Origin of the sequence: Pseudoxanthomonas wuyuanensis, from assembly GCF_900215535.1 — a bacterium.
GTDB lineage: Bacteria > Pseudomonadota > Gammaproteobacteria > Xanthomonadales > Xanthomonadaceae > Pseudoxanthomonas_A > Pseudoxanthomonas_A wuyuanensis.
Map to the genome: position 1 here is coordinate 69,737 of NZ_OCND01000003.1, position 115,343 is coordinate 185,079.

The window sequence follows — 115,343 nt, forward strand, 5'->3', positions numbered from 1 at the left end:
CAGCGTCGGCAGCGTAGGCGCCGAACGCACCATCACCAACGTGGCGGCTGGCCGGATTTCCGGCAGCTCGACCGATGCCATCAACGGCTCGCAGTTGTTCGCCACCAACCAGGCCATCGCGGCCATCGCGGCCAGCACGCCCGTTCACTACTTCAGCGTGAACGATGGTGGCACGCAACAGGCTAACTATCTCAACGACGGCGCGACGGCGCCTTTTGCCATTGCGATTGGGAGCAATGCCACCGCGACAGGGTCTTATGGGACTGCGGTTGGTGAGGGCGCCACAGCTATCGGCGATTGGGCGACGGCTTATGGTAATGACGCCAATGCGGGTACCACCACGGCCACGGCCATCGGTGCAGGCACCAGCGCCACAGCCACATTCGCGTTCGGCGCGGGTTTCCAGGCCACTGCCAGCGGGGTGTCGTCCACGGCAGTGGGCCTGCACGCCAACGCATCGGGTGAGAGCGGTATCGCGGTAGGCACCGACGCTGCGTCCACGGGGACCTACGCCATAGCGATCGGGCGCAACGCCAGCGCAACGGGATCTCACGGGACGGCCGTCGGTGAGGGCGCAACAGCCATCGGCGATTGGGCGACGGCGTACGGCAACGGCGCCAATGCAAGCACCACCACGGCCACCGCCATCGGCGGGGGCACCAGCGCCACCGCCACGTTCGCATTCGGCGCGGGTTACCAGGCCACCGCAGGCGGGATAGCGTCCACGGCTGTGGGTCTGCACGCCAATGCAACGGGTGAGAGCAGCATCGCCATAGGCACGGATGCCGTCGCCGATTCCGACGAGGCAGTCGCCATCGGCCGGGGCTCCGTCGCCACCGGCGGTCGCGCCGTGGCCATCGGCTCGGGCAATGTCGCCAACGGCGATGGCGCGGTGGCCATTGGCGATCCCAATACCGCGACTGGTAATGGTGCGATTGCCTCGGGCCTGGACAACACCGCCACCGGCAACGGCTCGGTGGCGATGGGCAACACCAATATGGTCGGCGGCGGCGGCCAGGCGGTCAGCACGCCGGGCACCGCCGCACAGGGCGCGGTGGGTATCGGCTACCAGAACACGGTGATCGGCCAGGGCAGCGTGGCCCTCGGCAGCACCAGCAGCGCGCTGGCCGCCGGCGCGGTCGCTTTCGGCGATACCGCGGTGGCCAACAATGCCGGCGATGTGGCGCTGGGCTCGGGCTCGGTGACCGATACCGCGGTGGCCACGGCCAGCACGGTCATCGACGGGGTGACCTACAACTTCGCCGGCACTACGCCGACCAGTACGGTCAGCGTGGGTGCGGTGGGTAGCGAACGCACGATCACCAACGTGGCAGCGGGCCGGATCTCCGATACCTCGACCGATGCGATCAACGGTTCACAGCTGTATGCGACCAACCAGGCGATCGAAGCAGTCGCCACGACCGCCAGCGCCGGCTGGAACCTTAGCGCGCAGGGCGCCAACGCGACCAATGTGGCGCCGGATGAAACGGTCGACCTGAACAACAGCGACGGCAACATTGTCGTGTCGAAGACCGCGACCGACGACGACGTCACCTTCGACCTGGCTGCTGATATCACGGTCGACAGCGTGACCGCGGGCGGCACGGTGCTGAACACCAATGGCCTGACCATTGCCGGTGGCCCCAGCGTGACCACCACCGGCATCAACGCTGGCGGTCTGGTCATCAGCAACGTCGCCCCGGGCGTGGCCGGCACCGATGCGGTCAACGTCGACCAGCTGACCTCCGTAAGCACCGCCGGCCTGAACTTCACCGGCAATGACAACACCGCCGGCGACGTGCACCGCGACCTGGGCCAGACCTTGGCCATTCAGGGCGGCGCCAGCACGGCCGGCACCTACAGCGGCGGCAACCTGCGCACGGTCACCGACCCGGTCACCGGCGCCATCCAGCTGCAGATGGCCGACTCGCCGGTGTTCGGCGCCACCACCGTCAACGCCGGCGGTACTGGCATCATCAGCGGCGTGACCGCCGGTGTGGCCGATACCGATGCCGTCAACGTCAGCCAGTTGAACGCCATTGGCGACATCGCCAATGCGGGCTGGAATATCAGCGCGCAGGGTGCCAACGCGACCAACGTCGCCCCGGACGAAACCGTTGACCTCAACAACAGCGACGGCAACATTGTCGTGTCGAAGACCGCGACCGACGACGATGTCACCTTCGACCTGGCCGCTGACATCACCGTGGACAGCGTCACCGCTGGCAACAGCGTGCTGAACACCAGCGGCCTGACCGTCGATGACGGCGTCAACAGCACCAGCGTCGGCTCGACCGGCCTGGTCATCACCGGTGGCCCCAGCGTGACCACCACCGGCATCGATGCCGGCAGTCTGGTCATCAGCAACGTCGCCCCCGGCGTGGCCGGCACCGATGCGGTCAACGTGGATCAGCTGACTTCCGTCAGCACCGCCGGCCTGAACTTCACCGGCAATGACAACACCGCCGGCGACGTGCACCGCGACCTGGGCCAGACCTTGGCCATCCGGGGCGGCGCCAGCACCGCCGGCACCTACAGCGGCGGCAACCTGCGCACGGTCACCGACCCGGCCACCGGCGCCATCCAGTTGCAGATGGCCGACTCGCCGGTGTTCGGCGGCACCACCGTCAACGCCGGCGGTACTGGCATCATCAGCGGCGTGACCGCCGGTGTGGCCGATACCGATGCCGTCAACGTCAGCCAGTTGAACGCCATTGGCGACATCGCCACTGCCGGCTGGAACCTCAGCGCGCAAGGCGCCAATGCCACCAATGTGGCGCCGGATGAAACGGTCGACCTGAACAACAGCGACGGCAACATCGTGGTCAGCAAGAACGCGACCGACGACGACGTCACCTTCGACCTGGCCGACGACATCACCGTCGACAGCGTGACCGCCGGCGGCACGGTGCTGAACAGCAATGGCCTGACCATTGCCGGTGGCCCCAGCGTGACCACCACCGGCATCAACGCTGGCGGTCTGGTCATCAGCAACGTCGCGCCCGGCGTGGCGGGGACCGACGCGGTCAACGTGGATCAGTTGACCGCGGTAGGCAACATCGCCAATGCCGGCTGGAACATCACCGACGGTACCAACAGCGGCAATATCGCGCCGAACGAGACGCTGACGGTGGCGGCGGGCAGCAACGCCACGGTGGTCTATGACGACAGCACCGGCACGATGACCGTCGGCGTGGTGGCCGATCCCAGCTTCAACAGCATCACGGTTGGCGATACGGTCATCAATGACGGCAGCATCAGCTTCACCAGCGGCGGTCCCAGCATCACCAATATCGGCATCGATGCCGGCAATACCACCATCACCAACGTGGCAGCCGCCGTCAACAACACCGATGCGGTCAACCTGGAGCAGGTGACCAACCTGGTGGAGGGGGCGACCACGCGCTACTACAGCGTCAACGACAACGGCGTGCAGGGCGGCAACTACAACAATGATGGCGCCACCGGCATCAACGCGATGGCGGCCGGCGTGGGCGCAAGTTCCGCCGGTGCGCAGGGCGTGGCATTGGGCAACAACGCCAGCGTGATCACGGATGGCGGGGTGGCGCTGGGCTCGGGTTCCCTTTCCGACCGTGTGGTCGCGCCGCAGTCCGGCGGCATCATTGCCGGTACCGGCCTGATTCCGTACAACACCACCGACAAGACGTTGCTGGGCGCCGTGTCGGTGGGTACCGACACCTCTTATCGCCAGATCACCAACGTCGCCGACGGCACCGAAGATCAGGACGCGGTGACGCTGCGCCAGTTGAGGAATGGACTGAGTTCGTTCGCGGTAACGCCCACCATGTACTTCCACGCCAACTCGACGGCGCCCGATTCGCTGGCGATCGGCGCCGAGTCGGTGGCCATCGGCCCGAACACCACGGTCAATGGCGACAACGGCATCGGTATGGGCAATGGCGCGCTGGTGCAGCAGACGGCGCCGGGCGGTATTGCGATTGGCCAGGACACCATCGTCAATTTTGCCGATGGCGTCGCGCTGGGCACCAACGCGGTTACCAACGGCATCCAGGCCATGGCGCTGGGCGCAGGCGCCACCGCCAACGAGCCGGGCAGCGTCGCGCTGGGTGCCGGTTCGGTGACAGCGGTGGCGGTGGCGACGCCCAGCACGACGATCGACGGGGTGACCTACAACTATGCCGGCACCGCGCCGACCAGCACGGTCAGCGTGGGCGCGGCGGGTACCGAGCGCACCATCACCCATCTGGCGGCCGGTCGCATCTCGGCCGACAGCACGGATGCGGTCAACGGCTCGCAGCTGTTCGCGGCCCACCAGTCGATCGAGAACCTCAGCACCCGGATCGATGCCAGTGCAACCCACTACTACAGCGTCAACGACAACGGCGTGGTAGGCGGCAACTACAACAACGACGGCGCCACCGGCATCAATTCGCTGGCCACCGGCGTGGATTCGGCGGCGTCCGGGGATGCCTCCGTGGCCATCGGTTTTGGCGCCACCGCTGCCGATGCCAACAGCGTGGCGCTGGGTTCGAATGCGACGACGGCGGCAGCGGTGGGAACGGCGAGCATCGTCATCGGCGGAACCACCTACAACTTCGCCGGTACCGCGCCGGTCGGAACCGTCAGCGTGGGTGACGTGGGCGCCGAGCGCACCATCACCAACGTGGCGGCCGGCCGCATCGGCGCCGACAGCACGGATGCGGTCAACGGTTCGCAGCTGCACGCGACCAACCAGGCCATCGCCAATCTGAGCAACACGGTCAATGCTTCCACGGCGCACTACTACAGCGTCAACGACGGTGGCGTGCAGGGCGGCAACTACAACAACGATGGCGCCAGCGGCGTCAACGCGGTGGCCTCCGGCGTCAATGCCGCGGCCAGCGGCCAGGGCAGCGTTGCGGTGGGCGCCAACAGCAATGCCGCCGGTGCGGGCTCGGTGGCGGTGGGCTCGGGGTCGCAGTCCACGGTGGCCGGCGGTGTCGCCATCGGCGCCGATTCGGTCTCCAGTACGGCCGCCGGCGTTGCCGGTTATGTGCCTGCGGGTGCGACCGCCGGACAGGCAGCCGCCATTGCCGCCACCACCAGCACTTCCGGCGCGGTCAGCGTGGGCGATGCCAGCAGCGGCCTGTACCGCCAGATCACCGGCGTGGCTGCCGGTACCGCGGCCAGCGATGCGGTCAATGTCGCGCAGTTGCAGGCGGTGCAGAACCAGCTCAACGCCACCGCAACCCACTACTACAGCGTCAACGACGGCGGCGTGCAGGGCGGCAACTACAACAACGATGGCGCCACCGGCGTGAACTCCATGGCCGGCGGCGTCAACTCCACCGCCAGCGGCAGCAACAGTGTGGCACTGGGCGCCAACAGCAACGCTTCGGCGGCCAATTCGGCGGCGTTGGGTTCCGGCTCGCAGGCCACGCACGTCAACAGCGTGGCCATCGGCAACGGCTCGGCCACCACCGTTGGCGCGCAGACCGGCTACAACGCCGCCTACGTGGGCAGCAGCAACTCGACCGGCGAAGTGAACATGGGCGGACGCACGATTACCGGCGTGGCGCCCGGCATCGCCGGCACCGACGCGGTCAACGTCAACCAGTTGAACGCAGGCGTGAACCACGCCGTCAACCAGGCCAACCAGTACACCGACATGCGCCTGGCCGAACTGGACAACGACGTGTGGACGATGGAGCGCGGCTACCGCGGCGCGACTTCGTCGGCGATGGCCATGGCCGGCCTGCCGCAGGCCTACCTGCCGGGCAAGAGCATGCTGGCGGTGGGTTTTGGCGGATACCAGGGCGAGTACGGGATGGCGGTCGGCCTGTCGGGCATCACCGACAACGGCCGCTGGGTCTACAAGGCTTCGGCCAGCGGCAACACCTCGCGCGATTGGGGCTTCTCGGTAGGCGCCGGGATCCAGTGGTAGCTCCCCGGAGCGGCAGGCCAACGCAGCACCCACCCCAGGCACGGCCTGCCGCTCCATCTACCGCCGGTACAGATTGCGGGCGGCGGAAGTTTCAGGACATGAAGAACCGACCAGGGCATCCGACCAGCCACCGATATCCAGAGACGACATTCAAGAGGCGACAGAGACATGGACATCAGGAATAACTCCGCGCGAATCACCCGATTTGCGCTATGCGCCCTCATCGCAGCCGCTGTGCTGCCGGCCTGCACCAGGCATGTAAGCCGCGGCATCGCGCCGGACGCCCAGGCGGACGAAGTGATCTTCCCGTCCGCCGACAATGTCGTGCTCAAGGAAGGCACCTTCCCCAACCTGGACAATCTGCGCCAGATCGGCCCGGGCCTCAGCAAGGATCAGTTGTACGACTTGATTGGCCGGCCGCATTTTCGCGAAGGCTACGCTGCCCGCGAGTGGGACTACCTGTTCCACTTCCGCCAAGGCGGCAAGATCGTCACCTGCCAGTACAAGGTGATTTTCGACAAGGATTACCTGGGCCAGGCTTTCCACTGGTCGCCTGCCGGATGCGCCGATCTGCTGAAGACCGATGCGCCCGGGGCGGATGCGCCGGTTGCCCGCGCGCCGCAGCGCTTCGAGCTTTCCGCCGACGCGCTGTTCGCCTTCGGCCGTTCCGATCTGAAGGATATCCAGCCGCGGGAACGCGAAGAGTTGGCCGCCATCGCCAGCCAGCTGAAGGACTCCAAGGCGGCCATCATCCAGGTGATCGGACATACCGATCGCATTGGAAGCGAAGCGGCCAACCAGGCGTTATCGCAACGCCGGGCACAGACCGTGCGCGAGTTCCTGATCCAGAATGGCGTGGCGGCGGATGGTCTCAGCGCGCATGGGGTAGGGGAGTCGCAACCGGTGAAGCAATGCGCCGATTCGCTGCCGCATGACGAACTGGTGGCCTGCCTGCAGCCCAACCGCCGCGTCGAAGTGGCTGTCATGGGATTCCAATAGCACCGCGGCGTTGCTTTCAACGCAGTGCGGCCTGAACCTTGTATCGAGGCATTCGAATGAAAAAGCTGGTTTCTGCAATCGGAATTCTGCTGCTGCTGACCACCGGCGTTGTGGCCGCGCAACAACCGCCATCGGCGGCGCGCCCGGCCGCCGGCGCCATAGATCCCAATGCGATACGCGATGCGGGGCTGCGCGTGGCCACGGCGGTGGACGCCGGGCAGGTGGCCGCGTTATGGGATGAATCCTCGGCCGTTACCAAGAAGACGGTGACGCGCGATGCGTTCGTCGCCGGCATCAACCGCTCCCGCCAGCCGCTGGGAAAAACCGCCAACCGCAACTGGCTTTCGGTACGCCGCCAGTCCGGCGACGGCGCCGCGTTGCCGCAGGGCCTGTACGCATCGGCCGAGTTCCTGGCCGAATTCGCCGGCAAGCCGCCGGTACGCGAACTGGTGTCGTTCCGGCTGGACGAGGACGGTACCTGGCGCTTCGCCGGCTACGCCGTACAGCCGTGACGGTTAAGCGAATCGACGCTGGCTTTCGGGCGCCGTACGCCATCGCTCGAAATGGTTGAAAGAAGTTCCCCCTTGCAGGTCGCCGAGCGGCCTGCAAGCCCTAACCGGATGTCCGGGCCATCCGCAATATGTCCAGCAACTGCTGCTCGGTAAACGGCTTGGGCAATCGGGTGATGCCGTGTTCGTCGGGAAGCGTGGAAAAACGGTCGGAGATCAGCGTCCGCTGCGCCTTCGGCAGCATGTTGCCAATCTGCCGCAGCAGCATCAGCCCATCGGTATCGGGGATGTCGTAGTCGGCGATCACGGCGTCGATGGCCGCGGTGGACTGCAACAGGCGGGAAATCGCCTCGTCGCCATGGCGGGTGGCGATGAGACGGCAGCTGTGCGCGGTCAACGTCGTTTCCAGAAGCTGCAGGATCTCCTGGTCATTGACCACCAGCAGGATGCACCGCTGCTCGGCCGCAGCCGCTTCAGCCGCGGGGTCGTGCGGCGCCAGCGGCAGGTGCAGACAGATGCGCGTGCCCTGGCCGGGCGCACTGTCCACTTCAATATCGCCGCCGACGTCGGCGATGAAACGGTGCACGATCGCCATGCCGATACCGGTCCCCTTGTCCTTGGGCTTGGTGGTGAAGAAAGGCTCGAACAGACGGGCGACGACGTCCTGGGTCATGCCGATACCGGTGTCAATCATATGCACAAGCGCATGCGTGCCGCTTGACTCGATGCTCAGCGTGAACTGGCCCCCCTGCGGCATGGCATCGCAGGCATTGCTGGCCATGTTGAGCAGCGCAAGTTCCAGTTCATCGCGATCCATCTCCACCGCCAGGCCGCGCGGAGGTATGTCCAGCTGCACCTGGATGCCATCATGGAACATCGGCAGAATCAGCGAGCGCATTTCTTCGACGGCTTCGGCCAGATCGAACCTGGACACCTGCTTGGCCTGCGTGCGGCTGAAGCTCAGCAGGCGGCGGGTGACCACGGCGCCGCGCCGCGCCGCCTGGCGAATCCCGGGCAGGATGGCGTCGACGGGGATGCCGCGCTTGCCCAGCGGCGTGGCCAGCCCCAGGATGATGCTGAGGATGTTGTTGAAATCGTGGGCGGCGCCGGTGGAAAGCCGGCCGATGGTTTCCATTCTCTGTGCGTGCAGCAGGCGGGCGTAGGCGCGCTCCTTTTCGTCGATCTCGCGCTCCAGCTCCATGCAGGTTGCATTGAGCTCCTCGCTGCGCTGAATCGCCCGTTGCGAGGACAGGATCAGCCGGTCCAGGATCACCGCCAGGACCAGGAAGTTCATCCCGGAAAGGAACAGGTTCGGCAACACCTCGGCTGCGGCGGCCGCGTTGGTCGCATGCGCCAGATCCACCCACGCGCCGATCGCCAGCGCAACCGCATTGGCCGCGGCAGTCCACCAGACCGCAGTCCTTCCCAGCAACAGGCCGGCAAACAACAACGGCATCAGATGCGTCATCTGCAGGCCGGACTGCGCCTGCAGTCCGTAGGTCAGGTAGGTGAACCCGATCAGGGACAGGCTGCCGATGACGGTCAGGCTGGCCGAAAGCCGGAACAGCCCTTTGCGCAACAGCCAGAAGCAGCCCCATGCGTACAGGCTGATGGTCAGCGCGATGAAGCTTTCGCGGCGTTCGGCCACGTCCGCGGCCGTGCAGGAAACGACCGCCATCGTCAACGCCGTCGCGCCGATGATGGCAAGTATGGTCTGAAGCATCAGCGCATTGCGTCTGTCCTGCGGTGCTGCAACGGGAACACGCCCCATCCAGCCGAGGAGGCGGCGGCCAATATCCAGCGAGGCTTCATGGGAGGACATTGGCGAAATGGTACCGGTACTTGCCTGCGGCCGCACCGGAGCCGCGCTCCGGGGCGGCGCCGGGCCAGCCGCCGGGATGACGTTCTGGCTTGTTCCGCGCCGGGTCAGGCATTGAAGATATAGCCGACACCGCGGATGGCCATCAGCGGAAGCTGCTGCCCGGTCACCCGCAGCACCTTGGCGCGGAAGCGGTGGATCAGCATTTCCAGCTTGTTGGGAGTGAACGTACGAATCTCGCCCATCAGGCGCGAAGCCAGTTCGTCCCGGTGCACCGTCTTGCCGCCGGCGGCAATGAGGACATTGACGATGATCCGCTCGGGAGGGGAAAGAATGACCGCGCGGTCGTCCGGCGCCAGCAGGTGCCAGCCGTTGCCGGAGAGCCGCCAGTTGGTTGCCGCCTTGATCTGGGCGTCGGCCGCATTGCCGGGGCCATCGCCGACCCTGCGGATGATGGTGCGTACCCAGGCGAGCAGCACGTCGCTGTCTATAGGCTTGGAGAGATAGGCGTCGGCGCCGCTGGAAAGGCCGCGGATACGGTCGGCATCGGAGTCCATGCCGGTGAGGATGATGATCGCGGCCTTGGTCAGCGAACGCAGGTGCTTTATCGAGCGGAATCCGTCTTCGTCCGGCAGGCCGATATCGAGCAGGATAAGGTCGAAGCTCTGGCCGGCCAGGCAGCGATACATTTCCAGCGCCGTGCCGACGCCGGTGCAGGCATAGCCCGCATCGGCAAAGGCGGGAAGCAGCACGGCGTTCCGCAGATCGTCGTCGTCCTCCACCACCAGCAGGCGGTACCGCTGCATCTGCAAGGAAGCGCGGCGGGGCTGCTGCCTGGGCGGTGCCGGGACGGCAGCGGAGCGGCAGTCCTCATCGACGGCGCTGGAGATGGCGGGAAGTGTCGAATGGGTCATGGACGTCTCTCGTGTGCGGTGCCATCCAATGGCGCGAGTGGCCAAACAGCAGGACGAAGAGTGAATGGACTACTGGGATAACCGTCACGCAACAGAAAAATTCTTCCCGTCATCAAGATTACATTCTATATCCGACTCCCTCTTGCCAAGGCAAGCACTACATCCATGTAGTTGCTTCGGCATGTGACTTTCGCCACGCCTGCGCTCTGTTTTTGCAGAGCGGGTCGCAATCAGGACCGCTTGGAGCAGCGGCATGACATCAATGTCATGCAATGCAATGCAATTTTTCGAAAAGATCATTTCCTTGCGGCCATCCGATCGCCTGCCTAGATTCGGCCGCGATTGTCGGTGAGTGCCTTCGTTGCAGATGCAACGATTCCCGAATCCATCGGCGGGCTCATCGCAATCGGAAGCATCGCCAGCCAATGACGCGTGCGGCTCTGCATGGCGCACCGGTCGAATGACGTAATCCAGGGGAGGGAACGCGTGAATTCCACGTCTCAGCATCAGGTGGCGCAGTCCAATCGCCCTGGCATATTTCCTTTCGTTCTGGCCGCACTCGCGGCGGTAGGCACGCTTGTCGGCGTGCCGGCCCTGGCCCAGTCCTCCGTCACCAACGTGGCACGCATCGCCAATCCGTCCGGCGTGCCCTGCGTGGACGCCGATACCAATCCGAACTGCGAGCGTACCGACAACGCGGTGGTCGACATCACGCCGTTGCCAATCATCAGTTCGTCTAAAGCCGCAGCTCCCGCCAGCGATGCGACGGTAAACCCGGGCGATACCATCACCTATACGGTCAGCACCACGGTGGCGGATGGGTCCACCACGGCGGATTTCCAACTGATCGACACGGCCAGTGCCGGACTGACGCTGGGGACGATCACCACGCAAGCACCGGAGTTCGGCGGCAGCTGCGCTGTCTCGGGGCAAACGTTGACGTGTGCGTTGCCGTCGGGCACGGCGGTGGGCACCTATGACGTCAGCTATACCGCCACCGTCAACGCGAACGCGACCGGTACGGTCGACAATCAGGTCGCGATCTCCGGCGGCGGGGATCCGGATCCGCTCTGCGATCCGTGCTCCACGCAGCACACCATCATCCCGGCCGCGGTCACCCGCGCCAAGACCAGCAACCCGGCCTCCGGTTCTTCGGTGGAAGTGGGCGATACCATCACTTATACCCTGACGCTGACCGTCGCCGGCTCCGCCACCACGCAGTTGGAAGCGTTGCAGGACACCTTGGGAACCGGCCTGAGCTTTGGTTCCATCGTCAGCCAGTCGGCAGAATTCGCCGGCAGTTGCGCCGGTTCCGGTCAGGCGCTGACCTGTTCGCTGCCGTCGGGCACGCTGCCGGGCGTCTACGAGGTCGTATACACGGCTACCGTTGCCGCTGGCGCGACCGGTTCGCTGAGCAATACGGTGAACGACTGCGCGGCGATCGGCGACACCTGTGGCACCAGCCATGAAGTGTCCGCCGTGACGGTCGCCAAGTCGGCCAGTCCCGCCGATGGCGCGTCGGTGGAAGCCGGCGACACCGTCACCTATACGCTGACCTATACCGTGACCGGCGGCGCTTCCACCGAAGCCAAGACCGCCAACGACCAATTGGGTGCAGGTCTGACGTTCGGTGCTGTCGGTGCGATCAGCGATCCGGCCCAGCTGAGCTGCACCGGCGGTTCGCCGATGGCCTGCACCTTGGCCACTGGCGCACCCGCCGGCACCTACACGGTCGAGTACACCGCCACTGTCGATGCGAATGCCAGCGGTAGCGTGAGCAACACGGTGACCGGTGTCGACTGTGCCACCGCGGGCGGCTGCGAGACCACCCACGATGTGTCGTCCGTCACCGTCGCCAAGTCGGCCAACCCGGCCAGCGGTGCGTCGGTGGAAGCCGGCGACACCATCACCTATACGTTGACCTATACCGTGACCGGCGGCGCTTCCACCGAAGCCAAGACCGCCAACGATCAGCTGGGCGCGGGCCTGACTTTCGGCGCCATTGGCACGATCAGCGATCCGACCCAGCTGAGCTGCACCGGCAGCTCGCCGATGGCCTGCACGCTGGCGGCCGGCGCACCGGCCGGCAGCTACACGGTGCAATACACCGCCACGGTCGATGCGGGCGCCGCCGGCAACGTAAGCAACACGGTGACCGGCGTCGATTGCGCCACCGCGGGCGGTTGCGAGACCAGCCACGAAGTGTCGGCGGTGACGGTCGCCAAGTCGGCCAGCCCGGCTACCGGTGCATCGGTGGAAGCCGGCGACACCATCACCTACACGTTGACGTTCGACGTCACCGGCGGTGCATCCACCGAAGCCAAGACCGCGAACGACCAGTTGGGCGCGGGCCTGACCTTCAGCGCCGTGGGCGCAATCAGCGATCCGACCCAGCTGAGCTGCACCGGCGGCTCGCCGATGGCCTGCACGCTGTCGGCCGGCGCACCGGCCGGCAGCTACACCGTGCAATACACCGCCACGGTCGATGCGGGCGCCACCGGCACCGTCACCAACAGCGTGAGCGGCGTCGATTGCGCCACGACGGGCGGTTGCACCACTTCGCATGAGCTGTCTTCGGTCACCGTAGCCAAGTCGGCCAGCCCGGCCACGGGCACGTCGGTGGAAGCCGGCGACACCATCACCTACACGTTGACGTTCGACGTAACCGGCGGCGTGTCCACCGAAGCCAAGACCGCCAACGACCAATTGGGTACGGGCCTGACATTCGGTGCGGTCGGCGCGATCAGCGACCCGGCCCAGCTGAGCTGCACCGGGGGTTCGCCGATGACGTGCACGCTGGCGCAAGGCGCGCCGGCGGGCACCTACACCGTGCAGTACACCGCCACGGTCGATGCGGGCGCCACCGGCACCGTCACCAACACCGTGAGCGGCGTCGACTGCGCCACCGTGGGCGCTTGCACCACCACGCACGAATTATCTTCGGTCACGGTCGCCAAGTCGGCCAGCCCGGCCACGGGCGCGTCGGTGGAAGCGGGCGACACCATCACCTATACGCTGACCTACACCGTGAGCGGCGGCGCGTCCACCGAAGCCAAGACCGCCAACGACCAACTGGGCGCGGGCCTGAGCTTCGGCGCGGTGGGTGCGATCAGCGACCCGGGCCGGCTGAGCTGCACCGGCGGCTCGCCGATGGCGTGCACGCTGGCTGCCGGCGCACCGGCGGGCACCTACACCGTCCAATACACCGCCACCGTCGATGCCGGTGCTACCGGCAGCGTCACCAATACGGTGACTGGTGTCGATTGCGCGACCGCCGGTGGTTGCGAGACCAGTCACAACCTGTCGTCCGTCACCGTGGCCAAGTCGGCCAATCCCGCCAACGGCGCCTCGGTGGAAGCCGGCGATACCATCACCTACACATTGACCTACAACGTGACCGGTGGTCCGTCGCCGGTGGCCAAGACCGCCACCGATCAACTTGGAGCAGGCCTGAGCTTCGGAGCCTTGGGCGCGATCAGCGACCCGGGCCAGCTGAGCTGCACCGGCGGTTCGCCGATGGCGTGCACGCTGGCCGCCGGCGCACCCGCCGGCACCTATACCGTTCAGTACACCGCCACCGTCGATGCCAATGCCACCGGCATCGTCACCAACACGGTGAGCGGCGTCGACTGCGCCACGGCCGGCGGTTGCACTACCACCCACGTGCTGTCGGCGGTGACCGTCGCCAAGTCGGCCAATCCCGCCAACGGCACCTCGGTGGAAGCCGGCGAAACCATCGGCTACACGCTGACCTTCACCGTGCTGGATGCGGCATCGTCAGAAGCCAAGACCGCCACCGATCAACTGGGCGCGGGCCTGACCTTCGGCAGCGTCGGCGCCATCAGCGACCCGGGCCAGCTGAGCTGCACCGGCGGTTCGCCGATGGCCTGCACGCTGGCGGCCGGCGCACCGGCGGGCACCTATACCGTTCAGTACACCGCCACCGTCGATGCGAGTGCCGCAGGCAGCCTCACCAACACCGTGAGCGGCGTAACCTGTGCCACGACGGATGGCTGCACCACCTCGCACGATGTGTCGGCGGTGACCGTGGCCAAGTCGGCCAGCCCGGCCAGCGGCGCATCGGTCGAAGCCGGCGACACCATCACCTATACGCTGACCTACAACGTCACCGGAGGCGCTTCTGCGGAAGCGAAGACCGCCAACGATCAATTGGGCACCGGTCTGACCTTCGGTGCGGTCGGTGCAATCAGCGATCCGGGCCAACTGAGCTGCACCGGCGCTTCGCCGATGGCGTGCACGCTGGCCGCCGGCGCTCCGGTAGGCACCTACACCGTGCAATACACCGCGACGGTCGACGCTGGCGCCACGGGTAGCGTCACCAACACCGTCAGCGGCGTCGACTGCACCACGGCCGGTGGCTGCACCACCGCGCACGATCTGTCTTCGGTCACTGTCGCCAAGTCGGCGAGCCCGGCCAGCGGCGCATCGGTGGAAGCCGGCGACACCATCACCTATACGCTGACCTATACGGTGACCGGTGGTCCGTCTTCGGAAGCGAAAATCGCCAACGACCAACTGGGCGCAGGCCTGACCTTCGGTGCCGTGGGCACGATCAGCGATCCCGGCCAGCTGAGCTGCACCGGCGCTTCGCCGATGGTATGCACGCTGGCGCAAGGCGCACCGGCGGGCAGTTACACCGTGCAGTACACCGCCACGGTCGATGCGGGTGCCACGGGTAGCGTCACCAACACGGTGAGCGGCGTCGATTGCGCCACCGCGGGCGGCTGCACGACCTCGCACGATGTGTCGGCCGTGACGGTGGCCAAGTCGGCCAATCCCGCCAATGGCACCTCGGTGGAAGCCGGCGACACCATCACCTATATGCTGACCTACACCGTGACCGGCGGTTCGTCGCCGGAAGCCAAAACCGCCAACGACCAGTTGGGCGCAGGTCTGACCTTTGGTGCCGTGGGCGCGATCAGCGATCCCGGCCAGCTGAGCTGCGCTGGCGGTTCGCCGATGGCCTGCACGCTGGCGGCCGGCGCACCGGCAGGCACCTATACGGTGGAATACACCGCCACGGTCAATGCCGGTGCGACGGGCGCACTGACCAATACGGTGAGCGGCGTGACCTGCGCCAGTGCCGGCGCTTGCACCACCTCGCACGATGTCTCGACCGTGACGGTGGCCAAGTCGGCGAGTCCGGCCAGTGGCGCGTCGGTGGAAGCCGGCGACACCATCACCTACACGCTGACCTACACCGTGACCGGTGGCGCATCCACGGAAGCCAAGACCGCGAACGATCAACTGGGTACCGGACTGACCTTCGGCGCGATCGGCAGCATCAGCGACGCCAGCCGCCTCAGCTGCACCGGGGCTTCGCCGCTGGTGTGCACGCTGGCGGCCGGCGCACCGGCAGGCAGCTACACCGTGCAATACACCGCGACGGTGGATGCTGGAGCAAGCGGCGCCGTCACCAACACGGTGACGGGTGTGCCGTGCACCACCGCAAGCGGCTGTACCACCACCCACGACCTGTCTTCGGTCACCGTGGCCAAGTCGGCCAGCCCAGCCACCGGCACGTCGGTGGAAGCCGGCGACACCATCACCTACACGTTGACCTATACCGTGACCGGTGGTGCGTCCACCGAAGCCAAGACCGCCAACGATCAACTCGGCGCAGGCCTGGTCTTCGGTGCGGTGGGCGCGATCAGCGATGCCAGCCGGTTGAACTGCACCGGCAGCTCACCGATGACGTGCACGCTGGCGACCGGCGCACCGGCAGGCACCTACACCGTGCAGTACACCGCCACCGTCGGCGCGGACGCCTCCGGCGCCGTGACCAACACTGTGGGCGGCATCGACTGCGCCACTGCGGGCGGCTGCACCACCTCGCACGACATCTCGGCGGTGACGGTGGCCAAGACGGCCAATCCGGCCAGCGGTACGTCGGTGGAAGCCGGCGACACCATCACCTATACGCTGACCTATACCGTCATCGGTGGCGCGTCCACCGAAGCCAAGACCGCCAACGATCAACTGGGCGCCGGCTTGACCTTCGGTGCGGTGGGCGCGATCAGCGACCCCAGTCAGCTGAGCTGCACCGACGGTTCGCCGATGGCCTGTACCTTGGCTGCCGGCGCACCGGCAGGCACCTACACGGTGGAATACACCGCCACGGTCAATGCCGATGCAACGGGCGCTTTGACCAATACGGTAAGCGGCGTGACCTGCGCGGCGACCGGCAGTTGCACCACGTCGCACGACGTATCGACGGTAACAGTGCAGAAGACCGCGGCCCCCGCCAACGGCTCGTCGGTGGAAGCCGGCGACACCATCACCTACACGCTGACCTACACCGTGGTCGGTGGCGCTACGACGGAAGCCAAGACCGCCAGCGATCAGCTGGGTGCGGGCCTGACCTTTGGCGCCATCGGGACCATCAGCGATGCCAGCCGCCTCAGCTGCACCGGGGCTTCGCCGCTGGTATGCACGCTCGCGGCCGGCACTCCGGCGGGCACCTATACGGTGGAATACACCGCTACCGTCAACGCCGATGCCACCGGCGCGGTAACCAACACGGTGACCGGCGTACCTTGCGCCGCGGCCGATGGCTGCACCACATCGCACGACATCTCGGCGGTGACGGTGGCCAAGTCCGCCAACCCGGCCAGCGGCGCATCGGTGGAAGCCGGCGACACCATCACCTATACGCTGACCTACACTGTCACCGGCGGTGCATCGTCCGAGCCGAAACCCGCCACCGACCAGTTGGGCGCTGGTCTGACCTTCGGTGCGGTGGGAACCATCAGCGACGCAGGCCAGCTGAGCTGCACCGGTAGCGTGCCGATGGTCTGCACCCTGGCGCAGGGTGCGCCGGCGGGCACCTATACGGTCGAATACACCGCTATCGTCAACCCCGATGCCGCCGGTACCGTCACCAACACGGTGAGCGGCGTCGACTGCGCCAGCGCAGACGGCTGCACGACATCGCATGACGTGTCGACGATAACGGTGCAGAAGAGCGCCAATCCCGCCAGCGGCACCCCGGTGACCGCGGGCGAGACCATCACCTACACCTTGACCTTCGTCGTAGATGGCGGCGCTTCCACTGAAGCCAAGGTCGCCAGCGATCAGTTGGGCGCCGGCCTGACCTTCGGAGCCATCGGGGCCGTCAGCGATGCCAGCCAGCTCAGCTGCGCCGGCGCATCGCCGATGACGTGCACATTGGCCGCGGGTGCGCCCGCCGGCACCTATACGGCCGAATACACCGCCACCGTGGACATGGCGGCTGTCGGTACCGTCACCAACACGGTCAGCGGCATCGCTTGCGCCACCACCGACGGTTGCACCACCTCGCACGACCTGCGCGCCAGCGTGGCGGTGATCAAGACGTCACTGCCCGATGTCGGCACTGAGGTGAGCGTGGGCGACACCCTCCAGTACACGCTGACCGCCACAGTCGAACACGGCACCACCGACAACGAAGTGCGCCTGACCGACACCCCCGGCGCAGGCCTGACCATCGGCGCGCTGCCGGCTGGCTGCGCGGCGGGGACCGGACAGATCGTCTGCACGCTGCCGGCGGGTACGGTCCCGGGTACCTACACCTTCGTCTACGACGCCACCATCGACGCATCCGCCAACGGCAGCGTCGCCAATGTGGTGGTGGCGACGCACAACAGCAGTTCCATCGAGGTCACCTGCGCCAGCTGCAACACACAGCACGTCGTGGTGGAGCGGCCGTCGCTGCGCGTAGCCAAGACCTCCAGCGTACGCGAGGCGCGTATTGGCGACCTGGTGCGCTACACCGTCACGGTGGAAAACGTCGGCGCCACCAATGCCAACAACGTCTCGCTGCTGGACACGCCGCCGGCCGGTTTCACCTACGTCGAAGGCTCGCTGTCGGTGGTGGATGGCGACAACGCCGCCACCACAAGCGGCCAGAACCCGATCCGCTTCGACGGCCTGGATATCGCCGCCGGACAATCGGCCACGCTGGTCTACCTGATGCGGGTCGGCGCCGGTGTGCGTCCGGGCGTGCACGTCAACCAGGCGCAGGCGGTGTCGTCCACCGGCACCCCGATCTCGAACATCGCCACGGCCGAGTTGACGCTGGCATCCGATCCGCTGATCGACGACAGCCTGATCTTCGGCACCGTGTTCAACGACCGCGACGGCGATGGCTGGCAGGACAACGCAGCGCTGACCGGCGTGCGCGTGCAGGGTGGCTTCGCGGCTGGCGCCTACGTGCCGAATTCGACTTCGATCGACCGCGGCCACGGTGCGCAACCGCTGTCGGATGCCAGCGCACCGCTGCTGCACGGCGTCGATGTGGGCGCCATCGCAGCGCGGCAGTCGGAAGCCGATCCGGTGGAGGCGCACCAAGTGGTCATTAGCCAGCGCCTGGCCGAGCCGAGCTTCACCGACGACTTCGTGCTGACCAGCGATCAAGGTGTGACCGTCCGCATGGACGCGGACGGCCGCACCACCGTGCAGAAGAGCGGCGAAGCGGCGAAGGGCTTGAATGCGGCCGCACCGACGGTGGAGCGCCGCATTGCGCAGGGCGAGGGCGGCTTTGTAGTCGACTACGTCATCAGCAATGACGGCATCGACGAGCGCGGCCTGCCGGGCGTGCGCATCGCCTCGGTCGAAGGCCTGTTGATCGAGACCGATCAGTTCGGCCGCTATCACCTGGTCGGCATTCCGGGCGGCGCCGCCAGCCGCGGCCGCAATTTCATCCTGAAGGTGGATCCGGCCACGCTGCCAGGCGGTACCCAGATGACCACCGACAATCCGCTGATCCGCCGCATCACCCCCGGGCTGCCGGTGCGCTTCGACTTTGGCGCGAAGATTCCGGTCGAAGAAATCCCCGGCGGCACGCGGCAGATCGATCTGGAACTGGGCGAAGTGATCTTCGCGCCCGGCAGCGCCGAAGTCCACGAGGCCTATCTGCCGGTGATCGCAAGCATCACCGCCAAGCTGGACGAATACCGTGGCGGAGACGTGGTGATCAGCGTCGACGGCGATGGCGATGCGCTGGCGTTCGACCGCGCCGCAGCGGTGAAGGCGGCGCTGATGCAACGGCTGCCGACCGAACTGGTCCCGGCCGTCAGCGTCAGCGTGCGCACCGATGCCAGCGACCCGGCCACCCGCGTCGCCGGGCTGGATGGCCAGGGCGCGTTGCTGGGTACGGTGCTGTTCGATACCGACCGTTCCGACATCCGTCCGGAGTTCGCGCCGCTGCTGGATCGCATCGCGGCCTATCTGGAGCAGGCCGGCGGCGGCACCGTATCGATCGTCGGACATGCCGATCTGCGGGCCTCGGATGCCTACAACCTTGCACTGGGCATGCGCCGCGCCCGCGCGGTCTACGAAGCCTTGGCCGCGCGGTTGAGCCCCGAAGTGCGAAGCCGGGTGCGTGTAGAGCCCGCCCGCAATCCGGCATCGACCGCAGCCGACAGCCAGTGAAGGAGCACGCCATGACGCTGAAGATGAAGCTGCTCGACTACACCTTGATCGGCCTGCTGGCGGGTCTGCCGTCGCTGGCGATGACGCAGGAGGTTCCGCCGAGTTCGCTGGCCACCGGCACCGGACAGGACCCGCCTACTTTGCCGGACTGTGCCGGCGACGAATGCCGTGCTGGCGAAGACCTGTTGTTTCGGCTGCGCACCCGCGGCGAGCGCGAACCGGTCACTGGCGAGGTGAAACAGCCCGATTCGCAGACGCTGCAACCGGACCGCCGCGTCACCGTGGCGATGGAGCCGCCGGGCCGGGCGCGCGTGGCGGGCAAGTTCAGCCTGCAACTGCCCAACGGCGGCGTGATCTGGGCCACCGAAGACCCGGCGCTGGGGCAACCCGAACTGACGGTATCGGCGCCCAGTTTCGCCGCGTTCGATGGCAAAGCGGTCTCCAAGCCGCTGCAGTTCTATGTGCGCAGCAACTATTCCAGCTTCATCGAGCGCTACGAGCTGACCCTGTACCGTGCCACCGACATTGATCTGGTCGAGCCGGTGGCCACCGTGCCGATGGATGTCGCTGCGGTGTCGCGTGCCGAATGGGATGGCAGGCTGTCGGCCAAGTACCCGTTCCGCGCTGGCGACGAATTGCTCTACGTACTGCGCGCCTACGACAACGAGGGCAACTTCGACGAAACCCTGCCGTCGACGCTGCAACTGGTGACGCCGGAGGAAGCCGACCGCGGCGGCCAGCAACTGCGGGCCAGCACCGAAAAAGCGCTGGGCACTGCGTTGACGACGGAACAGGCGCAGAACCAGAGCCTGATCGAAAACGCGTTCGCCGGCAACGGCTTGCGCCAGCAGAATATTCCGATCTACGGCTCGCGCATCCGCATCCAGGGCCGCAATCTTCCGACCGGGCACACGCTGCTGATCAATGGCGACAGCTATCCGGTGGATCTGGAGCGCAAGTTCGCTGCCGAATACCTGGTGCCGGTCGGCCGGCACGCGTTCGAGGTGGAACTGCGCGGCGGCGGCGACGATTTCGGCGGCACGCCAGCCTCTGGAACGCCGAACATGGCCGGACTGCGCCATACCCTGGATGTGGACGTCAGCGGCCGCTACTTCTTCGGTGTGGCGCTTGCCGATATCACCGTGTCGCAGAACAAGATCAGCGGCTCGGTCGAGCCGTTCCAGGTTGATTCGCGCTACGAGGACGACATCATCAGCGATGGCCGGCTGGCGTTCTACGGCAAGGCCAAGCTGCGCGGAAAGTATCTGGTTACCGCCCAGGCCGATACCACCGAGCGCGATCTGGAGCATCTGTTCGACGGCTTCGGCCAGGCCGACCCGCAGGACATCTTCCGCCGCCTCGATCCGGATCTGTACTACCCGGTGTACGGCGATGACTCCACCACCTGGCGCGACGTGGACACGATGGGCCGGTTCTACCTGCGCATGGATTGGGACAAGAACCAGGCGCTGTGGGGCAACTACCAGACCGGCTTCACCGGCACCGAGTACGGCCAGTACGTGCGCTCGCTGTACGGCGCGGCACTGGACTGGCGTTCGCGCGGGGCCAACCGCTGGGGCGATCCGGTCACCGAGGTGCGCGCATTCGGCTCCGAAGCGCAGACCGCGCCGGGCCACAACGAATTCATCGGCACCGCCGGCAGCCTGTATTACCTGCGCCACACCGATCTGTTGCCGGGTTCTGACCAGGTGGCGCTGGAGATCCGCGATCTGACCACCGGCCGCACCGAAAACCGGGTAACCCTGCAGCGCGGCGCGGATTACGAGATCGACGAATTGCAGGGACGCATCATACTGACGCGTCCGCTGACAATGATCACCCGCGAAAACCTGAAGACCATCACCCGCGATACGCCGCTGGACGGCTACGAGCAACGCCTGATCGTCGATTACGAATGGGTGCCTTCCGGCTTCGACGCCGACGAGGTCAGTGCCGGCGTCCGCGGCAAGCACTGGTTCGGCGACCACGTCGGCGTCGGCGCGACCTACGTGGACGAAAACCGCGCCGGCGAGGATTACACGCTGGCGGCCGGCGACATCACCTTGCAGGCTGGCCGCGGCACCTACATCAAAGCCGAGTACAGCCAGACCGAATCGTTCAGCGCGCCGGTGTTCTTTTCCGACAACGGCGGCCTGGCGTTCACCCAGATCAATCCGGTCGGCCCGCGCGAAGGCGAGGCCAAATCGGTGGAAGCGCGGGTCAACTTCCGCGAACTGGGCTGGACTGAACAGGACTGGTCGATGGGCGCCTGGTGGCGGCACGTCAGCGCCGGCTATTCGATCAGCCGTTACGACAACGGCCAGGCGGTGGAAGAGCAGGGCATGGAACTGCTGGGCCACTTCACCCCGGCCTTCGGCATCTACGCGCGCTATACCGAAGCCCAACGCGGCAACGAAGCGCTCGACCAGGCGCAGCTTACCGCCGAGTGGCGTATCGGCGATAACAGCACCCTCACCACCGAGTTGCGCCGTGTCGAAGAACGGCGGACCGCGGGCGAGGCGAACGGCACATTGGGTGCGGTGCGCTACAGCCAGCGCATCGGCACGGCGGTGGACCTGTACGGCACGGCGCAGTTCACGCTGGACGACGACAGCGGCGCCTACGCCAACAACGACGCCTACACGCTGGGCGGCAAGTACCTGTACGGCGATATGTCCAGCGTCGGCGCGGAGGCCACCCATGGCGACCGCGGCGATGCGGCGCAGGTCAATGCCGAATACCGCTTGACGCAGCAGCAGACCGTCTACGGCAGCTACACCGTTTCCACCGACAGCACCGACTACGACCCGCTGTTCAACCCGCGCCGGCAGAGCGGCTGGACGCTGGGCCAGCGTTGGCGGTTGTCCAACCAGCTCAACGTCTTCAACGAGAGCCAGCAGCTGAAAAGCAATGGCGAGTCCGGCCTGGCGCACACCTTCGGCATGGATTTCTTTCCCTCGGTGGGCTGGAATCTTGGCCTCACGCTGTCCGATGGCGAACTGATCAGCAGCGGCGGCGGCGTGGTCGATCGGCGCGCGGTCAGCGTCAGCGGCGGCCGCACTTCGCCGGACACCGACTGGCAGAGCAAGCTGGAATGGCGGCGCGACAACGGCGCGGAGCAGCGCACGCAATGGGTCGTCACCAACCGCTTGCTGCACAAAATCAACGAAAGCTGGCGCATCGCCGCGCGGCTGAACTATGCCGACACCGACGACGAACTCAATCCCGCCGCCGGCGCCAAGTTCATCGAAGGCAACGTCGGTTTCGCCTGGCGGCCGTGGAACAGCACGCGCTGGGGCATGTTCGGCCGCTACACCTACCTGTACGACCTGGCCACGCTGGGACAGATCGGCGGCGCCGAGTACGACCAGCGCACCCAGGTGGTCTCGCTGGAAGGCGTCTACAAGTACGACCAGCGCTGGGAATTCGCGGCCAAGGCCGCCCGGCGCGAAGGCGAAGTGCGCTTCGGCCGCGGTACCGGCGCGTGGTTCGACTCGGCTACCACATTCGCGTCCGGACAGATCCGCTACGACTTGCGCCAGCAGTGGCACGCATTGGCCGAATACCGCTGGCTTGACGTCAAGGATGGAGGTAAACGCCAAGGATGGCTCCTCGGCGTCGACCGCGACCTCGGCCGCAACTTCCGCGTTGGCGTGGGCTACAACTTCACCGAATTCAGCGACGACCTGACCGATTTCGATTACGACCACAAGGGCTGGTTCATCAACTTCGTGGGGAGCTATTGAGGTGACGACAGCGGTGAATGTCCTGGCAGGCTGTGGACGACGCACGGTCATCGCAAGCCTGGGTTTGATCGCTGCCGCACCCGCTATCGGATGGGCCGCCGAAGCGGCATCGCAAGCGCGGCCCACTTCGATCTCCGGAATCGTCAGCACATTCGGCACCGATGTGATGAACGCCGAAAGTACGCTCCCTGATGGCGGGTTGCTGGAAGACGTAGTGTGTATTCCTGACGGCACCCCGGCGGGTAGTCGCTCGGACCGCGCATACACTCGCCCCGGTCCGCAGATCGATGCCAGCGCCGAGAGTACCTGCACCAATATGCCGACGGTAAATCTGAGCATCGCCAAGGGCGCCAATCCCACCGCGGTGCGCAGCAGGCAACCGGTGACCTACACCTTCCAACTGGATAACGACGGCCCAGGTCCGGGCGACGGCGTAGTGTTCCGCGATCCGGCAGTGGCCGGCGTTGATTGCAGTGCGGCGACGCTGATGTGCAGCGCGTCGGGTGGCGCGACCTGCCCGGCAACGCTGGACGTGGCGAGCTTGCAGGGCACTGGATTGGTCATCCCTGTCTTTCCGGCTGGCGGTGCGCTGCAGTTGATGATGAGTTGCACGGTAACCGCGGAAGGGCTGTGATCGACAGGATGGAATGGATAAGAAGATAGGCGCCTGAGCAAACATCAGGTAAGCGGTACTACGTAGTAGCGGCATCCCGGCGCGAGTTCCTGTTGGTCAGGCGCACCGCAGGGAATCGCGCAAGAGCTCGCCGCGGAACACCGCTCCTAAGCGATATGTTGCGTAGCGATTGGGACAAGATGGCGTATAGGGAACTCCGTTGTAGGAGCGACGTGAGTCGCGATGAGGCTTTACCGGCAACGTGCCATCGCGACTCACGTCGCCCCTGCAAATAGACAAGGCGGAAAATCAGAGGCTAGTCGAATGAAGAACAACAGCTCGCACCCAAAATGGCTCGCAAAGATGGCGCCAGAGGACGGTGGCCCGCACCACCGGGCCAAAGCCCTCCATCGCCTAGTTTCCATCGCCATTTTTCTGGCGTTTTCCGCTTCTGCGCTGTGGACCGGCAATGCGCAGGCCCAGATCGTGCTGCGCGAAACCTTTGGTTCGGCCAACGCCACCTTGCCGACAGCGTTGAGCACCGCCGACGGCAACTGGACCAGCGCTGCCTGCCTCAATGGCCAGATCGTCGCCACCGGTGGAGACTCGGCTTCCGACGGCGCCGGCTCCACGCACTATCTGTTCCACAACACCGCCACTTGCGCCTATACCGCCGGTCAGGCGGTGTGGCGCACGGTTTCGGCGATCGATGTGCAGCCGAACACGAGCTATGTGTTTTCGTACTGGACGATGGTGGCCAACCAGGTCAGCAACCCGACCCTGAGTCAGGTCGTCACGCCCAACGCCGGCACTGTCACGGTGGTCAGCACGACCAACCCCGCCTACCCGGCGACCAACAACAGCTGGATCCGCCGCATGGTGGTATTCACCACCAGCGCCACCACCACCGCAGTCAACCTGCGCATCAACAACGCCAACACGGCCTCCGCCGGTAACGACTTCGGCATCGACGACGTAGTGCTGGCGACAATGCCGACCATCACCCTGACCAAGACCACACAGAACGGCACCGGCGGTCCGTTTACGTTCGCCCTGACCAATACCCGGCAGGCCAGCGGAACGGTGACGACCACCGCGGCAGGCACACCCACCGTGGTGGACGGCGATGCCAATGCCGCTGTCACCGACTTCACCGTGTCGGCGCTCGGCACCGCCGTCACCATCAACGAATCGACGCTGCCGGCGCTGTGGAACTTCGCCAGCGCCAGTTGTACCAATTCCTCGGGTGCGGCGGTCGGTACGCTCAGCGGCCGGCAGATCACCATTCCGGCCGGAGCCGTGGCGATGGGCGAGCGTTTTACCTGCTCCTACGTCAACAGCACGCCGCCCAGTTTCGGAAGTTGCACTTCGGACATGTTTCTGGCGCAGAACTCACCGACGCAGGTGTTCAGGGCCGATACGTCCAGCAATCCGTTCACCTATCCGGCGATCGGTCCGGCTTCGTCGCTCACCTACAATGCGGTCGGCTACGATCCTGCGAGCAATTATCTCTACGGCACATACTGGGACACTGCGGCAGGCAACTACCGGTTGCTGAGGATCGCCAGCAACGGTGCGGTGCAGGACCTCGGGGCCATCTCCGGTGGCGGGATCAACGTGGATGGCGCCGGTATCGCCTCGGGCGAGATTGGCACGGATGGCTATTACTATGTCAAGCGCAATCCCGCCACCACCCAGATGTGGCGGGTCAATCTCTCGACCCGCGCGGCCACGCTGATCACGCTCAGCCAGGCGATCGCGTCGGCGGATCTGGCCTGGCACAACGGTCTGCTCTATGCGCACGCGCAGGACACCGGCCTGTTGCACTCCATCAATCCGACTACCGGCGCGGTGACCACGGTTGGCGCGGCGGGCGTCGTGACCGGCAGCTTCGGTTCGATGTTCGGCGCGAGCAACGGCGTTTTCGGTAGCCGTAACGAAGGCGGTTTCTACCAGTTCAACCTGACGACCGGTGTGGCAACGTTGATCTCCGACTCGCCGCCTAGCGGCAACAACGATGGCGCCAAGTGCGCGACCAGCCCGTTGGACCTGCCGGCGGATCTGGCCATCACCAAGACCGACAACAGCAGTACCTACACACCGGGCAACAACGTCGTGTACACCATCGAGGTCAGCAACAACGGCCCCTTTGGCGCGCAGAATGTGCAGGTGGTGGATGCGCTGCCCACCGGCATCACCACGGCCAGTTGGACTTGCGCCACGACCTCCAGCGGCGGCGTGTGCGGCGCGGCCAGCGGCAGCGGCGCCATCAATACCACCGCCAACCTGCCGGCTGGGGCGTCGGTGACCTACACATTGACGTTGTTCGTGCCGTCGACGTTCTCGGGCAATCTGGTCAACACCGCTACGGTGACCGCGCCGGCCGGCACTATCGACCCGGACACCTCCAACAACAGCGCCTCGGACACCGACAGCCAGTTCCCGCTGCCAGAGCCCAACGTGGCCAACCTCAGCTGCAGCAGCGATGCCAGCCTGCTCAATACGGCTTACGACGGTAATGGCGGCCGGCTCACGTCCGGCGTGGATGCGCATTGGCAGGTGGCGCTGACCACCACGCCCATCACCGGCGCTCCGCCGGGAGGCTTAAGCTACAACGCCGCCACGGTAGTGACCAATCCGCCGGCCAACTACATGGTCTCGCCCTACAACAACGCCAGCTGGATCTCGCATGCGGCGGACGCCGTTCACCCCACCAACGTCAACTACGACATCTTCTACCGCTACCAGCTCAATCTGGGGCCGGGCACGGACCCGGCCGTGTTGGCGCCGCGGCTGGACTTCTATAGCGACAACTCGGTCATCGAAATCTGGATCAATGGGGTGGCGCAGAACATCCAGTCCAACTATGGCGCCGCCGACCCGTATTTCTATGCCGGGTTCACCGCAGCCAATCCGGCTGCCGGCACGTTGGTCGGGCCGTGGCTGAGCGGCTTCAACGAGATCGTCGTGCATGTCAAATCCGGACCGGGCGCGCAGGCATTCCTGGCCCAGGTGGTACTGCCGCAATCGGTCTGCCAGCCGGCCACGGTCACGTTGAACAAAACGACGCGGCTGATTGCCGGCGGCCCGTTCGGCTTCGGCCTGACCAATACCGAGCAGGCGAGCGGTTCGGTCAGCACCACGGTGGTGGATACGCCTACGCAGGTGGATGGCGACAGCAGTTCGGCTGGTACCGCTGAACCGTTCGCGGTGACCACATTCGGCACCGATGTGGTGATTACCGAGAACACGCTGCCGGCCGGATGGCTGCTGACCGATGCGACATGTACCTCCGGCGGCACACCGGTGGGCAGCCGCTCCGGCAGTGCCTATACGATACCCGGCGGCTTGATCGATGCCAGTGCCGAGAGCTTCGAATGTACGTTCACCAACACGCCGACCACCAGCCTGCGCATCGACAAGACGGTCAGTCCGACCACCGCGCGCGCCGGCGACACCGTGACCTATGCCATTACCGTCAACAATGATGGCCCGGGTCCGGGCGATGGCGCGGTAATGGCCGATCCCGAAGTGCCTGGCGTGGATTGCACCGCCGCCACGCTGAGCTGTAGCGCCAGCGGCGGTGCGGCGTGCCCGGTGGCGGTGGACGTGGCGACGCTGCAGGACGCTGGATTGACGATTCCCACGTTCCCTGCGGGCGGTTCGTTGCAATTCGAGATGAGCTGCACGGTAACGGCAACGGGGCAGTGAAACAGCGTGCGGTGGTACCGGCAGGTACCACCGCACGGCATGGAAGTGGGAGCGGCGTCCCCGCCGCGAGCGCTTGTTCCTGAACCACCGCAGCAGACAAAAACACGCAACTTCAACTCTTGCTGTCGTCTAGATTGCGTGCTTTGGAGCAACGCCGGTCAAGCCAAAGCTTGTCAGCCCGGCGAACGCCGGGATCCATTTTGCTCAGTGGCTCGCGGGAAAGTGCACGGCGGGCCAGCGGCTGTCGTAGAGCGATTCCGGCTTGACCCCCGTTAGGCTGTTGAGCGCCGCCGGGGTTTTTCAGCATCTTCTTCGGCTGCCTCTCTGTTGCTCACACAGACGGTATACCTGCGCAGTTGCCGCAACCTGCGGCACCGTCACGCCTGCGTCTTGCCGTTGTTGCGCTTGCTGCGGCGAAAGCGAACCGGACAAGGCATTCGGACATCCATGCAAGCGCCGTTGGAGAAGACATCTGCTTGCGGTCGGCACGGTTCGCGGTCCGGCACCAACGTAGCTGCATGCACCCGATCGATGCACTGGCGCAACCGCCTGGCGCAGGAAATGGCGCGTTCGTCGATGCGCGCCATATCCGCGATATCCAAAACAGCTTGACCCACCGGTGTCGCTGGACGGCCGGATTGCGGTGCCACCGATGGCGGCCGTAGCGCAAGCGATTGCCGGATGCGCGGCGCGGAGAGTGCTGGAAAGCGTGGGAATCACACGGATGGCGCGCGCTCGCCAGGGGCAACGGCGGCCGTCGTTTCTGTGGGGCCGACGGGATAGCGGCCGGGGAGGAATGGAGAGTTTCGGTGAAGTTCTGTAATTCAAACCGAGACGCTTATCACAGAAGATGCCGGCCCACAAACACATCGAATTTTTGACCCGCATCAGTTTTTGCCGGTCAGCTGGGACGTGGCGACTATGAGCAAACAAGACAAGATCCCGGGCGCGGCAGGTTGCCGTGCCCGTGCCCTGCACGTGCTGCATCCATGGATGAGCCGGCGACTGTCCGGAGGATGGACGCTGCTTGTCCTGCTGGCGGCGCTGATGTTCGGCGTGGCGCTGCCCGCGGCGGCCAACGAATGCCGCCTGGCCGATCCGAATTCCAACGGCGAACACGTCGGCACGATCTGCTGGTTCCAGTTCGGCGCGGTCGACGAGGATCTGTTGAGCGGCACCAGCAACGTGCCTTTCGAATTCGACCTGCCGGACGGCTCCAGGGTGGAGCTCAACGTAAGCGTCAGCGGCGGCAGCGCGGCGAATCCGCGGTTGACCGTGCGCCAGGCACCGACCTGGACAGGTTCCAACTTCAGCGGCAATTCCGGCTTCTACACCATCTTCACGCCGAATGCGGCGGCGCTGCATTCGCCCGACGGGCGCGGCAACGGGGCCGTATTGACGCTGTCCGACATCCGCCTGTATGCGCCCGATGGCACCGAGGTCACCGATCTGCCATTCGAGATAGTGGTGGCCGACGCCGAGCGGCTGAACTCCAATCCGGAGCATCTTGATTTCGGCGTGGTGTCCGGCGGCACGCCGTGGAACGTACTGGAGTGGCTGGGCAATGCCCCGGCCGCGGCGGTGCAGCAGGGCACGCCGGCCACGCTGGATCCGGGTATCGCCTCGGCCTGTCTTGGCAGCTACGTCGACTGCCTCCGTTTCAAGGGCATGACCAGCGGCAGCGACGCCAATGCAGTGGTGCTGACGTCGCAAAAGGTGGTGGGCAGCGCGCAGCCGTTCACCGTGATGGGGCAGATCCACTCCGCCGCCGGCCAGGGCTTTGCGATCGGTGTGCGCTGCTGCGCGATGCGCCTGCGCAAGGTGCTGCCCGAGGGGCGGGCCGATCCGGCCGACCAGTTCACCTACAGCATCGTCAACGTCAACGACCAGACGGTGAGTACCGGCACCACGACCGGTTCGGCCACTGGCGCCTACCCGTACATCAGCACCATGGCTATGTCCGGCAATGCGCTCACCCTGGTCGAGGAGATGGCGCCCGGTAGTGCTTCGACGCTGGAAGCCTACGCGCGTCGCATCGTCTGCGTGAACACCCGCACCGGCCAGACGGTGCTCGACGACACCTACAACCCGAACGCGCCGCCGACGCTCAACGTCCTGGAAATGGGCGACGTGGTCGATTGCGATCTGATCAACACGCCGCTGTCGCCGGAAGTCTCGGCGCAGAAGACCGCCGACCCGGCCGACGGCACCCAGGTGCAGCCCGGCCAGACCATTACCTACACGCTGACCGCCACCGTCGCCACTTCGGCCACGACCGCCCCCTTGCGGTTGGTCGACACCCTCGGCGCGGGCCTGACTTTCGGCACCGTCACCGATCCCGGCGACTTCACCTGCAGCGGTGTGCTCGATTGCGTGCTGCCGGCAGGCACCGCTCCGGGCACCTACGCGTTGACCTATACCGCCACGGTCGATGCCAATGCCAGCGGCACCGTCGGCAACAGCGTGGCCATTACCGAGAACGGCGGCGATCCGGACCCCGAGTGCACGAGCTGTACCACCGGGCATCCGGTCGCAACGGCAGTGGCCTACGATTTTTGCCCGGTCGGCGCGAATCCGATTTTCAGCATCGTCAACGGCGTGGACGTCTATCGCTACGAGCCGGGCGCTGGCGCCGATGCCGTGGTGCCTGAACTGGCACTGCCGCTGGCCGGCAACGTCAACGGGATGATGGTGGACCCTGTCCGCAATCGCCTGCTGTTCGTCCAGCGCGTGACCAGCAGCAACACAGTGCTGTGGGCGTATGACGCCGCCAACGGCGGGTGGTACGAGGCGCAGGCGTCGTTCGCTTCGCCGGATTTCCCGCGCGCCGGAATGGCGCCCAACGGTATCGGCTACATGATTGCCGGCGGCACTGCGACGCCGCAGGTCTGGCGGGTGACCGCCGATGGCGCGTTCGGCTACACGGCTGCGCTCGCCGGTACGCTGGCGTTCGACATCGCGCCGACCGATCTGGGTTCCGGCGACATCGCCTTCGATGCCGCCGGCAATGGCTGGCTGTCGGCCGGCCAGGATCTGTACCGCTTCGATCCGGCCACCCTGCAGGCGACGCGACAGGCGCGGCCGCTGCTGAACGGCACCCCGAGCACGATCAACTGGGCCGGCGTGGCTTTCGGCTCGGACGGCACCTTGTACGTGGCCAACAACGGCGGCAGCGGCCAGCCCGCCACCTACTACGCCTACAACCCGGCCACCGGCGTGCTGACGCCGCAGGTGGCCACCGCCGCCGGCGCTTCGCGCGACCTCGCGTCCTGTGCGTTCCCGGTGCTGGCCGAACCCGAACTGTCGGTCGCCAAGACGCTGGCCGAAGTCAACGGCGTGGCCTACACGCCGGGTGCCGCTGTCCGGGCCGGCGACGTGCTGACCTACGCCATCGCCATTGCCAATGCCGGCGGCGCCGTCGGCACCCTGTTCCCGGGCGATGTGGTGGAGACGCTGCCGGCCGGCACCGCATCCGTGGCCGCGGGCAACGATTTCGCCTGCACCGGCAGCGATTGCCGGAATACCGCGACGTTCAACATCGCCGCCAATGCCGCGGTGACCCTGAATTTTGTGGTGCAGATCGACGATCCGTTGCCGCCAGGCATCGGCAGCATCGACAACGCCGTGACCGTTCGCGATGTGGATTGCGCGGCACCCGGCAACGACTGCGACGAAACCACGCCGATTGCGCCGGCGGTCGTGGTGACGAAGGCCGCCGCTCCTGGCGACGGCAATGAAGTACAGGCCGGCGACACCATCACCTACACCCTGACCGCCACATTGAGCGGCGGCGCCACCACCGATGTCTTCACCCTGACCGACACGCTGGGTGCGGGCCTGAGCTTCGGCGCGGTGACCAATGCCGGCGGCTTCACCTGCAGCGGGCAACTGGAATGCACGCTGCCGGCAAACACCGCTCCCGGCACCTATGCGGTGACCTACACCGCCACGGTCGATGCCGATGCCTCCGGTACGGTCGGCAACAGCGTGGCCATCACCAGCGACGGCGGCGATCCGGATCCGGAATGCACGACCTGCAGCACCGAACACCCGATCGCGCTGCCGGTAATCGGCACGGTGAAGTCGGCCAACCCCGCCAGCGGCAGCCAGGTGCAGCCCGGCGACACCATCACCTACACGCTGACCACGACGGTGGCGACTTCGGCGACGACCGCACCGTTCGTGCTGACCGACACGCTGGGCGCTGGCCTGAGCTTCGGTGCCGTTGTCGATAGCGGCGACTTCAGCTGCAGCGGCCAGCTGGTGTGCACGCTGCCGGCTGGCACGGTCGCCGGTGTCTACACGGTGACCTACAACGCGACGGTCAATGCCGATGCCACCGGTACGGTCGGCAACAGCGTGGCCATCACCGGCAACGGCGGCGATCCGGATCCCGAGTGCACGAGCTGCAACACCGAGCACCCGATCGTGCTGCCGACGATCGGTACCACCAAGTCCGCCAATCCGGCCGCTGGCAGCCAGGTGCAGCCGGGCGACACCATCACCTACACGCTGACCACCACCATCGCCAGCTCGGCCACGGCCGCGCCGTTCCGGCTGGTCGACACGCTGGGCGCGGGCCTGACCTTCGGCGCGGTAACCGATGCCGGCGGCTACACCTGCAGCGGCCAATTGGAGTGCACGCTGCCGGCCGGCACACTGCCGGGTACCTATGCGGTGACCTACACCGTCACCGTCGATGCCGATGCCACCGGCACGGTCGGCAACAGTGTGGTCATCGCCGAAGACGGCGGAGATCCGGATTCGGCATGCACGGTCTGCCAGACCGAGCACCCGATCGCGCTGCCGGCCATCAGCACGGTGAAGTCGGCCAACCCGGCCAGCGGCAGCCAGGTGCAGCCGGGCGACACCCTCACCTACACGCTGACCACCACCATCGCCACCTCGGCGACGACCGCACCGTTCGTGCTGACCGACACGCTGGGTGCGGGCCTGAGCTTTGGCGAAGTGACCAACGCCGGCGGGTTTGCCTGCAGCGGGCAACTGGAGTGCACGCTGCCGGCCGGCACGCTGCCGGGCAGCTATGCGGTGACCTATACCGCCACCGTCGATGCCGATGCCACCGGTTCGGTCGGCAACAGCGTGGTCGTCACCAGCGACGGTGGCGATCCGGATCCGGAATGCACGAACTGCAGCACCGAACACCCGATTACGCTGCCGACGATCGCGACGGTCAAGACCGCCGATCCGGCCGATGGCAGCGAAGTGAGGCCGGGCGATACGCTGACCTATACGCTGACCACGACCATCGCGACCTCGGCGACGACGGCACCGTTCGTGCTGACCGATACGCTGGGCGCGGGCCTGAGCTTTGGCGAAGTGACCGATGCCGGCGCGTTCGCCTGCAGCGGTGAGTTGGAGTGCACGCTGCCGGCCGGCACGCTGCCGGGCAGTTATGCGGTGACCTACACCGCCACCGTCAACGCCGGTGCCACCGGTTCGGTCGGCAACAGCGTGGTGGTCACCGGCGACGGCGGCGATCCGGATCCGGAGTGCGCGACCTGCGCCACCGAGCACCCGATTGCGCTGCCAACGATCGCGACGGTCAAGACCGCGGATCCGGCCGATGGCAGCGAAGTACGGGCGGGCGACACGCTGACCTATACGCTGACCACGACCATCGCGACGGCGGCCACGACCGCACCGTTCGTGCTGACCGACACGCTGGGCACGGGCCTGAGCTTCGGTGCGGTGACCAGCGCCGGCGAGTTCACCTGCAGCGGCCAGCTGGAATGCACGCTGCCGACCGGCACGCTGCCGGGCACCTATGCGGTGACCTACACGGCCACGGTCGATGCCGATGCCGTCGATTCGGTCGGCAACAGCGTGGTCGTCACCGAGGGCGGCGGCGATCCGGAACCGGAGTGCACGAGCTGCAGCACCGAGCATCCGCTGGCCGAGCCGGTCATCACCATCGTCAAGAGCGCCAACCCGGGCGCGGGTGGCGAGGTCAGCATCGGCGACACCATCGACTACACGTTGACGGTGACGATTGAGAACGCGGCCATTCCGTCCGAATTGCGCCTGACCGACACCCCGGGTGCGGGCCTGAGCGTCGGCGCGATGCCGGCCGGCTGCAGCAACGGTGCAGCGCAGATTGTCTGCATCATGGCCGCCGGTACGGTGCCGGGTACCTACACCTTCGTCTACCCAGCGACGGTCAACGCCAATGCCACCGGTGAGGTGCGCAACGCGGTCACCGGCGAGCATGTCGGCAGCAGCATCGTCCCGATTTGCGAGAGCTGCGACACCTCGCACCGGGTGCTGGAGAGCGCGGAACTGCGCATCGTCAAGGCCGCGGGCGTGCGCACGGCGCGCATCGGCGACCTGGTGCGCTACACGCTGACGGTGGAGAACGTCGGCACCGCCAACCTCAGCAACGGCACCGTCATCGACACGCCGCCAGCGGGCTTCAGCTACGTGGAAGGTTCGATGAGCGTGGCCGACGGCGATGGCGCCTTCGTGCTGGCGGCGGGCCGTTACCCGCTGCGCATCGGCGGACTGGACATTGCCGCCGGCGAGCAGGCGAGCATCGTCTACCTGTTGCGGGTCGGCGCCGGCGTGCGCCAGGGCACTCAGGTCAACGAGGCGGTGGCGCAGAACCCGGCCGGCAACCCGATTTCCAATGTCGCCACCGCGCAGGTCACGGTGGAGTCGGACCCGCTGCTCGATGACAGCCTGATCTTCGGCACCGTCTTCGACGACCGCGACGGCGACGGCTGGCAGGACAGCGCGGCCCTGAGCGGGGTGAGGGTGCAGGGCGGCTTTGCCGCGGACGCCTACATCGCCGGCTCCACGGTCATCGACCACGGTGCCGGGCCCCAACCGGTGGCCGACGCCAGCGCTCCGCTGCTGCATGGCATCGACCTGGACCAGCTCGCTGGCCGCCAGTCGCCGGCCGATCCAGGCCCGCGGGTGGTGATCCGCCAGCGCCTGCGTGAGGCGGCATTCACCAACGACTTTGTGTTGACCACCGAACAAGGAGCGATCGTGCGTATGGATGCGTCTGGCACCACCAGGCTGGAGCACAGCGGTGACGCCGCCAAGGGCCGCAACGCGGCCGCACCGACCGTGGAGCGGCGCATTGCCCAGGGCGAAGGCGGTGTGGTGGTCGACTATGTCATCGGCAATGCCGGCATCGACGAGCGCGGCGTTCCCGGCGTGCGCGTGGCCTCGGTGGACGGGCTGTTGATCGAGACCGACCAGTACGGCCGTTACCACCTGGCCGATGTGCCAGGCGGCGAGCGTGGCTACCGCAACTTCATCCTCAAGGTCGACCCGTCGACGCTGCCGCCGGGCACGCCGTTCACCACCGACAACCCGCTGGTAAGGCGGATCACTCCCGGCATCCCGGTGCGCTTCGACTTCGGCGTGAAGCTGCCAGTGGTCGAAATCCCCGGCAGCACCGAACAGGTCGAACTGATGCTGGGCGAGGTGATCTTTGCGCCGGACAGCGCGGAAGTGCGGGACGAGTACCTGCCGGCAATCGCAAAGATGGCCGAACAGGTCAACGCCTACGGCGGCGGCGAGGTGGTGATCAGTGCCGACGGCGACCGCCAGGCGCTGGCCTTCGACCGCGCCAGCGCGGTGCGCGAGGCACTGCTGGCGCAGGTGGCGCCGGAGCATCGCCCAGCGCTGACGGTCACCGTGCGCACCGATGTGCACGAGCTGATGGCCGGCGCCAACGAGAGCGGCGCACTGCTGGGGACGGTGCTGTTCGACACCGACCGTGCGCAGATAAGGCCGGAGTTCGCACCGCTGCTCGACCGTGTGGCGGCCCGGCTGTCAAGCATGGGCGGCGGCACCGTGGCGCTGGTCGGGCACACCGATGTGCGTGGCTCGCATGCCTACAACACGGCGCTGGGAATGCGCCGGGCGCGAGCGGTGTACGAGGCTCTGGCCGAACGATTGAGTCCCGAGGTGCGCGCCCAGGTGCGCGTGGAGTCCAGCAACGATCCGACAGCCCCTGTCGGTCCGGAACGCAAGTGAGAGGGGACCGGATCATGAAGATGAAGCTGCTTGACTACACCTTGATTGGCATCCTGGCAGGGATGTCGCAGATGGCCCTGGCGCAGGCGCAGGGCACGGACGCCGCGTCCGCCGCTGCTGGCCAGGACGGCGGTGCGGCACAGCCGACGATGGACTGCGGCGCCACCGGTTGCATGTCCGACGAAGGATTGCTGTTCAAGCTGCGCACGCGCAGCTACGACCATCCGGTGACGGAGGGCACCAGTGCGGGTTCGTCCTCGGCGGCGCTGCAGCCGGACCGGCGCGTGAGCATCGGGCTGGAAGCGCCCGGCCGCGCGGTGGCGCAGGGACGCTTCTCGGTGAACCTGCCCGGCGGCGGGGTCATCTGGGCGACTGAAGACCCGACCCTGGGCCGGCCCGAGCTGTCGGTATCGGCGCCGACGATGGTGCCGTTCGACGGCACCGCCATCACCGGCCCGGTGCGCTTTTTCGTGCGCGGCAATTACTCGGCCTTCATCGAGCGGATGGAGCTGGCGGTGTTCCGCGGCAACGACGGCGACCTGGTGGAGCCGTTGGCGCAGGTGCCGATTGACGTCGCGGCGGTGTCGCAGACCGAGTGGGACGGCGCCCTGCCATCGAACATCCGCTTCCGCGCCGGCGACGAGCTGGTCTACGTGCTGCGTGCCATCGATGCCGCCGGCAACGTCGACCAGACCCACCCGCGGCGGCTGCAGCTGGTGCGGCCGGAAGAGGCCGAACGCGGCCGGCAGGTGCTGCGCGAGAGCACCGAGCGTGCGCTGGGCACCGCGTTGAGCCAGGAGCAGGCGCAGACCCAGCAGCTGGTCGATGACGCGTTCTCCGAGAGCACGCTGCGCTACCAGAACATTCCCATTTACGGCTCGCGCGTGCGCGTGCAGGGGCGCAACCTGCCGGCCGGCTACGGCCTGCTCATCAACGGCGACAGCTACCCGGTGGACCTGGAACGCAAGTTCGTGGCCGAGTACCTGATGCCGGTGGGCCAGCACGCGTTCGACATCGCCCTGCAGGGCGGCCAAGGCGCCACGCCGGCGCAGTACCGGCTGGACGTGGACGTGAGCGGGCGCTACTTCTTCGGCGTCGGCCTGGCCGACATCACCGTGTACCAGAACAAGGCCAGCGGTCCGGGCCGCGAGCTGGCCCTGGCCGGGCGCGAGGACGACCTCCTCAGCGATGGCCGGCTGGCCTTCTACCTGAAGGCCAAGGCACGCGGCAAATACCTCATCACCGCCCAGGCCGACACCCAGGACCGGCCGCTGGAGGACCTGTTCGACGGCTTCACCCAGGCCGACCCGCAGGACATCTTCCGGCGCCTGGACCCGGACCTGTACTACCCGACCTATGGCGATGACTCCACCACCTACCGCGATGTCGACACGATGGGGCGGTTCTACCTGCGGGTGGACTGGGACAAGAACGAAGCGCTGTGGGGCAACTTCGCCACCGGCATCACCGGCACCGAGTACGCGCAGTACGTGCGCTCGCTGTACGGGGCGGCGCTGAACTGGCGTTCGCGCTCGGCCAATGCCTGGGGCGACCCGGTGAGCGAGCTGCGCGCGTTCGGTTCCGAGGCGCAGACCGCACCGGGCCATAGCGAGTTCCTCGGCACCGGCGGCAGCCTGTACTACCTGCGCCATACCGACGTGCTGCCGGGTTCGGACCAGGTGGTGCTGGAAGTGCGCGACCTGACGACTGGCCGGGTCGAGCAGCGCATCGACCTGCAGCGCGGGGCCGACTACGAGATTGACGAGTTGCAGGGGCGGCTGCTGCTGACCCGGCCGCTGGCGCAGATTACCCGCCAGAACGTCCCGGGCATCACCCGCGACACCCCGCTGGACGGCTACGAGCAACGGTTGCTGGTGGACTACGAGTGGGTGCCGTCGGACTTCAATGCCGACGAGGTGACCGCCGGCGTGCGTGGCAAGCACTGGTTCGGCGACCATGTCGGCGTGGGCGTCACCTATGTCGACGAGAACCGCGCCGGCGAGGACTACACGCTGATGGCGGCCGATGTCACGCTGCAAGCGGGCAAGGGCACCTACCTGAAGCTGGAGCACAGCCGCACCGAAGCGACCAGCGCCCCGGTGTTCTTCTCCGACAACGGCGGCCTGTCCTTCACCCGCCTCAACCCGACCGGCCCGCGCGAGGGCGAGGCCAGCGCGGTCGAGGCGCGGGTCAACTTCCGCGAACTGGGCTGGAGCGAACAGGACTGGAGTGCGGCCGCGTGGTGGCGTCAAGTTGACGCCGGCTACTCCATCTCGCGCTACGACAACGGCCAGGCCGTGGAGGAGCACGGCGCCGAACTGCTGGGCCAGTTCAGCGCCAACCTGGGCATCTACGCCCGCTACAGCAAGGCCGAGCGCGGCAGCGAGTCGCTGACCCAGGCCCAGCTCAATGGCCAGTGGCGCATCGACGAGGACGGCACGCTGGAGGCGGAGCTGCGCCGCGTCGAAGAACAGCGCAGCAGCGGCGACGTCGCCGGCATGCTGGGCGCGCTGCGCTACACCCACCGCTTCGGCACCGCGCTGGACGTGTACGGCACCGCCCAGTTCACCCTGGACGATGACGATGGACGTTATGCCGACAACGACGCCTACGCGCTGGGCGCCCGCTACAACTTCGCCAACCTGTCCAACATCGGCGCCGAAGTCACCACCGGCGACCGCGGCGATGCGGCCACCGTCAGCGGCGAGTACCGGCTCAGCCCGCAGCACAGCTTCTATGGCAGCTACAGCGCTTCCACCGACAGCACCGAGTACGACTCGCTGTTCAACCCCAACCGCCAGAACGGCTGGACTTTCGGCCAGCGCTGGCGGCTGTCCAACCAGGTCAACCTGTTCAACGAGAGCCAGTTTTTGAAGAGCCGCAGCGAGTCGGGCCTGGCGCACACCTTCGGCATGGACTTCTACCCGGCGGTGGGCTGGAACCTGGGCTTCACCCTCAGCGACGGCGAACTGACCAACAGCAGCGGTGGCCAGGTCGACCGCCGCGCCATCAGCGTCAGCGGCGGACGCACCTCGCCGGACACCGACTGGCAGAGCAAGCTGGAGTGGCGCCGCGACAGCGGCGTGGAGCGGCGCACGCAGTGGGTCAGCACCCACCGCCTGAGCCACAAGCTCAACGAGAGCTGGCGCATCGCCGGGCGCTTCAACTATGCCGATACCGATGACGAACTGAACCCGGCCGCCGGCGCCAAGTTCATCGAGGGCAACCTGGGCTTTGCCTACCGGCCGTGGAACAGCAGTCGCTGGGGGCTGTTCGGCCGCTACACCTACCTGTACGACCTGGCCACGCTGGGGCAGGTGGGCGGCGCGCAATACGACCAGAAGAGCCAGGTGCTGTCGTTCGAGGGCGTATACCGGCTCAACCAGAACTGGGAAGTGGCGGCCAAGCTGGCGCGTCGCGAAGGCGAAGTGCGCTATGGCCGCGGCACCGGGCAATGGTTCGACTCGGCCACCACCTTCGCTGCCGGCCAGCTGCGTTACGAACTGCTGCAGAAGTGGCATGCCCTGGCCGAGTACCGCTGGCTTGACGTCAAGGACGGAGGTACGCGCCAGGGATGGCTCCTGGGGGTGGACCGCGACATCGGCCGCAACTTCCGCCTCGGCGTGGGCTACAACTTCACCGAGTTCAGCGACGACCTGACCGACTTCGACTACGACCACAAGGGCTGGTTCGTCAACTTCGTGGGGAGCTATTGATGGTCTCCGCAAGTTGAGGTTGCAGAGGCCGACTTGAGAGGAGCCGTGCCGGCATGCCGGCACGGGTAGGTCGCGACGGGAGCATCAACGTCGCGACTCACATCGCTCCCACAAGGGCCCTAGCAACGCCGAAAAGACCAAAGCCCGTCATCCCGGCTGTTGAACGCCGCCGGAATGGCGGCTGATGCAGCGCTGCCCCTATTCGTGCTTTTGCAGAATGCGCGCCGGTCAACCGCCCACCGCGTGCCGCCATTCCGGGTCGGGACGCTGGAACATCACCCGTTCGGGGCGATGCAGCGCAAAGCCCTGGCCGTAGTCCACACCCAGCGAGCGCAGCGTGGCCGACATGTGGCCGCCGCTGACCCATTCGGCCACCACTTTCAACCCGCGCTGGTGGCCGATCTGGGCGATGGCGCTGACGATGGTGCGGCTCATCGGCTCGGTGTCCAGATCGCGGATGAAGCTGCCGTCGATCTTGATCAGATCCGCCGGCAGATTCTTCAGGTAGCCGAACGAGGACATACCGGCGCCGAAGTCGTCCAGCGCGATCATACAGCCGGCCTGGCGCAGGCGCTCGATCACGCGCACCACTTTCAGCAGGTTGCGCACCGCCACCGTTTCGGTGATCTCGAAACACAGCTTGTGCGCCGGCACGGCGTACTGGGCGATCAGCGCAAGGATGAAATCGGCCAGGCCGTCGTCTTCGATGCTGGCCCCGGACAGGTTGATGGCGCACGCGCCCAGCCGTGCGCCGGCAGGATGCAGATCGGAGAAGTGCGCCAATGCATTGCGGATTACCCAGCGATCGATGGCCGGCATCAGCCCGTAGCGCTCGGCCGCGGGCAGGAAGGTCCCCGGCAGTACGATGCCGCCGTCTTCGTCGCGCAGGCGCAGCAACAGCTCCACCGCCGGTGCGCCGGCCAGCGACGCCTCCAACGGCACGATTTCCTGGTAGTCCAGCAGCAGGCGATCCTGATCCAGCGCCCAGCGCAACCGATTGGCCCATTCCATTTCGCTGTGCCGGCGCGTGGTTTCGTTGTCTTCGCGATAGACATGCACGCGGTTGCGGCCGTTTTCCTTGGCCAGGTAGCAGGCGGTGTCGGCCCAGGCCAGCAGATCCTTCAGGGTCGGCTCGCCCTGGTCCACCACCACCACGCCAATGCTGGCGCTGACCGTATAGGTGTTCTCCTGCCAGACGAACATCTGCGCTTCGATGCATTGGCGCAGGCGTTCGGCGAACGCGCGGGCGCCGTCGGCATCCAGCCCGAACGCCATCAGGCCGAACTCGTCGCCGCCCAGCCGCGCCAGCACGTCGCCGCTGCGCAACTGCTGGCGCATGGTCAACGCCAGTTGCACCAGCAGCTGATCGCCGGCCATATGGCCGGAGACGTCGTTGATCAGCTTGAACTGATCCAGATCGATGTACAGCAGCGCGCACGGTTCGCCGCCTGGCGTGTTCCGGCGTTCGACCAGCGCCTGTTCCACCCGGCGCTCGAACTCGCGCCGGTTGCACAGCTCGGTCAGCGCATCATGGCTGGCCTGGTAGCTCAGGCGCTCGGTCAGTTCGCGCTGCTCGGAAATGTCGGTTGCCACCATCAGCAGATGGACTTCGCCTTCCATTTCCATATGCGCAATCGAGACATTGGCCCAGAACGTGCCGCCATCGGCGCTGACCAGCATCGCCTCCAGGCTGCCGTGGTCGTGGCCGGCGGCGGCCGGATCGTCGATGCGCTGGCGCAGCCGCGGTTCCGCAAACAGCATGGTCAACGGCACGCCGCCGGTCTCGCCCAGGCGCAGGCGCGCGGCCTGGTTGGCGTAGACGATGCGGCCATCGCGGCCGTCGGCCAGCAGTACCAGCGCCGGCAGCAGTTCGTTGAGCGCACGGAAACGGGCTTCGCTTTCGCGAAAGCGCGCGCTCATCTGCTGCGCCATCGCCAGCGCGCGGCGGCGGGTGGTGGCCAGCGACCATGCCAGCAGCGACAGCAGCAGGCTGATGGCCACGCCCGCGACGATGACGGTGCGCAGGCGCCCGGTATAGATGGCGACGTGGCGGGGCTGCAACTGCAGTTCCCAGCGCCGGCCGCCGAACTCCAGCGTGCGCACAAGCGGCGCCGCATCCGCCGCGACGGCGGTGCCGGAATCGAAAAACGTCTGCGCCAGCGGATCGCCGGCGTCGCGGACGCGCACCCGGAACTGGTCCAGTACCGGGCCCTGCAGGGCCTGCTGCACCAGCGGTTGCAGCCGCAGGCTGATGGCCAGCGCGCCGATTTCGCGCTGGCGCCGCTCGGCCACGGTGGCCGGGATGGGACCGTGCGAATACACCGGCAGCCGCACCGTGACCCCCAGCGCCTCAATCCCGGCCCGTTCGAACTGGACGAACTTGAACGGCGCCGAGATGACCGGCGTGTCGGTATCGCGCGCCCGCTGCAGGGCCAGCAGGTTGACCTTCTGCTCGGCAATGTTGAAGCCGATCAGGAATTCATTGCCGCGCAGCGGAGCGGCCACTTCGTAGGGGTAGGCCACGCGCCGCGGGTTGGCCGGGTCGGGCTGGCGGCGGGCGAACACGGTGGCGACATGGCCCGGCACCAGTTCCGGTATCCGCAGATTGTCGTTGTACTGGGCGAAATGCCGCTGATCCAGATGGCCGCTTGAAAGGAAGACCGTCTGCATTGCGCGCAGCATGATGGCGGCGTCCTGCAGCGGGACCTGCAGGTCCTGCGCGCTCTTGTCCGCCAGTTGCTGCTGCGATGCCTGCGTACGCCGCTGCACATCGCGCCATTCGCGATCCGCCAGCCAGCCGGTAGCCAGCAGGCCGGCGACCAGCACCGCAGATGCCCAAACCGCCGGCGACAGGCCCAGCAGCCGGCGGGCGCTGGGCCCTGGCGGCGATTGTGGCGGTGATGTGATGGTTTCCACCTGCGCTACCTGGAGTCCTCGGGGTGGGCGGTGCCTGGCAACACCGGCTTGCAGGGCAGGGTATACCGCCAGCACAGGGCGCAGATGCCGGACCGGCCCCCTGGCCTGGCTCTAGCCGGTCGGACTTTGGCTGGCCGGGCCGCTTAATCCGCTTGCGCGGCCCTGTTTTCCGCCGATTCTCGACCAGAAGGGCCACTCCTGGGCTGCGAATCGTCAAAAAACTGCCCTCGCGCAATCGAATTCTCGCCCCGCTCCCCAAGCCCGACAGGCCGCTAGCGCATACATCGGTCTATAACAGCCAACGCGTTCGTTCGCTGTTATGGGTCATATCGGCCCCGGCCGCCTGTTCTTGATGCGCCGCCGCCGGGCTAGAGCGTGTGATGGCCTTCGCACTCACCCCAAAGGCCATAACACGCTCTAGGGCGGCAGCGGAGCCGATGCCTGCCGTGCCGGTCAGGGGAGCGCCGTCACGGAAGCGATTCCATCGACAAGGCGGTAAAAATAGTGACTTTCGGCACGCGCCGCTTATGCTTTGGCAGGTCGGAGCGGGCCTGGTCATCCTGCCAGGCACCGGCAAGCACCAGACGGGGGTCACATTGAGCGCCATATCAGCCATTCCACCGGACCGCACGCGCGTGGCGATCGTCGAGGACGACGACGAACTGCGCGAACTGATGGTTTCCGACCTGGCCGAGCGCGGGCTGGCGGTACAGGGGCTGGCCAGCGCCGAAGCGCTGTACCGCCACCTGTCGGTGCAGGACTGCGACATCGTGGTGCTGGACGTCGGGCTGCCAGGCGAGAACGGCTACTCGGTGGCCCGCCATCTGCGGCAGATTTCTTCAGTCGGCATCGTCATGCTGACCGGCCGCGGAAGCCGGGGGGACATGGTGCACGGGCTGGACAACGGCGCCGATCTCTATCTGGTCAAGCCGGTGGATCTGGATGTGCTGGCTGCCCATGTGAGCAGCCTGGTGCGGCGGCTGGCAGCCAACGCCGCGATGGCGGCAATCCCGGCAGCGGCTGCGAAAATTTCCGCGCCGCAATGGTCGTTGGGCGCCGGCGGCTGGAGCCTGTGCCCGCCGCACGGCAGCGCGGTGGCGTTGAGCGAGGCCGAACGCGCGTTCCTGCAGCCGCTGTTCGCCGCGCCGGGCACGCCGGTGAGTCGCGAAACGCTGATCCGCACGCTCAGCGACGATCCGTGGCATTTCGATCCGCACCGGCTGGAAGTGCTGCTGCATCGCCTGCGCACGCGGGTCAAGGCGGCCACCGGCCTGGTGCTGCCGGTGCGTGCGGTGCGTGGGACCGGGTACCTGTTTACCGGCTAGGGCGCCGGTTGCCGCCGCCTCGTGGCTCAATTCCTGAGCTTGTAGCCGGTCCTGAAGATCCACCATACCGCGGCCAGGCACAGGATCAGGAAGCCGACGATCGCCGCCACGCTGATGGCGACGTTGACGTCGGACACCCCGTAGAAGCTCCAGCGGAAGCCGCTGATCAGGTACACCACCGGGTTGAACAGGGTGATCTTCTGCCACACCGGCGGCAGCATGTTGATCGAATAGAACGCGCCGCCCAGGAAAGTCAGCGGGGTGACGATCATCAGCGGGATGACCTGCAGCTTCTGGAAGTCGTCGGCCCACAGGCCGATGATGAAGCCGAACAGGCTGAAGGTCACCGCGGTCAGCAGCAGGAAACACAGCATCCACAGCGGGTGGGCGATTTCGTAGGGCACGAACACCCGCGCGGTGATCAGGATCAGCACGCCCAGCATCAGCGATTTGGTCGCCGCCGCGCCAACGTAGCCGATCACCACTTCCACGTACGACACCGGCGCCGACAGCAGCTCGTAGATGGTGCCGGCCCACTTGGGCATGTAGATGCCGAACGAGGCGTTGGAAATGCTCTCGTTGAGCAGCGACAGCATGATCAGGCCGGGAATGATGAAGGCGCCGTAGCTGACCCCGTCGATGTCGCCCATCTTCGAACCGATGGCCGCGCCGAACACCACGAAATACAGCGAGGTCGACAGCACAGGCGAGGCGATCGACTGGGTGATGGTGCGGAAGGTGCGCGCCATCTCGAAACGGTAGATGGCCTTGATGGCATGCCAGTTCATGCGCGGGCCTCCTTGCCGTTGGGGGCATTGCCGTTATGGACCAGGTTGACGAAGATCTCCTCCAGCGAGCTTTCGCTGGAATGCAGGTCCTTGAAGTCGATGCCCAGCTCGCCCAGCCGCTTCAGCAGCGCGGCGATGCCGGTCTCCTCGCCCTGCGCATCGAAGGTGTAGACCAGCGCATGGCCGTCGTCGGCCAGCTCCAGCGGCAGCGCGGACAGTTCGGCCGGCACCTCCGGCAGCGGGTGGTGCAGTTGCAGGGTCAGCTGCTTCTTGCCCAGCTTGCGCATCAGCACATGCTTGTCCTCGACCAGGATCAGCTCGCCCTTGTTGATCACGCCGATGCGGTCGGCCATTTCCTCGGCCTCTTCGATGTAGTGCGTGGTCAGGATGATGGTCACGCCGCTCTCGCGCAGCTGGCGCACCATCTGCCACATGTCGCGGCGCAGCTCCACATCGACGCCGGCGGTGGGTTCGTCCAGGAACAGGATCTGCGGCTCATGCGCCAGCGCCTTGGCGATCAGCACCCGCCGCTTCATGCCGCCGGACAGCGCCATGATCTTGCTGTCCTTCTTGTCCCACAGCGACAGGTCGCGCAGCACCTTTTCCAGGTGCGCCGGATTGGGCGGCCTGCCGAACAGACCGCGGCTGAACCGGACCGTGGCCCAGACCGTCTCGAACGCATCGGTGGACAGCTCCTGCGGCACCAGGCCGATCTTGCCGCGCGCGGCGCGGTAGTCGCGGACCACGTCGTGGCCGTCGGCCAGCACCGTGCCTTCGCTGGGGTTGACGATGCCGCAGATGATGCTGATCAGCGTGGTCTTGCCGGCGCCGTTGGGGCCGAGCAGGGCGAAGATCTCGCCGCGGCGGATGTCCAGGTCCACGCGCTTGAGCGCCTGGAAACCGCTCTTGTAGGTCTTGCTGACGCCGGCGACGCTGACGATGGGAGCGTTGACGGCAGCCGCCGCCTGCTGCGGTACCGGAGAGGCCATTGCCTGTTGCATGGAAGGCATCCTGTGAACGGGTCCAATAGCCTAATCCAGTCGCGCGCCGAAGGTTGTGCGCAGGCTGGTCGGATTTGCGGGATTCACCATCCCATCGCGAATCCGCGCAGGCTCGACCGTGCCGCCATTGAAGCATTCGCGTCATCAAGCCCGTTTAGGCTGCCGCCCCCAACAGGGGACCTGCCAATGAAGACCTACCGTATCCGGCGCGCGCCGGCGCTTTCGTTCTGCCTGCTGGCGCTGGGTGCGTGCGGCCGCCACGATACGCCGGCAACCGGGCCGCTGCCGCCAGCCGCTGCGGCGGCGCCGGCAGCCGTCGATCATCTGGATCAGCTGCGCCAGCGCGCGCAACAGGCGATGCGCGACAATCGCCTGTATGCGCCGGACGGCGACAACGCCATCGAGTACTTTCTGGCGGCGCGGGAGCGCCAGCCGGACGATACCCGCACTCATGCGGCGCTGATCGAACTGCAGCCCTACCTGCTGATTGCCACCGAACAGATGCTGGAGCGGGGGGAACGGGAACAGGCGCAGCGGTTGCTGCAACTACTGATGCGGGTGGATGCGCAGGCGCCGGCGTTGCCGCGACTGCAGGCGGCGCTGGAACAGCTGCAGCGGAGTCCGGCGGCACCGCAGACGGACGTGGCTGCCGATATTCGCGCCGGCGATGCATCTGTGGTGGCCGTGAAAACCGCAGCGGCTGCCGCCGCCGCGAGCCTGCCCGCTTTGCCGACTCCCATCCCCGAAGCCGAAACCGTGCCGCCCCTGCCGCCGCCCGCCCCGGCAACGGCATTGGTGCCGCCAGCGCCGGCAGCGGAAGTGCCGCGCCCGGCACCGGCTCCTGTCGGCACGGCCGCAGCGCTGCCACGCCTGCTGCAGGACGCGCAGCCGCGCTATCCACTGCCGGCGCTGCGTGGCCGCATCGAAGGCGCGGTCGAAGTGGCGTTCGACATCCAGCCCGACGGCAGCGTACGCAACGCGCGCATGTTGTCGGCCACGCCCGAAGGCGTCTTCGATGCCGCAGCGCTGGCGGTGGCATCGCGCTGGCGGTTCGAGCCCAGCGGACAGTCGCATCGCTCCCAGCGTACGGTGCGTTTCCGGTTACCGGACTAGGCGAGGAGTGAGGGGTAGAGGAGTGAGGAGTGAGGGAACGCCGTTCCGATACCTCACGCGATGCCGCCCGCTCTACTCACTCCTCACTCCTCGTTCCTCGTTTCTCGCTTCTCGTTTCTCGCTCCTCGTTCCTCACTTCTCACTTCTCACTCCCCATTCCCCGCCCCATAATGGCGGCATGAACGATTCCGCCACCGAACTGCTGCAAACCGTCGAACAGGAAACCGGGCCGTCGCCGCAATGGTCGGTGCTGTGGCTGCATGGCCTGGGTGCCGATGGCCATGACTTCGCGCCGATCGTGCCGGAACTGGTTCGCAGCGACTGGCCCGCGCTGCGCTTCGTCTTTCCGCATGCGCCGGTGCGGCCGGTGACGATCAACAACGGCGTGCCGATGCGCGCCTGGTACGACATCGTCGGCATGGATTTTCCCAATCGCGCCGACAGCGACGGCGTCAGCCAGTCCATCGTCCAGGTCGAAGCGTTGATCGCGCGCGAGCGGGCGCGCGGCATTGCCCCGGAGCGGCTGTTGCTGGCCGGCTTCTCGCAGGGCGGGGCGATTGCGCTGGCGGCCGGACTGCGCAGGCAACAGCCCCTGGCCGGCCTGATTGCGTTGTCGACCTATCTGCCCGGTGCGGACCAGGCCGCCGCGGCGCTGGCCGATGCCGCCCTGCAGCAACCGATCTTCATGGCCCATGGCCAGGGCGATCAGGTGATTCCGCTCGCCTATGCCGAACGCAGTGCACAGATCCTCACCACGTTGGGGTTTACCCTGCAATGGCACCGCTATCCGATGGCGCATCAGGTCTGCGCGGAGGAAATCCGCGATCTGGGTGACTGGATGTCGCATCGCTTTGCGTTGTAAGACACAGTAGCGGCGGTCCGCCGTGACGCCGGCGGCGAGCCGGCGTTACCATGCGCCCGTCCCTCCATCGCTGTCCCTGCAGAGGATGCCACTGGCGTGAAGGTAGTCATCGCCGACGACGAACCCCTGGCCCGCGAGCGCCTGCGCCTGTTGCTGGCCGAACATGCCGGCGTCGAACTGATGGCCGAAGCGGACAACGGCCTGGCCGCGCTGCAGGCCTGTGCCGAGCATCGGCCCGACCTGGTGCTGCTGGATATCGCCATGCCGGGCGTCGATGGCCTGGAGGCCGCACGCCACCTGGCCGCGTTCGACCCGCGCCCGGCGGTGGTGTTCTGCACCGCCTACGATGCGCATGCGCTGTCGGCATTCGAGGCGGCCGCCATCGATTATCTGATGAAGCCGATCCGTCCTGAGCGGCTGGCCGCCGCGCTGGAGCGCGCGCGCACCTTCATCGCCGGCCGCGAAACCCAGGGACCGGCCGCGCCCAACCGGCAGGCGCGCACGCATCTGTGCGCGCGCCTGCGCGGCAGCCTGCGGCTGATCCCGCTCGAGGAAGTGCATTATCTGCAGGCCGAGGAAAAGTACGTGGTCGTGCACCATGCGCGCGGCGAGGACTTGATCGAGGAGTCGCTGAAGTCGCTGGAAGAGGAATTCAATGGCCGTTTCGTCCGCATCCACCGCAACTGCCTGGTTGCGCGCCACGAGCTGATCGAACTCAAGCGCGTCGGCGATGGCCATGTGCAGGCCATCCTGCGCCACGGCAAGGCGCCACTGGAAGTCAGCCGCCGCTGCGTGGCCGGGCTGCGGGAAACGGTCAAGAATCTCTAGAGCGTGTTATGGCCTTTGGGATGAGATGCGTTGCGTGCCAGCGCCGTTGCACGCCTTCGCCAGGCGGCCAGCCCGACCGGCGGCGTGCGCCTTGCCTGACACCGCGACAGCAGCCTTCGCACTTACCCCAAAGGCCATAACACGCTCTAGCGCGTGCCATGGGCTGTGGCTTGTGGCAACCGCGTCGGTCCCGAGATGGCCTTACCGATACTCCGTGGCGACTGACCGGTGCCGGCATGCCGGCGCCACTGCCGCATCGAGAACGGGACTGCTGAGCCGCACCGGGCTTTTTCCGCCGGGCTGCGGGATAATGGCGGCATGAAACCGCTGCGCATCGCCACCCGCAAAAGCCCGCTTGCCCTGTGGCAGAGCGAACACGTCGCCGAGCGCCTGCGCGCCGCGCACCCGGGGTTGACGGTCACGCTGATTCCGATGAGCACGCGCGGCGATGAAGTGCTGGATCGCTCGCTGGCGGCGATCGGCGGCAAGGGCCTGTTCCTGAAGGAACTGGAACTGGCGATGCTGCGCGGCGAGGCCGACTGCGCGGTGCACTCGCTGAAGGACGTGCCGATGGAACTGGAAGGCCCGTTCGCCTTGCCGGCCATCCTGGCCCGCGCCGATCCCGCCGATGCCTTCGTTTCCGATCGATACGCGGGCATCGATGCGCTGCCGCAGGGCGCGCGGGTGGGCACCTCGTCGTTGCGGCGGCAGGCGCAGCTGCGCGCGCGCCGGCCGGATCTGCAACTGCTGGATCTGCGCGGCAACGTCAACACGCGCCTGGCCAGGCTGGACGCCGGCGACTACGACGCCATCGTGCTGGCCTGTGCCGGCTTGCAACGGCTGGGCTTTCAGGCGCGCATCCGCGCGCGGCTGCAACCGCCGGACTGGTTGCCGGCACCGGCGCAGGGCGCGATAGCGATCGAATGCCGCGCCGACGATGCCGCCACCGGCCAGTTGCTGGCGGCGTTGGATCATGCGCCCACCCGCCGCTGCGTGGAGGCCGAGCGCGCGATGAACCGCGCCTTGCACGGCAGTTGCCATGTGCCGGTGGCCGCTTTCGCGGAATTGCAGGGTCAGGCGATGCAATTGGCGGGACTGGTCGGCTCGGCCGAGCACGGCCTGCTGCTGCGCGCCGCTGCCAGCGCAGATGCGGATCAGTCGCCCGAATCGCTGGGCCGGCAGGTGGCCGAGCAATTGCTGGCCCAGGGCGCCGGCGATCTGCTGGGTGGGGATTGAAGCGAAAACGCTTCAAGGCAACGCTTGTTCAGGGTTGCCTTGATCAGGCCCTGCAACAAGGAAGGCAAAGGCCGAGCATTTCCCGATTCCCGGCCCGCTACTTGAACTTGTAGACCACGTTCATCGTGGTCAGCGTGTCGGTCTTCTTGCGGTCGTCGTCGACATTGCTGTTGTGGCGCGCCTGCCAGCCGGCCTTCAGCGCCAGGTGCGAATTCATCGCCACCGACACGCCAAGATCGTTCTGGGCGAAGGTGTTGTAGTCGCCGGATTCGACCAGCAGCGTGTTGACCAGTTCGGTGTTCTCGCTCATCGCGTACTTCAGGCCGAGCCGGCCGCGTGCGATGGGGCCGGCCTGCTCCTCATCGTCCAGGCGGTGATGGGTACGGCGGTAGCCGGGACCGATCTGCAGATCCAGTTGCGCTTTCTCGCCGTCGACGACCCGGTTGCCGTAGCTCAGGCTCAGCGACTGTTGCCGGCTGTAGGTGCCGAAGTCGTCCTGTTCGTGGCGCAGCGAAGTGTTGATGGTGCCGCGCGCATCCATCAGATAGGCGGAGTTGCCGTTGACGGTGTAGCGGTTGGCGGTGGTGCGGCGCTCGAGCCGGGTACTGCCGTCGGCGGCGGTGCTGGTGAATTCGCCGGTGGCGCGCAGACCGGACAGATCGAAGCTGTGCGCCCAGAAACCGTCGGCGTATTTCAGGTTCAGGCGGCCGTTGAGGCTCTCGGTGGTGCTGTTGCCGTTGGCGGAGGCATAGCCGAGTTCGCCGTTGCCGGTCCACTTGGGCCGCGGCTCGGCCGGGGCCAGCGTTTCAGGCTGCGGGTGCGGCGGCTGCGGCCGCAACGGCCGCTGCGCAAGGGGGCGGTACGGGACGGCTTGCTTGGCGATGGGTTTGGCCAGTTGCGGTAGCGCGCCCTGCTTGATGTTCTGCGCGGCCCACGCCGGGGTGGACAGCGCGGACATCGCCGTGAGCAGGGCAATGGAATGGAGCGAGCGGGGCATGGATAACCTCGGCAGGCGGAGCGGACGCGGGGGAGGAGGGATCTTCCGTAATCTTGGAAACGCTTTCATGATACCGGTGGGCCGATCTTCACTTCAACCCAAGTAGTTGTTTGAATTCGCCTTTCCGGCCCGATTCCGGTATGCCATGTCATGGCAGATTCAGTTTCGCATTCAACGGCGGCAATAGCGTCGGTCCAGATCGAGCTGTTGTTGCAGCGCCCGACGGCCGGCTTCGGAACCATCGGTCATCAGGCCGGCAAGGTTCTCGCGGATCTCCGGGCACGGATCGGTGGTGTAGTTCGGTCCACCCAGCATCTGTCCGATCATGCGCAGCGTGCGTTGCTAGGGCGTGTCATCGCTTCCCGAGTAGGTCGCGTTGGTTCTGGCGGGCCGTCAGCCGGTGTTGCGCGGCGCAGCGTCTGACTGGCCGTCAGGTCAAGCCGCGCGGCGACGGATGGCGGCCCGCCAGGCCCAACCCGCAGGGCCGTTCTTGCGCGTGTCCGGTGCCGCGTCATCACTCAGGCGAGGACCAACGTCCACTTCCTCGTTCTTCCTTGCCCCGAACACGCGCAAGAACGGCGCGGCCTGCTCGGGAAGCGATGGCACGCCCAGGGCGGCGGCCGCATCGCGAAGCGGTCGCCGCGCTCGCCGCCCGGCAACTGCGCGCGCCGGCTGCGCAGCGGGTCGGCGTCGAAGCCGTTGGGGACCGATTGCGCGGCCCATGCGGCAGCCTGGCCGGCTAGTTCGGCCGCCGATGCGTGGGCGGTTTCAACGGCAGCGGCCGGCGTCGGTGCGGATTCGGAAGGAGCGCCGTCCACGCTGGCGCGGGCGGGCATCCGGTCGCGAGCCGGCGGTGTCGGCAACCGGGCCGGTAGTGGCGGTGACGGCGGTACGGCCGGTGGCGGCCGCGGCAGGAACACCACGCGTAGCCGCGAGATGTCGCGGCCGGTCGTTTCGTAGCGCGGTTTGATGGCCAGCAGCCAGAACAGGCCGATATGGACCACCGCCACAGTGAGGCAGGCGAACGCCTGCGCGGTTCTTCCCTGGGGTGCTTGCCGCATTCCAATCTCCGTTGAATGCGGCGAGTTTGAATACGGATGGGTTAACCGGAAGTTATCCGGAAACGCTGCGCCTGGCTGCTTTCATTCCGGCACCATCACCCGGATGCCCGGGTCGTTGTAGCGCGAATAGCGCAGCGTCATGACGTAGGGACCGCCTTCGCCCTGGCCGCTGTGGCGCAGTTGCAGCGGCAGGCCATCGGCGCCGACCCAGTAGGTGAACTCGCCCGGTTCCGGAAAACTGTGGCGGACCTGGTATTTGCGTGCCGGTATGCCCTGCAACGGTTCGCTGCCGAGGAATTCGGCCGACAGTCCGTCCAGGTTCTGCGCGATCTTCAGCGGATCCCGCCACTGGCTGATCGTGCCTTCGGGAATCGGCACCCGGGTGCGCTGGCCGTGCATGTCCATGTACATGGTGTCGCCGATGATGATCTGGGTGCCGACCGGCAGGTCTATCCGGTAGCGGTCCGGGGCGGCGAATTCCATTTCGCTGGCCATCGGGCGCTCGCCTTCGATACGCATGCTGGCGTGGAAACTGCGTGCGGCCAGGAAGCGATCCATCGAAGCGGTGACTTCCGCCAGCGCGTCCTGGCTGGACAATGCCGGGTCGATGGCTGCAGCGCCTGCGCTGCCGGCGGGGACGGCCACCTCCTCGGCAGGCGGTGCATCGGCCTTGCAGGCGCTCAGCAGCATGGCGATCAGGGCGGTCAGCAGCAATCCGGGACGGGTCATAGGACTCCAGGCAGCAGGCGGGGGTTCCGGCGGTCAGTCTGCACCGGACCGCCGGCCTCTGGCGATACCCGGAGCGGGGCGGCAGTTTGGGTCCGTGCGTTGAGGGCATCCACAGGGTAGAACCACCTGCGGACGCCGGGCACCGCACGGGCCCAAGCTGCCGCCGGCAGCGCGCCCTGTTCTTGCCTATCAACGCAAACCGGACGGTGACAACGGCCACCGGTCGGCCATAATCCGCGTATGGACAAGATAGAACGCATCACTGCGCTGCACCGTATCCTCAAGGCCGCCCGTTACCCGGTCACGGTCAAGCGGCTGCAGGAGGAACTGGGCTGCTCGCGCGCCACCGTCTACCGCGACCTGGCCTATCTGCGCGATGCGCTGATGGCCCCGGTGGAGGGCGATGGCGAGGCCGGCTTCCGCTACCAGGCCGGCGAGAGCGAACGCTTCGAACTGCCCGGCCTGTGGCTGAGTTCGGAAGAACTGTACGCGCTGCTGGCGGCCCAGCAATTGCTGGTGCGCACCGGAGGCGGCGTGCTGTCGGGCGCGCTGGCGCCGCTGCAGAAGCGCATCGAAGGCCTGCTGGCCGACCACGCCGGCGTGGCGCAGTGGCCGGTGGAGCGGGTACGGGTGATCCCGCATCGCGGCCGCCGGCTCGACGAAGCCAGTTTCCGCGCGGTCGCCTCGGCGGTGCTGGAGCGCAAGCAGCTGGCGTTCGAGTACCGCGCGCGGTCCACCGACGAACGCACCCGCCGCACGGTGTCGCCGCAACGCATCACCCACTATCGCGACAACTGGTACCTGGATGCCTGGGATCATGAGCGCCGGGCGCTGCGCAGCTTTGCCGTCGACCGCGTTGTCGGCGCGCGGGTGCTGGAAGAACCGGCGCAGGATCTGGACAACGCCGAGTTGAACCAGCACCTGGCTTCCAGCTACGGCATCTTTTCCGGCGAACCGAAAGGCTGGGCCACGATCATGTTCAGCCCCAAGGCCGCGCGCTGGGTGGCCGACGAGCAATGGCATTCCAAGCAGGAAGGCCGCCACCTGCCCGATGGCCGCTACGAACTGAAAGTACCCTACAGCGTCTCGCGCGAGCTGCTGATGGACATTCTGCACTACGGCGCCGACGCCGAGATCATCGAACCGGCGGTACTGCGCGAGCAGGCCAAGTCGCTGCTGGAACTGGCGCTGAGCAACTACGGGCGGAAGTAGTGCAGCGGGGGCTGGGGACTCGGGACTGGGTTGGGGACCGGGCCCGCTTTCATCGCCCGCTGACGCGAATGCCTGCCGCCGGGCGGGTTGGCAAAAGAGAATGGCGGGGTTCGCCGTCGCGCGATGCGGGGCGCAGGTCCGCTGAAGTTACGGCATTTCCGGTTCGGCGAATCCCGGTTGGCCGACCTGCTCGGGCAACTGCGGGACGCGTACCAGCTGGCGTGCATTGACGCCGTGGTCGCGCATCTTCATCACCAGCTGCCGGTACAGGGCATCGTCCATGGTTGGCGCGCGGCCGTAGATCCAGCCCATGTCGCGGCCCGGGTAGTCGATCAGCGCCCATGAATAGTCCGGCGCCACTTCCAGGATGCGCAGCTTGGCCGGTATCACGCCATAGAAGCGCTGCGCCCATTCGCGATTGCCGGTACCGCCCTTGACCTTGGCGCGCGATTCCAGCGCTTCGACCGGCTGGGAGAAGCCTTCCTGGTGGATGTAGCGGGCGGCAATCCGGCCATCCCCACGCAGCGTGTATTCCTGGCGGCTGGCGACATGGCCGCGCTCGGCGAAGTAGGGAATGTGCGCGATGACGTACCAGGTCCCCATGAAGCGCTCCAGATCGACGTCCGATTGGCTGCGCGCATCGCCGACCGGTTGGCTGGCGCAGGCGGCCAGCAAGGCCAGAAGCAGGCCAATCAGCGGGAGGCGCAGGATGCGGGGTCGAGCCATGCGTTGGATTCCAGATAGTCGAGCGAACAGGTGTAGCAGCGTTTCGGGACGGAAGGATTACCAGTGAGCCCACACACAACGGTGCAAGCATTCTGGCAGTGCAAACGTTGCACTGCCTGTGAAGAAGTCGCAAGCGTTGAGATGGCGCCGCGGCAATCTGCCGGCAGTTCCCAACGGAGTGTCCGTATGCCCCGGTTCGTCTACCGCGTCGCTGTTTCCCCACCCCGGCCCGATCCTCGCCTGGAACGTTGGCTGCGAACCGCCGTGCTGGCAGGACTGGCGCTGGTCCTGTTGCTGCCGGTTGCGCGTGGACACAGCCAATGGCTGGGCTGGGCGCCGTTGTGGCTGGTCGGCATGCCGCTGGCGGCGTGGTGGTCGCTGTACCGCTTCCGCTTGCCGCCGTTGCCGGCGGCGCTGGCGCCGTCCCGCCCGCGCCGGCGCCAGCGCGCGCAGGCCCGGCGCAGGTTGCGCGCCGCCTGACCTTCGGCAGGGGGATGGCTGACGGGCCTTGTGCTAGCGTGAAGGCTTCATGCCTGCCCTTCACGGAGCCGTCCGCAATGCCCAAACTCGCCCATGCCTGCCTGGCCGCTGGTCTCGCCATGGCCGGCGCCGCTTCCGCCCAAGCCAAGGAGAACACGATGGCCGATGACCCGTATGCATGGCTGGAGGAAGTGGAAGGCGCCAAACAGCTGGAATGGGTCAAGGCGCTCAACGCCAAGGCGGAAGCGGAAATCGCCGCCACCCCGGAGTTCAAGCGGCTCGAGGCCGACATCCGCGCCATCCTGGATTCGGACGCCAAGATTCCCGGCGTGCAGAAGATCGGCGATTACTACTACAACTTCTGGAAGGACAAGCACCACGAGCGCGGCCTGTGGCGCCGCACCACGCTGGAGGAGTACCGCAAGGCGCAGCCGCAGTGGGAAACCGTGCTGGATCTGGATGCGCTGAACAAGGCCGAAGGCAAGAACTGGGTCTGGCACGGCGCCGATTGCCGCAAGCCTGAGTACACCCGCTGCCTGATCGCGCTGTCGCGCGGCGGCGCCGATGCCGACGAAACCCGCGAGTTCGATCTGACCAGCAAGACCTTCCTGAAGGACGGCTTCTACCGGCCCGAGGCCAAGGGCGCGCTGGGCTGGAAGGACGCCGATACCGTCTATGTCTTCACCGACTTCGGCGACGGCAGCATGACCAGTTCCGGCTACCCGCGCATCGTCAAGGAATGGAAGCGCGGCACGCCGCTCAGCGCCGCCACCGTGGTCTACGAAGGCAGGCCGGACGATATGTACATCGCCGCCTACCACGACGATACGCCGGGTTTCCAGCGCGATTTCGTCAGCCGCACGCTGGCGTTCTACAACGACGAGCTGTATCTGCGAAGCGATGCACATGGATGTGCGAGTGACGCGGGCGCAGGATGCGCAGAAGCGTCCGATGCACATGGATGTGCGAGTGACGCGGGCGCAGGATGCGCAGGAGCGTCCGGCGAGCTGGTCAAGATCGACGCGCCCAACTCGGCCAACAAGGGCGTGCACCGGCAGTGGCTGACGCTGGAACTGCGCGAGCCATGGACCGTCGGCGACAAGACCTACGCGGCGGGCAGCCTGCTGGCGGCGAAGTTCGATGACTTCATGGCCGGCAAGCGTGACTTCGACGTGCTGTTCGCGCCGACCGAAAAGACCTCGCTGGCCGGTTTTGCCTGGACCAGGAACCACCTGGTGTTGAATGTGCTGGAGGACGTCAAGAACCGCCTGAGCGTGCTGACGCCATCCGATGCGCATGGATGTACGAGTGACGCGGGCGCAGGATGCGCAGAAGCGTCGGCCGATGGCTGGAAGACCAGCGAATTCGCCGGTGCGCCTGCGTTCGGCACCATCGGCGTCAGCGCCGTCGATGCCGACGACAGCGATGCGGTCTGGCTGACCGTCACCGACTACCTGACCCCGACCACCCTGTCGCTGGCCGAGGTATCCGGCAACAGCCAGGGCAAGCAGCCGGAACAGCTGAAATCGATGCCGGCGTTCTTCGATGCCTCTACCCACGTCATCGAGCAGCACTTCGCCACCAGCCAGGACGGTACCCGCGTGCCGTACTTCCTGGTCCGGCCGAAGGACCTGAAATACGACGGTAGCACGCCGACCCTGCTGTACGGCTACGGCGGCTTCGAGATCTCGCTGACGCCCGGCTATTCCGGCGGCGTCGGCAAGGGCTGGCTGGAGAAGGGCGGTGTCTACGCCGTGGCCAACATCCGCGGCGGCGGCGAATACGGCCCGCGCTGGCACCAGGCCGCGCTGAAGGCCAACCGGCACAAGGCCTACGAGGACTTCGCCGCGGTCGCGCAGGATCTGATCGCGCGCAAGATCACCTCCACCCCGCACCTGGGCATCCAGGGCGGCAGCAACGGCGGGCTGCTGACCGGCAACATGCTGACCCAGTACCCGGATCTGTTCGGTGCGGTGGTCGTGCAGGTGCCGCTGCTGGACATGAAGCGCTACAGCCACCTGCTGGCCGGCGCCTCGTGGATGGCCGAGTACGGCAATCCGGACACCGCCGACTGGGAATTCATCCGGACCTTCTCGCCGTACCACCTGTTCGATGCCGGCAAGGACTACCCGCCGACGCTGTTCATGACCTCCACCCGCGACGACCGCGTGCATCCGGGCCATGCGCGCAAGATGGCGGCCAAGATGCTGGAAGCGGGCAAGGACGTGCGCTACTACGAGAACATCGAAGGCGGCCACGGCGGCGCGGCCAACAACGCGCAGGCCGCGCACATGAGCGCGCTGGCCTACACCTTCCTCTGGCAGCAGCTGGCCAAATAGAACCCCCTACCCTGCGAAGGCAGGGAGGAGTGGGGAGGGGGCACGCAGTCATGCAGGATCGCGCATTCGGTCCGCCCTCGCTCCGCCACACCATTGCATCCCGCCACCCCGGACCCCATCCATGAAGCCGACCCTCTTTCTGCTGGCAGCCACCGTCCTGATGAGCGCTTCCTCCGTTTCCGCCCTTGCCGCACCCGCCACGGCGCCCGATGCCGCCAGACACCCGCATGTGGTCAAGGCGCCCTTCGGCGCCGAACGCAGCGACGACTACTACTGGCTGCGCGACGACAAGCGCGAAAAGCCCGAGATGCTGGCTTACCTGCAGGCCGAGAATGCCTATGCCGATGCGGCGATGGCGCCGTTGCAACCGCTGCAGGAAAAGCTGTACGCCGAAATCGTCGGCCGCATCAAGCAGGATGACGCCAGCGTGCCGTACCGCCTGCGCGGCTGGTGGTACTACACCCGCTTCGAGACCGGCAAGGACTACCCGATCCATGCGCGCCGCCAGGGCAGCATGGAGGCGCCCGAGCAGGTCCTGCTCAACGTCAACGAACTGGCCGAGGGCAAGGGCTACTACAACGTCGGCGACCTGGAAATCAGCCAGGACAACCGCATCCTGGCCTACGCCGAGGACGAAGTCGGCCGCCGCCAGTATGTGATCCGCTTCAAGAACCTGGAGACCGGCGAAATCTACCCGGACACCATTGCCGGGGTGTCGCCCAACCTGGTCTGGGCCGACGACAACAAGACCCTGTTCTACGTCGAAAACGATCCGGAAACGCTGCTGACGGTGCGGGTCAAGAAGCATGTGCTGGGCACGCCGGCCGAACAGGACGAACTGGTCTACGAGGAACGCGACGACAGCTTCTACATGGGCATCCGCCGCAGCCGCGACGATCGCTTCATCTGCATCGGCGTGGAAAGCACCGTGTCCTCGGAAATGCGCTGCACGCCGGCCGCTGCGCCGGGCGAGTTCACCGTGCTGGCGCCGCGTGAGCGTGATGTCGAATACGACGCCGACCACCTGGACGGGCGCTGGGTCATCCGCACCAATGCCGGCGCCAGGAACTTCAAGATCGTCACCGCGCCCAGCGATGCCACCTCGCGCGCGCAGTGGACCGACTGGTTGCCGCATGACGAGGACGTCTACATCGAAGGCTTCGAGCTGTTCGACGGCTTCACCGCCGTCAGCGAGCGCTCGCAAGGCCTGGAACGCATCCGCCTGATCAAGGCGGACGGCGCCCAGGAATACGTCAAGGCCGACGAACCGGCCTATTCGATGGGCCTGGACGTCAATTCCGAACACGACACGCCGTGGCTGCGCTACAGCTACACCTCGCTGACCACCCCGGCGACCACCTATGAGCTGAACACGCAGACCGGCGAGCGCCGGCTGATGAAGCAGCAGCCGGTGATTGGCTACGACGCCTCGCAGTACACCACCGAACGGGTCTGGGTGGAGGCGCGCGACGGCGTCAAGGTGCCGGTGTCGCTGGTCTACCGGAACGGTTTCAGGAAGGACGGCACCGCCGCGCTGCTGCAATACGGCTACGGCAGCTATGGCGCCTCGATGGACCCGGGCTTCAGCGGGCCGGTGGTCAGCCTGCTGGATCGCGGCATGGTCTACGCCATCGCCCATATCCGCGGCGGCCAGGAAATGGGCCGCGCCTGGTACGACGATGGCAAGCTGCTGAAGAAGCAGAACACCTTCAACGATTTTGTCGACGTCACCGCCGCGCTGGTCAAGCAGGGCTATGCGGCGCCGGACCGCGTGGCCGCGATGGGCGGCAGCGCCGGCGGCCTGCTGATGGGGGCGGTCGTCAATATGGCGCCGCAGCAGTACCGGGTCATCGTCTCGCAGGTGCCGTTCGTCGATGTGGTCACCACCATGCTGGACCCGACCATTCCGCTGACCACCAACGAATACGACGAATGGGGCAATCCCGAAAAGCGCGAGTACTACGAGTACATGCTGGGCTATTCGCCCTACGACAACCTCAAGCCGCACGACTATCCGGCGATGTTCGTCGGCACCGGGCTGTGGGACTCGCAGGTGCAGTACTGGGAACCGGCCAAGTACGTGGCGCGCCTGCGCGATGTCAACACCGGCTCGCTGCCGGTGCTGTTCCGCACCAACATGGAAGCCGGCCACGGCGGCAAGTCCGGGCGTTTCCGCCGTTACCGGGAAATGTCGGAGTACTACGCGTTCGTGCTGGATCAACTGGGCGTGGGCCAGACCAGGTAGGTCGCGGCAGGATCTTCCCGCCGCTTGCGGCGGGAATGCCGTGGCGCTGCCGCGGATGAGGTAAAAGGAAACGGTGAACGACACCCCGCCTGCCAAGGGCCAGCCCCGTACCCGCTTCCGCTGGGCCTGGTGGCTGCTGGCCTACCTCAGCCTGGGCCTGGGCATCGTGGGCGTATTCGTGCCGGGGCTGCCGACCACGGTGTTCGTCCTGCTGGCCGCCTATGCGGCTTCGCGCGGGTCCGAACGCCTGCACCGTTATCTGATGTGGCATCCGCGCTTCGGCCCGATGATCCATGACTGGCAGGCGCATGGCGCGGTGAGCCGCCGGGCCAAGTGGGCCGCGACCTGGACCATGTTGTTCTGCGCGCTGGTGCTGCTGGGCATCATGCTGGCTGTCGGCTCGCATCGCTGGTGGATGACGGCGCTGCCGATCGCCTGCATGGCTGCGGTGGCGGCCTGGCTGTGGCGGCGTCCGGAACCGCCGGATTTTCCACCGCGCTGAGCCGGCCGTTCATGCGCCGGAATGCGCCACCGGTTGCCGCACCGCGCAACGCCGGCTGACGGCCTGCCCGGCCCGATGCGATTTGCCCGGGAATTGATGGCACGCGCTGGCTATACTCGCCGTCATGAAAACACTCTCCCGTTTTGCCATCATCGCGGCCGTCATTGGCCTGCTGGCCGCCTGCGGCGCCAAGGGCCCGTTGTTCCTGCCGGAAAAGCCGCTGCAGGAAGCGGCGCCCGCCGAAGACGCCGCGACGCCGCCGGGTGAGGATGCGCCCGATGCGCCGGCACAGCCTGAAGACGACGAAACTCCGGCCGAAGAAGAACCCGCTGCGGCGGCCGACGGGGATGAATAACCCGGTCGCCAGCGCGCCGGGATCGCTGCGTTTCAGCAAGATGCACGGCGCGGGCAACGACTTTGTCGTGCTGGATCTGCGCGCTGGCGCCGCGCCGCCGGATGCGGCGCTGGCCTCGCGATTGGCCGACCGCCACCGCGGCGTCGGCTGCGACCAGATCCTGACCATCGAGGCGCCGCGTGCGCCGGGTTCGGTGGCCGCGTACCGGATCTGGAACTCGGACGGTTCGCCCTCGCAACAGTGCGGCAACGGCGCGCGCTGCGTCGCCGCCTGGCTGGTGCGCGACGGCGCCGCGCAGGGCCAACGCTTCCGCCTGGACAGCCCGCTGGCCACGCACGAGGTGGAAAACCTGGGCGAAGGCCAGTACGCGATCGCGATGGGCGTGCCCGAATTCGAGCCCGCGCGCATTCCGCTGCACGGCTATCCGCACGCGCAGCCCGAATACGAGGCCGACGTGGGCGAAGGTCTGCGGCTGCGTTTTGGCGCGGTGTCGATGGGCAATCCGCATGCGGTCATCGAGGTCGCATCGGTGACGCAGGCGCCGGTGGCCAGCCACGGGCCTGCGCTGCAGCAATCGGCATGTTTTCCGCAATCGGTCAATGTCGGTTTTGCCCAGGTCCAATCGCGCGCGCGCATCGGTCTGCGCGTTTTCGAACGCGGCGTCGGCGAGACGCTGGCTTGCGGCAGCGGCGCCTGCGCGGCAGCGGTGGTGCTGATGCAGCGCGGTCGCATCGATCATGACGTGGTTGTTGCGTTGCCGGGCGGCGAGCTGCGCATCCGCTGGCCGGGACCGGGCGAAGAGGTCATCATGTCCGGGCCAAGCGCATTCGTATTCGAAGGGGAATGGAACCGATGAGCGATCATCCCGACAAGGGCGCAGCAGAAAAGCTGGGCGCGCATGAAGTGGCGGCCTGGTTGCGCCGGCACCCCACGTTCCTGAAACAGTTTCCGGATCTTGCGCTGAGCCTGATCGTGCCGCGCGACGACGGTCCCACTGCATCGCTGGCCAGCTACCAGCTGGAAGTGCTGCGCGACAAGAACCGCGGCCTGTCCAAGCGGCTGGGCGATCTGTTCGCCAATGCGCAGGAGAACGAGCGGCTGGCCGTGCGCACCCATCAGCTGACGCTGGCGCTGCTGAAACAGAACACCGCCGCCGATACGCTGCGCGCGATGGCCGCGGCGCTGGCCGAGGATTTCAATGGCGACCGCGTCAGCATTGTGCTGCTGCGGCCGGTGGCCGGGCTTGAAGACGCCGACTGGCTGCAGGTCATTGCCCAGGACAGCCCGCATCTGGCGCCGTTCCGCGACTGCCTGAAAGACGGCGAGCCGATCTGCGGCCGCCTGCAACCGGAGAAGAACTCGTTGCTGTACGCCGCGCGTGCCGACGAAATCCAGTCCTCGGCTCTGCTGCCGCTGCCCGGCGTGGGCCTGGTGGCGGTCGGCAGCCGCGACGGCAACCGCTTCTATCCCGGCATGGGCACGCTGTTCCTGCGCATGATGGGCGAGGCGCTGGCTGCGGCGCTGAAGCGTTTCGATGGCTGAGCCGGCGGCTTTCGCTGTCGTTGCCCCGCGCCGCGGCTTGCGGCAGCCGGATGACGGGCCGGGCGGGCGGCCGCTTCGCTGGCGGCTGTGAACAGAACGGCCAAATCGAAACCAACGGCGGCCGGCGTTGCCGCTGGAAAATGCAATCCGGATGAAGGCGGCGGATGGCTCCAGCCCGTTGACGATTTCCTTGCGCATCTGCAGGTCGAACGCCGCATGTCGGCGCATACGCTGGATGCTTACCGGCGGGATCTGGGCGCGTTTTCCGAGTGGGCGCAAAAGAACGGCATCGGCGAGCCGATAGCGGTGCAGACCGAACAGTTGCGCGCCTTCATCGCCGCCGAGCACCGGCGCGGGCTGTCGCCCAAGAGCCTGCAGCGGCGCCTGTCGGCCTGCCGCAGTTTCTACCAGTGGCTGCTCAGGCATGGCCGCATCGCCGCCAGTCCGGCCGCCGGCCTGCGTGCGCCGAAAGCGCCGCGCAAGCTGCCACAGGTGCTGGATGCCGACGAGGCCACGCGCCTGGTCGAAGTGCCCACCGATGCGCCGCTGGGCCTGCGCGACCGCGCGCTGCTGGAGCTGTTCTATTCCTCCGGTCTGCGCCTGAGCGAGCTGTGCGCGCTGCACTGGGGCGATCTGGATCTGGCCGACGGCCTGGTCACCGTGATCGGCAAGGGCAACAAGCAGCGCAAGGTGCCGGTCGGCTCGCATGCGCGCAATGCGCTGGCGGCGTGGCAGAGCGAACAGGGCGCCACCCGCGAAATGCCGGTGTTCCCCGGCCGCGGCGGCGGTCCGATTTCGCAGCGCGCCGTGCAGATCCGGATCAAGCAGCTGGCGCAGCGGCAGGGGCTGTTCAAGCATGTGCATCCGCATATGCTGCGGCACAGCTTCGCCAGCCACATCCTGGAATCGTCCGGCGATCTGCGCGGCGTGCAGGAATTGCTGGGCCATGCCGACATCGCCACCACCCAGATCTACACCCACCTGGATTTCCAGCATCTGGCCAAGGTCTACGATGCCGCGCATCCGCGCGCCAAAAGGCGAGTAAAGAGTAAAGAGGAGTGAGAAGCGAGTGATGGCTCTGCTTTTCTTTCATTTCTCACTCCTCTTTACTCTTCACCCATTTCTCTCGCTCTTGAACTCGTTCCGCTCATCCCCACCTCTGTAGGAACACCCCGGAGGCCGCATGGACCCCAGCCAGAATCCCAACGTTTTCCACGCCACCACCATCATCTCGGTCCGCCGCAACGGCCATGTCGCCGTCGCCGGCGACGGCCAGGTCACCCTGGGCCACACGGTGATGAAGGGCAACGCGCGCAAGGTGCGCCGGCTGGGCCGCGACGGCCAGGTACTGGCCGGTTTCGCCGGTGCCGCCGCCGATGCGTTCACGCTGTTCGAACTGTTCGAAGCCAAGCTGGAGAAACACGGCCAGCTGCAGCGCGCCGCGGTCGAACTGGCCAAGGACTGGCGCACCGAGCGCCGCCTGGGCAAGCTGGAAGCGTTGCTGGCGGTGGCCGACAAGGAAACCTCGCTGATCATCAGCGGCACCGGCGACGTGATCGAGCCGGAAGACGGCATCATCGCCATCGGTTCCGGCGGCTCCTACGCACTGTCGGCGGCCCGCGCGCTGATGACCCATACCGAGCTGGACGCCAAATCCATCGCAGTCGAATCGCTCAACATCGCCGGCGACATCTGCATCTATACGAATCGCAACGTGGTGGTGGAGGAGCTGTAGGGGCGAGGAACGAGTGGAGAGGAACGATGAAGCTAGAAACGAGTGAAGAGGAACGATGAAGCTAGAAACGAGTGAAGAGGAACGATGAAGCTAGAAACGAGTGAAGAGGAACGAGAAACGAGTAAAAGCCTGCTCAGAGACATCGTTTCTTCTCTCCGCTCCAGCTGTTGCCGTTGCTTCTCACTCGTTTCTCACTCCTCTCCACTCGTTCCTAGCCCCTCGTTGCCCCCCACTCACTTCTCACTCCTCTTCACTCGTTTCTCGTTCCTCTTCACTCGTTCCTAGCCCCTCGTTGCTCCCCACTCGTTTCTCGCTCCTCTCCACTCGTTCCTAGCTCCTCACTCCTCCCCACTCGTTCCCAGCTCCTGCCCATGCCCCAGACCTTCGATACCTCCGCCACCATGACCCCGCGCGAGATCGTGCAGGAACTCGACCGCCACATCGTCGGCCAGCACGCGGCCAAGCGCGCGGTCGCCATCGCGCTGCGCAACCGCTGGCGGCGCATGCAGCTGGGCGACGAACTGCGCAACGAGGTGATGCCCAAGAACATCCTTCTGATCGGTCCCACCGGCGTGGGCAAGACCGAAATCGCCCGCCGCCTGGCCACGCTGGCCAATGCGCCGTTCGTCAAGGTCGAAGCGACCCGCTTCACCGAGGTCGGCTATGTCGGCAAGGATGTCGAACAGATCGTCCGCGACCTGGCCGATACCTCGGTCAAGCTGTACCGCGAACAGGCCAAGGCGCGCGTGCGCATGCAGGCCGAGGAGCGCGCCGAGGATCGCCTGCTGGACGCCCTGTTGCCGCGCCGCAGCGGCGGCATCGGCTTCGATCCGGCGGCCGCGGCCAATGAACCGTCCGCGCAGGACAGCGAAACCCGCACCAAGTTCCGCAAGATGCTGCGCGCCGGCGAACTGGACGAACGCGAAATCGAACTGGAGCTGGCGGCCAATGTCGGCGTCGACATCATGACCCCGCCGGGCATGGAGGAGATGGGCCAGCAGCTGCGGCAGATGTTCTCCAACCTGGGCGGCGGCAAGTCCCACAAGCGCACGGTGACCATCAAGGCGGCGCGCCCCATGCTGATCGAGGAAGAAGCGGCCAAGCTGGTCAACGAAGACGACATCCGCGCCGCCGCCATCGAGGCCTGCGAACAGCACGGCATCGTCTTCATCGACGAGATCGACAAGGTCGCCAAACGCGGGGACAACATCGGCGGCGGCGATGTATCGCGCGAAGGCGTGCAGCGCGATCTGCTGCCGCTGGTCGAAGGCAGCAACGTCAGCACCAAGTACGGCACGGTCAAGACCGACCACATCCTGTTCATCGCCTCCGGTGCCTTCCACCTGGCCAAGCCCAGCGATCTGATTCCCGAGCTGCAGGGCCGCTTCCCGATCCGGGTGGAGCTGTCGGCGCTGTCCAAGGAGGACTTCATCCGCATCCTGACCGAACCCAAGGCGGCACTGACCAAGCAGTACGAAGCGCTGCTGAAAACCGAGGGCGTGACCTTGACGTTCACCGACGATGCCGTCGACCGGCTGGCCGAAATCGCCGCCCAGGTCAACGAGCGCCAGGAAAACATCGGTGCCCGCCGCCTGCACACCGTGCTGGAGCGGCTGCTGGACACGCTGAGCTACGAGGCCCCGGACCGCGACGGCCAGACGATCAGCATCGACCGCGCCTACGTCGACCAGCACCTGGGCGAACTGGTGCAGGACCCGGATCTGAGCCGCTACATCCTCTGAGCTGGCAACGGCGTCAGTGTCTTGCGGCCCGCCTTGTGCGGGCCGCGCTGTTTTCGCGTCCCGATCGGACACCATTGACGGAAGCGGTATCGGCAGTTGGCGCGGTTCCGGTGCGGATGCGACATACGAAAGGCGCATTCGGTCGATGCGCAGGATTAAGCATCCCGGTGGTTGCGTTGTGGACAGTTGCCTGCACGCATAAGCTTGCCGGCACGCCAGGCGGCAAGCAACGACAGCCGCTGCATCCCCTTCCATGCGAGATATCCCCATGAGCCACACTTCGCTTTCCGTCCTGATGACCGCGCTGCTGGCTGGCGCAATGCTGTCCGGCTGTTCCGAACCGCAACCCGTCGCCGGGACGGCCGCGGTTGCGGACGCGCCGGTCGCGACGCAGCCGGCCAGCCATCCCGACGCGTTTGGCTTCCGCATCGGCACGCTCGATGCGGTCGCGTTGAAAGATGGAGACATCGATATCGCCAACGATGGCAAGACCTTCGGCGTCGGCGAGCCGACCGACCAGGTGGCCGCGTTGCTGGCCGCCGCGGGGCAACCGGCCGATGTCCTTCACCTGAGCATCCAGCCGCTGCTGGTGCGTAGCGATGCGCGGATCCTGCTGTTCGACACCGGCGCGGCGGACGCTTCCTTCGCGCGCGCCGGCCGCCTGCCAGCCTCGCTGCAGGCCGCTGGCGTCGAACCGGCCCAGGTCACCGATATTTTCATTTCGCACGCGCACCCCGATCACGTCGGCGGCCTGCTGACCGGCGAAGGCGCGCTCGCCTTCCCCAATGCCGCCATCCACCTGTCGGCACCCGAATGGGAAGCCATGAAGAGCCAGGCCGGCGCCGCCGATCTTGTCGCCGCCATCGCACCGAAGGTGGTCAGCTTCCAGCCCGGCGCCGAGATCGTTCCCGGCGTGGTCACGGCGGTGGCGGTGGAAGGTCACACGCCGGGGCATACCGCCTACGAAATCGCATCGGGTGATGAGCGCCTGCTGTATATCGGCGACTCGGCGCACCATTACGTGATCTCGGTGCAGCACCCGGAATGGACCGTGCAATTCGACGGCAACGCGCCGCTGTCGCAGGCCAGCCGGCGCGCGCTGCTGCAGCGTGCCGCCGACGGCAATCTGCGCGTCTACGCCGTGCATTTCCCATTCCCCGGCCTGGGCCAGGTCAATGCCCGGGACGGCAGCTTTGTGTGGGTTCCGGAGCAATGAACCGGTATAGCCGCTGAATCACCGGCAGCCCAACGCCTGGCGGCCCGCTCTGTGCGGGCCGCCATATTCAGTAGCGTACAAGTGCGCAAAGCAGCGGCCAACATTCAAGCCGAACCCGCTTCACCGGCTGGACTAATTTGGTGGCTGGCGATCACCGCATGATCTACGGGGATCTTTCGATCATTTTCGGCCCAGGTCCATTTGGCTTTGTAGGTATCCGTCAGAGCTTGGAACTGGATCAAGCGCTTCTAATGCTTGCGTGTCCAGTTCCAATGGTCGCTGTGCTTTACTGGACGTTGGCGAGATGGCCGCGGAGATTGTCGGGTGAGCACTGACCGTTCATTCAAGCGTTGGATGCCATGAGATCGGTCATCACCGCCGCTCTGTTCTTTCTGTCTGGCCTTGCTGCGGCCCAGGACTGCACCGGTCATGGCGCTGTCGCCGGCTGCTGACGGTCAACTGCATTGGGCGGCCCAATGCAGGGTCTAGTCGGATTCCATGACGCGAGTATCGATTGCAATCCAGTTGGCTTCCCAGGTGCGTCCGCCGTCGTCGGAGAACGCCTGCTCGAACCGCGCCGAGTCGCGGGTGATCTGCGAAATCACGAAGCGCACCAGCACTGCACGGCCGTCGAAGTCTTCCTGGCCGTAGAATTCGCCGCGGCCGTTTCGGAAACCGCCGTAGACCGGGTGGCTCAGGGTGCCGTTGCGCGCACTGGCGTAGTTCAGGTTCCACTGCTCCGTGTGCGGGTTGTAGAGACGCAGGCTGGCACCCTCGATGCGTCCGGCAGGGCCTTCCACGCGCAACTCGACCAGGTTCGCACGGCCGTCGAGTACCTGCCGCACGACGCTGGTTCCGGCGTACTCGACCCATTCGTCCGATCCGGACAGCGGGCTTTTCAGCCGGCGCAGTTCGGTCTTCCAGGTGCCGATTTCCCAATCGAAGTCGTGCTGGCCGCCGCTCGGGTCAGCATCGGAAACCGGTTGCAGCGCCACAGAAGGCGCATGCACCAACAGCAAAGCCGCCAGCAGAAACGCATGCTTGAGCGCACGGTCGAATCGGATTTCCACGCCACTTTGCATTGTCCCGCTCCGTTTCGCATGATGTGCGAAGAATGCAGGTGCGAGGCGACCATGAACAAGAAGGCACCTGCAGGTAACCATGGGCGATTGGAAGGTTGCCCGCTTGCGGCGGCATTTGCGGCCATCGGCGGCAAGTGGAAACTGACGATCCTCTACTGGCTTGCGCACGGCGAACTGCACTTTGCAGGATTGCAACGCCGCGCCGCACCCATCTCCCATAAGGTGCTGGCCGAGCAACTGCGCGAACTCGAAGCCGCGGGCATCGTCGACCGGACACCGACGGGTGCCGTACCTGCGCCGGTCATCTACCAGCTGACGACCTATGGGCAGACGCTGCTGCCGATCATCGAGTCCGTGCGCATATGGGGCGAAGGCCATCTGCGGCGCTCGTCGGCGCTCACGCGGTCCGATGCAAGGGGGTGCAGCATGCCGATCGGGGAGGGTGGGTGAAGACCGCACTGTTGCTCCACATGTTGTGGGAGCTTGGTGCTGTGGCCGCGGGTGCGCGCACGCACTCCGTACAGGCCTAGCGCGCCTTGGCGGCGTTGCGCCGACGCGTGTCCTCAACTAGCTGATCGCGCGCGGCCCGTTGCAGGCGCGTGATGCTTACCTGGTCCGGCGCCACGCCCAGTCGAGCGGTCAGGTCGGCGACTACGCGCTTGTTGGCGTAGGTGTGCGGGGAGTCGATGTCGTCGCTCTGTGCAGTGGTCATCGTCGCCAGCCGTTTGGCGCTGACCTCCTGTGCAAGCGCGAGTTCGACCAGCTTGGCGCGGTATTCCAGCTCCCATGCGGCCAGGTTGGGAAATGCGTTCTGGTCGGCGAAGTGTTGCGTTTCATGGCCCAGGAACACCACCCGGAACGCCTCGCTGTCGAGTCCTTCGGTGTAGCTCGGCATCACCGCGTACAGCGCTTCGGCTGTGGCCCATCCGCCGGCGGAACCGCGCTCGCAGCGACCGTAGGCCGTCCAGCCGCGGCTGGCGAAATCGTCCAGCAGTTCCACGCGCACGGTATACGGGCCCTCGGGAAGCTCGACGGTGTAAGGCCTGGTCTCCTGCCTGCGCCACAGTATCAGTTCGCGCAGCGGCAACGTGCGGCCCGGTTGCGCGTGGTAACCGCGCGCGAGTAGTTGGCCCTGCAGGATCGGTTCGAGCGCGTCCATGTCCCGGACATCCTCCGCATCGGTGCCCAGGTGATCGCGCAGCCTCGCCAGCAGCGTGGCTTCGAACTCTGCGCGTCGTGCCGGCGTCTTCATGGCATGCCACCAGTAGTCCTGGTAGTCGCGCAGTATCCGGCGGACGAATTCGTCGGCGATGGCATCGGTGGCGAACACCGGGACGTCGGCGTGCCGTGCCAGCATGCAGGCACGGTACACCGCGTCCTTGTCCTGGAAGTCTTGCTTCGGCACGGCGGCCAGAGCCCGCACGGCGCGCCGGCTGTCGCCCTGCAGGACGGCGTTGGTGGATTCGGCGATCGCAGCAGCGGCGGCCGGCGTGGATTCAGCGGGTTTTCCGGCCCATGCCAGCGTCGCGGTGGTGGTGCATGCGGTCAGTGCAACAATGCGGAGGAGCTTCATGGTGTCGATCCGGCAAGCGGCGGGAGGTCGCCTTTGCCGTCTATTGCACTGCGATCAGCGGCCGGCGTCTTGAACGGATTTGACCTGCCGGCGAAGCTGCGAAGGCGTGGCGCCGGTGGCCGCACGCAGGGTACGGCTCAGGTGGGCCTGATCGGCGAAGCCGCTGAGCGCGGCGATGTCCGCCAGTCCCCGCCCGCTGTCCAGTAGCCGCAGCGCCCGGCGGCAACGCAGTTCGCGGCGCAGCAACTGCGGCGGCATGCCATGCGATTTCCGGAAGCTACGCGAGACGTGCGCCAGCGAGACGCCCGCGTAGCGTGCAAGCACTGAGATGTCGAGGTCGCCGTGTTCGAGTTCGTGCAGGAACGTGGTCTGCCATGCAGGCAGCGCGAGTCGCTCGGCCGGCATGCCGGCCGCGATCAGTTCGCCCAGCCGGTGCGGAGCCCGTACGAACATGGCCTGGGCCTCCTTCACATTGGCTACGCGCAGCACGTGCAGGCCATCACCCGCCAGGCCGGTCGCCAGGGCGATATTCACCACCCTGGCGCCATGCCGGCCGAAGCGGTTGCCATGGGTGTGCCAGCGCGGGTGCAACAGCAGCGTGCCGGGCACGCACTCGATCGGGCCGTCGGGGCTGACCTCGATGTGGCTGCCATCCACCACCAGGGCGGCATAGGCGCCGTCGTGGCGATGCGTGTGGAGCAAATCGCAGGCGCCGTGTCGGGTTTCGTAGCTGGGAGGGGTACGCATGACGCAATCCTGAGGCGGGCCGAAGCGGCCCGGCCAGTGGCGGAAGTCAGCCTCTCCCGCAGCGCGCGCCGTCCCTTCACTCCTCCCCGATATCCTCATTCCACACGTCGGGATTGGCCTTGATGTAGTCGCCCAGCATGTCGATGCATTCCTGGTTGTGCAGGTCGATGACGTTGACGCCGTTCTCGCGCAGCCAGTCGATGCCGCCGGGGAAGTTGACCGATTCGCCCACCACCACGGTGCCGATGTTGAACTGGCGCACCAGGCCGCTGCAGTACCAGCATGGCGCCAGCGTGGTGACCATGATGGTGTCCTGGTAGCGGCGCTGGCGGCCGGCCTTGCGGAAGGCATCGGTTTCGCCATGAACGGAGGGGTCGTTTTCCTGGATGCGGCGGTTGTGGCCGCAGCCCAGCAGGCGGCCGTCGTTGCGGTACAGCGCCGCGCCGATCGGGATGCCGCCCTCAGCCAGGCCCTGGCGGGCCTCGGCGATGGCGGTTTCCAGCAGGGCGCGGTAATCGATGGCGGTGGGCATGTGCAGGCCGGGGCGGTGGAGTGGGGGAATGGTGCCATGACGGGGGCCGGCGCGCCGCCGACGCTGCACAACGGGTCACGGACAACCGGGCCGATCTGTTGCATGCTTGCGCCATTGGGGGCTGGCCGAATGCTGGCGAGCTGGATGCAAACGGGGAATGACATGAACCACCATCGCGATCGCCGCGGCCGCACCGTGGCCCCGGGCCTGCGCGCCGTGCTGGCGCTTGCCGCCTGGCTGGCGGGTGCCGCAGCGGCCAATGCCGAAATCGTCCAGGGACAGTTGCAACTGCATTGGGGCGATCCGGCACCGGCGACGGCCAGTCAGCGCAAGCCGGCGCTGCTGCTGGCGACGCTGGTCACCGACAGCGGCCGCCGCATCGCGCTGGATGCGGCGCAGGCGCGCCGGGCCGCCGGCGATCTGTACGCACTGTCCAACCGCCGGGTGGCGGTCGAATTCGCGGCGCCGGGCCGCGTCATGTCGCAGCAACGGGCGATCGCGGCGATCGTGCCTGCCGATCGCCTGTGGCAGGCGGCGCCGGCCATCGATGCCAGCGGGCGGGTGATGGCCGCGGCCACCGTGTCCGGCAATACCCGCTGGGTGACGCTGATGTGCAGGTTTGCCGATATCGCCACCGAGCAGAAGACGCTGAGCTTTTTCCAGTCGCAGTACGGCAATGCGGCCGGGCAGTTGGGCCACTACTGGAGCGAGGTGTCCTATGGCCAGATCGACCTGACCGGCAGCACTGCGCACGGCTGGTACGCGCTGCCGCAGCCGCGCTCGTTCTATGTCACCAAGGAGGGGGACAAGGACAAGGCCAACCTGAGCAAACTGTTCGAGGATTGTTCGGCCGCTGCCGACCCGTTTGTCGATTTTGCCGGCGTGCAGGGCATCAACATGATGTTCAACGGCGATCTGGACGGCTATGCCTGGGGCGGCGGCAGCTGCGCCACGCTGGACGGTTCGCGCCGCTGCCTGCGGGTGACCTGGAACCCGCCATGGTCGTTCAACAATCTGGCGCCGCTGGCGCACGAGATGGGCCATGGCTACGGACTGCCGCATTCGGACAATTCCGACGGCGACGACGATACCTACGACAATCCCTGGGACGTGATGAGCGACGGCTGGAGCAATGCCGTCCGCGATCCGACCTACGGTTCGCGGCCCAAGCACATCAACGTGCAGCAGCGCGACCGGCTGGGCTGGATGGCCGCGGCGCGCAAGCTGACCATTGCCGCCGGCAACGCCACCACCCGCCAGGTGCGGCTGGACTATGCCAGCCTGGCGGGTTCAACCAATACCCAGATGCTGATTCTGGCGATGCCGGCGCAGCCGGACCCGTACCGGACCGTGGTCTATACGGTGGAGGCGCGCCGCCGCAGCGGCGACTACGAATCGGCCCTGGCTGGCGATGCGGTCATCATCCACCGGGTCGACGACAACGGCACCGCCTTCAGCGTCGATGCCGATGCGCCGCCGGCCGACGTGTCCAACAACGAAGGTTCGATGTTCAAGGTCGGCGAGATCTGGCATACGCCCGACCAGGCGCACTGGTTGCGCGTCGACGGCACCACCGCGACCGGCTTCCTGTTGACGGTTGGGCCCAAGCCGCGGGTGATGAGCAGTCCGTTGCCGGCGCTGCGTACGCCGGCGCCGGTCGGCGCCGCACCGCCGGCGTCGCCCTCGGCGCCGCTTTCGTCCGGGCGTACGTCGCGCGCGGCCGACAGCGGCGACTGCGCCGCCGGCAAGCCGCGCCGGGAGCGGATGAGTGCCTGCCAGCTGCGCTGAACGTCACGCCCGGCGCCGGGATGCGATAATCCCGGCATGAGCGAATCCCCCTACAAGACCGGTACCACCCATTTCGGTTTCCGCGACGTCGCGGCCAAGGACAAGCAGAAGCTGGTCGGCGAGGTATTCACCTCGGTGGCCGGCAACTACGACCTGATGAACGACCTGATGAGCCTGGGCATCCATCGGGTCTGGAAGCGCTATTTCGTCGGCACCTGCCAGGTCAAGCGCGGCGACCGCGTACTGGATCTGGCCGGCGGCACCGGCGACATCGCCGCGCTGCTGAAGGACCGGGTCGGCGAGTCGGGCGAAATCGTGCTGGGCGACATCAACGCCGGCATGCTGTCGGTCGGCCGCGACCGGCTGACCAACCGCGGCCTGGTCTCGGGTCTGGATTACGTGCAGTGCAATGCCGAAGCGCTGCCGTTCCCGGACAACAGCTTCGATCTGGTCACCATTGCCTTCGGCCTGCGCAACGTCACCGACAAGCAAGCCGGCCTGCGCGAGATGTACCGCGTGCTCAAGGTGGGCGGGCAGGCGCGGGTGCTGGAATTCTCGGAAGTGACCGTGGACTGGTTCAAGCCGGTGTACGACTTCCATTCGTTCAAGATATTGCCTCGGCTGGGCCAGTTGTTCGCCAAGGACGCCGGCAGCTACCAGTACCTGGCCGAAAGCATCCGCAAGCACCCGCCGCAGGAAGCGCTGAAGGCCATGATGGACGAGGCCGGCTTTGCCCGCACCAGCTACAAGAACCTGTCCGCCGGCATCGTTGCGGTGCATACCGGCTACAAGGTGTAGGGCGGGTCTCGACCCGCCGGCGGTGGCATTCATCGCTTCGGCAGCGCCGGGGATTTGCTGTTGCTTTGGCTGTTTGAAGAGCAACAGAAAATCGCCCTCAAATGCCTTTCAACCGCCGAACGGCGGGTCATCCCCCCTTTCCCAAAAGGGGGAGGTAAGAGCGGAGCATCTCTCGTTCCTCGTTCCTCGTTCCTCCGATTCCCGATTCCCGATTCCCGATTCCCGATTCCCGGGTCCCCCACCCAGCCGCACAAGGTAAACTTGCAATTCCCCTGTAGTTGCTGGATCCCCTGATGCGTTCCCTTCTGATGATGCTTTCCTGCGTCGCTGTGATGGCGGCCGGATGTTCCCGTGAGTCCGCACCCGCACCCGAGGCAAAACCCGCTGCAGCCCCTGTTGCGAGCGAGAAAAAAATGACCCGCAGCCACGACGAGAGCTCGTACGCCGAGCCGGAGAAGGTCGTCATCCAGGATCTGGCCCTGGATCTGGCCGTGGATTTCGACAACCGCCAGCTGGCCGGCACCGCCACCTATACGCTGGACTGGAAGGACAAGGACAACAAACAGCTGCTGCTGGACACCCGCGATCTGGCCATCGAAAAAGTCGAGTCGCTGGACATGGGCGGAGTCTGGGAACCGCTGGAGTACGCGCTGGCCGAGGCCGACCCGATTCACGGCAGCAAGCTGAGCATCCAGGTCCCGCTGCAGAATCCGCAGGTGCGGGTGAGCTACAAGACCTCGCCGCAGGCCTCGGGCCTGCAGTGGCTGGAACCGGCGATGACCGAAGGCAAGCAGTTGCCCTTCATGTTCAGCCAGTCGCAGGCCATCCATGCGCGCAGCTGGGTGCCGCTGCAGGACACTCCCAGCGTGCGTTTCACCTACAGTGCGCATGTGACCTCGCGCCCGGACGTGATGGTGCTGATGAGCGCCGACAACGACCCGGCGGCGCCGCGCGACGGCGACTACCGCTTCAAGATGCCGCAACCGATTCCGTCCTACCTGCTGGCCATCGCCGCCGGCGATCTGGTGTTCAAGCCGATTTCCGCGCGCAGCGGCGTCTGGGCCGAGCCGGCCATGGTCGACAAGGCGGTCAAGGAATTCGAAGACACCGAGAAGATGATCGCCACCACCGAAAAGCTGTACGGGCCCTACCGCTGGGAGCGCTACGACATGCTGGTGCTGCCGCCGTCGTTCCCGTTCGGCGGCATGGAGAACCCGCGGCTGAGCTTCATCACCCCGACCGTGATCGTCGGCGACAAGTCGCTGGTATCGCTGATCGCCCACGAGCTGGCGCACAGCTGGTCGGGCAATCTGGTGACCAACGCCAGCTGGAAGGACATCTGGCTGAATGAAGGTTTCACCACCTATGTGCAGGACCGCATCACCGAGTCGCTGTACGGCGCCGAGATGGCGGAGGCGGAGCGGCAGATCGATCAGACCGATCTGCTGAACGACATCAAGGGCATGAGCCCGGCCGATCAGGCGCTGGCGCTGCCGGCGTTGACCGATCGCGATCCGGACGAGTCGCTGAGCCAGGTGGCCTACGTCAAGGGCGCATGGTTCCTGCAGTTCCTGGAGGAGCGTTTTGGCCGTGCGGTGTTCGATCCGTTCCTGCGCGGCTGGTTCGACGACCACGCTTTCCAGAGCGCCAACACCGATCAGTTCGTCGCCTACCTGCGCAAGAACCTGCTGCCGAAGAACCCCAACGCGGTGACCGAGGCCGAACTCGATGCCTGGCTGATCCAGCCGGGCATTCCGTCCTTCGCCACGCCCGCGCGTTCGCGTAGCCTGGCCAATACCGATACCGCACGCATCGCCTGGCTGGGCAGCGGCAAGCTGCCCAGCAACCAGGTCACCGCCGAGTGGAGCACCCAGCAATGGAGCAACTTCATCAAGGGCCTGGGCGAGAAGCTGAGCGTCGAACAACTGGCGCAGCTGGATGCGGCCTACAAGTTCACCGGCACCCAGAACGGCGAAATCGCGATGCGCTGGTATCCGCTGGCGGTGCGCAGCGGCTACCTCGAAGCGATGCCAGCGCTCGGCGAATTCATCCAGCGGGTCGGCCGCCGCAAGCTGATCCTGCCGATCTATGAGGAACTGGCGAAAACGCCCGAAGGCCTGGCTTTCGCCCGGGAAGTCTTTGCGCGGGCGCGGCCGGGCTACCACCCGATCACCACCGCGTCGGTGGAAGCCGTACTGGCCAAGGCGGAAGCCCGGTAACCATGCCGGGCGTGCGCCGCATCGTGAAGACGGTCGCCGCGCTGGCGGCCGTTTTCGTGGTGCTGTCGGCGTTGTGGTTGTGGCGGGATCCGATGCTGCTGGTGCGCGCGGATTTTGCCCGCCAGCGCATTGCCGCCGGCCTGTCGCTCGAACGGCTCCAGGCCGGCGATCACCGCTGGGTCTATGCCGAACGCAAGGCTGCAAAGGCCGGCGCGCCCACGCTGGTGATGATCCACGGCTTTACCGGCAGCAAGGAAAACTGGTACCCGCTGGCGCAGCGGTTGAGTGGCGACTACCGGCTGGTGATTCCGGATTTGCCCGGCTGGGGCGCCAGCGAACGCCAGGCCGATGCCGACTACGGCTTTGTTGCGCAGAGCGCACGGCTGTCGGCATTCCTTGCCGCGCTGGCGCGGGAACCGGGCAGCCCGCTGGTATTGCTGGGGCATTCGATGGGCGGCGGCATCGCCGCGCTGACCGCGGCCGATCATCCGCAGCAGGTGGACCGGCTGGGCCTGTTCGACGCGGCCGGGGTGCGCTTTGCCGACAACCGTTTCGGGACCGAGGTGCTGGCCGGGAAGAACCCGTTTGCCGTCCGCGACCAAGCGTCGCTGCAGCGCTATCTCGACACCGTATTTCACGACGATGCGGCCAAGCCGTCGATTCCGTGGCCGGCGTCGACGGCGGTGATCGGCTGGCGCAAGCGGCAGGCGGTCTTCGAGCAAGAGGTGTTGGACCGCATCGGCCGCAGCGAAGAGCGCTTCCTGCCCGGCGACCGGGCGGCATCCATCGGCCAACCGACGCTGCTGCTGTGGTGCCGGCAGGACGCGGTCATCGACCCCAGCGCAATGGCGCTTTACGCTGAGCGGATACCGCAGGCGTTCCAGGTGATGCTGGACGGGTGCGGACACATGTCCATCATGGAGCGCCCGCAGGACGTGGCGGAGGCGGTCCGGTACCTGGTTGCAGAAGGAGAAACCCGATGAAATCCCAAGCCCTGATGCTCGGTTGCCTGCTGGCGCTGGCCGGTTGCGGCGATCGCGAAGCGCAGCAGCGCGCCGCGGCCGAAGCCGCGGCGCAAGCCAAGGAACAGGCTGCCGAGGCGCTGGCGGCCGAATACGACCGCGCCGTGGTGTCCACCAACTGGGAACTGGCGCGCGTGCACGGCACCGCGTTGCTGGAACAGTATCCCGACAGCGCAGCGGCCGCGCGCATCGAGCCAGGCTTCGAGGAGGTCAAGGCCAAGGGCCAGGCCGCGCGCGAACAGCGGCGGATGGAAGCATTGTGGGACTACGCGCAGGTCGTCACCGATGGCGGCACCCAGCGCTCGGCGGCGATCTACAGCAAGGAGACGGTGGATGTGGACGGCAGCGGCGCCAAGCCGGTGCAGCTGGTGTTCCGCGACCATCCCAAGTGGAAGCGCAGCAGCTACCTGGTGCTGCAGGCTGGCGATTTCGCCAAGGCCTGCTACCGCAGCTGCACTGTCACCGTGACCGTCGATGACGCTGCGCCCAGGCGGATGAGCGCCAACCGGCCGGACACCGACGAAGCCACCGCCATGTTCATCGACGACGACAAGGCGCTGTGGCGCCTGCTGCGCAAAGCCCGGGTGGTGTCGATCGAATTCCCGGTCAAGGCCGGCGGCACCCGCACCGCGGCGTTCGAGACCGGCGGCCTGGACGGATCGCAGATGCCGGGCTGGGACTAGGACGGGGCACCCTGCTGCCAGCTAGCGACGAAAATAGGGGCATGTGAGGCTTCCTTGTGGGAGCGACGCCAGTCGCGACGGGGCACTACCGGCAACCCGTCACGACTTGCCAGCCGTTCGGCTGTTGAATGCCGTTGCGCCTACACCAGCCTTTCGGCGCTGCCAGGTCGGTGCGCCAGCGCAATCGCGCCAGCGATGGCGAACGCAGCCACGGCCACGGCCTGCACCAGCACGAACACGATCCCCAAAACGGTCGGCGACACCCAGCCGCCGGCCAGCAGCAGCACGCAGTCGAACGCGTACAGCGCATTGAGCGCGGCGACCAGCCAGCCGGAGCGATAACCGGGCTTGCGTGCCAACCATGCGATCCACACCACATAGGGCAGCAGGGCCAGGCCGACGACACGCAACAGATCGGCCGGCAGCGCGGTCAATGCGGCCAGTGGCGCGGCGGCGACGGCCATGGCAAGCGCGGTGACGCCGGTGACGCCGGCATCGACGAGCAGTACGCCGCGCAGCAGGGCAGGGCGGGCAATGGCAGGGGCGGTGTGCATGGCGATTCTCCTGGTTGGGTTCGACGCCAATGCTGGGGGACGGTTTGCGCAGCGTCGATTACCTGGCAGGTAAGGCCGGCAACGGCGGATTGGTGCTACCGTCCCGGCATGCAACGACAAGCCACCACCGGCGAGCTGCTGCGCGACTGGCGCCAGCGTCGCCGCATGACCCAGTTGGACCTGGCCGACAGCGCCGGCGTCTCCACCCGCCACGTCAGCTTTATCGAAACCGGGCGTTCGCTGCCCAGCCGCAGCATGCTGCTCAAGCTCGGCGCACTGCTGGATGTGCCGCTGCGCGAGAGGAATACGCTGATGATCTCCGCCGGTTACGCGCCGATGTACCGCGAACACCGCCTGGACGAAGCGGAGATGTCGGCCGCGCGCGAGGCCATCGAGCGGCTGCTGTCGGCGCATGAGCCTTACCCGGCGCTGGCGGTGGACCGGCATTGGCAACTGGTCACCGCCAACCGTGCCGCGCAGGCGCTGCTGGCCGGTCTGCCCGAAAGCCTGTTGCAGCCGCCGTTGAACGTGCTGCGGGTGAGCCTGCACCCGCAGGGACTGGCATCGCGCATCGACAACCTGCCCGAATGGCGCGCGCATGTTTTCGAGCGGTTGCGCCATCAGTACGCCACGACCACCGACCCGCAACTGGCCCAGCTGTTGGCGGAACTGCAAGCCTATCCGGGCGGCGAAGCGCCGATGGCGGCCGACGCCCGCGCCGCCGGCGGCATCGTGGTGCCGCTGCGGCTGCGCCTGGATCGGACGCAGGTACTGTCCTTTCTCAGCACCACCACCGTGTTCGGCACCCCGCGCGACATCACCCTGGCCGAACTGGCGATCGAATCGTTCTTCCCGGCCGATGCGCAAACCGCGGCGCTGCTGCGGGCAATGGCCGAACCAGGCGATTGAATGCCTGGCCTGTGGGCGAGCCTGGCCCGCCGCCTACAACGCGTAGCCGAACTGCTGCTTGAACTGCTCGTTGAACTCGTCGAAGTCGAAGCGCGCGCCGAGTGGAGGCAAGGGCGCCCGCCATTCCGGCGCCGTCGCCACGGCAGGGGTTCCACCCGCCTACCAAGCTGTTGGCCTATAGCGCGTAGCCGAACTGCTGCTTGAACTGCTCGTTGAATTCGTCGAAGTCGAAGCGCGCGCCGAGTGGAGGCAAGGGCGCCCGCCATTCCGGCGCCGTCGCCACGGCAGGGGTTCCACCCGCCTACCAAGCTGTTGGCCTATAGCGCGTAGCCGAACTGCTGCTTGAACTGCTCGTTGAATTCGTCGAAGTCGAAGCGCTGATTCTGCGTCCCGGGGTGCTCGACCTTCAGCGCTCCCATCAGATTGCCCATCCGTCCGATCGTCAGCCAGTCGTAGCCTTTCTCGATGCCGAAGATCAGCCCGGCGCGGAAGGCGTCGCCGCAGCCGGTCGGGTCGGTGACGCGGCGCTCGTGCGCCGGCGGGATGTCGTAGCTCTTGTCGGGGGTGTGGATCTGCGAGCCATGCGGGCCGCGGGTGGTGATGTAGGCCTTCACGCGCTTGACGATGTCGGCCTCGCTCCAGCCAGTGCGTTCCTGCAGCAGGTTGGACTCGTAGTCGTTGACGGTGACGTACTGGGCCAGCTCGATGAAGTTGCGCAGTTCCTCGCCGTTGAACAGCGGCATCGCCTGGCCGGGGTCGAAAATGAACGGAATGCCGGCCTCGGCGAACTCGGCGGCGTTCTGCAGCATGCCTTCGCGCCCGTCCGGGCTGACGATGCCGAAGGTGACGCCGGCCACGTCCTTCACATGATTCTCGTAGCTGCGCATCATCGCGCCGGGGTGGAAGGCGGTGATCTGGTTGTTGTCGTGGTCGGTGGTGATGAAGGCCTGCGGGGTGAACAGCTCATCGATCACCTTGACCTGGCTCATGTCGATGCCCTGCTCGGCGAACCATTCGCGGTACGGGCCGAAATCCTGGCCGACGGTGGCCATCGGGATCGGTTCGCCGCCCAGCAGCTTCAGGTTGTAGGCGATATTGCCGGCGCAGCCGCCGAACTCGCGGCGCATCCGCGGGACCAGGAACGACACATTCAGGATGTGGACCTTGTCCGGCAGGATGTGGTTCTTGAACTGGTCCGGGAACACCATGATGGTGTCGTAGGCAAGGGAACCACAGATCAGTGCGGACATCGCGACGCTCACGGGAGGCGGCCCGTTGCCGCAGCGTAATAGGTTAGCGGGCCGAGCGCGTTGCGGCAAAGGGGCAGGCCGGACCGCCCTCGGTGCGGGTGGGGGGAAGTCGGCGGCTTTGCCGCGACAAGGGCGGCAAATGGCCGACGGATCGGCTTTTCCCTTCCGACGCCGCACGCGCGAATTTCCCCCCTTTTACGCCAGCGGAGGAGCAAACTGCGGCGGAGTCCATGCCGGCGCTTCCCTTCCGCGGGCCTATTCATCCCGAATGGCCGCATCGCCATCGGCCGCGCAGCGGCCGACTTTTCCCTTCCCGGTGCCGCAGGCGCGGATTTCCCTCGATTCCAAGGCGTTTCTCCTTGCCGCTACCCAGGCAGGTTGTTAGGCTAGCCGACCCCTTCTTTGCCCAAAAAATCGCCATTCCTGGCGGTTCGCCACCAGCAGGACTCTTCCCCCGATGTTCAAAAAGCTCCGCGGCATGTTCTCCAATGACCTGTCCATCGATTTGGGCACGGCCAATACCCTTATTTATGTGCGCGGACAAGGCATCGTGCTGAACGAACCTTCGGTGGTGGCGGTTCGGCAGGATCGCGCCATCGGCGGCTCGCGCTCGGTGGCGGCGGTCGGCGCCGAGGCCAAGCAGATGCTGGGCCGCACCCCCGGCCACATCACCACCATCCGGCCGATGAAGGACGGCGTGATCGCCGACTTCACCTACACCGAGGCCATGCTCAAGCACTTCATCAAGAAGGTGCACAAGTCGCGCTTCCTGCGCCCCAGCCCGCGCGTGCTGGTGTGCGTGCCGGCAGGCAGCACCCAGGTCGAACGCCGCGCCATCAAGGAATCGGCCGAAGAGGCCGGCGCCCGCGACGTGTATCTCATCGAAGAGCCGATGGCCGCGGCCATCGGCGCCGGCATGCCGGTGACCGAGGCGCGCGGCTCGATGGTCATCGACATCGGCGGCGGCACCACCGAGGTGGCGGTGATCTCGCTGAACGGCATCGTCTATTCGCAGTCGGTGCGCATCGGCGGCGACCGCTTCGACGAATCCATCACCAATTACGTGCGCCGCAACCACGGCATGCTGATCGGCGAGGCCACCGCCGAGCGCATCAAGCTGGAGATCGGCTGCGCCTACCCGCAGCCGGAAGTGCAGGAGATGGAAATCTCCGGCCGCAATCTGGCCGAAGGCGTGCCGAAGATGATCAAGATCAACTCCAACGAAGTGCTCGAAGCCCTGCACGAGCCGCTGTCGGGCATCGTCAGCGCGGTCAAGCTGGCGCTGGAGCAGACCCCGCCGGAACTGTGCGCCGACGTGGCCGAACGCGGCATCGTGCTGACCGGCGGCGGCGCCCTGCTGCGCGACCTGGACCGCCTGATCAGCGAGGAAACCGGCCTGCAGGTGCAGGTGGCCGACGATCCGCTGACCTGCGTGGCCCGCGGCGGCGGCCGCGCGCTGGAACTGGTGGACATGCACGGCAACGAGTTCTTCGCGCCGGAATGATGAAGCCAGGAACGAGCGGAGAGAAACGAGAAACGAGTGGACGCGGTTTCTCGGCTCTCTCCCCTGCTTCGCTTCTCATTCCTCACTTCTCGTTCCTTTCCTCTCGTTTCTAGCCTTCCGTGCCTTCCTACGCCGGTCCACCCGTTGCCTCCCGTCCCGGTGAAGTCGCCAGCACCTTGCGGCTGCTGGCCTATCTGGCGCTGGCGGTTGCGCTGATTGTGCTGGACCATCGCGGCGGCTGGCTGCACCGGCTCCGCGACCAGGCCAGCGTGATCACCCAGCCGCTGTGGTGGCTGGCCGGTCTGCCCGGCAGGCTGGGCACGCGGATGCAGGATGACGCGGTCAGCCGGTCGCGGCTGATGGAGGAAAACCGGCAGCTGCGCAACGACCTGCTGATCGCCAATGCCCGCCTGACCCGGTTGCGGACCGCCGCAGCCGACAATACCCAGTTGCGCGCGTTGCTGGGTGCGGCCGAGAGCCGCGGGCTGGATGTGCAACTGGCGCCGATCCTCAACATCGACCTGGACCCGACCCGGCAGCGGCTGGTGCTGGATGCCGGCAGCAGCGATGGCGCCCGCGTCGGCCAGGCGGTCATCGACGCCGGCGGGCTGATGGGCCAGATCATCCGCGTCACCCCCGCCCATTCCACCGTGCTGCTGCTGACCGACCCCGACCACGCGGTACCGGTGATGAGCACGCGCAACGGCGTCCGCCTGATTGCCTACGGCCGCGGCCGCGGCGACCTGCTGGAACTGGCGGATATTCCGTTGAACAGCGGCGTGGAGGTTGGCGATGTGCTGGTCACCTCGGGCCTGGGCGGGCGCTTCCCGGCCGGGTTTCCGGTCGGCACGGTCACCGCGCTGCGCACCGACGACAGCCATGCCTTCCTGATTGGCGATGTCAAACCGGCGGCGCAGCTGGATCGCGGCCGCGACGTGCTGCTGCTGAAAAGCCGGGACCGGGGAACCGGGAACGGCGAATGGGAAGAGGCAGCCGTCAAACCGGAGGTTAGCGAAACCGATGGCGGCGCCCCGGAGCGCCCCGCCGATTCCCGGCCGGCCCCAGAGGAGCCGACGCCATGAGCCGGATGCGCGTGGGCTGGATTCTGCCGCTCAGCATCGTCGTGGCGCTGCTGCTGGGCCTGTTGCCGCTGCCGGAAACGCTGCAGCCGCTGCGCCCGTACTGGCTGGCGCTGGTGCTGGCGTACTGGGTGATTGAGGCGCCGGACTACGCCGGACTGGGTTTTGCGGTCATCGTCGGCCTGATTGCCGACCTGATGTTCGGCAGCCTGCTGGGCGAACAGGCGCTGCGGATGGTCATCATGACCTTCATCCTGCAGCGGTTCCGCGCGCGCCTGCGTTTCTTCCCGGTGTCCCAGCAGTCGCTGGCCATCGGCGGACTGCTGCTGAACGATCGCATCGTCACCACGGCCATCCACATGGCGTTGGGCGAACCCAGCCTACCCTGGAACTACTGGTGGGCGCCGTTGCTGGGCATGCTGCTATGGCCGTTGCTGTTCATGCTGCTGGACGCGCTGCGCCTGGGGCGGCGGGGCTGAGCGGCCATGATCGCGCGCCGCCCCTCCAAGAACCCGCACGCCGAAGCCGAGCAGTTCCGTCGCCGCGCGGTGCTGGGGTTCATCGGCGTGACCCTGGCGTTGCTGGGGCTGGCCGGCTGGTACTTCAAGCTGCAGGTCATCGATCACGCCGAATACGCCACCCGTTCGGAGGCCAACCGGATCCGGCCGCGGCCGGTGGTGCCCGGGCGCGGCACCATCTACGACCGCAACGGCAAGCTGTTGGCCGAGAACGTGCCGGCGTTCCGGCTGGAAGTCACCCCCGACAAGGCCGGCGATCCAAAGCGCCTGATCGCCGAACTGGGCAAGGTGGTCGCGCTGACGCCGGAGGACATCGAGCGCTTCGAGGCTACCCGCAAGGCTACCCGCAGCTTCCGGCCCATCGCGCTCAAGTTGCGCGTGGACGAGGAGGAAATGGCGCGCTTTGCGGTCAACCGCTGGCGCTTTCCGGGGGTCGAGCTGGTGCCCTACCTGACCCGCCGCTACCCGTACGGGGATCTGTTCGCGCATATCGTCGGCTACGTGGGGCGTATCGACGAGAAGGATCTGGAGACGCTGGGCGAGGGCAATGCCGCGCTGACCCACATCGGCAAGACCGGCCTGGAGCGCTATTACGAAGAGGCGCTGCGCGGCCGCATCGGCTATGAGCGGGTCGAGACCAATGTCGAGGGGCGCGCGCTGCGGGTGGTGGATCGGGTGCCGGCGCAGGCGGGCGCCGATCTGCGCTTGAGCGTGGACGCGGACCTGCAGCAGGCCATGGTCGACGCGTTCGGCGAGCTGGAGGGCTCGGCGATTGCGATGGACCCGCGCACCGGCGAACTGCTGGCCATGGTCAGCCTGCCCAGCTACGACCCCAACCTGTTCGTCAACGGCATCTCCAGCAAGGATTTCCGCGCGCTCAACGAAAATCCCTCGCGTCCGCAGTTCAACCGGGTGGTGCTGGGCGGGGTGGCGCCGGGGTCGACGCTGAAGCCGTTGATCGCCCTGGCCGGACTGGACAGCGGCCTGCGCCGGCCGGAAGACAAGGTGCTGTCCACCGGCATGTTCTACCTGCCCGGCACCAGCCGCGGCTGGGGCGATGCCGCCCGCGGCGGCCATGGCTGGACCGATCTGCGCAAGTCGATCGCCGCCTCGGTCAACACCTACTACTACCGGCTGGCGCTGGATCTGGGCATCGAACGCTTCGACGACTACATGCAGCGCTACGGCTTCGGCGCGCCCACCGGCATCGACCTGATGGGCGAAATCAGCGGCATCCTGCCATCGCCGGCGGCCAAGCTGCAGGCCAAGAAGGAGCGCTGGTACCCCGGCGACACCGTCAACGCCAGCATCGGCCAGGGCGACTGGAAGGTGACGCCGCTGCAACTGGTCCGCGCCACCGCCGGGCTGGCCGACGGCAAGCTGCGGCGGCCGCACCTGGTCATCGCCAAACGGATCAGTTTCGACGGCGAGTGGGAGCCGATGCCGCAGCCGGAGCCATTGCCGATCAGCCCCAACCCCGGCAACGTGGCGGTGATCCGCGACGGCATGGTGGCCACCATGCAGCCCGGCGGCACCGGCGTGGCCACCGCGCGCGGCGCGCCGTACACGATGGCCGGCAAGACCGGCACCGCGCAGGTGGTCAGCCGCCGCGGCACCGCCGCGGTCAACCCCAAGAGCCTGCCCATGCATCTGCGCCACCGCGCGCTGTTTGTCGGCTTTGCGCCGGCGGAAAACCCCACCATCGCGCTGGCCATCGCGGTGGAAGGCGGCGGTTACGGCGGCGTCACCGCCGGCCCGATCGCGCGCAAGATTTTCGATGCGTATCTGCTGGGGGAGCCGGGGACTGGGGAGCCGGGACTGGGGACTGGGGACTCGGGACTCGGTAACAGCAATAGCCACGGCAACGGCAACGACGGCAGTAGTGCGGGCGCTGAAGGCCGAGCAGGCGCCGAAGCGTCCATGCCAGACGAATCCTCCAATCCGACGCCACCGGCGGCAACGGACATCCCGCAGCCCGGTGATGCTGCCGTGCCCGCCGGCGCCGCTTCTCCCCGAGTCCCGAGTCCCGAGCCCCCAGTCCCGGCTGTCCCGGCTGTTCAACAATGAACGATCTCCTGCGCTGGGTCTTCGATCTGCTGCGGCGTCTGCTGCATACGTTGGACTGGCCGCTGCTGTTGGCGCTGGCCGGCTTGATGGGCATCGGCCTGGCGGTGCTGTACAGCGCCGGCGGCGACAGCCAGGGCGCGCGGCTGGCGATCAACCAGGGCGCGCGCTTTGCGGTCGGGCTGGGCGCGATGTGGGCGCTGTCGCGGGTATCGCCGGTGCGGTTGCGCTCGTGGACGCCGGGCGTGTTCGCGGTCTCGCTGTTGCCGCTGATCGCGGTGTTGTTCATCGGTACCGGCAAGCACGGCCAGCACTGGATCGATTTGAAGCTGTTCTATCTGCAGCCGGCCGAACTGCTGAAGATTTCGCTGCCGATGATGATGGCGTGGTACCTGCACCGCGAACCGCTGCCGCCGCGTATCGGCACCGTGCTGGTCGCCGGCGCGCTGCTGGGCTTGCCGACCGCGCTGATTCTGCTGCAACCGGATTTCGGCACCGCCATGCTGGTCGCCGCCAGCGGCGTATTCGCGCTGCTGCTGGCGGGATTGCCCTGGTGGTGGGTGGGCGTGGCATTGGGCGGGGTTGCCGCTGCTGCGCCGGCGGCGTGGTTCTGGCTGCTGCGCCCGTACCAGAAGGATCGCATCCTGACTTTCCTGAATCCGGAAAACGATCCGCTGGGCACCGGCTGGAACATCATCCAGTCCAAGATCGCCATCGGCGGCGGCGGCCTGACCGGCAAGGGCTGGGGGCAGGGCTCGCAGTCGCATCTGGACTATCTGCCCGAGCACACCACCGATTTCATCTTCGCAGTGCTGTCCGAGGAATTCGGCTGGCTGGGGGTGGCGACGGTGCTGGCGCTGTATCTGTTCGTGATAGGGCGCTGCCTGTGGATCGCCATCGATGCGCGCGACACCTATTCGCGGCTGTTGGCCGGCACGCTGGGGCTGTCGTTCTTCGTCTACGTGATCGTCAACGGCGGCATGATCTCCGGCCTGCTGCCGGTGGTGGGCGTGCCGATGCCGCTGCTCAGCTATGGCGGCACTTCCGCCGTGTCGCTGCTGGCCGGCCTGGGCCTGGTGATGGCGGTGCGCGCGCACCGGCCGGTGCATGGGTATTGAGGGTGGGGAGCGAGGAGTGAGTGAAGAGGAGTGAGGAGTGAGTGGTTAGGAGCGGGAAACGAGGAACGAGAAACGAGAAACGAGGGAGTGATGAGGCGCTGGGCTTTTGTGCACGACAGCATGCATAGGTAAACGCCGATGCACTCCTGGCGCCAACGAAGCGGGATGCTTCCCTGCCGCGAGAACCTTCAGTCCCCGTCCCTCATTTCTCACTCCTCATCACTCACTCCTCGCTCCTCCCCCAACAGTTCATCCTTCCCAGCACCCTCCGTGCTACCCTCGCGCCGATGATCCGACGCGCTCTTGTCTGCCTGCTCACGTTCGGCCTCGTCGCCTGTGCGACGCCGCCGCAGTCTTCTTCTCCCTCGCCGCAGGCGGCCAGCGAACCGGCAACCACGCCGGTGGCGGAAACGCCGGCCGAAACCTCGGTCGAAGCCATCCCCGCCGCGCCGGAACCGGTGGATCTGACGCCCGTGCCGTTCGAGATCGCCCGCGCCGATTTCGTCCGCGACACCGCCGCCAGGTACGGCATCGATCCCGGGTACATCGAATCGGTGCTGGCGCAGGCGCAGTTCCGCGACGACATCGTCAGCCTGATGTCGCGGCCGGCCGAGCGGGTCAAGCCGTGGAGCGAGTACCGCCCCAACTTCATCACCGCCGCGCGCATCGACGGCGGCCGCGCATTCATGGCCAGGCACCAGGCCGCGCTGCAGCGGGTCGAACGGCAGTACGGCGTGCCGGCCGAGGTGATCGTGGCGATCATCGGCGTGGAAACCAGCTACGGCGGCTTCACCGGCAAGCATCGGGTCATCGATGCGCTGTACACGCTGGGTTTCCGCTACCCGCGCAGCGGCAATCCCGAGCGAGCCGCCTACGAACACCGCCGCGAACGGTTCTTCCGCGATGAGCTGGCGCAGCTGTTCGCGCTGGGCCGCGAGGAGAACCTGGACATCACCGCGCTGACCGGCAGCTACGCTGGCGCGATGGGGCTGGGCCAGTTCATGCCGTCGAGCTATCGCGAATTCGCGGTGGACGGCGATGGCGACGGCCGCCGCGATCTGTTCAAGAATTTCGACGATGTGTTCGCCTCCATCGCCAACTATTTCCGCAAGAAGGGCGGCGAACGCGGCGGCTGGGTGCCGGGCGGGGCGGTGGTGGCGCGGGCCGAACTGCAGCCGGGCTTCGACGAATTCAATCCCCAGACCTGGACCCCGGACTACACGCTGGCCGATCTGGCCCAGCGCGGCTACCGCCCATTGGAGCCGGTGGCGCCCGATGCCACTGCTACCCTGGTATCGCTGGAAGGCAGCACCGGCAAGCAATACTGGCTGGGTTTCCAGAACTACTACGCCATCACCCGTTACAACAATTCCAAGATGTACGCGATGGCCGTCCATCAGCTGTCGCAAGCGATTGCCGGCAAAGAGATCCCGCCGGCATGAGGTGGCTGGCGCTGCCCGTGCTGGTGTTGGGGCTGGCGGCCTGCGGTACCGCACCGAAGAAGTCCGCTTCGCCATCGTCCGCGCCCGCGGGCGTGGCCGGTACGGTGGCGCCGGCCCGCACGGCCACCGGCAAGCCCTGCAAGGTCTACGCCGCCGCGCAGGAAGATCCGTCCACGCGCGGCAACTACACCGCCGGCGGCCTGTACAAGCCCGGTGTTGCCGATACCACGCCGGACTATGTGCCGGACGTGGACTGCATCCCCGAACCGGTGGTCGTCAACGAGCCGCGCTCGCCGGTCGGCAACCGTTCGCCTTACACCGTGCTGGGCAAGCAGTACCGCGTGCTCGACCGTGTCGATGGCTACCGCGAGCAGGGCATTGCCTCGTACTACGGCGCCAAGTTCCATGGCCGCCGCACCTCCAATCTGGAGGTCTACGACATGTACGCCTTCACCGCCGCGCACAAGTCGCTGCCGCTGCCCAGCTTCGCGCGGGTCACCAACCTGGACAATGGCGCCTCGGTGGTGGTGCGGGTCAACGACCGCGGGCCGTTCCATGAAGGCCGGGTCATCGATCTGAGCTACGCCGCGGCGGTCAAGCTGGGCATCACCCAGCGCGGCACCGGCCGGGTCGAAGTGCGCGCGCTGACGCCCGATGGCAAGGGCACGCAACTGGCATCGGCCGCACCCCCTGCCAGCCGCGTTGCGCCGGAGCCGGCCACCACGCCGATGGACGAACTGGTCGGCCGGTTGCCCGCCGCCTCGGCGGCTGTTGCCGCCAGCGTGCCGGCGACGGCAGCCACCGGGCACCGCTATCACGTCACCCCGGACCTCAAGCGCACGCCCAGCGCCGATCAGTTCGACGCCTGGATGCAGGCCAACGGCGTGCGGGTGGCCACCGGCAAACCGGCCGCTGCCGCCAGCGCGCCTGCAGCCGCCGTGCCCGCAACAACGGTTCCCGGGCCGGCAGTTTCCGCCACCGCCACGGCCAGCAACGATGCCGCCAAGCCGGTTCCGGCCAGCCACGCGGTCGCTGCCGGCATTGCCGCCATCCAGCTGCAGGTCGCCAGCTTCGCCAGCCGCGAGAATGCCGATCGCGCCCTGGCCCAGCTCAGCGCGGCCGGCATTGCCGGCAGCCTCAGCGACATCATCAGCAACGGCCGCAAACTGTGGCGGCTGCGGGTCGGCGCGCCGGATCATTCCGCCGCCGCGGAACTGGCCGGCCGTATCGCCGGTCTGGGTTTCGGCAGTCCGCAATGGGTGCGCGAATAACGGCCGTCCGCCGGCGCCAGCCTCATCCGATCCCAATACAATGGCCGTTTTGCAGTCGGCCATTGGCCAGCCAGGAGTCCGCAGCACATGAAGTTCCGTTTTGCCCTTGCCGCCATGGCCACTGCCGCCGTCGGCATCGCCATTGCCCAGACACCGGCGCCCTCGCCAGCGCCTGCGGCGCCCAGCGCCGCCGCGGCGGTCGAGATTCCGCCGGCACCCAAGCCGGTCGGCACCGCCTGGCTGCTGATGGACTACACCACCGGCCAGGTGCTGGCGGGCGAGAACTACGATGAGCGCGTCGAGCCGGCCAGCATCACCAAGGTGCTGACGTCCTACGTGGTCGCCGCCGAAATCAAGAACGGCAAGATCAAGGAAACCGACGACGTCATGCTGAGCGAGCGCGCCTGGCGCGAAGGCGGCGCGCGTACCGACGGCAGCTACAGCGGTTTTGCGGTCAACCAGACCGCCAAGCTGCTGGACATGGAAAAAGGCATGGCGGTGCAGTCGGGCAACGACGCCGCCATCGCGCTGGCCGAGCACACCGCCGGCAGCCAGGAGGCGTTCGCCTCGCTGATGAACAATTACGCCGCACGCATCGGCATGAAGGGTTCGCATTTCGTCAATGCCCACGGCCTGTCGGCGCCGGATCACTATTCCACCGCGCACGACCTGGCATTGCTGGGCCGGGCGATGATCCGCGACTATCCCGAGGCGTACGCCTACAACAAGATCAAGGAATTCAAGGTCGGCGATATCGTCCAGCCGAACCGCAACCTGCTGCTGTGGCGCGACCCCAGCGTCGACGGCATCAAGACCGGGCATCATTCCGGCGCCGGTTACTGCCTGATGAGTTCGGCCCAGCGCGGCGACCAGCGCCTGATCGCGGTGGTGATGGGCTCCACCTCGGAGAAGCAGCGCGCCGACGACAGCCTGGCGCTGCTGAACTGGGGCTTCCGCTTCTACGAAACCCATCGCCTGTACGATGCCGGCAAGGCCATCGCCAACCAGCGCGTCTGGAAGGGCCAGGCCAAGCAGGTCCAGCTGGGCGTGGCCGAGCCACTGCTGATCAGCGTGCCGCGCGGCCGCTATGGCGATCTGAAGCCGTCGATGGACGTGCCGAAAACGCTGGTGGCGCCAATCGCCAAGGATCAGGCCATCGGCACGGTCAAGGTGACGCTGGACGGCAAAGTGGTCGCCCAGGCGCCGCTGGTGGCGGTGGCCGAAGTCGAGGAGGCCGGCTTCTTCAAGCGCCTGTGGGACGCGTTCTGGATGTGGTGGGAGTCGGAGTGATCGGTTCCGTCAAAGGAGGCCGGCGTAAGCTGGCCTTCTTTTAATGGCGTAACGGCGATCTGCGCCGGCTCATGTAGGAGCGACGTAAGTCGCGACCGGAAACACAACAACCTGTTCAGACGCGGATCAACGCGGAAATGAACTTCAAAGATTCGGCCGCGGCAACCTATGCTGAGGGCTCTCGTCTTTCCGTTCCAGATCAACCCGTCGCGACTCACGTCGCTCCTACAGGAGTGGGTTGGCCGCCCAGACTCACCGCAATCAGCGCGATCGCCACGATGGCCAGCGGGATGGCCAGCTTGTTGAGCCGGCCCAGCCGTTCGCCGAAACCCCATACGCCCACCAGCGTGCCCAGCACCACCACGCCGATGTTCATCATCGAAAACACCACTGCGGGATTGTCCGGCAAGGCCTGGTGGGCGCGAACGTAGAACAGGATATTGCCGAAGTTGGTGGCGCCCAGCAGCAGCCCGGCCGGCAATGCCGACGCGCTCAACGCACGCCGCCGGCGCAGCTGCCGCCAGCCCTGCCACAGCGCCATCACGATGAAGGCGCCGATGAAGGCGAACAACAGCGAGGCGGCGAACGGCGTGCCGGCAGCGGCGATGCGCTTGAGCAGGATGTCGACGCTGGCGTAGCCCAGCAGCACGACCAGCGGCAGCAGCCAGCGTGCCGGGCCGGCGGTGCCGGCAGCGGCCGGTTCGGCGCGGGCGATGATGCCGACGATCGCCAGCAGGCCCAGCGCCAGGCCGGCGATCTTCCAGCCATCGGCCGTTTCGCCGAACAGGACGAAAGCCGCGATCAACGACAGCACCAGCGACAGCCGCTGCGCCACATCGGTGCGGACGATGCCGGCGACCCGCACCGACGCCGCCATCGCCAGGAAGATCGTCGGCAGCAGCAGCGCCAGCGCAATCAGCGACGGCAGCGGCGCCTGCGGTTCGCGCAGAGCCGCCAGCGGCGGGTCGAACAACCAGCCGCACAGCAATGCGGCAATGGCGTAGTTCCAGGCGATCGCCTGGCCGGTATCGATGCCCCTGCGTTGCGCCAGCTTCAGCTGCACGGAGACCAGTACGCTGCACAGAACGCTGAAAAACAGGAAATGCATCGCCGGCCCGCCTGGAAGAGGCGCGATTATCGCAGCGTCCGCGTAGGGCGGGTACCGGTGCCCGGCGTGCAGGCCGGGCCCGCAGTGGCCGGGCCGGAGTGCCGTTGCCGTTACAGCTGCGACAGCTGGAGTGGCTACCGGCCTGGATGGCCCCCGCGTGGTTTATCATCGCCGCTGGTTGACCGGACCGGGTCCGCAAGGATCAGGCATGCAACCAAGGGGATATGAGTGCCACGCAATGGGCTCTCCATGGATCTTTTCTGGGAAAGGAATGAACACGATGCACAAACTGACTTTCAAGCCCGCCGTCATGGCGGCATTCGTTGCGGCTGCTGCATTGGCCGTCGCCGCGGCGCCGGCATCGGCGCAGCGCAAGAGCGCGCAGGAAACCCGCAAGCAGCAGGTCGCCGAAATACCGGTCTGCGCCAAATCGCTTGGCACCATTTCGGTCATCGAGCCGGAAGACACCGTCAACTGGTGGAGCGGCCAGCAGTTGCCGGCGCCTTCCAAGCTGATCAAGGTATTCGTCAACAAGTCGCGCTGCTTCACCCTGGTCGATCGCGGGACCGGCATGGCGGCGATGCAGTACGAACGCGAGCTGGCCTCCAGCGGCGAGCTGCGCGGGCGCTCCAATGTCGGCAAGGGCCAGATCAAGGCCGCCGATTACGTGCTGGTGCCGGATCTGATTTCGCAGAACAGCAATGCCGGCGGCAACGCCATCGGCGGATTGCTCGGTGGCCTCATCGGCGGCAAGGCTGGCGCCATCGCCAGCGGCCTGAACTTCAAGAGCAAGACCGCCGACGTGGTGCTGACGGTGACCGACGTGCGTTCGTCCGAACAGGTCGCCATGGCCGAGGGTAACGCCAAGAAGACCGACATCGGCTGGGGCGCTGCCGGCGGCCTGTTCTCCGGTGGCGGCTTCGGCGCGGCCGGCGCTGGCGGCTACGCCAATACCGAGATCGGCCAGGTCATCACGCTGGCCTACCTGCAGGCCTATACCGATCTGATTGCCCAGTTGGGCGGATTGCCGGACAACGCCTCGGCCGCCAACGCGCAGCAGGCGGTGACCGTGACCAAGCCGGGCCGCCTGCTGGCCAACGCCGCCGGAACCGGCAAGGCGGTGCGCACGCTGGACCCGGGCATGATGCTGTACCCCACCGGCACCAAGGAAGGGGTGATGTGGGAAGTCGAGGACGAACTGGGCAACAAGGGCTGGGTATCGTCCACCCTGCTGGAACTGTCCAAGTAACCCTTGTCGCAAGGACTGCCGAGGAAGGGCTGCCGGCGACGGCGGCCCTTTCGCGTCGATGGCTTGGAATCGGCGCGATTCGTCCCAATAATCGCCGGATGGAAATCAAATCGGACAATCCCGAGCACGGCTTCAAGTTTCCCGGCACCTTCGAGCTCAGCGCCATGGGCGCGGCCAACACCGGCCTGGAAACCGAGCTGCCGCGGCTGCTGGCGGCCGCCGGCATCGACGTGCTGCACGAGAACATCAGCTGGAAGCATTCGTCCAACGGCAAGTACGTGTCGGTGCGCATCGCCTTCCGCGCCGACAGCCGCGAGCAGTACGACGCCGCGCATACGGCGCTGCGCGAACACCCGGAAGTGAAGTGGACGCTGTGAGCCTGCCGTGCCGGGTCCGCGAGCTCGGCCGCCAGCCGTACGAGCCGGTCTGGCGCGCGATGCAGCGCTTCACCGATGCGCGCGGCGAGGACACCGCCGACGAAATCTGGCTGGTCGAACATGAGCCGGTGTTCACGCTGGGCCAGGCCGGCAAGCCCGAACATGTACTGGCGGCCGGCGATATTCCGGTCGTGCATGTCGACCGCGGCGGCCAGGTGACCTACCACGGCCCGGGCCAGATCGTGGCCTATCCGCTGTTCGATCTGAAGCGGATGAAAGTCGGCGTGCGCGAATACGTCTGCCGGATCGAACAGGCCATCATCGACACGATGGCCGAATGGAACATCCAGGCACAACGCAGGGAGGGCGCTCCCGGCGTCTATGTGGCCGGCGCCAAGGTCGCCGCGCTGGGCATCCGCGTGCGCCGCGGCTGCACCTTCCATGGCCTGGCGTTCAATATCGCGATGGACCTGGAGCCGTTCCACCGCATCAATCCCTGCGGCTACCAGGGCCTGCAGGTGGTTTCGCTGGCGGATCTGGGCGGGCCGTCCGGCATGGCTACGGTCAAGCCGGTTTTGCTGGCCAGCCTGGCCGAGCAATTCGGTTTGCAGCTTCACGCCGAATCCGGATTGCCGGATCTGTCGCTGGCGGCCTGAGCGGCGTACAGCGGGCCCAGGCCCGCCATTGCCATCCTTCCGTCCGCACCGTCAACGAGCGCCATCGGCTGCAGCGGTCGCTCCTGCGCCAGCCCAATGCACGATGCACCGCGCCACGGTGACGCCGGCACGGCGCATGCCACAATCGGCCGGCCATGAACGATACCCCGCCGCTTGACGACTTCCCGACCGGGCCGCTGATCGAACGCGGCCTGGCGCGGTTGCGCGCCGCCTCCACCGACGCCGCGGAACGGCTGGCCGATGCCGCATTCGCCGCACAGGTGGCCAAGCTCATCGTCGCCAGCGATTTCGCGCTGGAAACGCTGTGCCGGCAACCGGCGCTGCTGGCCCAACTGGCACGCGACAACGCCCCTGCGCCGTTGCCGGCGCCGGTGCTGGAACCGCAGCAGCCCGAGCTGTGGCCAGCGCAACTGCGCCGCTACCGCAGCGCCGAATCGACCCGGCTGGTCTGGCGCGATGTGCACGGCCTGGACGATGTGGATGCCACGCTGGCGGACGCCACCCGGTTGGCCGAGGTCTGTCTGCAGACCGCCCTGCAAGCGCTGGAGGGCGAATTCGCGCAACGCCACGGCGTGGTGCGCAATACCGAAGGCGCGCCGCAGCGGCTGGTGGTGTTCGGCCTGGGCAAGCTGGGCGGCGGCGAGCTGAATTTCTCTTCCGACATCGATCTGGTCTACGCCTACCCGGAAGGCGGGCAATCCGACGGCGCGCGCGCGCTGGCGGCCGAGGACTATTTCGCGCGATTGGGGCAACGGCTGGCCAAGCTGCTGGACGAGCCGACCGTCGATGGATTCTGCCATCGCGTCGATCTGCGTCTGCGCCCGTTCGGAAACGCCGGCCGGGTGGCGCTGTCGTTTGCCGGCATGGATCAGTATTTCCAGCGCGAAGGCCGCGACTGGGAGCGCTATGCCTGGTTGAAGGCGCGTGCGGTGGCCGGCGACATCGAAGCCGGCGAGCAGTGGCTGGCGTCGCTGCGCCCGTTCGTCTACCGCCGCTACCTGGACTACACCGCGCTGGACGGACTGCGCGAGATGAAGGCGGCCATCGCCGCCGAGGTCGCGCGCCGCGAACTGGCCGATGACATCAAGCGCGGGCCCGGCGGCATCCGCGAAATCGAGTTCCTGGTGCAGGCGCTGCAGTTGATCCGCGGCGGCCGCGAAGCGTCGCTGCGCGAGCGCCGGCTGCTGCCGGCATTGCAGGCGCTGGTACAGGCCGGCCAGGTAACGCCGGCCGATGGGCAGGCGCTGGCGGCGGCGTACCGGTTCCTGCGCCGGATCGAAAACCGCCTGCAGATGCTGCGCGACGCACAGACCCACATGCTGCCGGAAGACGCCGGCGACCGCGCCCGCATCGCGCGGGCGCTCGGTTATGCCGGTTGGCCCGCATTGGAAGACTCGCTGCAGGCGCAGCGCGCGCGGGTCAGCCGCGAATTCGCCGAATTGCTGGCCCCGCGCAAGCGCCGGATCGCCGCCGATGCGCTGTCGCAATACTGGCGCGGCCTGCCCGAAGGAAGCCAGGCCGAAACCCTGGCCGCGGCCGGTTTCGCCGATGCCGCCGGCGCCGATGCCGCGTTGCGCGATTTTGCCCGCTATTCCGGCGTTCGTGGCCTGTCCGATGCGGCGCGTGCGCGGCTGGACCGGGTCGTGCCGGCATTGCTGGATGCGGCGGCCAAATCGCCGCACCCCGATGCCGCGTTGAAGCGCGCGCTGGCGTTGCTGCAGGCCATCCTGCGCCGGGCCAGCTACCTGGCGCTGCTGGACGAACAGCCCAGCGCGCTGGCGCGGCTGGTCGATGTGCTGGCGCGCAGCGCCTTGCTGGCCGAGCGGCTGGCGCTGTACCCGCTGCTGCTGGACGAACTGCTGGACAGCCGCGTGGCCGGGCCGATGCCGGAGCGGAGGCTGATGCGCCAGCAATGCACCGCCGCGCTGCAGGAGGAGGACCCGGAAGCCGCGCTGCGCTTGCTCAACGAATGCCGGTTGGCGCTGAGTTTCCGCATCGCGCTGGCGGCGCTGGACCAGCGCCAGCCACCCTCCGACAGCACCCGGCAACTGGCCTGGCTGGCGGACGAAGTGGTCGCGGCGGTGCTGCAGATGGCGCATCAGGATGTGGCCGGTGCGCATGGCCGGGTGCCTGGCGGCCGCTTCGCGATACTCGGCTACGGCAGCCTCGGTGGCGAGGAACTGGGTTTCGGATCGGACCTGGATCTGGTGTTCCTGTACGAGGCCGACCCGCAGGCGACATCCGATGGCGCGCGGCCGCTGGAGGCCGGACGCTGGTACGCGCGGCTGGCGCAGAAGATCGTCGCGCTGCTGGGCGCGCAGACCGCTGCCGGCAGGCTCTACGATGTCGACGTGCGGCTGCGCCCGGATGGCGCCAAGGGGTTGCTGGTGTCTTCGCTGGCCAGCTATACCGAATACCAGCGCGAGCGCGCCTGGACCTGGGAACACCAGGCGCTGGTGCGCGCGCGCGGCGTGGCCGGCGATGCCGCGCTGTTGGCCGCGTTCGACGACACCCGCGAACGCACGCTGACGCAGCCGCGCGATCCGGCCAAGCTGCGCGAAGACGTGGTCAAGATGCGCGCACGCATGCGCAGCGAACTGGATCGCAGCGATGCGGCGCGCTTGGACCTGAAGCAGGGCGAAGGCGGGCTGGTCGATCTGGAATTCCTGCTGCAATACCTGGTGCTGCGCGAATCGGCCGCCGTTCCGGCGCTGCTGGCGCCACGCAACACCGCCGCGCTGGTGCGGGCGCTGCGTGCCGCCGGAATCCTGGCCGATGAAATCACCGAAGCGTTGCTGGCCGCGCATTCGGTGTTCCTGGCCGAAGGTCTGGCCTGCACGCTGGATCGGCGTCCGCGGCTGGTCGGCCGCACTGCCGACGTCGCGGCGGCATGTGCGCAGGTCCGGTTGGCGTGCGGCCATTTCGATCTGGAACCGGACCCGGCGGACAGCCAGACGTCCGGATGATCAGCCGCGCTGGTGGTAGCGCGCTTCCTGGGTGAGGCCGCCGTAGCCATAGGCCGCTGCGCGCACATCGTGCACGTGGATATAGCTTTCCTCGTGCAGGTTTCCGAGCAGGTCGGCCAAGCCGGCGAAGGCCTGGCGGATGAACTCCGCCTTCTCATCCTTGGTGTTGGTTTCGTCGGTCACCTTGATGTCGAAATAGACGCTGCTCTTGCGCTGCTCGGCAAGACTGCGTCCGCCGGCGTACCAGTCTTCGGGAGCGACGAAATCGATGGCGATCGCAGTCACCGCCGGGTCCTTGCGCAGGATATGCGCGGTCAGATCCTGCAGCAGCGATGCGATTGCCTTCGATAGCGCCTGCGAGCGCACCGCGCCGACCTTGACGTTCAGAATGGGCATACGTTTCTCCTATGGTTAGCTATGCAACTATATGGGCGAAGATCAGCCCAGCATTTCGCGGACCTGCCGCATCTGCGCGACGACATCGCCGAAGCGCTGCTCGCCCAGTGTCTTCTGCAGACGGCGGGTGACAGTTGCGCTGGCGCGGTTGAGGTCACTGGCGATCGCCAGCGCGGCGGCAGTGGGATGGATCTCCAGCTCGCGGCCGTCATGATCCGAATTGCGGCGCTCGATCAGCCCCCGCTGCTGCAGCCCATCCAGCAGCCGGGTCGCAGTGGGACGGGTGATCGTCAGGGCATGGGCCAGTTCGCGCTGCAGCTGTCCCGGTTGCGCGAGCACGGCGCGCAGCAGGAATGCCTGCGGCGGGCTCAGGCCGAACGGACTGAACGCCTGCGTCCAGACCCGCTCCAGCATCCGCGACAGCGCGGCGGTGTTGAAGTACAGGCATCGATCGAACATGCGCGGCAGGCTAGCGCGATTTAGTTAGCTATGCAACTGTTTGGGTGCGAGTCTGCGACGACTACCCCCATTGGCTTGGCGAGCCGCCCCGCCGGCCCGTTGGCGATATCATTCCGGTCGCTGCGCCAGTCGCCGGCGCGACCCACTACTGCGGAGACCAGCCTGTGCCCGAACTCCATGCGCTGCTTGCCTTCTCGCTGATCTCACTGGGCATGGTGCTGACGCCCGGCCCCAACATGATCTATCTGATCTCGCGGTCGATCAGCCAGGGGCCACGCGCCGGCCTGATCTCGCTGGCCGGGGTGGCGCTGGGCTTCGTGTTCTACATGCTGTGCGCCGCCTTCGGCATCACCGTGCTGGTGATGGCCATTCCGTACGCCTACGACGCCCTGCGCATCGCCGGTGCGCTGTACCTGTTGTATCTGGCCTGGCAGGCGGTCAAGCCGGGCGGACGCTCGCCGCTGCAGGTGCGCGAACTGCCGCAGGACAGTCCGCGGAGGCTGTTCGCGATGGGCCTGCTGACCAACCTGCTGAATCCGAAGGCGGCGGTGCTGTACCTGTCGTTGCTGCCGCAGTTCATCGTTCCGGATCACGGCAGCGTGCTGGCGCAGTCGCTGGCGCTGGGCTTCACCCAGATCGCGATCAGCGTAGCGGTCAACGCACTGATCGCGCTGATGGCCGGTTCCATCGCCGCCTTCCTGGCCGCGCGTCCGACCTGGCTGATGCTGCAGCGCTGGCTGATGGGGACCGTGCTGGCCGGGCTGGCGGTGAGGATGGCGTTCGACGCGCGGCGCTAGTTGGTGCTGGATGCTTCTTTGTGGGAGCGACGCCAGTCGCCAAGGCATCCAGGAGCGAGCGATGCCTGCCCTTCGCAGCGAGCGAGCAGCGCGTCCTTGGTCGCGCATGGCGATGGGCTCCCGGGTGCAGTCGCGACTGACGTCGCTCCCGCAAGGATGCCCCCGTTGTCCTGCATTCAAAGGGCGCCCAGCCGTCGCCCTACAGCGCCAGCCGCTCGCGCACGATGGCAGCCACGCGCGCGGTCTCGCGCAGCGGTTCGGCATCGAACGCCGCCAGCGCGGTATCCATTGCGCGGATGCGTCCGCTTTGCAGCAGCGCATCGAGAAAGCGGCGCGGGCGGCCGCGGACCCGGCCCGGATCGAAGACATGCACGGGCGCCCGCGTCGCGCAGGCTTCGGAGATCATGTTCACCGAGTCGGGCGAACAGACGATCCGGTCGGCCCAGGCCAGCAGACCGGCGTAGGGATTCGGCCCGTCGCTCTCGCCGCACCAGACCACGCCCGGCGTTTCGATATAGCGGTGGCGCAGTGCCGCGACGACGTTTTCCGGCGTACGCCGCGAGACCGTGATCATCACGCTGCCGCCGTCGCGCGCCAGCGCCACTTCAAGTTTGGCCGCAAGCACTTCGAAGGCATTGCGGTCGAAGCGCGCATGCGCGCTGGAGCCGCCCAGCAGCACCGCAGTACGTGGCTGCGGCAGGGTGCCCAGCTCCGCGAAGTCCGCCCGCGCCTGCGTCAGCCAGGCATCGTCGACCGGGTTCAGGCTGCCCAGCAGCGTAATCACGTTGCCGCCGCGCACGTCGTCGTGCTGCGGCGCAATCACCCAGTCCCAATGGGCCGGATCGAGGCGCGGGTCCAGGATCTGCACGGTCCGCGCGCCGTGCTGGCCCAGTAACCGGGTCGCCAGCGCGCCCTGGCGGCCACAACCGATGGCCAGCGCGGGCGGTGTGGCCAGCGCGGCGGCAAAGCCGGCGCCGAACGCGTGTGTGGCGCCGGGCAATCGCCGCGGCGCCAGCCAGGACCAGGGCGCTTGCGGCGACAGCGTCCAGGAGCGGCTTGCGCCGAGCGCCAGCGCGCCGGCCAGCGCACTGGCCTGGCGCAGGTTGCCGGCATTGCCATCGGTGAGCAGCCAGAGCGGCGGGGAATCGGCAGCTGACATGGTTCTTCGTTCTATCAGTTAAAACAATCCGTTCTGGAATGTCTGGATGTTGGCAACGGCAGGACACTCTACACTGCCAGCCTTTCCGGGAGGCCACGGAACCGAAGCCTTTGTGGCCGCCTCTGGAAATACCGTGCCCGCGCTGATGAAGCATTGGCGTGGCAGCCGTATTCCCGTGTTGTATTCCCGTTGTTCCGAAGCACCACCCGCCAGGAGACATCCCCATGCGCAAGACCCTGCTGACCGCCGCACTGCTCGCCTTTGCCGGCTCGGCATTCGCCGCCCCGGTCACCTACAACATCGACCCCAACCATACCGATGTCATCGCCCAGTGGAGCCATTTCGGCTTCTCCAATCCCAGCGCGCATTTCGGCAAGGCCGACGGCACCATCGTCTATGACGCCGAGAATGTGTCCGCTTCCAGCGTGCAGGTCACCCTGCCGCTGTCAGGCCTCAACAGCTTCATCGGCGATTTCGACGACCATCTTCGCAGCGCCGATTTCTTCGACGCGGAGAAGTTCCCCACCGCCAGCTTCAAGAGCATCAAGGTGGAAGCCGCCGGCGAAGGCAAGCTGAAGGTCACCGGCAATCTGACCATCAAGGACATCACCAAGCCGGTGGTGCTGGACGTGACGCTGAACAAGGCCGGCGAGCAGCCAATGGCCAAGCGCGCCGCCATCGGCTTCGACGCGGTCGCCACGGTCAGCCGCACCGAGTTCGGCGTCGGCAAGTACGCGCCGGCCGTCAGCGATGAGGTCAAGCTGCGCATCACCACTGAGGCGCTGGTCCCCAAGGCCGAGTAAGCCTGCACTCCCCCGGCGTGGCCGCTTCCCTCGTGGACGGCCGCGCTTTCAAGCCGTCCCGCGTGCTGCGGGGCGGTTTTTTTTGGGTTCTCCTCCCACTTCAGGGGATATCGGCTTCGGTAGGAGCCGCCGCCCGTCAGGCTTGGGGGTGCTCCGCCCTCCTGACGACGTCGTGTCTTTACGTCGGGCCGCAGTCTCGTTCCGCTTCGCGGCCCGAACCGGCCCGGCGCAGCGCACCGGGCGTTCGCCAAGGCGCGCGGCAGTGCCGCGCAAACCGCCTTGACTCACCCCTGGCCTGCTCTCCGCACCCCCAGCCCGCCGGCCGTCGGCTTTCGCGAGATGACAGGTCGCGACTTCGGAAGGCCCTTCTTCGAGCGCCGACCAGGTGTCCAGAAGCCGGTGGCCAGGGCAGTGCGGGACCGTCCGCGGCATGGATGCCGCGGAAGAGCTTACAGGGACGTACTTGCGGCGTGTCCCGCACTGCCCTGGTCACCGGCTTCCACATAGACGTTTCTCGCACCTGGGAGAAGAGCCTCTGTTGAGCCAGGGCAGGCGCGGAGCAGGTGGTAAACTCGCGCCCTCGTTCCCAAGTTCTTCATCTCGCCATGAGCCAGACCGCCACCGCGCCCGCCAACGCCGAAAAGCGCTACACCGTGCAGCGTGCCGATCTGCCGCTGAGCTGCCCGCTGCCGTCGATGGCGTTGTGGAACTCGCACCCGCGCGTCTACCTGCCTATCGAGGATGCCCCTGGCCACGATGTGCAGTGCCCCTACTGCGGCTCGCACTTCGTCCTTGCCGACTGATCAGCGGACCGAGGCGGCGATGCGCCCGCAGCGCGCGCCGGAACCTCGCCTGACCGTCATCCAGTTGCTGCCGGCGCTGCAGTCCGGCGGTGTCGAACGGTCCACGCTGGAAATCTGCCAGGCGCTGGGCCAGGCCGGCCATCGCGCCATCGTGGTCTCGGCCGGCGGACGGCTGCTGCCGGAGTTGCAGGCCACTGGCGCTGAACACATCGCCCTGGATATCGGCCGCAAGTCGCCGCTGAGCTTGCGCCATGCGCGCACGCTGCGGCGATTGTTCGGCGAGCGGCAGGTCGACATCGTGCATGCGCGTTCGCGCCTGCCGGCCTGGCTGGGCTGGCTGGCGCTGCGCGGCATGCCGCAGGCGCGGCGCCCGCACCTGGTCACCACCGTGCACGGGCTCAATTCGCCCGGCCGCTACAGCGCGGTGATGACCTATGGCGAACGCGTGATCTGCGTATCCGAAACCGTGCGCCAATATGTGCTGCAGCACTATCCCGGCACCGATGCCGGCAAGCTGCGAGTGATACCGCGCGGCATCGACCCGGCGCAGTTTCCCAGGACACCGGCACCGGACCGCGCAGCACGGTTGCGCGCGGCGCAGTCGCATCCGGCGCTCGGCGGCGATGGCCCGCTGTTGTTGCTGCCAGGGCGCGGCACCCGCCTGAAAGGCCATGCCGATGCGCTGCAACTGCTGGCCGGCCTGCGCGCTGGCGGCAGCGACGCGCGCCTGTGGCTGCCGGGCGCACGCGAATCCGGGCGCCAGGCCTATATCGCCGAACTGGACGCCGAAGCGGCCAGGTTGGGCATCGCCGATGCGGTGGCGTTTACCGCGCCGACCTCGCGCATCGCCGATGCCTACGCCGCATCGGACCTGGTGCTGCAACTGTCGCGCAAGCCGGAAGCGTTCGGCCGCACCGTCATCGAGGCGTTGTCGGCCGGGCGGCCGGTGCTGGGCTGGGCGCATGGCGGCGTGGGCGAGTTGCTGGCGGAACTGCAGCCGCAGGGCGCGGTGGCGGCTTTCGATGCGCAGGCGCTGCTGGCCGGCGCGCGCGCGCTGCTCGCGCAGCCACCGCCGCCATTGGTTACGATGCCGGCCTATACCCTGCGTGCGATGCAGGACGCCACGTTGTCCGTTTACCGCGAATTCTTCGATGACCCCCACGCAAGCGCCCCACGCTGACCCGCCCGATGCCGTCCCGACCCAGGGGTGGCGCTGGGCGCCGGCCTGGGTGCTGGGCTTTGTCGCGTTGTGGCCGGCACCGGGCTATGCCGAAGGGGTCATGGTGCTGGGCGCGCTGGCGGCCATCATCCGGCTGCTGAAAGTGCGCTTCCGCGGCGGTTCGCGGCTGCTCAGCGGTCCGGCGTGGGCGCTGACCTCGGTGCTGTTCTTCGCCTATTGGCTGCCGCAGGCGATTTCGGCGATCGATTCGGTCGATACCGGCCGTGCGCTGCGCGAAGCGGTGGTGGATTTGCGCTACCTGCCGTTCCTGTGGCTGGTGGCAGCGGCGGTCGCCAACGGCCGCGGCCGCCGCATCACTTTCGGCGGTCTGTCGATCATCGTTGCGGTCTGGACGCTGGATGCGCTGTTGCAGGCCGCGTTCGGGACCAGCCCGTTGTTCTGGGGATTGGACCAGCTGAAGTGGATGATCAGCGGCCGCGGCATGTGTTCGCCCGAAGACATCGCCGCGCTGGACCGGCTGAGCGGTTTTCTGGGGCCGTGCAATCTGAAGCTGGGCGTGGTGCTGGCCAGCCTTTCGCCGTTCCTGCTGTTCGCCGCGGCAAGGCGTTTCGGCATGGCCGGCTGGCTGCTGGCGGCCGCGGCGGTCGGCATCGTGGTGGTGCTGGCGGGCGCGCGCGCGGCGTGGATCACCTATGCGCTGGTGCTGGTGTTTTCCGGTTGGCGCCTGCTGGGCTGGAAGCGGTTGCTGTCGGTGTTCGCGTTCGGCGCAGCGACGCTGGTGGGGCTGGCGCTGTTCTCGCCGCAGGTGGGCCAGCGCATCGAGCGCACGCGGCAGGCGCTGACCGGCGACGAGGCCGGCGTAGATGCGGCACTGTCGGGGCGCGCGCAGATCTGGGAAGCGGCGGCCTGCATGGTGCGCGAACACCCGATCAACGGCGTCGGCGCGCGCGGCTTCCGCGAAGCGTTTGCCGGCTGCGATCCGGCGCAGGGCGCCAATCCGATCTGGGGCGCCGGTCCCGCCCTGCATGCGCACCAGATTGTGCTGGAGGTGCTGAGCGAAACCGGCATCATCGGTTTGCTGCTGTGGCTGTCCGGGGTGGCGATGGCGTGGCGGGCCTGGCGTTTCGCGCCGCCCGCCGCCAAGGACCGTGCGCGGCCGGCAATGCTGGCGCTGGCGGTGACGGTATTCCCGTTCAACACCCATCTGGCGTTCTACTCCACCTTCTGGGGCGGGCTGACGCTGTTGCTGGCGGCGTTGTACGCCGGCAGCCTGCTGGCGCGCAATGACCCCTAGATCCGCAGAGCGGAGCTTGCTCCGCTGCCCGCTGCGGATGCACGTTCACAGGGAAGTCAGTCGTACAGCTTGCCGCGGCCTTCCGGCTGGCGCTTGAAGCGGCGGTGGATCCACAGGTACTGCGCCGGCGCCTCGCGCACCATCGCCTCGATGGCGGCGTTGACCCGGGCGCTGTCTTGGACCGGGTCCTGGGACGGAAAATCGTTCAGTGGCGGCGCCACCCGCAATACATAACGTCCGCCTTCGCGGCGGTGAAAGAACGGCACCACCGCGCAGCCGGTCAGCCGCGCCAACTGGTGGGTCGCGGTGATCGTGGCGGCGGGCACGCCGAAGAACGGCGCGAAGACCGTGTCCTTGCCGCGCATGTCCTGGTCCGGCGCATACCACAGGAATCCGCCCTGCTTGAGGTGGCGCACCGCGCCGCGGATTTCCTCGTTGGTGTACATGTGGACGGCGTAGCGCAGCCGCCCGCGCTTGACCGCCCATTCGAATACCGGGCTGCGGTGGCGGCGGTACATGCCGGCCAGCGGGACGTGGTCGCACATCAGCCGTCCGCACATCTCCAGGGTCATGAAATGCCCGGAAACCATCAGCACGCCGCGCCCGGCATCGCGCAGGGCCTGCAGGTGTTCGAGCCCCTCGATACGGACCTGCCGCCGCATCGGCGCCACCGAACCCCACCAGGCGCGGGCGAACTCGAACAGGCCCACGCCCAGCGCATCGAAACTGTCGGCCAGCAGTTGCCGGCGTTGTTCCGCCGGCATCTCCGGCAAGCACAGGGCCAGATTGGTTTCGGCGGCGCGCCGCCGCGACGGCGCCAGTGCCGGCGCCAGTCTGCCGATCAACCGCCCCAGCGCACGCTGCAACGGCCACGGCAGGCGGGCACCGACCACCATCACCGCCAGCGCCAGCCACATCGGCCAATGCCGCGGCGTAAACGGGGGACGTTGCAACTTCTGCGGGTCGGCCATGGCGCAATTGTAGGGCGTGTCATCCATTCCCGAGTAGTTCGCGGCAGTTGATGACACGCCCTGGCCGCTTACCTATCCTAGTCCCGATGCGGAAAGACCTTACCGAGTTCGTCCTGCGCGCCCTGTACTCGGCCGCGCTGTACCTGCTGACCCCGATCACCGTCTATCACCTGATCTGGCGGGGGTTCCGCTTCCACGAATACTTCCAGCGCTGGGACGAGCGCTACGGCATCTTCGCCACGCCGCCGGTGCGCAGCGATGTCTGGCTGCATGCGGTGTCGGTCGGCGAAGTGAATGCTGCCGCGCCGGTCGTCGACGCGCTGCTGCGCCAGCATCCGCAACTGCGTTGCGTCATCACCACCATCACGCCAACCGGCTCGGAGCGTGTCCGGGCGCTGTGGGGCGAAGCGGTCCTGCACGTCTATGCGCCCTACGATCTGCCGGGCGCGGTCGGGCGTTTCCTGGATCATTACCGGCCGGCACTGGCGCTGGTGATGGAAACCGAACTGTGGCCCAACCTGCTGTTCGGTTGCCAGGACCGCGGCATTCCGGCCTATCTGCTCAACGCACGGCTGTCGGCGCGCTCGCTGCGCGGCTACAGCGTGCTGCGGCCGCTGATCGCGCGCGCGCTGCGCACGATAAAGCAGGTGGCGGCGCAATCGGCGGACGATGCCGAACGCTTCCTGCAACTGGGCGCACGCGAAGGCCAGGTGCGCGACATCGGCAACCTGAAGTTCGACATCGCCATCCCGGCGCAGCTGCAAGCGTTCACCGCCGAATTCCACCGGCACCTGGGCAGCGCGCGTCCGATCTGGATCGCCGCCAGCACCCACGAAGACGAGGAGGCCGCGGTCATCGAGATCCATCGCCGCCTGCGCGCGCACTGGCCGGAACTGCTGCTGCTGTGGGCGCCGCGGCATCCTGAGCGGTTCGCGCGCGCGGCCGAGCTGGCGCGCGGCGCGCACTGGCAGGTGGCGACCCGCAAGCAGGCGCGCTGGCCTTCGGCTGCCACCGATGTGTTCGTGATCGATACATTGGGCGAGCTGACCGCGTTCTATGCCTGCGCGGACGTTGCCTTTGTCGGCGGCAGCCTGCAGGCGATAGGCGGGCACAATCTGCTGGAACCCGCCGCGGTCGGCACCCCCGCGGTGACCGGGCCGCATCTGCACAACTTCGTCGAGATCGCCAAACGGCTGAAAGAGGCTGGCGCGGTGGTCATCTGCGCGGATGCGGCAGCGGTCGCCGGGGCGCTGCAACGCTTGCTGCAGGACGCCGATGAGCGCGCCAAGGTCGCAGGCATCGGTCGTGCGCTGGTCGAGCACGGCCGCGGCGCGCTGCCGAGAACGCTGGCGATGATTGCGCCGGATCTGCCGGTGCCGTCAGCAGCTGCCTCGTAGAGCTTCCCTTACTTGGGAGAAGAACCAAAAAAAAAGCGGCGGGACTGGCCCGCCGCTTCCTGTTGCTGAAGAAACCGCTTCAGCAGCGCACTGCGTCAGTTGCTGGTCGCTGCCGGCGCCAGCCGCTCCTCGGCATTGACCGTCAGCAACCGGTTCACGTCCTGCACGTCGTTGATGTCCAGCGTGCCCGCGGCTTGTTCCAGCAACAGCCGGTTCTGCAGGTAAGTGTACTTGGCGTTAGCGTACTCGAGCTGCGCCTGGAACAGCGTGCGCTGGTTTTGCAATACATCCAGCACGGTGCGGGTACCGACTTCCAGCCCGACCTGCGAAGCGTCGTAGGCGCTCTGCGCCGATACCACTGCCAACCGGCGCGCTTCGACCTCGCTGACGCCGGCCACCAACGCCTGATAGGCGCTGCTGGTATTGCGGACCAGCGCGCGTTTCTGCTGCTCATACCGGTCCTGGGCAATATCGCGCGAGGCCAGGGCCTGGCGGACCTGCGACTGGGTGATACCGCCGGAGAAGATCGGCACGCTGAGGGTTACGCCAATCGAACTTGAATCACCGTCGAAGGATGAGCCGCCGATGGGACTGGAACCGCCCCAGGCCGCATCACGGCCGTAGCTGCCGCTCAACGAGAGGGTGGGATAGTGGCCAGCCCGCGCGCGGGACACGCCGAACTCGGCCGATTGCACCGTATATTCCTGCGCCTTCAGCGACGGATTCTGCTCCAGCGCGCTATTGACCCAGCCTTCTCCATCGCGCTCGGCCGGCAATTCGGGACGGAAGTCGTCCGGCAGGCCCATCAGATTGCTGATCGGCTGGCCGGTGAGTTCGGTCAAGGCGCGGTAGGCGTCGTCCAGCGCGTTGCGGGCCAGGATGGTACTGGCACGGGCGCTGTCGTACTGGGCGCGCGCTTCGTGCACATCGGTGATCGGCGCCAGGCCCACATCCAGCCGCTTCTGCGCGTAGTCGAATTGCTTGAGCGAGGCGGCCTCGTTGGTTTCGGCGGCGGCCAGCGACTCGATGCCGACCAGTACACCGAAATAGGCTTGCGAAGTGCGAGTAATCAGATCATGGTTGGCGGCGGCCAGGGTGTAGTCGGCGGCCTGGCTGACAGCGCGCTGTCCACGCAGATCGGCGATGCGGCTCCAGTCGAACAGCGTCTGGCTGGCCACCAGGCCATACGAGCGCGAGGTGGCACTGTCGGTCCAGGAGCCACCGTCCGGCTTGGATTTGCTGCGGGTCAGGCGGGCATCCCCACTGATCTGCGGCAACAGCGCGCCCAATGCCTGGGCCTGGCCTTCCTTGTTGTACAGCCTGTTGGACTCGGCAACCGCCAACTCCGGATCGCCGGCGCGCGCCAGTTCATAGGTCTGCAACAGGTCGGTAGCGTTGGCGGCGAACGGCAGCGCCAGGGCGAGCGCAAGTACGAGGGGGCGACGGCTCATGCGGTTTCCTTCTCTTATCTTTATTCAGAAGACGAACTGCGGCGCCGGAGCGGCACCGACCAGGTAGGGGAGATCGGTTTCAAACAACGATTCGATGCGCGAACCGTTGACATCGTTGTATTGAATGAGGGCTTCCATCGCCGGCGACTGACCGCGCACGACGAACAGCCGCCCGCCCGGGCGCAACCAGGCCAGGAACTGCGGCGGGATGGCGGTCACCGCACCGGTCACGCAGACAACGTCGAAGCGGCGCTCGGTCCGGTAGTGCAGCGCATCGGCGGTTTCGATGCGGATATTGCTGCCCAGGCCGGTGGCATCCAGGCGTGCGCGCGCAGCAGCGGCCAGTTCGGGATCGATTTCCAGGCTGAGCACTTCGCGCGCCAGCGCGCCCAGGCAGGCGCTCAGGTAGCCGCTGCCGGTACCGACTTCCAGCACATCCTCGTGCGCCTGCACTTTCAGGCCCTGCAGGGTGCGCCCTTCGACCACCGGTTTCATCATCTTCTCGCCGTGGCCCAGCGGAATCTCCAGATCCGAATACGCCAGCGAGCGATAGGCGTCGGCGACGAACGCCTCGCGCGGCAGCGCGGACAGCGTTTCCAGGACACGGCCGTCCAGCACGTCCCAGGGACGCACCTGCTGTTCAACCATCGTTTCGCGGGCTTGGGAGTAATCGATCGTCATGGGGTTTTCTGGTCCGACGCGGGGTACAGGGCTGCACAGTTTACCGGTGCGCGGCCCTGCCCGCGCCGGCCAAGGATCGCGGCTGGGGCCAGGCCGGCGCAGTGCCGGAAGTCACCGCGACCTCCGGCCCGAACGCCGGCGACGGCGCTAACGGCGGGTTCCATAGGCACGCAGGAACATGTCCACGGTGGCTTCGATATGCGTATTGGCGTCCCCGCGCACCGGGCGCTGGCACAGCCCGCACATCATCCGGCTGTGCACTTCGCCCTTGAGCAGGGTGAAGAACTGCTCCGAGGCGAGGGCCACGTCGGGGATGTCCAGTTCGCCGCGGTCGACGCGGGCCTGCAGCAGCGTTGCGAAGGCTTCATGGGTGCGTTGCGGCCCCGCCTCCCAGAACACCCGCTTCAGGTTGTCGTCGATATTGTCGGTCAGCATCATCCGCTGCGTGCTGATCGCTTCGTCGCTGCTGATCAGCGCGAAAAAGGCGTGCGCAATCATTTTCAGCTGATCCCGCAGCGGGCCCTTCAGCTCCAGCTGGAACAGGTCATCCGGCAGCATTTCCTCGCATTTGGCGCTCACCGCCGCGGTGAACAGCGCCTCCTTGTCGCCGAAGTGGCTGTATACGGTCAGCTTGGAGACGCCGGCTTCGGCGGCGATCTGATCCATGCTGACCCGGACAAAGCCATCGCGTGCGAACAGGCGCTTGGCGGCATCCAGAATCGCGGCGCGCTTGCCCAGATCCTTGGGCCGGCCGGGACCTGATGCAGGCTTTTCGGACGGTTTCATTCGGCTGGCGGGGGACACTGGACTGACCATTTTTCAATACTAGACTAGTCGGTTCGATATTTATACTATACCGTCAAGTCTATTAATTACTCCTGTCGGTTGGAGCGGTGATGCGAAACACACCCTGGAACGCAGTGTCCCTGTTGCTGCTAACAACGGCACTGGCCGCCTGCGGCGGCAACAAGCAAGCCGGGGAAACCCCGCGGCCGGCGCTGGTGGTGCACCCCGGCGGTGGCGCGGAGGCGGCGCTGTCGGCCTATGCCGGCGAAGTCCGCGCGCGCCGGGAGAGTGCGCTGTCGTTTCGCGTTGGCGGCAACCTGACCCGGCGCGATGTCGATGTCGGCGACCGTGTGCGTCAGGGACAGGTGCTGGCGATGCTGGACCCGGGCGATCTGACCTTGCAGGCGCAGGCCGCGCAGGCGCAGCTGGCCGCCGCCGAAGCGGATCTGGCGCGCGCGCGCGATGACCGCGATCGTTTTGCCAAGCTGGTCGAACAGCAGGTGGTCAGCCGCTCGGCCTTCGATGCCCAGGTCGCGGCGTTCAAGGCGGCCGAGGGCCAGGCCCGCGCGGCCCGCGCGCAGATGGATGTGGCGCGCAACCAGGCGGCGTATTCGCAACTGCGGGCGCCGCGCGATGGCGTGATCGCCAGCCGCCAGGTGGAGGCCGGGCAGGTGGTCGCGGCCGGGCAGACCGTGTTCACGCTGGCTGCCGACGGCGGCCGCGAAGTGGCCATCGGCCTGCCGGAGAACCGCATCCGCCAATTCAGTCCGGGCCAGGCGGTCATGGTCGAACTGTGGAATGCGCCGGATCGGCGCTGGCCCGGCAGCATCCGCGAGATTTCCCCGGCCGCCGATCCGCAGACCCGGACCTATGCGGCGCGGGTGGACCTGCCGGGCGATGCCGCGCAGGCGGTGGAACTGGGCCAGAGTGCGCGCGTCTATGTACAGGACAACGGCATCAAGGCGGCGCTGAAACTGCCGCTGTCGGCCGTGCAGCGCGGACCCGACGGCAACACCTCGGTGTGGGTGGTGGATCCGGCCGACGGCAAGGTCGCTCTGCGGCCAGTGCGGCTGGGGCCCTATGGCGAAACCGACGTGCCGGTGCTGGCCGGCATCAAGGCCGATGACTGGGTCGTGGCAGGCGGCGGCCATCTGCTGCGCGAAGGCCAGGCGGTGACGCCGGTGGACCGCGACAACAGGCCGGTACCATTGCGCGCCGCTGTCGCCAAGCGCTGATACGTATCCTCCCGGGAGAGAAAACGTGCGATCGACGGCGCGAAGCATTCGGAATGGGCTGCACGGTTGCGTGCTGCCGGCACTTTGCCTGCTGGCGTGGCCGGTGGCTGCGCAGCAGGCGGCGGCGATGCCTGCCAGCCTGCAAGGCGACTGGTACCAGAACGACCGGCATGGCCAGCAGCAATGCGGGCGCTATCGTGCCGATCCCGGAAACGGCTTGGCAATCGTCGGACAACTCAGGATCCGCGAGCGCGATTTCGACACGTTCAGCGAGTACGGCGAAGGCAATCACAGCCAGGTGACCGCTGTGCAGCAACAGGCAGCGGACCAGTGGCGGGTGAGCGAACTGACCTTTATCGAAGGCGATGTCGGCCACGGCAAGCCGGGCGAATCGGTATTCCGCCTCCGCGACGGCGTGCTGCATCTGAGCGCTCGCTACACCCTCTGGCGCGACGGCGTGCCGACGCAACAGACCAGCGAAAGGACCTACTTCCGATGCAAATGACCATTCCGTCGCAACTGGCCGGGCCATGGGCGCCGGCGGCCGGTGCCGCCGCCGCAATCGCCAGCAACGGGGCGGGTTGATTCATGCGCCGCTTCAATCTTTCCGAGTGGGCGCTGACCAACCGCAGCCTGGTGCTGTTCGCGATGATCGTGCTTGGCCTGATCGGCGCCTGGTCGTACCGGCACCTGGGCCAGTCCGAGGATCCGCCGTTCACGTTCAAGGCGATGGTGGTGCGCACGGTTTGGCCGGGCGCCACCGCCGAGGAAGTGTCCCGGCAGGTCACCGAGCGCATCGAGAAGGCGCTGATGACCACCGGCCAGTACGAGTACATCCGTTCCTATTCGCGCCCCGGCGAATCGCAGGTGATCTTTGCGGCGCGCGACTCGCTGCATTCGCGCGACATCCCGCCGCTGTGGTACCAGGTACGCAAGAAGGTGGGCGATATCCGCCATACCCTGCCGGAAGGCACGGTCGGCCCCTTCTTCAACGACGAGTTCGGCGACACCTTCGGCAATATCTATGCGCTGACCGGTGAAGGCTTCGACTACGCGGTGATGAAGGACTACGCCGATCGGGTGCAACTTGAACTCCAGCGCGTTGCAGACGTGGGCAAGGTGGAACTGGTCGGCTTGCAGGACGAGAAGGTCTGGATAGAGCTGTCCAATACCAAGCTGGCCACGCTCGGCATTCCGCTGACTGCGGTGCAGCAGGCCATCGACGAACAGAATGCGATGGCGAACGCGGGTTTCTTCGAAACCGTCAGCGATCGCGTTCGTCTTCGCGTCAACGGCAAATTCGCCTCGGTGGAGGAAATACGCGATTTCCCGATCCGGGCCGGAGGCAATACGCTTCGATTGGGCGATATCGCGGAGGTGAAGCGCGGCTTTGCCGATCCCGCCGCGCCGAAGATGCGCTTCATGGGCCAGAAAGCCATCGGTATCGCGGTGGCGATGAAGGACGGAGGCGACATTCTGAAGCTGGGCCAGACGCTGGAACAGGAGTTCCAGCGCCTGCAGAAGACGCTGCCTGTGGGCATGGAACTGCGCAAGGTTTCCGACCAGCCGCATGCGGTGCAGGAATCGGTGGGCGAGTTCGTCAAGGTGCTGACCGAAGCGGTGGTGATCGTGCTGCTGGTCAGCTTCTTCTCGCTGGGCCTGCGCACCGGCCTGGTGGTGGCGGTATCGATCCCGCTGGTGCTGGCCATGACTTTTGCGGTGATGCACTATTTCGGCATCGGTCTGCACAAGATTTCGCTGGGTGCGCTGGTGCTGGCGCTGGGCCTGCTGGTGGACGACGCCATCATTGCGGTGGAAATGATGGCCATCAAGATGGAGCAGGGTTTCGATCGTCTGAAAGCGGCCAGCTTCGCCTACGAATCCACGGCCTTTCCGATGCTGACCGGCACGCTGGTGACGGCGGCGGGCTTCCTGCCTATCGCCACCGCGGCATCAGGTACCGGCGAATACACCCGTTCGCTGTTCCAGGTGGTCACCATCGCGCTGGTGGTGTCGTGGATCGCGGCGGTGTTGTTCATCCCCTATCTTGGCGACAAGATGCTGCCGGACCTGGCGCAGCCGCAGCCGCCCAAGCCCGGTTCGCCGGCTGCGCGCTGGCGGGAACTGCGCCGACGCCTGGCGGATCGCTATCCGGCGTTCGGCCGCTGGCTCGCGCCGCCAGCCCAGGGCGGGCACGACCATGACCCCTACCAGCGGCCGTTCTACCGGCGTTTCCGCAAGCTGTTGGACGCGTGCCTGCGCCACCGTTGGCTGGTCATCGGCCTGACCGTGGCGGCGTTTGTGCTGGCCATCGCAATGTTCCGTTTCGTACCGCAGCAGTTCTTTCCGGATTCGGTGCGGCCGGAACTGATGGTGGATCTGGAGCTGGCGGAAGGAAGCTCATTGAAATCCACGGAAGCGCAGGCGCGCAAGCTGGAGAAACTACTGGCCGGACGCGAGGGCGTGCAGAACTACGTGGCTTATGTGGGAACCGGTTCGCCGCGTTTCTATCTACCCTTGGATCAGCAGCTGCCGCAGGCCAACTTCTCGCAATTCGTCGTGCTGGCCAAGGACGCGCGTTCACGCGAGGAACTGCGCAGCTGGCTGATTCGGGAAGTCGCGCCGCAGTTTCCGGAACTGCAGTTGCGGGTGACCCGTCTGGAGAACGGTCCGCCGGTAGGTTATCCGGTGCAGTTCCGCGTTTCCGGCGAACATATCGATCGGGTGCGGGAGCTGGCGCATCAGGTCGCCGACAAGGTGCGCGCCAATCCGCACGTGGCCAACGTCAACCTGGACTGGGACGAGCCTAGCAAGGTCGTCCGCCTCGACATCGACCAGGAACGCGCGCGCGCGTTGGGCGTCAGTTCGGCGCAGGTGTCGCACTTCCTGTCCAGCTCGTTGTCCGGGCTGTCGGTCAGCACCTACCGCGAAGGCAACGAGCTGATCGAAATCCTGCTGCGCGGCACCCAGGAAGAGCGCACGCAACTGGACATGCTGGGTAGTCTGGCCGTGCCCACCGGCAATGGCGCCAGCGTGCCGTTGTCGCAGGTCGCCAACCTTGAGTATGTATTCGAGGACGGCATCATCTGGCACCGCAACCGGCTGCCGACGGTGACGGTGCGTGCCGATATCAAGGACGGGCTGACGCCGCCTACGGTGATGGCGCAGATCTCGCCGACGCTGGATGGCATCCGCACCACCCTGCCGGAAGGATTCCTGCTGGAGACCGGCGGCACGGTGGAGGATTCGGCGCGCGGGCAGAATTCGATCAAGGCCGGCATGCCCCTGTTCGTACTGGTGGTGGTGACGCTGCTGATGCTGCAGTTGCGCAGTTTCAGCCGTACCGCTCTGGTGCTGCTGACCGCGCCGCTGGGCCTGATCGGCGTCACCCTGTTCCTGCTGGTGTTCCGGGTGCCGTTCGGCTTCGTCGCCATGCTGGGCACCATCGCGCTGGCCGGCATGATCATGCGCAACTCGGTAATCCTGGTGGATCAGATACAGCAGGACATCGACGCCGGCCACGACCGCTGGCACGCGATCATCGATGCCACCGTACGCCGCTTCCGCCCCATCGTGCTGACCGCATTGGCGGCGGTGCTGGCGATGATCCCGCTGTCGCGCAGCGTGTTCTTCGGGCCGATGGCGGTGGCCATCATGGGCGGACTGATCGTGGCGACCGCCTTGACGCTGCTGTTCCTGCCGGCACTGTACGCGGCCTGGTTCAGGGTGAAGCCGGAGGAAGCCAACCATGCGTGAGAACGCGGTCGCAGATTGGCTGCTCGGGCAATAAAAGCTTCATGAATGTCTTACATGCGCCTAACAAACGGCTAATCGTCACTTAATAGGGGGCCGCCAGCATGGCCCCATGCCCCCGATATCATTTGCTCCGTCTCCTGGTCCCGCCCGCGGTTTCGCGGGCGGATTGTTGATCGAACCGCACGACCCGCGCCGCGCCGATACCGAGGCGTTCATCGCACAGGCCTACCGCAGCCGTTACGGCGCCGAACTCTCCAGTTTCCTGCCGCATCTGCTGGCCTACCACGGTGAGGCGGACGAACTGCACGCGGCGGTGGGACTGCGTTGCGGCACCGAAGGCGGCCTGTTCGTCGAGCAATACCTCGACGTTCCCGCCGAACAGGCCATCGCCACCGCGATCGGGCGGCCGGTCGGACGCACCGAGCTGGTGGAGGTCGGCAACTTCGGCGCGGCTTCGGCCGGCTATGCGCGCGCGTTGATCGTCAACATGACCCATCGCCTGCATTCGGCGGGTTTCCGCTGGGTGCTGTTCGTAGCGACTCGGCAGCTGCGCAATGCCTTCGATCGTTTGCACCTGGCGACCATCGAACTGGCCGACGCCCGCCCGGAGCGCCTGGCCGGCGATCATCGGCACTGGGGTAGTTACTACCACGCGCAGCCCAAGTTGATGTTCGGCGACATCGCCGCTGGCCATGCCTATCTGCTGCGCAGCCAGGGCCTTGGCGACACGTCGTCGTCTGCACAGGAATTCAGTCCCTGTGTTGCCGCCGGAGCGCTGTGATGGGCTTTGCTTCCTTGATCGAAGGATTGACCGGAACGGCGGTGCGGGTCCTGTGCGCGGACGGCGCGATCAGCGACGGCGAGCTGGGCGAACGCGTGCGGCGCGTTGCCCAACGCATCGCCGACAGCGGCGAGCAATGCGTCGCCAGCCGCCTGGACAATGGCCCGGACTGGCTGGTGCTGGATCTGGCAATCCGCCAACTGGGCGCGGTGCACGTGCCCCTGCCGACCTTCTTCACTCCCGCGCAGGTCATGCATGCACTGACCAGCAGCGGCGCCGGATTGCTGGTGCAACCTGTCGGAGCTGCGTTGCCGGAAGGCATTCCGGCGGCGGAACCGGTCGCGTTGGAGGGCTCTCTGGCGATGGCACAGCTGTCTTTGGCGCCGGTTGCGCTGCCTGCGGGTACCGCATGCATCACGTTCACCTCCGGTACGACCGGATCGCCCAAGGGGGTCTGTCTGGATGCGGCGGCGCTGTTCGCGGTCGCCGAATCGCTGAGCGAGGCAGCGCGACCGCTGGCGCCGCGCCGGCACCTGTGCCTGATGCCGCTGTCGACCTTGCTGGAAAACGTCGCGGGCGTATATTCCGCGCTGATTGCCGGTGCCGAGATCGCGGTGCCGCCGCTGGCCGAGGTCGGCTACAGCGGCGCTTCCGGGCTGGATATCCCCACCCTGCTGGCCTGCCTGCATCGCTATCGACCCGAGAGCGCGATCCTGTTGCCGCAGTTGCTGCTGGCGCTGGTGATGGCGGCGGAGCAGGGCGCTGTCCTGCCTGTTTCCCTGCGTTTCCTCGCGGTGGGCGGTGGGCGGGTGGGGCCGGCGTTGATGACGCGAGCAAGCGCGCTGGGACTGCCGGTCTACGAAGGCTACGGGCTCAGCGAGTGCGCGTCGGTGGTCTGTCTGAACCGGCCCGGCGCATCGCGCCCGGGCAGTGTCGGCCGGCCATTGCCGCATGCGCGGGTGAGCGTGATCGATGGCGAGCTCTGGGTCGAGGGTGTGCGCTGCCTGGGTTATCTGGGCGGAGAGGATCTTCCTCCCGGTCCCATCGCCACCGGCGATCTGGGCGAAATCGACGAGGATGGATTCATCCATATCACCGGCCGCCGCAAGAACGTGTTCATCACCGCATTCGGACGCAACGTGTCGCCCGAATGGGTGGAAAGCGAGCTACTGCAGCATCCGGCGTTCGCGCAGGCCGTGGTGCACGGCGAAGCGCGCCCGTTCAACATCGCCGTGCTGTGGCCGCGCCAA

79 protein-coding genes and 2 pseudogenes (1 of these 81 cut by a window edge) are annotated in these 115,343 nt (G+C 66.9%); 56 read left to right on the forward strand and 25 right to left on the reverse strand.

Annotated features, from left to right (window positions below):
* From CRO39_RS08050 to CRO39_RS08060, 3 genes are all read left to right on the forward strand, one after another.
* Nucleotides 1–5,905, forward strand: a 5,905-nt coding sequence (locus tag CRO39_RS08050; RefSeq protein ID WP_097121388.1) for a YadA-like family protein, incomplete at its 5' end; no start/stop codon positions are given.
* Between the two features lie 168 nt (nucleotides 5,906–6,073).
* Nucleotides 6,074–6,904, forward strand: coding sequence for an OmpA family protein (locus tag CRO39_RS08055; protein WP_097121389.1), 831 nt, complete (start codon nucleotides 6,074–6,076; stop codon nucleotides 6,902–6,904).
* 56 nt (nucleotides 6,905–6,960) lie between these two features.
* Nucleotides 6,961–7,416, forward strand: a complete 456-nt coding sequence (locus tag CRO39_RS08060; RefSeq protein ID WP_097121390.1) for a DUF4019 domain-containing protein — start codon at nucleotides 6,961–6,963, stop codon at nucleotides 7,414–7,416.
* A gap of 100 nt (nucleotides 7,417–7,516) precedes the next feature.
* On the opposite strand, the gene CRO39_RS08065 is transcribed toward CRO39_RS08060, so the two are convergent.
* Entirely contained in the window at nucleotides 7,517–9,136 is a 1,620-nt protein-coding gene (locus CRO39_RS08065) for a hybrid sensor histidine kinase/response regulator (protein WP_162125972.1), read from the reverse strand.
* A gap of 203 nt (nucleotides 9,137–9,339) precedes the next feature.
* Complete coding sequence (locus CRO39_RS08070) at nucleotides 9,340–10,146, reverse strand: response regulator transcription factor (protein ID WP_097121392.1); 807 nt, start codon at nucleotides 10,144–10,146, stop codon at nucleotides 9,340–9,342.
* Nucleotides 10,147–10,632: 486 nt separating this feature from the next.
* Between CRO39_RS08070 and CRO39_RS08075 the strand changes: the two genes are divergently transcribed.
* From CRO39_RS08075 to CRO39_RS08090, 4 genes are all read left to right on the forward strand, one after another.
* The gene (locus CRO39_RS08075) at nucleotides 10,633–19,578 is read left to right on the forward strand and encodes an isopeptide-forming domain-containing fimbrial protein (RefSeq protein WP_176520178.1); all 8,946 of its coding nucleotides are present in this window, start codon (nucleotides 10,633–10,635) and stop codon (nucleotides 19,576–19,578) included.
* 11 nt (nucleotides 19,579–19,589) lie between these two features.
* A complete protein-coding gene (locus CRO39_RS08080) occupies nucleotides 19,590–23,324 on the forward strand; it encodes a TonB-dependent receptor (RefSeq protein ID WP_202926286.1) in 3,735 nt (1,244 codons plus the stop codon).
* Between the two features lies 1 nt (nucleotide 23,325).
* Nucleotides 23,326–23,958: a hypothetical protein gene (locus CRO39_RS08085; RefSeq protein WP_141400752.1), complete on the forward strand. Its 633-nt coding sequence runs from the start codon at nucleotides 23,326–23,328 to the stop codon at nucleotides 23,956–23,958.
* 303 nt (nucleotides 23,959–24,261) lie between these two features.
* The gene (locus tag CRO39_RS08090; RefSeq protein WP_162125752.1) at nucleotides 24,262–27,648 is read left to right on the forward strand and encodes a DUF11 domain-containing protein; all 3,387 of its coding nucleotides are present in this window, start codon (nucleotides 24,262–24,264) and stop codon (nucleotides 27,646–27,648) included.
* 377 nt (nucleotides 27,649–28,025) lie between these two features.
* Here the strand turns inward: CRO39_RS08090 and CRO39_RS08095 are convergent, their stop codons facing one another.
* On the reverse strand, nucleotides 28,026–28,235 hold the full coding sequence (locus CRO39_RS08095; protein WP_141400753.1) for a hypothetical protein: 210 nt from the start codon (nucleotides 28,233–28,235) through the stop codon (nucleotides 28,026–28,028).
* A 406-nt stretch (nucleotides 28,236–28,641) separates the two neighbouring features.
* Between CRO39_RS08095 and CRO39_RS08100 the strand changes: the two genes are divergently transcribed.
* The gene (locus tag CRO39_RS08100) at nucleotides 28,642–35,658 is read left to right on the forward strand and encodes a DUF7927 domain-containing protein (RefSeq protein ID WP_102047689.1); all 7,017 of its coding nucleotides are present in this window, start codon (nucleotides 28,642–28,644) and stop codon (nucleotides 35,656–35,658) included.
* A 20-nt stretch (nucleotides 35,659–35,678) separates the two neighbouring features.
* A complete protein-coding gene (locus tag CRO39_RS08105) occupies nucleotides 35,679–39,374 on the forward strand; it encodes a TonB-dependent receptor (protein ID WP_097121623.1) in 3,696 nt (1,231 codons plus the stop codon).
* A gap of 228 nt (nucleotides 39,375–39,602) precedes the next feature.
* Here CRO39_RS08105 and CRO39_RS08110 read toward each other — a convergent pair whose 3' ends face one another.
* Nucleotides 39,603–42,290 carry a bifunctional diguanylate cyclase/phosphodiesterase gene (locus CRO39_RS08110; protein ID WP_097121398.1) on the reverse strand — a complete coding sequence of 896 codons (2,688 nt, stop codon included), beginning with the start codon at nucleotides 42,288–42,290 and terminating at the stop codon, nucleotides 39,603–39,605.
* 596 nt (nucleotides 42,291–42,886) lie between these two features.
* Here CRO39_RS08110 and CRO39_RS08115 point away from each other — a divergent pair.
* Nucleotides 42,887–43,615: a response regulator transcription factor gene (locus tag CRO39_RS08115; RefSeq protein ID WP_162125751.1), complete on the forward strand. Its 729-nt coding sequence runs from the start codon at nucleotides 42,887–42,889 to the stop codon at nucleotides 43,613–43,615.
* 26 nt (nucleotides 43,616–43,641) lie between these two features.
* Here the strand turns inward: CRO39_RS08115 and CRO39_RS08120 are convergent, their stop codons facing one another.
* Together CRO39_RS08120 and CRO39_RS08125 are read right to left on the reverse strand one after the other, a co-directional pair.
* Entirely contained in the window at nucleotides 43,642–44,403 is a 762-nt protein-coding gene (locus CRO39_RS08120) for an ABC transporter permease (protein ID WP_097121400.1), read from the reverse strand.
* Complete coding sequence (locus CRO39_RS08125) at nucleotides 44,400–45,392, reverse strand: ABC transporter ATP-binding protein (RefSeq protein WP_097121401.1); 993 nt, start codon at nucleotides 45,390–45,392, stop codon at nucleotides 44,400–44,402. Before CRO39_RS08125 ends, CRO39_RS08120 begins: the two co-directional genes overlap by 4 nt.
* A gap of 198 nt (nucleotides 45,393–45,590) precedes the next feature.
* Here CRO39_RS08125 and CRO39_RS08130 point away from each other — a divergent pair, with 198 nt between their 5' ends.
* The 4 genes from CRO39_RS08130 (at nucleotide 45,591) to hemC (ending at nucleotide 49,443) form a co-directional block, all read left to right on the forward strand.
* Nucleotides 45,591–46,517, forward strand: coding sequence for a TonB family protein (locus CRO39_RS08130; RefSeq protein ID WP_097121402.1), 927 nt, complete (start codon nucleotides 45,591–45,593; stop codon nucleotides 46,515–46,517).
* 178 nt (nucleotides 46,518–46,695) lie between these two features.
* The gene (locus tag CRO39_RS08135; protein WP_097121403.1) at nucleotides 46,696–47,379 is read left to right on the forward strand and encodes an alpha/beta hydrolase; all 684 of its coding nucleotides are present in this window, start codon (nucleotides 46,696–46,698) and stop codon (nucleotides 47,377–47,379) included.
* Nucleotides 47,380–47,475: 96 nt separating this feature from the next.
* Nucleotides 47,476–48,207, forward strand: a complete 732-nt coding sequence (locus tag CRO39_RS08140; protein ID WP_097121404.1) for a LytR/AlgR family response regulator transcription factor — start codon at nucleotides 47,476–47,478, stop codon at nucleotides 48,205–48,207.
* 318 nt (nucleotides 48,208–48,525) lie between these two features.
* The gene (gene hemC / locus CRO39_RS08145) at nucleotides 48,526–49,443 is read left to right on the forward strand and encodes a hydroxymethylbilane synthase (protein WP_097121405.1); all 918 of its coding nucleotides are present in this window, start codon (nucleotides 48,526–48,528) and stop codon (nucleotides 49,441–49,443) included.
* A 97-nt stretch (nucleotides 49,444–49,540) separates the two neighbouring features.
* Here hemC and CRO39_RS08150 read toward each other — a convergent pair whose 3' ends face one another.
* The 4 genes from CRO39_RS08150 to CRO39_RS08160 all read right to left on the reverse strand — a co-directional run bounded on the left by CRO39_RS08150 (nucleotide 49,541) and on the right by CRO39_RS08160 (nucleotide 52,230).
* Nucleotides 49,541–50,440, reverse strand: coding sequence for a DUF481 domain-containing protein (locus CRO39_RS08150; protein WP_162125750.1), 900 nt, complete (start codon nucleotides 50,438–50,440; stop codon nucleotides 49,541–49,543).
* A gap of 171 nt (nucleotides 50,441–50,611) precedes the next feature.
* Nucleotides 50,612–50,767, reverse strand: coding sequence for a hypothetical protein (locus tag CRO39_RS20895; protein WP_162125749.1), 156 nt, complete (start codon nucleotides 50,765–50,767; stop codon nucleotides 50,612–50,614).
* A 191-nt stretch (nucleotides 50,768–50,958) separates the two neighbouring features.
* On the reverse strand, nucleotides 50,959–51,501 hold the full coding sequence (locus CRO39_RS08155) for a hypothetical protein (RefSeq protein ID WP_097121407.1): 543 nt from the start codon (nucleotides 51,499–51,501) through the stop codon (nucleotides 50,959–50,961).
* 81 nt (nucleotides 51,502–51,582) lie between these two features.
* Entirely contained in the window at nucleotides 51,583–52,230 is a 648-nt protein-coding gene (locus tag CRO39_RS08160; RefSeq protein ID WP_097121408.1) for a hypothetical protein, read from the reverse strand.
* Nucleotides 52,231–52,470: 240 nt separating this feature from the next.
* Here CRO39_RS08160 and CRO39_RS08165 point away from each other — a divergent pair, with 240 nt between their 5' ends.
* Nucleotides 52,471–53,442 (forward strand): helix-turn-helix transcriptional regulator, encoded by a 972-nt coding sequence (locus tag CRO39_RS08165; protein WP_097121409.1) that lies wholly within the window; start codon nucleotides 52,471–52,473, stop codon nucleotides 53,440–53,442.
* A gap of 147 nt (nucleotides 53,443–53,589) precedes the next feature.
* Here the strand turns inward: CRO39_RS08165 and CRO39_RS08170 are convergent, their stop codons facing one another.
* A complete protein-coding gene (locus CRO39_RS08170; protein WP_097121410.1) occupies nucleotides 53,590–54,168 on the reverse strand; it encodes a lipocalin family protein in 579 nt (192 codons plus the stop codon).
* 186 nt (nucleotides 54,169–54,354) lie between these two features.
* On the opposite strand from CRO39_RS08170, the gene CRO39_RS08175 reads away from it, so the two are divergent.
* The 11 genes from CRO39_RS08175 (at nucleotide 54,355) to CRO39_RS08225 (ending at nucleotide 66,324) form a co-directional block, all read left to right on the forward strand.
* Complete coding sequence (locus CRO39_RS08175) at nucleotides 54,355–54,648, forward strand: hypothetical protein (RefSeq protein WP_097121411.1); 294 nt, start codon at nucleotides 54,355–54,357, stop codon at nucleotides 54,646–54,648.
* A gap of 77 nt (nucleotides 54,649–54,725) precedes the next feature.
* Nucleotides 54,726–56,987 (forward strand): prolyl oligopeptidase family serine peptidase, encoded by a 2,262-nt coding sequence (locus tag CRO39_RS08180; protein WP_097121412.1) that lies wholly within the window; start codon nucleotides 54,726–54,728, stop codon nucleotides 56,985–56,987.
* A 121-nt stretch (nucleotides 56,988–57,108) separates the two neighbouring features.
* Nucleotides 57,109–59,232 (forward strand): S9 family peptidase, encoded by a 2,124-nt coding sequence (locus CRO39_RS08185; RefSeq protein WP_162125748.1) that lies wholly within the window; start codon nucleotides 57,109–57,111, stop codon nucleotides 59,230–59,232.
* A gap of 73 nt (nucleotides 59,233–59,305) precedes the next feature.
* Nucleotides 59,306–59,734, forward strand: coding sequence for a YbaN family protein (locus tag CRO39_RS08190; RefSeq protein WP_097121413.1), 429 nt, complete (start codon nucleotides 59,306–59,308; stop codon nucleotides 59,732–59,734).
* A gap of 124 nt (nucleotides 59,735–59,858) precedes the next feature.
* Entirely contained in the window at nucleotides 59,859–60,089 is a 231-nt protein-coding gene (gene lptM / locus CRO39_RS08195; RefSeq protein WP_097121414.1) for an LPS translocon maturation chaperone LptM, read from the forward strand.
* On the forward strand, nucleotides 60,082–60,945 hold the full coding sequence (gene dapF / locus CRO39_RS08200) for a diaminopimelate epimerase (protein ID WP_238394579.1): 864 nt from the start codon (nucleotides 60,082–60,084) through the stop codon (nucleotides 60,943–60,945). The genes lptM and dapF overlap by 8 nt, the downstream gene beginning before the upstream one ends.
* Nucleotides 60,933–61,631: a DUF484 family protein gene (locus CRO39_RS08205; RefSeq protein ID WP_097121415.1), complete on the forward strand. Its 699-nt coding sequence runs from the start codon at nucleotides 60,933–60,935 to the stop codon at nucleotides 61,629–61,631. The genes dapF and CRO39_RS08205 overlap by 13 nt, the downstream gene beginning before the upstream one ends.
* A 78-nt stretch (nucleotides 61,632–61,709) precedes the next feature.
* Entirely contained in the window at nucleotides 61,710–62,693 is a 984-nt protein-coding gene (gene xerC, locus CRO39_RS08210; protein WP_425479672.1) for a tyrosine recombinase XerC, read from the forward strand.
* 121 nt (nucleotides 62,694–62,814) lie between these two features.
* A complete protein-coding gene (hslV, locus tag CRO39_RS08215) occupies nucleotides 62,815–63,366 on the forward strand; it encodes an ATP-dependent protease subunit HslV (protein WP_097121416.1) in 552 nt (183 codons plus the stop codon).
* 371 nt (nucleotides 63,367–63,737) lie between these two features.
* On the forward strand, nucleotides 63,738–65,108 hold the full coding sequence (gene hslU, locus CRO39_RS08220) for an ATP-dependent protease ATPase subunit HslU (protein ID WP_238394578.1): 1,371 nt from the start codon (nucleotides 63,738–63,740) through the stop codon (nucleotides 65,106–65,108).
* A gap of 268 nt (nucleotides 65,109–65,376) precedes the next feature.
* The gene (locus CRO39_RS08225) at nucleotides 65,377–66,324 is read left to right on the forward strand and encodes an MBL fold metallo-hydrolase (protein ID WP_097121417.1); all 948 of its coding nucleotides are present in this window, start codon (nucleotides 65,377–65,379) and stop codon (nucleotides 66,322–66,324) included.
* Nucleotides 66,325–66,809: 485 nt separating this feature from the next.
* On the opposite strand, the gene CRO39_RS08230 is transcribed toward CRO39_RS08225, so the two are convergent.
* Complete coding sequence (locus CRO39_RS08230) at nucleotides 66,810–67,394, reverse strand: hypothetical protein (RefSeq protein WP_162125746.1); 585 nt, start codon at nucleotides 67,392–67,394, stop codon at nucleotides 66,810–66,812.
* Nucleotides 67,395–67,457: 63 nt separating this feature from the next.
* Here CRO39_RS08230 and CRO39_RS08235 point away from each other — a divergent pair, with 63 nt between their 5' ends.
* Entirely contained in the window at nucleotides 67,458–67,856 is a 399-nt protein-coding gene (locus CRO39_RS08235; protein ID WP_097121628.1) for a winged helix-turn-helix transcriptional regulator, read from the forward strand.
* A gap of 76 nt (nucleotides 67,857–67,932) precedes the next feature.
* Here CRO39_RS08235 and CRO39_RS08240 read toward each other — a convergent pair whose 3' ends face one another.
* The 3 genes from CRO39_RS08240 to CRO39_RS08250 all read right to left on the reverse strand — a co-directional run bounded on the left by CRO39_RS08240 (nucleotide 67,933) and on the right by CRO39_RS08250 (nucleotide 70,258).
* Nucleotides 67,933–68,979 carry a hypothetical protein gene (locus tag CRO39_RS08240; RefSeq protein WP_097121419.1) on the reverse strand — a complete coding sequence of 349 codons (1,047 nt, stop codon included), beginning with the start codon at nucleotides 68,977–68,979 and terminating at the stop codon, nucleotides 67,933–67,935.
* A 54-nt stretch (nucleotides 68,980–69,033) separates the two neighbouring features.
* On the reverse strand, nucleotides 69,034–69,726 hold the full coding sequence (locus tag CRO39_RS08245) for an AraC family transcriptional regulator (protein WP_162125745.1): 693 nt from the start codon (nucleotides 69,724–69,726) through the stop codon (nucleotides 69,034–69,036).
* A 76-nt stretch (nucleotides 69,727–69,802) separates the two neighbouring features.
* Nucleotides 69,803–70,258: a nucleoside deaminase gene (locus tag CRO39_RS08250; RefSeq protein ID WP_097121421.1), complete on the reverse strand. Its 456-nt coding sequence runs from the start codon at nucleotides 70,256–70,258 to the stop codon at nucleotides 69,803–69,805.
* Between the two features lie 162 nt (nucleotides 70,259–70,420).
* Here CRO39_RS08250 and CRO39_RS08255 point away from each other — a divergent pair, with 162 nt between their 5' ends.
* From CRO39_RS08255 to CRO39_RS08275, 5 genes are all read left to right on the forward strand, one after another.
* Entirely contained in the window at nucleotides 70,421–72,046 is a 1,626-nt protein-coding gene (locus CRO39_RS08255) for a metallopeptidase domain-containing protein (protein WP_097121422.1), read from the forward strand.
* A gap of 36 nt (nucleotides 72,047–72,082) precedes the next feature.
* Nucleotides 72,083–72,844, forward strand: coding sequence for a bifunctional demethylmenaquinone methyltransferase/2-methoxy-6-polyprenyl-1,4-benzoquinol methylase UbiE (ubiE, locus tag CRO39_RS08260; protein ID WP_097121423.1), 762 nt, complete (start codon nucleotides 72,083–72,085; stop codon nucleotides 72,842–72,844).
* A gap of 293 nt (nucleotides 72,845–73,137) precedes the next feature.
* The gene (locus CRO39_RS08265) at nucleotides 73,138–75,063 is read left to right on the forward strand and encodes a M1 family metallopeptidase (protein WP_097121629.1); all 1,926 of its coding nucleotides are present in this window, start codon (nucleotides 73,138–73,140) and stop codon (nucleotides 75,061–75,063) included.
* Between the two features lie 2 nt (nucleotides 75,064–75,065).
* Nucleotides 75,066–76,046: an alpha/beta fold hydrolase gene (locus CRO39_RS08270; RefSeq protein WP_097121424.1), complete on the forward strand. Its 981-nt coding sequence runs from the start codon at nucleotides 75,066–75,068 to the stop codon at nucleotides 76,044–76,046.
* On the forward strand, nucleotides 76,043–76,768 hold the full coding sequence (locus CRO39_RS08275; protein ID WP_097121425.1) for a hypothetical protein: 726 nt from the start codon (nucleotides 76,043–76,045) through the stop codon (nucleotides 76,766–76,768). The genes CRO39_RS08270 and CRO39_RS08275 overlap by 4 nt, the downstream gene beginning before the upstream one ends.
* Nucleotides 76,769–76,908: 140 nt before the next feature.
* Here the strand turns inward: CRO39_RS08275 and CRO39_RS08280 are convergent, their stop codons facing one another.
* Complete coding sequence (locus CRO39_RS08280; protein ID WP_097121426.1) at nucleotides 76,909–77,322, reverse strand: hypothetical protein; 414 nt, start codon at nucleotides 77,320–77,322, stop codon at nucleotides 76,909–76,911.
* A 108-nt stretch (nucleotides 77,323–77,430) separates the two neighbouring features.
* On the opposite strand from CRO39_RS08280, the gene CRO39_RS08285 reads away from it, so the two are divergent.
* Nucleotides 77,431–78,231: a helix-turn-helix transcriptional regulator gene (locus CRO39_RS08285; RefSeq protein WP_097121427.1), complete on the forward strand. Its 801-nt coding sequence runs from the start codon at nucleotides 77,431–77,433 to the stop codon at nucleotides 78,229–78,231.
* Between the two features lie 317 nt (nucleotides 78,232–78,548).
* Here the strand turns inward: CRO39_RS08285 and CRO39_RS08290 are convergent, their stop codons facing one another.
* Nucleotides 78,549–79,481 (reverse strand): carbohydrate kinase family protein, encoded by a 933-nt coding sequence (locus CRO39_RS08290; RefSeq protein ID WP_097121428.1) that lies wholly within the window; start codon nucleotides 79,479–79,481, stop codon nucleotides 78,549–78,551.
* A gap of 457 nt (nucleotides 79,482–79,938) precedes the next feature.
* Between CRO39_RS08290 and CRO39_RS08295 the strand changes: the two genes are divergently transcribed.
* From CRO39_RS08295 to CRO39_RS08330, 8 genes and pseudogenes are all read left to right on the forward strand, one after another.
* Entirely contained in the window at nucleotides 79,939–80,985 is a 1,047-nt protein-coding gene (locus tag CRO39_RS08295; RefSeq protein ID WP_097121429.1) for a rod shape-determining protein, read from the forward strand.
* Between the two features lie 119 nt (nucleotides 80,986–81,104).
* Nucleotides 81,105–81,935, forward strand: a pseudogene (gene mreC, locus CRO39_RS08300) (rod shape-determining protein MreC); the annotation flags it as partial.
* Between the two features lie 128 nt (nucleotides 81,936–82,063).
* Complete coding sequence (gene mreD, locus CRO39_RS08305) at nucleotides 82,064–82,543, forward strand: rod shape-determining protein MreD (protein WP_097121431.1); 480 nt, start codon at nucleotides 82,064–82,066, stop codon at nucleotides 82,541–82,543.
* Between the two features lie 6 nt (nucleotides 82,544–82,549).
* A pseudogene (gene mrdA, locus CRO39_RS08310) lies at nucleotides 82,550–84,428 on the forward strand (penicillin-binding protein 2); the annotation flags it as partial.
* Between the two features lie 217 nt (nucleotides 84,429–84,645).
* The gene (gene rodA, locus CRO39_RS08315) at nucleotides 84,646–85,764 is read left to right on the forward strand and encodes a rod shape-determining protein RodA (RefSeq protein ID WP_097121433.1); all 1,119 of its coding nucleotides are present in this window, start codon (nucleotides 84,646–84,648) and stop codon (nucleotides 85,762–85,764) included.
* 287 nt (nucleotides 85,765–86,051) lie between these two features.
* A complete protein-coding gene (mltB, locus tag CRO39_RS08320; RefSeq protein ID WP_097121434.1) occupies nucleotides 86,052–87,206 on the forward strand; it encodes a lytic murein transglycosylase B in 1,155 nt (384 codons plus the stop codon).
* Nucleotides 87,203–88,477 (forward strand): septal ring lytic transglycosylase RlpA family protein, encoded by a 1,275-nt coding sequence (locus CRO39_RS08325; RefSeq protein WP_097121435.1) that lies wholly within the window; start codon nucleotides 87,203–87,205, stop codon nucleotides 88,475–88,477. The genes mltB and CRO39_RS08325 overlap by 4 nt, the downstream gene beginning before the upstream one ends.
* Before the next feature lie 87 nt (nucleotides 88,478–88,564).
* The gene (locus tag CRO39_RS08330) at nucleotides 88,565–89,767 is read left to right on the forward strand and encodes a D-alanyl-D-alanine carboxypeptidase family protein (RefSeq protein WP_097121436.1); all 1,203 of its coding nucleotides are present in this window, start codon (nucleotides 88,565–88,567) and stop codon (nucleotides 89,765–89,767) included.
* 214 nt (nucleotides 89,768–89,981) lie between these two features.
* Here the strand turns inward: CRO39_RS08330 and CRO39_RS08335 are convergent, their stop codons facing one another.
* Nucleotides 89,982–90,875, reverse strand: coding sequence for an EamA family transporter (locus CRO39_RS08335; RefSeq protein WP_097121437.1), 894 nt, complete (start codon nucleotides 90,873–90,875; stop codon nucleotides 89,982–89,984).
* Nucleotides 90,876–91,155: 280 nt separating this feature from the next.
* Between CRO39_RS08335 and CRO39_RS08340 the strand changes: the two genes are divergently transcribed.
* The 4 genes from CRO39_RS08340 (at nucleotide 91,156) to glnE (ending at nucleotide 96,144) form a co-directional block, all read left to right on the forward strand.
* On the forward strand, nucleotides 91,156–92,124 hold the full coding sequence (locus CRO39_RS08340) for a CsgG/HfaB family protein (RefSeq protein WP_097121630.1): 969 nt from the start codon (nucleotides 91,156–91,158) through the stop codon (nucleotides 92,122–92,124).
* Nucleotides 92,125–92,222: 98 nt separating this feature from the next.
* Entirely contained in the window at nucleotides 92,223–92,501 is a 279-nt protein-coding gene (locus CRO39_RS08345) for a DUF493 family protein (protein ID WP_097121438.1), read from the forward strand.
* Nucleotides 92,489–93,157, forward strand: a complete 669-nt coding sequence (lipB, locus tag CRO39_RS08350; RefSeq protein ID WP_097121439.1) for a lipoyl(octanoyl) transferase LipB — start codon at nucleotides 92,489–92,491, stop codon at nucleotides 93,155–93,157. The genes CRO39_RS08345 and lipB overlap by 13 nt, the downstream gene beginning before the upstream one ends.
* A 155-nt stretch (nucleotides 93,158–93,312) precedes the next feature.
* On the forward strand, nucleotides 93,313–96,144 hold the full coding sequence (glnE, locus tag CRO39_RS08355) for a bifunctional [glutamate--ammonia ligase]-adenylyl-L-tyrosine phosphorylase/[glutamate--ammonia-ligase] adenylyltransferase (RefSeq protein ID WP_097121440.1): 2,832 nt from the start codon (nucleotides 93,313–93,315) through the stop codon (nucleotides 96,142–96,144).
* Here the strand turns inward: glnE and CRO39_RS08360 are convergent, their stop codons facing one another.
* Both CRO39_RS08360 and CRO39_RS08365 read right to left on the reverse strand, forming a co-directional pair.
* On the reverse strand, nucleotides 96,145–96,540 hold the full coding sequence (locus CRO39_RS08360; protein ID WP_097121441.1) for a tautomerase family protein: 396 nt from the start codon (nucleotides 96,538–96,540) through the stop codon (nucleotides 96,145–96,147).
* Nucleotides 96,541–96,582: 42 nt separating this feature from the next.
* Nucleotides 96,583–96,999 (reverse strand): MarR family winged helix-turn-helix transcriptional regulator, encoded by a 417-nt coding sequence (locus tag CRO39_RS08365; RefSeq protein WP_097121442.1) that lies wholly within the window; start codon nucleotides 96,997–96,999, stop codon nucleotides 96,583–96,585.
* A gap of 212 nt (nucleotides 97,000–97,211) precedes the next feature.
* On the opposite strand from CRO39_RS08365, the gene CRO39_RS08370 reads away from it, so the two are divergent.
* The gene (locus tag CRO39_RS08370) at nucleotides 97,212–97,796 is read left to right on the forward strand and encodes a LysE family transporter (RefSeq protein WP_202926290.1); all 585 of its coding nucleotides are present in this window, start codon (nucleotides 97,212–97,214) and stop codon (nucleotides 97,794–97,796) included.
* 199 nt (nucleotides 97,797–97,995) lie between these two features.
* Here the strand turns inward: CRO39_RS08370 and CRO39_RS08375 are convergent, their stop codons facing one another.
* The gene (locus CRO39_RS08375) at nucleotides 97,996–98,955 is read right to left on the reverse strand and encodes a mitochondrial fission ELM1 family protein (protein WP_097121444.1); all 960 of its coding nucleotides are present in this window, start codon (nucleotides 98,953–98,955) and stop codon (nucleotides 97,996–97,998) included.
* Nucleotides 98,956–99,179: 224 nt separating this feature from the next.
* Here CRO39_RS08375 and CRO39_RS08380 point away from each other — a divergent pair, with 224 nt between their 5' ends.
* From CRO39_RS08380 to CRO39_RS08395, 4 genes are all read left to right on the forward strand, one after another.
* Nucleotides 99,180–99,758, forward strand: coding sequence for a YceI family protein (locus CRO39_RS08380; RefSeq protein WP_097121445.1), 579 nt, complete (start codon nucleotides 99,180–99,182; stop codon nucleotides 99,756–99,758).
* A 605-nt stretch (nucleotides 99,759–100,363) separates the two neighbouring features.
* Nucleotides 100,364–100,561, forward strand: coding sequence for a zinc-finger domain-containing protein (locus tag CRO39_RS08385; RefSeq protein ID WP_097121446.1), 198 nt, complete (start codon nucleotides 100,364–100,366; stop codon nucleotides 100,559–100,561).
* Between the two features lie 19 nt (nucleotides 100,562–100,580).
* Nucleotides 100,581–101,741 (forward strand): glycosyltransferase, encoded by a 1,161-nt coding sequence (locus tag CRO39_RS08390; RefSeq protein ID WP_097121447.1) that lies wholly within the window; start codon nucleotides 100,581–100,583, stop codon nucleotides 101,739–101,741.
* Nucleotides 101,713–103,035, forward strand: coding sequence for an O-antigen ligase family protein (locus tag CRO39_RS08395; protein WP_097121448.1), 1,323 nt, complete (start codon nucleotides 101,713–101,715; stop codon nucleotides 103,033–103,035). Before CRO39_RS08390 ends, CRO39_RS08395 begins: the two co-directional genes overlap by 29 nt.
* Before the next feature lie 56 nt (nucleotides 103,036–103,091).
* Here CRO39_RS08395 and CRO39_RS08400 read toward each other — a convergent pair whose 3' ends face one another.
* Entirely contained in the window at nucleotides 103,092–104,006 is a 915-nt protein-coding gene (locus CRO39_RS08400) for an LpxL/LpxP family Kdo(2)-lipid IV(A) lauroyl/palmitoleoyl acyltransferase (protein ID WP_097121631.1), read from the reverse strand.
* Nucleotides 104,007–104,092: 86 nt separating this feature from the next.
* Here CRO39_RS08400 and waaA point away from each other — a divergent pair, with 86 nt between their 5' ends.
* Nucleotides 104,093–105,403, forward strand: a complete 1,311-nt coding sequence (waaA, locus tag CRO39_RS08405) for a lipid IV(A) 3-deoxy-D-manno-octulosonic acid transferase (protein WP_097121449.1) — start codon at nucleotides 104,093–104,095, stop codon at nucleotides 105,401–105,403.
* Nucleotides 105,404–105,498: 95 nt separating this feature from the next.
* On the opposite strand, the gene CRO39_RS08410 is transcribed toward waaA, so the two are convergent.
* The 3 genes from CRO39_RS08410 to CRO39_RS08420 all read right to left on the reverse strand — a co-directional run bounded on the left by CRO39_RS08410 (nucleotide 105,499) and on the right by CRO39_RS08420 (nucleotide 108,351).
* Entirely contained in the window at nucleotides 105,499–106,854 is a 1,356-nt protein-coding gene (locus tag CRO39_RS08410; protein WP_097121450.1) for a TolC family outer membrane protein, read from the reverse strand.
* A gap of 24 nt (nucleotides 106,855–106,878) precedes the next feature.
* Nucleotides 106,879–107,535 carry a protein-L-isoaspartate O-methyltransferase family protein gene (locus tag CRO39_RS08415; RefSeq protein WP_097121451.1) on the reverse strand — a complete coding sequence of 219 codons (657 nt, stop codon included), beginning with the start codon at nucleotides 107,533–107,535 and terminating at the stop codon, nucleotides 106,879–106,881.
* Between the two features lie 147 nt (nucleotides 107,536–107,682).
* Nucleotides 107,683–108,351, reverse strand: a complete 669-nt coding sequence (locus CRO39_RS08420; protein WP_097121452.1) for a TetR/AcrR family transcriptional regulator — start codon at nucleotides 108,349–108,351, stop codon at nucleotides 107,683–107,685.
* A gap of 80 nt (nucleotides 108,352–108,431) precedes the next feature.
* Here CRO39_RS08420 and CRO39_RS08425 point away from each other — a divergent pair, with 80 nt between their 5' ends.
* The 5 genes from CRO39_RS08425 to CRO39_RS08445 all read left to right on the forward strand — a co-directional run.
* Nucleotides 108,432–109,556 carry an efflux RND transporter periplasmic adaptor subunit gene (locus tag CRO39_RS08425; protein ID WP_097121453.1) on the forward strand — a complete coding sequence of 375 codons (1,125 nt, stop codon included), beginning with the start codon at nucleotides 108,432–108,434 and terminating at the stop codon, nucleotides 109,554–109,556.
* Between the two features lie 70 nt (nucleotides 109,557–109,626).
* On the forward strand, nucleotides 109,627–110,061 hold the full coding sequence (locus CRO39_RS08430) for a hypothetical protein (RefSeq protein ID WP_097121454.1): 435 nt from the start codon (nucleotides 109,627–109,629) through the stop codon (nucleotides 110,059–110,061).
* A gap of 83 nt (nucleotides 110,062–110,144) precedes the next feature.
* A complete protein-coding gene (locus tag CRO39_RS08435) occupies nucleotides 110,145–113,312 on the forward strand; it encodes an efflux RND transporter permease subunit (RefSeq protein WP_097121455.1) in 3,168 nt (1,055 codons plus the stop codon).
* A gap of 109 nt (nucleotides 113,313–113,421) precedes the next feature.
* A complete protein-coding gene (locus CRO39_RS08440) occupies nucleotides 113,422–114,093 on the forward strand; it encodes a thermostable hemolysin (RefSeq protein WP_097121456.1) in 672 nt (223 codons plus the stop codon).
* Nucleotides 114,093–115,343: the 5' portion of an AMP-binding protein gene (locus CRO39_RS08445; RefSeq protein WP_097121457.1), read on the forward strand. It continues 237 nt past the right edge of the window; 1,251 of the gene's 1,488 nt are visible here — the first part of the coding sequence; the start codon lies at nucleotides 114,093–114,095; its stop codon lies off the right edge, out of view. The genes CRO39_RS08440 and CRO39_RS08445 overlap by 1 nt, the downstream gene beginning before the upstream one ends.

What these genes read in the sequence shown, in the direction of transcription:
- CRO39_RS08055 (WP_097121389.1), top strand. Translation starts at nt 6,074, where the DNA reads ATGGACATCAGGAATAACTCCGCGCGAATCACCCGATTTGCGCTATGC.
- CRO39_RS08060 (WP_097121390.1), top strand. Translation starts at nt 6,961, where the DNA reads ATGAAAAAGCTGGTTTCTGCAATCGGAATTCTGCTGCTGCTGACCACC.
- CRO39_RS08065 (WP_162125972.1), bottom strand. Translation starts at nt 9,136, where the DNA reads ATGCTTCAGACCATACTTGCCATCATCGGCGCGACGGCGTTGACGATG.
- CRO39_RS08070 (WP_097121392.1), bottom strand. Translation starts at nt 10,146, where the DNA reads ATGACCCATTCGACACTTCCCGCCATCTCCAGCGCCGTCGATGAGGAC.
- CRO39_RS08080 (WP_202926286.1), top strand. Translation starts at nt 19,590, where the DNA reads ATGACGCTGAAGATGAAGCTGCTCGACTACACCTTGATCGGCCTGCTG.
- CRO39_RS08090 (WP_162125752.1), top strand. Translation starts at nt 24,262, where the DNA reads ATGAAGAACAACAGCTCGCACCCAAAATGGCTCGCAAAGATGGCGCCA.
- CRO39_RS08095 (WP_141400753.1), bottom strand. Translation starts at nt 28,235, where the DNA reads ATGGCGCGCATCGACGAACGCGCCATTTCCTGCGCCAGGCGGTTGCGC.
- CRO39_RS08100 (WP_102047689.1), top strand. Translation starts at nt 28,642, where the DNA reads ATGAGCCGGCGACTGTCCGGAGGATGGACGCTGCTTGTCCTGCTGGCG.
- CRO39_RS08105 (WP_097121623.1), top strand. Translation starts at nt 35,679, where the DNA reads ATGAAGCTGCTTGACTACACCTTGATTGGCATCCTGGCAGGGATGTCG.
- CRO39_RS08120 (WP_097121400.1), bottom strand. Translation starts at nt 44,403, where the DNA reads ATGAACTGGCATGCCATCAAGGCCATCTACCGTTTCGAGATGGCGCGC.
- CRO39_RS08125 (WP_097121401.1), bottom strand. Translation starts at nt 45,392, where the DNA reads ATGGCCTCTCCGGTACCGCAGCAGGCGGCGGCTGCCGTCAACGCTCCC.
- CRO39_RS08130 (WP_097121402.1), top strand. Translation starts at nt 45,591, where the DNA reads ATGAAGACCTACCGTATCCGGCGCGCGCCGGCGCTTTCGTTCTGCCTG.
- CRO39_RS08135 (WP_097121403.1), top strand. Translation starts at nt 46,696, where the DNA reads ATGAACGATTCCGCCACCGAACTGCTGCAAACCGTCGAACAGGAAACC.
- hemC (WP_097121405.1), top strand. Translation starts at nt 48,526, where the DNA reads ATGAAACCGCTGCGCATCGCCACCCGCAAAAGCCCGCTTGCCCTGTGG.
- CRO39_RS08150 (WP_162125750.1), bottom strand. Translation starts at nt 50,440, where the DNA reads ATGCCCCGCTCGCTCCATTCCATTGCCCTGCTCACGGCGATGTCCGCG.
- CRO39_RS20895 (WP_162125749.1), bottom strand. Translation starts at nt 50,767, where the DNA reads ATGATCGGACAGATGCTGGGTGGACCGAACTACACCACCGATCCGTGC.
- CRO39_RS08155 (WP_097121407.1), bottom strand. Translation starts at nt 51,501, where the DNA reads ATGCGGCAAGCACCCCAGGGAAGAACCGCGCAGGCGTTCGCCTGCCTC.
- CRO39_RS08160 (WP_097121408.1), bottom strand. Translation starts at nt 52,230, where the DNA reads ATGACCCGTCCCGGATTGCTGCTGACCGCCCTGATCGCCATGCTGCTG.
- CRO39_RS08165 (WP_097121409.1), top strand. Translation starts at nt 52,471, where the DNA reads ATGGACAAGATAGAACGCATCACTGCGCTGCACCGTATCCTCAAGGCC.
- CRO39_RS08170 (WP_097121410.1), bottom strand. Translation starts at nt 54,168, where the DNA reads ATGGCTCGACCCCGCATCCTGCGCCTCCCGCTGATTGGCCTGCTTCTG.
- CRO39_RS08175 (WP_097121411.1), top strand. Translation starts at nt 54,355, where the DNA reads ATGCCCCGGTTCGTCTACCGCGTCGCTGTTTCCCCACCCCGGCCCGAT.
- CRO39_RS08180 (WP_097121412.1), top strand. Translation starts at nt 54,726, where the DNA reads ATGCCCAAACTCGCCCATGCCTGCCTGGCCGCTGGTCTCGCCATGGCC.
- CRO39_RS08185 (WP_162125748.1), top strand. Translation starts at nt 57,109, where the DNA reads ATGAAGCCGACCCTCTTTCTGCTGGCAGCCACCGTCCTGATGAGCGCT.
- lptM (WP_097121414.1), top strand. Translation starts at nt 59,859, where the DNA reads ATGAAAACACTCTCCCGTTTTGCCATCATCGCGGCCGTCATTGGCCTG.
- dapF (WP_238394579.1), top strand. Translation starts at nt 60,082, where the DNA reads ATGAATAACCCGGTCGCCAGCGCGCCGGGATCGCTGCGTTTCAGCAAG.
- CRO39_RS08205 (WP_097121415.1), top strand. Translation starts at nt 60,933, where the DNA reads ATGGAACCGATGAGCGATCATCCCGACAAGGGCGCAGCAGAAAAGCTG.
- hslV (WP_097121416.1), top strand. Translation starts at nt 62,815, where the DNA reads ATGGACCCCAGCCAGAATCCCAACGTTTTCCACGCCACCACCATCATC.
- hslU (WP_238394578.1), top strand. Translation starts at nt 63,738, where the DNA reads ATGCCCCAGACCTTCGATACCTCCGCCACCATGACCCCGCGCGAGATC.
- CRO39_RS08225 (WP_097121417.1), top strand. Translation starts at nt 65,377, where the DNA reads ATGAGCCACACTTCGCTTTCCGTCCTGATGACCGCGCTGCTGGCTGGC.
- CRO39_RS08235 (WP_097121628.1), top strand. Translation starts at nt 67,458, where the DNA reads ATGAACAAGAAGGCACCTGCAGGTAACCATGGGCGATTGGAAGGTTGC.
- CRO39_RS08240 (WP_097121419.1), bottom strand. Translation starts at nt 68,979, where the DNA reads ATGAAGCTCCTCCGCATTGTTGCACTGACCGCATGCACCACCACCGCG.
- CRO39_RS08245 (WP_162125745.1), bottom strand. Translation starts at nt 69,726, where the DNA reads ATGCGTACCCCTCCCAGCTACGAAACCCGACACGGCGCCTGCGATTTG.
- CRO39_RS08250 (WP_097121421.1), bottom strand. Translation starts at nt 70,258, where the DNA reads ATGCCCACCGCCATCGATTACCGCGCCCTGCTGGAAACCGCCATCGCC.
- CRO39_RS08255 (WP_097121422.1), top strand. Translation starts at nt 70,421, where the DNA reads ATGAACCACCATCGCGATCGCCGCGGCCGCACCGTGGCCCCGGGCCTG.
- ubiE (WP_097121423.1), top strand. Translation starts at nt 72,083, where the DNA reads ATGAGCGAATCCCCCTACAAGACCGGTACCACCCATTTCGGTTTCCGC.
- CRO39_RS08265 (WP_097121629.1), top strand. Translation starts at nt 73,138, where the DNA reads ATGCGTTCCCTTCTGATGATGCTTTCCTGCGTCGCTGTGATGGCGGCC.
- CRO39_RS08270 (WP_097121424.1), top strand. Translation starts at nt 75,066, where the DNA reads ATGCCGGGCGTGCGCCGCATCGTGAAGACGGTCGCCGCGCTGGCGGCC.
- CRO39_RS08275 (WP_097121425.1), top strand. Translation starts at nt 76,043, where the DNA reads ATGAAATCCCAAGCCCTGATGCTCGGTTGCCTGCTGGCGCTGGCCGGT.
- CRO39_RS08280 (WP_097121426.1), bottom strand. Translation starts at nt 77,322, where the DNA reads ATGCACACCGCCCCTGCCATTGCCCGCCCTGCCCTGCTGCGCGGCGTA.
- CRO39_RS08285 (WP_097121427.1), top strand. Translation starts at nt 77,431, where the DNA reads ATGCAACGACAAGCCACCACCGGCGAGCTGCTGCGCGACTGGCGCCAG.
- CRO39_RS08290 (WP_097121428.1), bottom strand. Translation starts at nt 79,481, where the DNA reads ATGTCCGCACTGATCTGTGGTTCCCTTGCCTACGACACCATCATGGTG.
- CRO39_RS08295 (WP_097121429.1), top strand. Translation starts at nt 79,939, where the DNA reads ATGTTCAAAAAGCTCCGCGGCATGTTCTCCAATGACCTGTCCATCGAT.
- mreD (WP_097121431.1), top strand. Translation starts at nt 82,064, where the DNA reads ATGAGCCGGATGCGCGTGGGCTGGATTCTGCCGCTCAGCATCGTCGTG.
- rodA (WP_097121433.1), top strand. Translation starts at nt 84,646, where the DNA reads ATGAACGATCTCCTGCGCTGGGTCTTCGATCTGCTGCGGCGTCTGCTG.
- mltB (WP_097121434.1), top strand. Translation starts at nt 86,052, where the DNA reads ATGATCCGACGCGCTCTTGTCTGCCTGCTCACGTTCGGCCTCGTCGCC.
- CRO39_RS08325 (WP_097121435.1), top strand. Translation starts at nt 87,203, where the DNA reads ATGAGGTGGCTGGCGCTGCCCGTGCTGGTGTTGGGGCTGGCGGCCTGC.
- CRO39_RS08330 (WP_097121436.1), top strand. Translation starts at nt 88,565, where the DNA reads ATGAAGTTCCGTTTTGCCCTTGCCGCCATGGCCACTGCCGCCGTCGGC.
- CRO39_RS08335 (WP_097121437.1), bottom strand. Translation starts at nt 90,875, where the DNA reads ATGCATTTCCTGTTTTTCAGCGTTCTGTGCAGCGTACTGGTCTCCGTG.
- CRO39_RS08340 (WP_097121630.1), top strand. Translation starts at nt 91,156, where the DNA reads ATGCACAAACTGACTTTCAAGCCCGCCGTCATGGCGGCATTCGTTGCG.
- CRO39_RS08345 (WP_097121438.1), top strand. Translation starts at nt 92,223, where the DNA reads ATGGAAATCAAATCGGACAATCCCGAGCACGGCTTCAAGTTTCCCGGC.
- glnE (WP_097121440.1), top strand. Translation starts at nt 93,313, where the DNA reads ATGAACGATACCCCGCCGCTTGACGACTTCCCGACCGGGCCGCTGATC.
- CRO39_RS08360 (WP_097121441.1), bottom strand. Translation starts at nt 96,540, where the DNA reads ATGCCCATTCTGAACGTCAAGGTCGGCGCGGTGCGCTCGCAGGCGCTA.
- CRO39_RS08365 (WP_097121442.1), bottom strand. Translation starts at nt 96,999, where the DNA reads ATGTTCGATCGATGCCTGTACTTCAACACCGCCGCGCTGTCGCGGATG.
- CRO39_RS08370 (WP_202926290.1), top strand. Translation starts at nt 97,212, where the DNA reads ATGGTGCTGACGCCCGGCCCCAACATGATCTATCTGATCTCGCGGTCG.
- CRO39_RS08375 (WP_097121444.1), bottom strand. Translation starts at nt 98,955, where the DNA reads ATGTCAGCTGCCGATTCCCCGCCGCTCTGGCTGCTCACCGATGGCAAT.
- CRO39_RS08380 (WP_097121445.1), top strand. Translation starts at nt 99,180, where the DNA reads ATGCGCAAGACCCTGCTGACCGCCGCACTGCTCGCCTTTGCCGGCTCG.
- CRO39_RS08385 (WP_097121446.1), top strand. Translation starts at nt 100,364, where the DNA reads ATGAGCCAGACCGCCACCGCGCCCGCCAACGCCGAAAAGCGCTACACC.
- CRO39_RS08390 (WP_097121447.1), top strand. Translation starts at nt 100,581, where the DNA reads ATGCGCCCGCAGCGCGCGCCGGAACCTCGCCTGACCGTCATCCAGTTG.
- CRO39_RS08395 (WP_097121448.1), top strand. Translation starts at nt 101,713, where the DNA reads ATGACCCCCACGCAAGCGCCCCACGCTGACCCGCCCGATGCCGTCCCG.
- CRO39_RS08400 (WP_097121631.1), bottom strand. Translation starts at nt 104,006, where the DNA reads ATGGCCGACCCGCAGAAGTTGCAACGTCCCCCGTTTACGCCGCGGCAT.
- waaA (WP_097121449.1), top strand. Translation starts at nt 104,093, where the DNA reads ATGCGGAAAGACCTTACCGAGTTCGTCCTGCGCGCCCTGTACTCGGCC.
- CRO39_RS08410 (WP_097121450.1), bottom strand. Translation starts at nt 106,854, where the DNA reads ATGAGCCGTCGCCCCCTCGTACTTGCGCTCGCCCTGGCGCTGCCGTTC.
- CRO39_RS08415 (WP_097121451.1), bottom strand. Translation starts at nt 107,535, where the DNA reads ATGACGATCGATTACTCCCAAGCCCGCGAAACGATGGTTGAACAGCAG.
- CRO39_RS08420 (WP_097121452.1), bottom strand. Translation starts at nt 108,351, where the DNA reads ATGGTCAGTCCAGTGTCCCCCGCCAGCCGAATGAAACCGTCCGAAAAG.
- CRO39_RS08425 (WP_097121453.1), top strand. Translation starts at nt 108,432, where the DNA reads ATGCGAAACACACCCTGGAACGCAGTGTCCCTGTTGCTGCTAACAACG.
- CRO39_RS08435 (WP_097121455.1), top strand. Translation starts at nt 110,145, where the DNA reads ATGCGCCGCTTCAATCTTTCCGAGTGGGCGCTGACCAACCGCAGCCTG.
- CRO39_RS08440 (WP_097121456.1), top strand. Translation starts at nt 113,422, where the DNA reads ATGCCCCCGATATCATTTGCTCCGTCTCCTGGTCCCGCCCGCGGTTTC.